Annotated in this window: 110 protein-coding genes and 2 tRNA genes (1 of these 112 cut by a window edge); 66 read left to right on the top strand and 46 right to left on the bottom strand. The window is 66.5% G+C overall.

The window, feature by feature from the left end; translation table 11 throughout:
* Together AC1DX5_RS17810 and AC1DX5_RS17805 are read right to left on the bottom strand one after the other, a co-directional pair.
* A protein-coding gene (locus tag AC1DX5_RS17810) for an isopenicillin N synthase family dioxygenase (RefSeq protein WP_478016561.1) crosses the window boundary here: on the bottom strand, positions 1-903 show its 5' portion. 51 nt of this gene lie to the left of the window's left edge; the window shows 903 of its 954 coding nt (coding positions 1-903); it begins with the start codon at positions 901-903; its stop codon lies beyond the left edge, outside the window.
* 94 nt (positions 904-997) lie between these two features.
* Positions 998-2,032, bottom strand: a complete 1,035-nt coding sequence (locus AC1DX5_RS17805) for an aldo/keto reductase (RefSeq protein WP_478016560.1) — start codon at positions 2,030-2,032, stop codon at positions 998-1,000.
* Positions 2,033-2,150: 118 nt separating this feature from the next.
* Here AC1DX5_RS17805 and AC1DX5_RS17800 point away from each other — a divergent pair, with 118 nt between their 5' ends.
* The gene (locus AC1DX5_RS17800; protein ID WP_478016559.1) at positions 2,151-2,777 is read left to right on the top strand and encodes a TetR/AcrR family transcriptional regulator; all 627 of its coding nucleotides are present in this window, start codon (positions 2,151-2,153) and stop codon (positions 2,775-2,777) included.
* Between the two features lie 89 nt (positions 2,778-2,866).
* Here the strand turns inward: AC1DX5_RS17800 and AC1DX5_RS17795 are convergent, their stop codons facing one another.
* Entirely contained in the window at positions 2,867-3,388 is a 522-nt protein-coding gene (locus AC1DX5_RS17795) for a hypothetical protein (protein ID WP_465174338.1), read from the bottom strand.
* 121 nt (positions 3,389-3,509) lie between these two features.
* Between AC1DX5_RS17795 and AC1DX5_RS17790 the strand changes: the two genes are divergently transcribed.
* The 6 genes from AC1DX5_RS17790 (at position 3,510) to AC1DX5_RS17765 (ending at position 7,792) form a co-directional block, all read left to right on the top strand.
* Positions 3,510-4,736, top strand: coding sequence for a multidrug effflux MFS transporter (locus tag AC1DX5_RS17790; protein ID WP_478016558.1), 1,227 nt, complete (start codon positions 3,510-3,512; stop codon positions 4,734-4,736).
* Positions 4,737-4,828: 92 nt separating this feature from the next.
* The gene (locus AC1DX5_RS17785) at positions 4,829-5,161 is read left to right on the top strand and encodes a DNA primase (protein WP_465173978.1); all 333 of its coding nucleotides are present in this window, start codon (positions 4,829-4,831) and stop codon (positions 5,159-5,161) included.
* 72 nt (positions 5,162-5,233) lie between these two features.
* Complete coding sequence (locus tag AC1DX5_RS17780; protein ID WP_478016557.1) at positions 5,234-5,827, top strand: YdeI/OmpD-associated family protein; 594 nt, start codon at positions 5,234-5,236, stop codon at positions 5,825-5,827.
* Positions 5,828-5,958: 131 nt separating this feature from the next.
* Positions 5,959-6,402 carry an ExbD/TolR family protein gene (locus AC1DX5_RS17775; protein WP_478016556.1) on the top strand — a complete coding sequence of 148 codons (444 nt, stop codon included), beginning with the start codon at positions 5,959-5,961 and terminating at the stop codon, positions 6,400-6,402.
* An 83-nt stretch (positions 6,403-6,485) separates the two neighbouring features.
* Positions 6,486-7,421: an MliC family protein gene (locus tag AC1DX5_RS17770; RefSeq protein WP_478016555.1), complete on the top strand. Its 936-nt coding sequence runs from the start codon at positions 6,486-6,488 to the stop codon at positions 7,419-7,421.
* Between the two features lie 35 nt (positions 7,422-7,456).
* Complete coding sequence (locus AC1DX5_RS17765; protein ID WP_372849261.1) at positions 7,457-7,792, top strand: DMT family protein; 336 nt, start codon at positions 7,457-7,459, stop codon at positions 7,790-7,792.
* Between the two features lie 272 nt (positions 7,793-8,064).
* Here AC1DX5_RS17765 and AC1DX5_RS17760 read toward each other — a convergent pair whose 3' ends face one another.
* Entirely contained in the window at positions 8,065-8,271 is a 207-nt protein-coding gene (locus tag AC1DX5_RS17760) for a hypothetical protein (protein WP_465169994.1), read from the bottom strand.
* A gap of 60 nt (positions 8,272-8,331) precedes the next feature.
* Positions 8,332-8,514, bottom strand: a complete 183-nt coding sequence (locus tag AC1DX5_RS17755; RefSeq protein WP_465169993.1) for a hypothetical protein — start codon at positions 8,512-8,514, stop codon at positions 8,332-8,334.
* Between the two features lie 69 nt (positions 8,515-8,583).
* Between AC1DX5_RS17755 and AC1DX5_RS17750 the strand changes: the two genes are divergently transcribed.
* Positions 8,584-9,291 carry a Crp/Fnr family transcriptional regulator gene (locus AC1DX5_RS17750; protein ID WP_465169992.1) on the top strand — a complete coding sequence of 236 codons (708 nt, stop codon included), beginning with the start codon at positions 8,584-8,586 and terminating at the stop codon, positions 9,289-9,291.
* Between the two features lie 37 nt (positions 9,292-9,328).
* Here AC1DX5_RS17750 and AC1DX5_RS17745 read toward each other — a convergent pair whose 3' ends face one another.
* Positions 9,329-10,009, bottom strand: a complete 681-nt coding sequence (locus AC1DX5_RS17745; protein ID WP_465174334.1) for an RBBP9/YdeN family alpha/beta hydrolase — start codon at positions 10,007-10,009, stop codon at positions 9,329-9,331.
* 251 nt (positions 10,010-10,260) lie between these two features.
* Between AC1DX5_RS17745 and AC1DX5_RS17740 the strand changes: the two genes are divergently transcribed.
* The 6 genes from AC1DX5_RS17740 (at position 10,261) to AC1DX5_RS17715 (ending at position 15,215) form a co-directional block, all read left to right on the top strand.
* Entirely contained in the window at positions 10,261-11,028 is a 768-nt protein-coding gene (locus tag AC1DX5_RS17740) for a TlyA family RNA methyltransferase (protein ID WP_465174333.1), read from the top strand.
* Positions 11,025-11,582 carry a TspO/MBR family protein gene (locus AC1DX5_RS17735; RefSeq protein ID WP_478016554.1) on the top strand — a complete coding sequence of 186 codons (558 nt, stop codon included), beginning with the start codon at positions 11,025-11,027 and terminating at the stop codon, positions 11,580-11,582. Before AC1DX5_RS17740 ends, AC1DX5_RS17735 begins: the two co-directional genes overlap by 4 nt.
* Before the next feature lie 23 nt (positions 11,583-11,605).
* Complete coding sequence (locus AC1DX5_RS17730) at positions 11,606-11,884, top strand: accessory factor UbiK family protein (RefSeq protein WP_465169988.1); 279 nt, start codon at positions 11,606-11,608, stop codon at positions 11,882-11,884.
* A 112-nt stretch (positions 11,885-11,996) separates the two neighbouring features.
* Positions 11,997-12,497, top strand: coding sequence for a type III secretion system chaperone family protein (locus tag AC1DX5_RS17725; RefSeq protein ID WP_301087995.1), 501 nt, complete (start codon positions 11,997-11,999; stop codon positions 12,495-12,497).
* 4 nt (positions 12,498-12,501) lie between these two features.
* Positions 12,502-13,308 carry a pyrroline-5-carboxylate reductase gene (proC, locus tag AC1DX5_RS17720; RefSeq protein WP_478016553.1) on the top strand — a complete coding sequence of 269 codons (807 nt, stop codon included), beginning with the start codon at positions 12,502-12,504 and terminating at the stop codon, positions 13,306-13,308.
* Between the two features lie 170 nt (positions 13,309-13,478).
* Complete coding sequence (locus AC1DX5_RS17715) at positions 13,479-15,215, top strand: di-heme-cytochrome C peroxidase (protein WP_478016552.1); 1,737 nt, start codon at positions 13,479-13,481, stop codon at positions 15,213-15,215.
* A gap of 15 nt (positions 15,216-15,230) precedes the next feature.
* Here the strand turns inward: AC1DX5_RS17715 and AC1DX5_RS17710 are convergent, their stop codons facing one another.
* Positions 15,231-15,719: a MarR family winged helix-turn-helix transcriptional regulator gene (locus tag AC1DX5_RS17710; RefSeq protein ID WP_465169985.1), complete on the bottom strand. Its 489-nt coding sequence runs from the start codon at positions 15,717-15,719 to the stop codon at positions 15,231-15,233.
* Positions 15,720-15,791: 72 nt separating this feature from the next.
* Between AC1DX5_RS17710 and AC1DX5_RS17705 the strand changes: the two genes are divergently transcribed.
* Together AC1DX5_RS17705 and AC1DX5_RS17700 are read left to right on the top strand one after the other, a co-directional pair.
* Positions 15,792-16,916 (top strand): branched-chain amino acid aminotransferase, encoded by a 1,125-nt coding sequence (locus tag AC1DX5_RS17705; protein WP_465174328.1) that lies wholly within the window; start codon positions 15,792-15,794, stop codon positions 16,914-16,916.
* An 86-nt stretch (positions 16,917-17,002) separates the two neighbouring features.
* A tRNA-Gln gene (locus AC1DX5_RS17700) sits at positions 17,003-17,077 on the top strand.
* A gap of 27 nt (positions 17,078-17,104) precedes the next feature.
* On the opposite strand, the gene AC1DX5_RS17695 is transcribed toward AC1DX5_RS17700, so the two are convergent.
* From AC1DX5_RS17695 to AC1DX5_RS17685, 3 genes are all read right to left on the bottom strand, one after another.
* Entirely contained in the window at positions 17,105-17,848 is a 744-nt protein-coding gene (locus AC1DX5_RS17695) for a 2OG-Fe dioxygenase family protein (RefSeq protein WP_478016551.1), read from the bottom strand.
* A gap of 162 nt (positions 17,849-18,010) precedes the next feature.
* The gene (locus AC1DX5_RS17690; protein ID WP_465174326.1) at positions 18,011-20,209 is read right to left on the bottom strand and encodes an Ig-like domain-containing protein; all 2,199 of its coding nucleotides are present in this window, start codon (positions 20,207-20,209) and stop codon (positions 18,011-18,013) included.
* 53 nt (positions 20,210-20,262) lie between these two features.
* Positions 20,263-20,430, bottom strand: coding sequence for a hypothetical protein (locus AC1DX5_RS17685; protein WP_478016550.1), 168 nt, complete (start codon positions 20,428-20,430; stop codon positions 20,263-20,265).
* 192 nt (positions 20,431-20,622) lie between these two features.
* Here AC1DX5_RS17685 and AC1DX5_RS17680 point away from each other — a divergent pair, with 192 nt between their 5' ends.
* The 8 genes from AC1DX5_RS17680 (at position 20,623) to AC1DX5_RS17645 (ending at position 29,699) form a co-directional block, all read left to right on the top strand.
* The gene (locus AC1DX5_RS17680) at positions 20,623-22,002 is read left to right on the top strand and encodes a sensor histidine kinase (protein WP_478016549.1); all 1,380 of its coding nucleotides are present in this window, start codon (positions 20,623-20,625) and stop codon (positions 22,000-22,002) included.
* Entirely contained in the window at positions 21,987-22,622 is a 636-nt protein-coding gene (locus tag AC1DX5_RS17675) for a LuxR C-terminal-related transcriptional regulator (protein ID WP_478016548.1), read from the top strand. Before AC1DX5_RS17680 ends, AC1DX5_RS17675 begins: the two co-directional genes overlap by 16 nt.
* An 81-nt stretch (positions 22,623-22,703) precedes the next feature.
* Positions 22,704-23,324, top strand: coding sequence for a CerR family C-terminal domain-containing protein (locus AC1DX5_RS17670; protein WP_465174322.1), 621 nt, complete (start codon positions 22,704-22,706; stop codon positions 23,322-23,324).
* Entirely contained in the window at positions 23,321-24,328 is a 1,008-nt protein-coding gene (locus AC1DX5_RS17665; protein ID WP_478016547.1) for an HlyD family secretion protein, read from the top strand. The genes AC1DX5_RS17670 and AC1DX5_RS17665 overlap by 4 nt, the downstream gene beginning before the upstream one ends.
* Positions 24,329-24,332: 4 nt before the next feature.
* Positions 24,333-26,063 (top strand): ATP-binding cassette domain-containing protein, encoded by a 1,731-nt coding sequence (locus tag AC1DX5_RS17660; RefSeq protein WP_478016546.1) that lies wholly within the window; start codon positions 24,333-24,335, stop codon positions 26,061-26,063.
* Positions 26,060-27,193 (top strand): ABC transporter permease, encoded by a 1,134-nt coding sequence (locus AC1DX5_RS17655; RefSeq protein WP_478016545.1) that lies wholly within the window; start codon positions 26,060-26,062, stop codon positions 27,191-27,193. The genes AC1DX5_RS17660 and AC1DX5_RS17655 overlap by 4 nt, the downstream gene beginning before the upstream one ends.
* Complete coding sequence (locus AC1DX5_RS17650) at positions 27,193-28,296, top strand: ABC transporter permease (RefSeq protein WP_478016544.1); 1,104 nt, start codon at positions 27,193-27,195, stop codon at positions 28,294-28,296. Before AC1DX5_RS17655 ends, AC1DX5_RS17650 begins: the two co-directional genes overlap by 1 nt.
* Before the next feature lie 5 nt (positions 28,297-28,301).
* Positions 28,302-29,699, top strand: a complete 1,398-nt coding sequence (locus tag AC1DX5_RS17645) for an efflux transporter outer membrane subunit (protein ID WP_478016543.1) — start codon at positions 28,302-28,304, stop codon at positions 29,697-29,699.
* Here the strand turns inward: AC1DX5_RS17645 and AC1DX5_RS17640 are convergent.
* On the bottom strand, positions 29,696-31,285 hold the full coding sequence (locus tag AC1DX5_RS17640) for a DHA2 family efflux MFS transporter permease subunit (RefSeq protein ID WP_478016542.1): 1,590 nt from the start codon (positions 31,283-31,285) through the stop codon (positions 29,696-29,698). The two genes, AC1DX5_RS17645 and AC1DX5_RS17640, sit on opposite strands and share 4 nt — an antisense overlap.
* Positions 31,286-31,358: 73 nt before the next feature.
* Here AC1DX5_RS17640 and AC1DX5_RS17635 point away from each other — a divergent pair, with 73 nt between their 5' ends.
* From AC1DX5_RS17635 to AC1DX5_RS17625, 3 genes are read left to right on the top strand one after another with little or no spacing between them, the layout of a single operon-like run.
* A complete protein-coding gene (locus AC1DX5_RS17635; protein ID WP_478016541.1) occupies positions 31,359-31,952 on the top strand; it encodes a TetR/AcrR family transcriptional regulator in 594 nt (197 codons plus the stop codon).
* Positions 31,949-32,395 carry a PaaI family thioesterase gene (locus tag AC1DX5_RS17630; protein ID WP_478016540.1) on the top strand — a complete coding sequence of 149 codons (447 nt, stop codon included), beginning with the start codon at positions 31,949-31,951 and terminating at the stop codon, positions 32,393-32,395. Before AC1DX5_RS17635 ends, AC1DX5_RS17630 begins: the two co-directional genes overlap by 4 nt.
* Positions 32,392-33,501, top strand: coding sequence for an HlyD family secretion protein (locus AC1DX5_RS17625; RefSeq protein ID WP_478016539.1), 1,110 nt, complete (start codon positions 32,392-32,394; stop codon positions 33,499-33,501). Before AC1DX5_RS17630 ends, AC1DX5_RS17625 begins: the two co-directional genes overlap by 4 nt.
* A gap of 126 nt (positions 33,502-33,627) precedes the next feature.
* Here AC1DX5_RS17625 and AC1DX5_RS17620 read toward each other — a convergent pair whose 3' ends face one another.
* Positions 33,628-34,776: an isovaleryl-CoA dehydrogenase gene (locus AC1DX5_RS17620; protein WP_478016538.1), complete on the bottom strand. Its 1,149-nt coding sequence runs from the start codon at positions 34,774-34,776 to the stop codon at positions 33,628-33,630.
* A 114-nt stretch (positions 34,777-34,890) separates the two neighbouring features.
* Here AC1DX5_RS17620 and AC1DX5_RS17615 point away from each other — a divergent pair, with 114 nt between their 5' ends.
* On the top strand, positions 34,891-36,327 hold the full coding sequence (locus AC1DX5_RS17615; protein ID WP_478016537.1) for an amino acid permease: 1,437 nt from the start codon (positions 34,891-34,893) through the stop codon (positions 36,325-36,327).
* 194 nt (positions 36,328-36,521) lie between these two features.
* Here AC1DX5_RS17615 and AC1DX5_RS17610 read toward each other — a convergent pair whose 3' ends face one another.
* The 6 genes from AC1DX5_RS17610 to AC1DX5_RS17585 form a co-directional block, all read right to left on the bottom strand.
* Positions 36,522-36,893: a hypothetical protein gene (locus tag AC1DX5_RS17610; RefSeq protein ID WP_465169966.1), complete on the bottom strand. Its 372-nt coding sequence runs from the start codon at positions 36,891-36,893 to the stop codon at positions 36,522-36,524.
* Between the two features lie 11 nt (positions 36,894-36,904).
* Positions 36,905-39,589 carry an aconitate hydratase AcnA gene (gene acnA, locus AC1DX5_RS17605; RefSeq protein ID WP_478016536.1) on the bottom strand — a complete coding sequence of 895 codons (2,685 nt, stop codon included), beginning with the start codon at positions 39,587-39,589 and terminating at the stop codon, positions 36,905-36,907.
* 253 nt (positions 39,590-39,842) lie between these two features.
* Complete coding sequence (locus AC1DX5_RS17600) at positions 39,843-40,040, bottom strand: hypothetical protein (protein ID WP_465169962.1); 198 nt, start codon at positions 40,038-40,040, stop codon at positions 39,843-39,845.
* 170 nt (positions 40,041-40,210) lie between these two features.
* Positions 40,211-40,522, bottom strand: a complete 312-nt coding sequence (locus AC1DX5_RS17595; protein ID WP_465169961.1) for a hypothetical protein — start codon at positions 40,520-40,522, stop codon at positions 40,211-40,213.
* The gene (locus AC1DX5_RS17590; RefSeq protein WP_478016586.1) at positions 40,519-42,042 is read right to left on the bottom strand and encodes a L,D-transpeptidase family protein; all 1,524 of its coding nucleotides are present in this window, start codon (positions 42,040-42,042) and stop codon (positions 40,519-40,521) included. Before AC1DX5_RS17590 ends, AC1DX5_RS17595 begins: the two co-directional genes overlap by 4 nt.
* A 127-nt stretch (positions 42,043-42,169) precedes the next feature.
* Positions 42,170-42,937: an energy transducer TonB gene (locus tag AC1DX5_RS17585; RefSeq protein WP_465169960.1), complete on the bottom strand. Its 768-nt coding sequence runs from the start codon at positions 42,935-42,937 to the stop codon at positions 42,170-42,172.
* 178 nt (positions 42,938-43,115) lie between these two features.
* Here AC1DX5_RS17585 and AC1DX5_RS17580 point away from each other — a divergent pair, with 178 nt between their 5' ends.
* Complete coding sequence (locus tag AC1DX5_RS17580) at positions 43,116-45,695, top strand: TonB-dependent receptor (protein ID WP_465169959.1); 2,580 nt, start codon at positions 43,116-43,118, stop codon at positions 45,693-45,695.
* A gap of 67 nt (positions 45,696-45,762) precedes the next feature.
* Complete coding sequence (locus AC1DX5_RS17575; protein WP_478016535.1) at positions 45,763-46,299, top strand: superoxide dismutase family protein; 537 nt, start codon at positions 45,763-45,765, stop codon at positions 46,297-46,299.
* A gap of 139 nt (positions 46,300-46,438) precedes the next feature.
* Here AC1DX5_RS17575 and AC1DX5_RS17570 read toward each other — a convergent pair whose 3' ends face one another.
* The 3 genes from AC1DX5_RS17570 to thpR form a co-directional block, all read right to left on the bottom strand.
* Positions 46,439-47,998 (bottom strand): MFS transporter, encoded by a 1,560-nt coding sequence (locus tag AC1DX5_RS17570; RefSeq protein WP_478016534.1) that lies wholly within the window; start codon positions 47,996-47,998, stop codon positions 46,439-46,441.
* 83 nt (positions 47,999-48,081) lie between these two features.
* Positions 48,082-48,918 carry a DUF4253 domain-containing protein gene (locus AC1DX5_RS17565; RefSeq protein WP_478016533.1) on the bottom strand — a complete coding sequence of 279 codons (837 nt, stop codon included), beginning with the start codon at positions 48,916-48,918 and terminating at the stop codon, positions 48,082-48,084.
* 9 nt (positions 48,919-48,927) lie between these two features.
* Positions 48,928-49,470, bottom strand: coding sequence for an RNA 2',3'-cyclic phosphodiesterase (thpR, locus tag AC1DX5_RS17560; RefSeq protein ID WP_465169955.1), 543 nt, complete (start codon positions 49,468-49,470; stop codon positions 48,928-48,930).
* Between the two features lie 169 nt (positions 49,471-49,639).
* Between thpR and AC1DX5_RS17555 the strand changes: the two genes are divergently transcribed.
* The 4 genes from AC1DX5_RS17555 (at position 49,640) to AC1DX5_RS17540 (ending at position 52,446) form a co-directional block, all read left to right on the top strand.
* Positions 49,640-50,374: a Bax inhibitor-1/YccA family protein gene (locus AC1DX5_RS17555; RefSeq protein WP_478016532.1), complete on the top strand. Its 735-nt coding sequence runs from the start codon at positions 49,640-49,642 to the stop codon at positions 50,372-50,374.
* A gap of 81 nt (positions 50,375-50,455) precedes the next feature.
* Positions 50,456-51,238: a transglutaminase-like domain-containing protein gene (locus AC1DX5_RS17550; RefSeq protein WP_478016531.1), complete on the top strand. Its 783-nt coding sequence runs from the start codon at positions 50,456-50,458 to the stop codon at positions 51,236-51,238.
* A gap of 88 nt (positions 51,239-51,326) precedes the next feature.
* Entirely contained in the window at positions 51,327-51,635 is a 309-nt protein-coding gene (locus AC1DX5_RS17545) for a hypothetical protein (protein ID WP_478016530.1), read from the top strand.
* 271 nt (positions 51,636-51,906) lie between these two features.
* Positions 51,907-52,446, top strand: a complete 540-nt coding sequence (locus AC1DX5_RS17540; protein WP_465169951.1) for a hypothetical protein — start codon at positions 51,907-51,909, stop codon at positions 52,444-52,446.
* A gap of 43 nt (positions 52,447-52,489) precedes the next feature.
* Here AC1DX5_RS17540 and AC1DX5_RS17535 read toward each other — a convergent pair whose 3' ends face one another.
* Complete coding sequence (locus AC1DX5_RS17535; protein ID WP_478016529.1) at positions 52,490-53,212, bottom strand: extensin-like domain-containing protein; 723 nt, start codon at positions 53,210-53,212, stop codon at positions 52,490-52,492.
* Positions 53,213-53,225: 13 nt separating this feature from the next.
* The gene (locus AC1DX5_RS17530) at positions 53,226-53,978 is read right to left on the bottom strand and encodes an NUDIX hydrolase (protein WP_478016528.1); all 753 of its coding nucleotides are present in this window, start codon (positions 53,976-53,978) and stop codon (positions 53,226-53,228) included.
* A 160-nt stretch (positions 53,979-54,138) separates the two neighbouring features.
* Between AC1DX5_RS17530 and AC1DX5_RS17525 the strand changes: the two genes are divergently transcribed.
* The 3 genes from AC1DX5_RS17525 to AC1DX5_RS17515 all read left to right on the top strand — a co-directional run bounded on the left by AC1DX5_RS17525 (position 54,139) and on the right by AC1DX5_RS17515 (position 59,009).
* A complete protein-coding gene (locus tag AC1DX5_RS17525) occupies positions 54,139-55,134 on the top strand; it encodes an RraA family protein (protein ID WP_478016527.1) in 996 nt (331 codons plus the stop codon).
* Between the two features lie 26 nt (positions 55,135-55,160).
* Positions 55,161-56,408, top strand: a complete 1,248-nt coding sequence (locus AC1DX5_RS17520; protein WP_478016526.1) for a mandelate racemase/muconate lactonizing enzyme family protein — start codon at positions 55,161-55,163, stop codon at positions 56,406-56,408.
* A gap of 357 nt (positions 56,409-56,765) precedes the next feature.
* On the top strand, positions 56,766-59,009 hold the full coding sequence (locus AC1DX5_RS17515; protein WP_478016525.1) for a transferrin receptor-like dimerization domain-containing protein: 2,244 nt from the start codon (positions 56,766-56,768) through the stop codon (positions 59,007-59,009).
* A 184-nt stretch (positions 59,010-59,193) separates the two neighbouring features.
* Here the strand turns inward: AC1DX5_RS17515 and AC1DX5_RS17510 are convergent, their stop codons facing one another.
* Complete coding sequence (locus AC1DX5_RS17510) at positions 59,194-59,790, bottom strand: TetR/AcrR family transcriptional regulator (RefSeq protein WP_465174298.1); 597 nt, start codon at positions 59,788-59,790, stop codon at positions 59,194-59,196.
* 189 nt (positions 59,791-59,979) lie between these two features.
* Between AC1DX5_RS17510 and AC1DX5_RS17505 the strand changes: the two genes are divergently transcribed.
* Positions 59,980-63,396, top strand: coding sequence for an acyl-[ACP]--phospholipid O-acyltransferase (locus AC1DX5_RS17505; RefSeq protein WP_478016524.1), 3,417 nt, complete (start codon positions 59,980-59,982; stop codon positions 63,394-63,396).
* A 25-nt stretch (positions 63,397-63,421) separates the two neighbouring features.
* Here AC1DX5_RS17505 and AC1DX5_RS17500 read toward each other — a convergent pair.
* A tRNA-Ala gene (locus tag AC1DX5_RS17500) sits at positions 63,422-63,497 on the bottom strand.
* A gap of 245 nt (positions 63,498-63,742) precedes the next feature.
* Between AC1DX5_RS17500 and AC1DX5_RS17495 the strand changes: the two genes are divergently transcribed.
* Both AC1DX5_RS17495 and AC1DX5_RS17490 read left to right on the top strand, forming a co-directional pair.
* Positions 63,743-64,798, top strand: coding sequence for a DUF2171 domain-containing protein (locus tag AC1DX5_RS17495; RefSeq protein ID WP_478016523.1), 1,056 nt, complete (start codon positions 63,743-63,745; stop codon positions 64,796-64,798).
* Positions 64,799-64,925: 127 nt separating this feature from the next.
* On the top strand, positions 64,926-65,636 hold the full coding sequence (locus AC1DX5_RS17490; protein WP_478016522.1) for a DUF6058 family natural product biosynthesis protein: 711 nt from the start codon (positions 64,926-64,928) through the stop codon (positions 65,634-65,636).
* A 112-nt stretch (positions 65,637-65,748) separates the two neighbouring features.
* On the opposite strand, the gene ypfJ is transcribed toward AC1DX5_RS17490, so the two are convergent.
* The gene (ypfJ, locus tag AC1DX5_RS17485; protein WP_478016521.1) at positions 65,749-66,669 is read right to left on the bottom strand and encodes a KPN_02809 family neutral zinc metallopeptidase; all 921 of its coding nucleotides are present in this window, start codon (positions 66,667-66,669) and stop codon (positions 65,749-65,751) included.
* Between the two features lie 153 nt (positions 66,670-66,822).
* Here ypfJ and AC1DX5_RS17480 point away from each other — a divergent pair, with 153 nt between their 5' ends.
* The 3 genes from AC1DX5_RS17480 to AC1DX5_RS17470 all read left to right on the top strand — a co-directional run bounded on the left by AC1DX5_RS17480 (position 66,823) and on the right by AC1DX5_RS17470 (position 69,571).
* Complete coding sequence (locus tag AC1DX5_RS17480) at positions 66,823-67,977, top strand: patatin-like phospholipase family protein (RefSeq protein ID WP_478016520.1); 1,155 nt, start codon at positions 66,823-66,825, stop codon at positions 67,975-67,977.
* Positions 67,978-68,001: 24 nt separating this feature from the next.
* Positions 68,002-68,787, top strand: coding sequence for a 3-hydroxybutyrate dehydrogenase (locus tag AC1DX5_RS17475; protein ID WP_465174290.1), 786 nt, complete (start codon positions 68,002-68,004; stop codon positions 68,785-68,787).
* Between the two features lie 82 nt (positions 68,788-68,869).
* Positions 68,870-69,571: a DUF4893 domain-containing protein gene (locus tag AC1DX5_RS17470; protein WP_465169938.1), complete on the top strand. Its 702-nt coding sequence runs from the start codon at positions 68,870-68,872 to the stop codon at positions 69,569-69,571.
* On the opposite strand, the gene AC1DX5_RS17465 is transcribed toward AC1DX5_RS17470, so the two are convergent.
* Both AC1DX5_RS17465 and AC1DX5_RS17460 read right to left on the bottom strand, forming a co-directional pair.
* Positions 69,472-70,155, bottom strand: coding sequence for a hypothetical protein (locus AC1DX5_RS17465; RefSeq protein WP_478016519.1), 684 nt, complete (start codon positions 70,153-70,155; stop codon positions 69,472-69,474). The genes AC1DX5_RS17470 and AC1DX5_RS17465 overlap by 100 nt on opposite strands.
* Positions 70,149-71,105, bottom strand: a complete 957-nt coding sequence (locus tag AC1DX5_RS17460) for a cation diffusion facilitator family transporter (RefSeq protein ID WP_465169936.1) — start codon at positions 71,103-71,105, stop codon at positions 70,149-70,151. The genes AC1DX5_RS17465 and AC1DX5_RS17460 overlap by 7 nt, the downstream gene beginning before the upstream one ends.
* A 94-nt stretch (positions 71,106-71,199) precedes the next feature.
* On the opposite strand from AC1DX5_RS17460, the gene AC1DX5_RS17455 reads away from it, so the two are divergent.
* The 4 genes from AC1DX5_RS17455 to AC1DX5_RS17440 all read left to right on the top strand — a co-directional run bounded on the left by AC1DX5_RS17455 (position 71,200) and on the right by AC1DX5_RS17440 (position 75,243).
* Positions 71,200-71,457 (top strand): AbrB/MazE/SpoVT family DNA-binding domain-containing protein, encoded by a 258-nt coding sequence (locus AC1DX5_RS17455; RefSeq protein WP_465169935.1) that lies wholly within the window; start codon positions 71,200-71,202, stop codon positions 71,455-71,457.
* A 3-nt stretch (positions 71,458-71,460) separates the two neighbouring features.
* Entirely contained in the window at positions 71,461-71,844 is a 384-nt protein-coding gene (locus tag AC1DX5_RS17450) for a type II toxin-antitoxin system death-on-curing family toxin (RefSeq protein ID WP_465169934.1), read from the top strand.
* 282 nt (positions 71,845-72,126) lie between these two features.
* A complete protein-coding gene (locus tag AC1DX5_RS17445) occupies positions 72,127-73,515 on the top strand; it encodes a helix-turn-helix domain-containing protein (RefSeq protein ID WP_478016518.1) in 1,389 nt (462 codons plus the stop codon).
* A 132-nt stretch (positions 73,516-73,647) separates the two neighbouring features.
* Positions 73,648-75,243, top strand: a complete 1,596-nt coding sequence (locus AC1DX5_RS17440; protein WP_465174287.1) for an isocitrate lyase — start codon at positions 73,648-73,650, stop codon at positions 75,241-75,243.
* A gap of 172 nt (positions 75,244-75,415) precedes the next feature.
* Here the strand turns inward: AC1DX5_RS17440 and AC1DX5_RS17435 are convergent, their stop codons facing one another.
* The gene (locus AC1DX5_RS17435; protein ID WP_478016517.1) at positions 75,416-75,856 is read right to left on the bottom strand and encodes a hypothetical protein; all 441 of its coding nucleotides are present in this window, start codon (positions 75,854-75,856) and stop codon (positions 75,416-75,418) included.
* 45 nt (positions 75,857-75,901) lie between these two features.
* Positions 75,902-76,627 (bottom strand): helix-turn-helix transcriptional regulator, encoded by a 726-nt coding sequence (locus tag AC1DX5_RS17430; RefSeq protein WP_478016516.1) that lies wholly within the window; start codon positions 76,625-76,627, stop codon positions 75,902-75,904.
* Positions 76,628-76,711: 84 nt separating this feature from the next.
* Here AC1DX5_RS17430 and AC1DX5_RS17425 point away from each other — a divergent pair, with 84 nt between their 5' ends.
* On the top strand, positions 76,712-77,116 hold the full coding sequence (locus AC1DX5_RS17425) for a GFA family protein (protein ID WP_478016515.1): 405 nt from the start codon (positions 76,712-76,714) through the stop codon (positions 77,114-77,116).
* Positions 77,117-77,316: 200 nt separating this feature from the next.
* Here AC1DX5_RS17425 and AC1DX5_RS17420 read toward each other — a convergent pair whose 3' ends face one another.
* The 4 genes from AC1DX5_RS17420 to AC1DX5_RS17405 all read right to left on the bottom strand — a co-directional run bounded on the left by AC1DX5_RS17420 (position 77,317) and on the right by AC1DX5_RS17405 (position 79,866).
* Positions 77,317-78,300: an SMP-30/gluconolactonase/LRE family protein gene (locus AC1DX5_RS17420; RefSeq protein ID WP_465174284.1), complete on the bottom strand. Its 984-nt coding sequence runs from the start codon at positions 78,298-78,300 to the stop codon at positions 77,317-77,319.
* 30 nt (positions 78,301-78,330) lie between these two features.
* Positions 78,331-79,281 carry an aldo/keto reductase gene (locus tag AC1DX5_RS17415; RefSeq protein WP_465174283.1) on the bottom strand — a complete coding sequence of 317 codons (951 nt, stop codon included), beginning with the start codon at positions 79,279-79,281 and terminating at the stop codon, positions 78,331-78,333.
* Between the two features lie 5 nt (positions 79,282-79,286).
* A complete protein-coding gene (locus AC1DX5_RS17410; protein WP_465174282.1) occupies positions 79,287-79,472 on the bottom strand; it encodes a hypothetical protein in 186 nt (61 codons plus the stop codon).
* Positions 79,473-79,575: 103 nt separating this feature from the next.
* Entirely contained in the window at positions 79,576-79,866 is a 291-nt protein-coding gene (locus AC1DX5_RS17405; RefSeq protein ID WP_465169925.1) for a hypothetical protein, read from the bottom strand.
* Positions 79,867-80,010: 144 nt separating this feature from the next.
* Between AC1DX5_RS17405 and AC1DX5_RS17400 the strand changes: the two genes are divergently transcribed.
* The 5 genes from AC1DX5_RS17400 to AC1DX5_RS17380 all read left to right on the top strand — a co-directional run bounded on the left by AC1DX5_RS17400 (position 80,011) and on the right by AC1DX5_RS17380 (position 86,293).
* Positions 80,011-80,982 (top strand): ArsR/SmtB family transcription factor, encoded by a 972-nt coding sequence (locus AC1DX5_RS17400; RefSeq protein WP_465169924.1) that lies wholly within the window; start codon positions 80,011-80,013, stop codon positions 80,980-80,982.
* Entirely contained in the window at positions 80,979-81,917 is a 939-nt protein-coding gene (gene metF, locus AC1DX5_RS17395; protein WP_465169923.1) for a methylenetetrahydrofolate reductase, read from the top strand. The genes AC1DX5_RS17400 and metF overlap by 4 nt, the downstream gene beginning before the upstream one ends.
* Positions 81,918-82,031: 114 nt before the next feature.
* A complete protein-coding gene (locus AC1DX5_RS17390; protein ID WP_478016514.1) occupies positions 82,032-83,081 on the top strand; it encodes a homocysteine S-methyltransferase family protein in 1,050 nt (349 codons plus the stop codon).
* A gap of 114 nt (positions 83,082-83,195) precedes the next feature.
* Entirely contained in the window at positions 83,196-85,796 is a 2,601-nt protein-coding gene (gene metH / locus AC1DX5_RS17385) for a methionine synthase (protein ID WP_478016513.1), read from the top strand.
* 77 nt (positions 85,797-85,873) lie between these two features.
* A complete protein-coding gene (locus tag AC1DX5_RS17380) occupies positions 85,874-86,293 on the top strand; it encodes a nuclear transport factor 2 family protein (protein WP_465169920.1) in 420 nt (139 codons plus the stop codon).
* A 37-nt stretch (positions 86,294-86,330) separates the two neighbouring features.
* Here AC1DX5_RS17380 and AC1DX5_RS17375 read toward each other — a convergent pair whose 3' ends face one another.
* Positions 86,331-86,669, bottom strand: coding sequence for a transcriptional regulator (locus AC1DX5_RS17375; RefSeq protein WP_478016512.1), 339 nt, complete (start codon positions 86,667-86,669; stop codon positions 86,331-86,333).
* Entirely contained in the window at positions 86,666-87,115 is a 450-nt protein-coding gene (locus tag AC1DX5_RS17370) for a hypothetical protein (protein WP_478016511.1), read from the bottom strand. The genes AC1DX5_RS17375 and AC1DX5_RS17370 overlap by 4 nt, the downstream gene beginning before the upstream one ends.
* Before the next feature lie 172 nt (positions 87,116-87,287).
* Between AC1DX5_RS17370 and AC1DX5_RS17365 the strand changes: the two genes are divergently transcribed.
* A complete protein-coding gene (locus AC1DX5_RS17365) occupies positions 87,288-87,617 on the top strand; it encodes a DMT family transporter (RefSeq protein WP_478016585.1) in 330 nt (109 codons plus the stop codon).
* Between the two features lie 634 nt (positions 87,618-88,251).
* Here AC1DX5_RS17365 and AC1DX5_RS17360 read toward each other — a convergent pair.
* Together AC1DX5_RS17360 and AC1DX5_RS17355 are read right to left on the bottom strand one after the other, a co-directional pair.
* Positions 88,252-89,289, bottom strand: a complete 1,038-nt coding sequence (locus AC1DX5_RS17360; protein WP_478016510.1) for a phytanoyl-CoA dioxygenase family protein — start codon at positions 89,287-89,289, stop codon at positions 88,252-88,254.
* A gap of 24 nt (positions 89,290-89,313) precedes the next feature.
* Complete coding sequence (locus AC1DX5_RS17355; protein WP_478016584.1) at positions 89,314-90,933, bottom strand: alkaline phosphatase family protein; 1,620 nt, start codon at positions 90,931-90,933, stop codon at positions 89,314-89,316.
* Between the two features lie 122 nt (positions 90,934-91,055).
* Here AC1DX5_RS17355 and AC1DX5_RS17350 point away from each other — a divergent pair, with 122 nt between their 5' ends.
* From AC1DX5_RS17350 to AC1DX5_RS17335, 4 genes are all read left to right on the top strand, one after another.
* Positions 91,056-93,107 (top strand): protein-disulfide reductase DsbD family protein, encoded by a 2,052-nt coding sequence (locus tag AC1DX5_RS17350; RefSeq protein ID WP_478016509.1) that lies wholly within the window; start codon positions 91,056-91,058, stop codon positions 93,105-93,107.
* A 113-nt stretch (positions 93,108-93,220) separates the two neighbouring features.
* The gene (locus AC1DX5_RS17345; protein ID WP_478016508.1) at positions 93,221-94,711 is read left to right on the top strand and encodes a circularly permuted type 2 ATP-grasp protein; all 1,491 of its coding nucleotides are present in this window, start codon (positions 93,221-93,223) and stop codon (positions 94,709-94,711) included.
* 109 nt (positions 94,712-94,820) lie between these two features.
* A complete protein-coding gene (locus tag AC1DX5_RS17340; protein ID WP_465169914.1) occupies positions 94,821-95,756 on the top strand; it encodes an alpha-E domain-containing protein in 936 nt (311 codons plus the stop codon).
* Positions 95,756-96,574 carry a transglutaminase family protein gene (locus AC1DX5_RS17335; RefSeq protein ID WP_478016507.1) on the top strand — a complete coding sequence of 273 codons (819 nt, stop codon included), beginning with the start codon at positions 95,756-95,758 and terminating at the stop codon, positions 96,572-96,574. Before AC1DX5_RS17340 ends, AC1DX5_RS17335 begins: the two co-directional genes overlap by 1 nt.
* 199 nt (positions 96,575-96,773) lie before the next feature.
* On the opposite strand, the gene AC1DX5_RS17330 is transcribed toward AC1DX5_RS17335, so the two are convergent.
* Positions 96,774-97,568 (bottom strand): arginyltransferase, encoded by a 795-nt coding sequence (locus tag AC1DX5_RS17330; RefSeq protein ID WP_465169912.1) that lies wholly within the window; start codon positions 97,566-97,568, stop codon positions 96,774-96,776.
* A gap of 227 nt (positions 97,569-97,795) precedes the next feature.
* On the bottom strand, positions 97,796-99,034 hold the full coding sequence (locus tag AC1DX5_RS17325) for a threonine ammonia-lyase (RefSeq protein ID WP_465169911.1): 1,239 nt from the start codon (positions 99,032-99,034) through the stop codon (positions 97,796-97,798).
* A 108-nt stretch (positions 99,035-99,142) separates the two neighbouring features.
* Between AC1DX5_RS17325 and AC1DX5_RS17320 the strand changes: the two genes are divergently transcribed.
* The 3 genes from AC1DX5_RS17320 (at position 99,143) to AC1DX5_RS17310 (ending at position 102,069) form a co-directional block, all read left to right on the top strand.
* Positions 99,143-100,009: an NAD(P)-dependent oxidoreductase gene (locus tag AC1DX5_RS17320; RefSeq protein WP_478016506.1), complete on the top strand. Its 867-nt coding sequence runs from the start codon at positions 99,143-99,145 to the stop codon at positions 100,007-100,009.
* Positions 100,006-101,652, top strand: a complete 1,647-nt coding sequence (locus AC1DX5_RS17315) for an amidohydrolase (RefSeq protein WP_478016505.1) — start codon at positions 100,006-100,008, stop codon at positions 101,650-101,652. The genes AC1DX5_RS17320 and AC1DX5_RS17315 overlap by 4 nt, the downstream gene beginning before the upstream one ends.
* 84 nt (positions 101,653-101,736) lie before the next feature.
* Positions 101,737-102,069 (top strand): GIY-YIG nuclease family protein, encoded by a 333-nt coding sequence (locus tag AC1DX5_RS17310; protein ID WP_478016504.1) that lies wholly within the window; start codon positions 101,737-101,739, stop codon positions 102,067-102,069.
* A 110-nt stretch (positions 102,070-102,179) separates the two neighbouring features.
* Here AC1DX5_RS17310 and ctrA read toward each other — a convergent pair whose 3' ends face one another.
* Positions 102,180-102,887 (bottom strand): response regulator transcription factor CtrA, encoded by a 708-nt coding sequence (gene ctrA / locus AC1DX5_RS17305; protein ID WP_465169907.1) that lies wholly within the window; start codon positions 102,885-102,887, stop codon positions 102,180-102,182.
* Positions 102,888-103,064: 177 nt separating this feature from the next.
* Positions 103,065-103,982, bottom strand: coding sequence for a LysR family transcriptional regulator (locus AC1DX5_RS17300; RefSeq protein ID WP_478016503.1), 918 nt, complete (start codon positions 103,980-103,982; stop codon positions 103,065-103,067).
* A gap of 250 nt (positions 103,983-104,232) precedes the next feature.
* On the opposite strand from AC1DX5_RS17300, the gene AC1DX5_RS17295 reads away from it, so the two are divergent.
* Positions 104,233-104,931 carry a pirin family protein gene (locus AC1DX5_RS17295; protein ID WP_478016502.1) on the top strand — a complete coding sequence of 233 codons (699 nt, stop codon included), beginning with the start codon at positions 104,233-104,235 and terminating at the stop codon, positions 104,929-104,931.
* Between the two features lie 158 nt (positions 104,932-105,089).
* A complete protein-coding gene (gene wrbA / locus AC1DX5_RS17290; RefSeq protein ID WP_478016501.1) occupies positions 105,090-105,692 on the top strand; it encodes an NAD(P)H:quinone oxidoreductase in 603 nt (200 codons plus the stop codon).
* 64 nt (positions 105,693-105,756) lie between these two features.
* On the opposite strand, the gene AC1DX5_RS17285 is transcribed toward wrbA, so the two are convergent.
* Entirely contained in the window at positions 105,757-106,572 is an 816-nt protein-coding gene (locus AC1DX5_RS17285; protein WP_478016500.1) for a M15 family metallopeptidase, read from the bottom strand.
* Between the two features lie 46 nt (positions 106,573-106,618).
* Here AC1DX5_RS17285 and AC1DX5_RS17280 point away from each other — a divergent pair, with 46 nt between their 5' ends.
* A complete protein-coding gene (locus AC1DX5_RS17280) occupies positions 106,619-107,266 on the top strand; it encodes an RluA family pseudouridine synthase (protein ID WP_478016499.1) in 648 nt (215 codons plus the stop codon).
* A 111-nt stretch (positions 107,267-107,377) separates the two neighbouring features.
* On the opposite strand, the gene arfB is transcribed toward AC1DX5_RS17280, so the two are convergent.
* Positions 107,378-107,800 (bottom strand): alternative ribosome rescue aminoacyl-tRNA hydrolase ArfB, encoded by a 423-nt coding sequence (gene arfB, locus AC1DX5_RS17275; RefSeq protein WP_478016498.1) that lies wholly within the window; start codon positions 107,798-107,800, stop codon positions 107,378-107,380.
* A 95-nt stretch (positions 107,801-107,895) separates the two neighbouring features.
* Here arfB and AC1DX5_RS17270 point away from each other — a divergent pair, with 95 nt between their 5' ends.
* Positions 107,896-108,378 (top strand): GAF domain-containing protein, encoded by a 483-nt coding sequence (locus tag AC1DX5_RS17270; RefSeq protein WP_465169900.1) that lies wholly within the window; start codon positions 107,896-107,898, stop codon positions 108,376-108,378.
* A gap of 24 nt (positions 108,379-108,402) precedes the next feature.
* On the opposite strand, the gene AC1DX5_RS17265 is transcribed toward AC1DX5_RS17270, so the two are convergent.
* Together AC1DX5_RS17265 and AC1DX5_RS17260 are read right to left on the bottom strand one after the other, a co-directional pair.
* On the bottom strand, positions 108,403-109,689 hold the full coding sequence (locus AC1DX5_RS17265) for a M20/M25/M40 family metallo-hydrolase (RefSeq protein WP_478016583.1): 1,287 nt from the start codon (positions 109,687-109,689) through the stop codon (positions 108,403-108,405).
* 161 nt (positions 109,690-109,850) lie between these two features.
* Positions 109,851-110,306, bottom strand: coding sequence for a universal stress protein (locus AC1DX5_RS17260; protein ID WP_465169899.1), 456 nt, complete (start codon positions 110,304-110,306; stop codon positions 109,851-109,853).
* A 143-nt stretch (positions 110,307-110,449) separates the two neighbouring features.
* On the opposite strand from AC1DX5_RS17260, the gene AC1DX5_RS17255 reads away from it, so the two are divergent.
* The coding region (locus AC1DX5_RS17255) for a biotin/lipoyl-containing protein (RefSeq protein ID WP_478016497.1) at positions 110,450-110,995 on the top strand (546 nt) is incomplete at its 3' end.

Genomic DNA, 110,995 nt, shown 5'->3' with positions numbered 1-110,995 from the left:
CGCGGTGATCGGCGTCGGATAGCGGTTGGGATTTTCCGGCGTGATGCAGCCGGGCAGCGTCTCGATCAGGAAATCGGGCGCAGGGTGCAGGAAGAAGGGCATGGAATAGCGCGAATGACCGCGGCGCTCGGGCGGCGGGTTGACCACGCGGTGGGTGGTCGAGGGCAGGACATGATTGGTCAGGCGCTGCAGCATGTCGCCGACATTGACCACCATCGCACCTTCGGGCGGGCGGATCGCGAGCCAGCGACCGTCGCGGTCGAGCAGTTCGAGTCCGGCCTCCTCGGCGCCGAGCAGCAGGGTGATGAGGTTGATGTCCTCATGCGCGCCGGCGCGGACACCCTCGGCTTCGGCGGGGATCGGCGGATAATGCAGCAGGCGGAGGATCGAATTGCCGTCCTCGACCGCATGATCGAACCAGTTGGGCGCGAGCCGCAGGTGGCGCGCGATCGCCGACAACAACCGGTCGCCGGCCCGGTCGAACGCGGTGAACAGTTCGAGAAAGGTCGCGGTGAAGCCTTCCGGCCGGGCGGGCCAGATATTGGCGGGCATGTCCGCGGCGAAGCGGTGGCCGGCGGGAAGCTCGCGGCCGACATGCCAGAATTCCTTCAGGTCGACATGCTTGGCGTCCTTGGCGATCTCGGTCTTGAACGGCGTGTACCCGCGCTGGCCGCCGCCGGCGGGCGTGAAATAGCCGCGCTTCTCGTCTTCGGGCAGTGCGAACAGGTCGGCGGTCTCTTTCCAGGCGCGCGCGATCAGTTCCTGCGAAATGCCGTGATCGGCGATGACCGCGAAGCCGAAGCGTTCGAACGACCCGCCGAGCGCGGCGGCAAAGGCATCGGGATCGGCCGCTTCATCCTTGAGCGACAGCGCGGGGACCTGGGCGGAAGGGGTATCGAGCATGACTGGTGTCCGTGATGGGGGATGAGCCATGATAGCGCCATCCCCCGGACACGAACAGTGTGCGGAACCGGAGGTTCCCCGACGCGCCGATCCGTCAGGCGGCCGCGCGCTCGGCGACAGGCCGGCGGCGCAGGGCCGCCTGCACGATCGGCGGCGGCGAATAGGCCGCGCTTTCCAGCGGCGCGACGTCGATTCCCGGCGGCACGATCGCGTCGATGCGATCGAGCAGCTCGTCGCTCAGCACGACCCCCGCGCCCTCGAGCAGGCCGTCGAGCTGCTCCATGGTGCGCGGGCCGATGATCGCCGCGGTGAGCGCAGGGTGCGCCACGACAAAGGCCAGCGCCATGTGCATCAGCGAGATGCCGGCGCTCTCCGCCAGCGGGATGAGTTGCTCGACCGCATCGAGGCTGCCCTCGTCGGACATCGCCTTGGGAAAATAGCGCGTGCGGATCGAATCGGGCATCGGCGCGCCCTTGCGATATTTGCCGGTGAGCATGCCCTTTGCCAGCGGGCTCCACGCCATCACGCCCATCCCGTAGCGCTGGCAGGTGGGCAGCACCTCGCGCTCGATCGAGCGGTTGAGGATTGAATAGGGCGGCTGTTCGGTGCGGAACCGCGCCAGCCCGCGCCGCTCGGCGATCCACTGCGCCTCGACGATATCGGATGCCGGGAAGGTCGACGCGCCGATCGCGCGCACCTTGCCCTCCCGCATCAGATCAGTGAGCACCGACAGCGTCTCTTCCACGTCCGTGTCCGGCGCGGGGCGGTGGATCTGATAAAGGTCGATATAGTCGGTTTGCAGCCGGCGCAGCGAATCCTCGACCGCGCGGGTGATCCAGCGCCGCGAATTGCCCTGCATGTTCGGATCGTCGCCCATCGGCCCATGAACCTTGGTCGCGAGCACGATATGCTCGCGCCGACCTTTCAGCGCCTTGCCGACGATCTCCTCGGATTCCCCGGCGCTGTAGCGATCGGCGGTGTCAATGAAGTTGATGCCGAAATCCACGGCCTTGTGGATCATGCGGACGCACTCGTCGTGATCGGGATTGGCCAGTTGCCCGAACATCATCGCGCCCAGACAATAGGGGCTGACCTTGATCCCGGTCCGGCCGAGGGGGCGGTATTGCATTGTCTTCTCCTTCATCACGCGCTGGCGGATTGCCGGTCGGCGCCCTATAAGCATCAATCGGAACCTATTTCCGTTTATACGGAACGTTGTTCCGTTTATCAAGGGCGGATGGAGAAGCGTGAGCAAGGACAGTTTCGACATGGTGCAAGCGACCGCTGAGCAGGGCCGGCCGGTCAGGGCCGATGCGCGTCGCAATCTCGATGCGCTGCTCCGAGCGGCCATGGCCGCGTTCACGGAATTGGGCGTGGACGCGCCGATGCGGGAGATCGCGGCGCGCGCGGGTGTCGGGGTCGGAACGCTGTACCGCCACTTTCCCCAGCGATCGGACCTGATCAAGGCGATCATCCGGCAGGAAGTCGATGCCTGTGTCGAGGCCGGCGCGGTCTTCGCGGCAACGCAGGCGCCGGGCGAGGCGCTGACCTCCTGGATGCTGCGCCTGATCGATTTCGTCGCGACGAAACGGGGCCTGGGGCCTGCGCTTCATTCAGGCGACCCGGCCCTTCAATCGCTTCCCGACTATGTGTTCGGTCGACTGACGCCGACGCTGCGCGGCTTGCTCGATGCCGCGGCGGCGGCCGGCCTGATCCGTGCCGATGTGGACGCCGGCGAGCTTCTGCTTGCCGGCCTCCAGCTGGCAACGCCGATCGCCGGCGGCGACACCGCGCAGGCGCGGCGCATGATCGCCCTGCTGGTCGACGGCTTGCGTTACGGCGCGAGTGGGCCACCGACACGCAGCAACGGCTAGAGTCCTGAATCGGAAGGTCGTTGCATTAGAAATCCGCCGTCAGCATGACGGAAGTAAAATATTTACCAGCGACCTTCCGATTCAGGACATTAGTTGACCGTGATGACGCCCTTCGACTTGTCGCTGCCGTCGCTGGTCAAGTCGAGCTTGAACGGCTTCTTCTCGTCGGTGGTGCCGGTCAGGCCGTTGCCGTCCGGCACGACGGTGAAGCCGGCACCGTTGAGCTTCTGCTGGAACCAGTCGCGCACCGTCGCCGGGGCGGCCGGGCTCTGGAAGGAGACACGCACGCGGCCATTGTCGTCCTCGCGGGACTTGCCCCCGTCATGCGCCTCCACATTCATCCCGGAAATGGTCGAGCCCGGATAAAGATGGACGCCGTTCATCTCGAAATCGTCCGCATCGAGATGAATCTTGGGCAGGTTGAGCTTGCCCGAGAAGCCCGGCACGTTGATCGCCACCGCACCGGTATTGCCGTCCATGCTCGCCACGACATTGCCGTCGGAATCGGTGCTGTTGATCGAGATCGAGGTGCCGGTCTTCGAATCGTCGCAGGCGGAAAGCGTGGCGGCCAGAGCGATCGCTGCCAGCGGCGCGGCCAGGGAACGAAGCATGGGGCAGTCTCCAAGGGTGAATTAGTTAAGTAACACACTAATTCCTGACAGGAGCGGCGTCAAGCATTTCCGGCGAAACTTGGGGGTGACCTGCGTCGGCGCATCTGCGACAGGCCTCCGCATGACTGCCGCTTCGTCCCCCGACTCCCGCAACATGGCGCCGTTCGGCTTTCGCGAATTCGTCGTGATGGTCGCCTCGCTGATGGCGCTGGGCGCGATCGGGGTCGACACGATGCTGCCCGCGCTGCCGGCGATCGGCGAGCGGCTGGGCGTCACGACCGAGAATGAGCGGCAATATGTCATCGCGATCTATCTGATCGGGCTTGGCGCCGGGCAGCTGATCCATGGTCCGCTGGCCGACCGGTTCGGCCGGCGGCCGGTGATGATGTGGGCGCTGTTCCTCTACGGGGTCGGCAACGCGGTGGCGGCGGTATCGGGCAGCTTCCAGCTGCTGCTGCTCGCCCGGCTGCTCGGTGGCGTCGCGGTCGCGGCGACCCGGGTGGTGACGATCGCGATCGTGCGCGACTGCTATTCGGGCCGGCCGATGGCGCGGGTGATGAGCCTCGCGATCATCGTCTTCATGATCGCGCCGGTGTTGGCGCCGACCCTGGGGCAGTTCATCCTGTTCTTCGGATCGTGGCGGCTGATCTTCAGCGTGATCGCGGTGCTGACCGCGATCGTGCTGGTCTGGTTCGCATTGCGCATGCCCGAAACGCTGGCCGGCGAGCGCGTGCCCTTTTCGGTCGGGCGGCTCGCCGAGGGCTACCGCACGACGCTCACGGATCGCTGGTCGCTCGGCTATACGCTGGCGGGTACCGCGCTGCAGGGGGCGCTGTTCGGCTATATCACCTCGGTGCAGCAGATCGTGACGACGGTGTTCGATGCGGAGAAGCATCTGAATCTCGTCTTTGCCGGCACCGCGGGCAYGATGGCGGCGGCGAACCTGCTCAACTCGCGCCTGGTGATGCGGCTCGGCTCGCGCTTCCTGTCGCACAGTGCCGTGGTCTTTCTGATCCTGATCTCATCGGTGAACGTCGCCAACTGGTTCCTCGGCGGCGAGAGCCTGATCCTGTTCGTGATCCTCCAGGCGCTGACCATGGGCTGTTTCGGCCTGGCCAATGCGAATTTCAACGCCATGGCGATGCAGGATATGGGCGATATCGCGGGCACGGCCTCCAGCATTCAGGGCTTCATCAGCGTGACCTTCGGCGCGGTGATCGGCATGTCGATCGGCCAGTCCTTCGCGGGTACGACCCTGCCGTTGCATATCGGTACCTTGTGCTGCGCGCTGATCACCCTGGTCATCATCGCGGTCACCGAACGCGGCAGGCTGTTCCGGCCTCATTGACTTGCGCTTCGTCGCAGACGGCGGAACCGCTTTGATGTAATCTCGTTCGCCTGATGATCCGCGATTCCGCGGCTGGGAGACGGACGATGAGCATGGGTGGCTATCAGGTACCTGGCGAAGGCACCGGCGACGACGGGTTCGACGAGGAAGGCTATGACGAGAGCCAGCGCGCCGAGATCCTGGAGGTCACGCGCGACGGACCGACCGACGGCACCATCCTGACGGATCTCAATCCGGACATCGGCGACGAAGACGATGACGACGACGATGTCGAGATGGAGAGCGACGAGATCGGCGACGAAGACCCGGATGCGGATGAAGACGAAGACGACCTTGTGGAGGACGAGCTCCAGGAGGATTTCGAGGACGACGATGTCGACGAGGACGATCTGGGGGATGCGGACGACGCGACGCTCCGCCCATGAGGTGGCGTGGGAGGGCCGGATTGACGGGCCCTCCCGCCGCTGAATAGGATCGTCGGCGCAAGGAGTTCCGCCATGCCGACCGATCCCCGTATCGACGCCTATATCGACAAGCAGGCCGAGTTCGCGAAGCCGATCCTGCGCCACATCCGGACGCGGATGCATGCCGCCTGCCCGGACGTGGTCGAGACGGTGAAATGGAGCCGCCCCTTTTTCGATTACAAGGGCAGCCCGCTCGCCATCATGTCCGGGTTCAAGGCGCATGCGAGCTTCGGCTTCTGGCGCCGCGATGCGCTGGCGACTGGCCAGGAAGGCGAGGCGATGGGGCAGTTCGGGCGCCTGACCTCGATCGGGGATCTGCCCGGCGACGCCGAACTCGACGCGCTGATCCGCGAAGCGGCGGCGCTGGTCGATGCCGGCGATGGGGCGATCAAACGCAAACCCAAGCCCGCCAGGCCTGAGCTGGAGGTGCCGCCGGAACTGGCCGACGCGCTCGCGGGCGACGCCGTCGCGAGCGCCACGTTCGACGGTTTCCCGCCAAGCTGCCGCCGGGACTATGCCGAATGGATCGCGGACGCCAAGCGCCCGGAGACGAAGGCCAAGCGCGTTGCCGAAGCGATCGGGATGCTGCGCGAGGGCAAAAGGCGGAACTGGAAATATGAGCAGTGATGCGTGGGCGCAGCCTGGCGGCGGCCTCCGGCTGACCTTGCACTATCTCCCGTAATATATCGCGACCGGGTCGCTTGCCGTGTGCGGCTTCCATGTTATGGTGTAACGTCACCATTGCGAAGGAGGACATGATGAGCACACGAGCCCTGGCCTATCGGCAACCCCGCATCGACCATTCCGAGCCGCTGTCGGCGTTGAACATCACGCCGCTGATCGACGTGCTGCTGGTGTTGATCGTGACCATGATCATCACCATCCCGATGATGACGCACAAGGTGCCGATCGACCTGCCGACGGTCGGCATTCCTACGACTGAGACCAATGTGATTCACCGGATCGATCTGAATGCGGCGGGCCAGATCGCGCTCGACGGTACTCCGGTCGACCTGGTCGGGTTGCGGTCGCGGCTCGATGCGATCCGCGCCGATCCCAATGTCCAGCTGCAATTCAGCACGGACGGCGCGGCGCGCTACGAGCGGTTCGACCAGATTCTCGCGGTGATCAAGCGCGCCGGCATCACCAGGCTCGGCTTTGTCGGGAACGAGAAGTTCCGGAACTTCGACGCGGTCGAATAGCGACCAGCGACGGGATGCCGGGGAACGTTGCCGCGTGGCGCGGCGTTGGGGCGTTCCCCTGCAACCGACAAGGTCTTCATCCCATGCGCTATTTCATCGCGCTTCCGCTGCTGCTCGCGGCGGGCTGCTCGCCCGACAAGTCGGGTAGCAACTCGGTCGACATCAATATGGCCGCCGAGCAGGCGCAGGGCAGCGTCGATGCCTATGCCAACAGCCAGGGGGCCGATAGCCAGGGGAACGAGACCGCGCCGGTGACGGAGGTGGCGCCCGGCGCGGCGGCGACACCCGCGCCGCTGACGCCGCCCGAACCGGGAACCCCCGGCGGCCTGCCCGACGATCGCACCCCGATCTCCGAGGCACCTTTCACGCCCGACAGCGCGCAGGGCGCGGCGAACGTGGTGCAGACCTATTATGCGCTGCTCGGCGAGGGCAAATACCGCCAGGCCTGGGCGCTGTGGGACGATGGCGGCAAGGCATCGGGGATGAGCGCCGAGGGGTTCGCCGCGAGCTTCGCCAAATATACCGAATATCACGCCAATATCGGCGCGCCGGGCGAGATCGACGCAGGCGCGGGGCAGCGCTACGTCACCGTGCCGGTGCAGGTCTATGGCCGGCTGAAACAGGGTGCGGCGCCGGTCTATATGCTGGGCAGCGTGACCCTGCACCGCGTCGGCGACATCGACGGTGCCACCGCAGCGCAGAAGAGCTGGCATATCCGCAGCGCCGACATCAAGCCGCGCCCGGGCGGCAAGCCGACGCCGGTCGCGAGTGTCCCCGCGACGGGCATCGTCACCGCCACCTATCGCTGCGTCGACGGCAGCCGGATCAATGTCCGCTTCGACAAGGGCGCCGATACCGCCACCTTGCGGTCGGGCGGCAAGCTGGTCGCGGTGCTCAAGGGACAGCGGCCGGCCTCGGGCATCTGGTATGCCGCGCGCGGATACGAGCTGCGCGGCAAGGGGCAGGACGCTACCTTCACGCAGCCGGAGATGCCGCCACTGGCATGCCGCGCGAACTAGGCTAGTCGTACCGGGACTTTTGACGGATCCCGCTCATGCCGACTCTGCTGCTTCTCGTTGCCTCCAACTGCTTCATGACGATCGCCTGGTACTGGCATCTCAAGGGCGGGATGACGAAACCGCTGATCTGGGTGATCCTGATCAGCTGGGGCATCGCGTTGTTCGAATATTGCCTGGCGGTGCCGGCCAACCGGCTCGGCTATGCCTCGGGCTGGAGCGGCGGTCAGCTGAAGGTCGCGCAGGAAGTCATCACCCTGCTGGTGTTCGGCGTCTTCATGGTCGCGGTGCTTGGCGAGCCGCTGAGCTGGCGGCATGCCGGCGCGTTTCTTTGCCTGATCGGTGCCGCGGCATTCCTGTTCGCCGGCCGCTAGAGGAGCGACGGCGTTGACGTTCCATATCTCCGGTGCCTCGTGCAGTCAGATGTCCGATATTTATATCTATTTGATATATAAGGATATTATATGAGATTCGCACTGGCCAGGCCAGACAAGATATGAGACAGGCTGGTGTCCCATATCTCCCGTTGGCGCGCACGGCACGGTCGCTGCCGGCGATTCAACCATGAGGCCGGATCTGGCATTGCAGCCATGCCGAACCCTTGCCGGCCCGCTCTTTCTTATCGTCGGAACAGATTTGCCAGGCGCTAACGCCCATTCAGCGCGGCGGCGAGGGCAATGAGGTCGCTGTTCTGAATGGCCTCCCCGGTCGCATCGGTCGGCACGGCAGCGGCGGTTTGATGGCCCTGCCGTGGGGCAGGCGCGTAGCCGGCGACGTCAATGGCGGTCCACAGGATGCCGCCCGCCCAGATCAATGCCGCCCATCGGCTTCTGAACAGTTTGGCGAAGGGCATTGTCCGTTGATGGATCGAGAGTAGTTAAGACCGTCCTCGACGTCATGGTAAATACGGCAGCTATTTCGGCCGCTTCTCCATCGACTGAAGCTGCGCGAGCCTTGCCGCCTCGGCGATCGCGCTCGCCGATTTCGATGCCGCGTCCGGCGTGAAGGAAACGGCGAGGCCATCCGGCCCGTCGAGCATCACTTCCCCTTCTTCCGCCGTCACCGTGGTGGGAATGTCATGGACTTTTATCGACATGGCGAAATAACCTTTCCCGGATTAACAAAAACGCAGGCGCGACCGCGTCGGTTCCGATAAGGTTTGGGGATGTACACACGAAATTTCCTGAAAACCCACCCAACACCGAAACTTAGCGACGCCGAAGCGGCATCGCTCGAGGCGGCGGTGGGCCGCACCGCGGAGTTTCGCGCGAAGCAGATCATCGTGCGTCAGCAGGTTCCGCTGAGCCAGTGCACCCTGCTGCTGGAGGGATTCGTCGAACGCTACAAGGATACGCCGGAGGGGCGGCGCCAGATCCTGGCGATCCATGTGCCGGGCGATTTCGTCGATCTGCACAGCTATCCGCTGAAGCGGCTGGAACATTCGGTCGCCGCGCTGACCGCGGTGAAGGTGGCGCTGTTCCCGCATCCGGCGATCCGCGCGCTGACCGAGCAATCAGCGACGCTGACGGAATTGCTGTGGCGATCCACCCTGATCGATGCGGCGATCAACCGCGAATGGATCGTGTCGGTCGGGGCGCGTTCGGCGGCGGTGCGGCTCGCGCACCTGTTCTGCGAGATGTACATGCGGCTCGACCGGGTCGGCCTGACCGACGGCCTGCGTTTCACCTTCCCGCTGACCCAGATCGACCTTGCCGATGCCACCGGGCTGACGCCGGTCCATGCCAACCGCATGCTGCGGCAATTGCGCGAGCAGGGGCTGGTCGAATTCCGCGCGGGCATTGCGACGATCCTCGACTGGGATGGCCTGCGCAGTTTCGCGGAGTTCGATCCGGGATATCTGTTTCTGGAATGATCTTCGCGCCCCTCCCCCGAAAGGGAGGGGCCTGGGATCAGCGGGCGTCGCCGCCGAGATAATGCGCCTGCGCCGCATCCGTCGCGTTGACCGCGAGGATCGAGCGGGCATCGCCCGGCGCACGGGGACGGCCCTTGCGGTCGCCGGCGGCGTGGATGACGCGGTCGAGCAGTTCCTGCCCCTCGCTCCACCAGCCGATCCCGCTGGCGGCGTTGATATGCCCCTGTTCGCCCGCATCGACGAAATGGCTGCCCCAGGTCGCCGCGAGGCTGTGCGCGCGCTCGATGGTGATCCACGGATCGTCGCGGCTGGCGACGAGGATCGAGGGGAAGGGCAGCGGCGCGACCGGCGTCGGCGCGAAGGCATGCAGATCAACCTGGGCATCCGGGCGATCGACATCGGCCGGCGCGACCAGCAGCGCGCCGGCGACCGGCCAGCCATAGGGCTGGCGCGTCAGCTCGGCCCACCAGGCGACGGCAAGGCAGCCAAGGCTGTGCGCGGCCAGGATCACCGGCGCCTGGGCCGAGCGAATCGCCTGGTCGAGCTTGGTCACCCAGGCATTGCGATGCGGGGTGTTCCACATGCCGAGCTCAACGCGGACAGTGTCGGGCCGGGCGCTTTCCCACAGGCTCTGCCAGTGCGAAGGCCCCGATCCCCCCAGACCGGGAACGGTCAGGATGGTCGGTTGGGCCGGGTCGTGGGGCGAAAAGCTTCCCATGATACGCACTCCTTGAAGAGGGGAGAGACGTGGCCGCGCGAAGCTCTAGGGGACGCCGAGCGACCACGCCTCCCGAGGTGAAAAGCTATTCCTACTATTCCGATAGGCAATAGACCCTGCGACCAACCGCGCAGGCGCTGCGACAGTCCGAAATGGCGGCATGATCCGGTCGCAAAAGGGGCCGGATTCGTCGTGTCCAACCGGACCGGGAATGGGCTATCGCGGCGCGACTCGGCTTGGTAGGGCTTGGCATGGCCAAGCTTCGCGCCGATCAGATGCTCGTCGATCGCGGCCTCGCCGAGAGCCGGACGCGCGCACAGGCGCTGATCATGGCGGGGCTGGTATTCGCGGGCGACCGCAAGATCGACAAACCCGGGCAACAATTTCCGGACGACGCGGTGCTCGACGTGCGGGGGCGCGATCATCCCTGGGTATCGCGCGGCGGGATCAAGCTGGCGCATGGGCTCGATCATTTCGGCTGGGACGTGACCGGCGCAGTGGCGATCGACGTCGGCTCCTCGACCGGGGGGTTCACCGATGTGCTGCTCACCCGCGGTGCCGCACGAGTCTATGCGGTCGACAGCGGCACCAACCAGCTCGCCTGGAAGCTGCGTCAGGACGCGCGCGTGATCGTCCATGAACAGACCAGCGCGCGCATCCTGACCGCGGCGCATATTCCCGAGCCGGTCGACCTGATCGTGTGCGATGCGAGCTTTATCGGGCTCGCCAAGGTGCTCGACGTGCCGATGGGCTTCGCCAGGGACGATGCGCGTCTGCTCGCGCTGGTCAAACCGCAGTTCGAAGCGGGGCGCGAAGAGGTCGGCAAGGGCGGGGTGGTCCGCGATCCCGCCATCCATGCGCGGGTCTGCGCCGAGGTTTCGGCCTGGGTCGACTCACGCGGCTGGCATGTCGAGGGAGTCGTGGAAAGTCCGATCACCGGGCCCGAAGGCAATGTCGAATTCCTTCTGGCCGCGACGCGTTCGGTGGCGGGACGGAAGCTGAAAGGGCTGGAAGCGTGAGGGACATCGCATCGAAGCAGCCGCGCGGGCTGGCATTCCTGCGCACGGCGATCGTGACCGTTCCAGCCATCCTGCTGCTCGGGTTCGTCTCGGCGCGCCTGGCGCCCGGCGGATCCGGCAACAGCTGGTATGCCGCGCTCGCCAAGCCGCCCGAAAACCCGCCGGACTGGGTGTTCCCGGTGGCCTGGAGCGCGCTTTACGTCCTGCTCGGCCTGGCGCTGGCGATGGTCATCCAGGCGCGCGGATCGCGGTGGCGTGGCGCGGCGATCGCCCTGTTCTCGGTCCAGATGGCGGTGAACCTGATCTGGTCGCCGCTGTTCTTCGGCCTGCATCAGGTGCGCTGGGCGCTGGTCGCCATCGTCGTGATGCTGGTTCTCGCCGTCGCGACGACGCTGGCGTTCGGACGCGTCAGGGCTGTCGCGGCGTGGCTTTTGGCGCCGTATCTGCTATGGCTGGCCTTTGCCGGTTTGCTGACCTATCGCATCGCGGCGCTCAACCCCGGGGCCGAAACCCTTGTGCCGTCGTCCTCGACGTCCCAAATCAACTCCATCTGACACGAATTTTACGGGATCATCCGATGCAGTCCGACAACAAGATTTTCGACGATTTCGCGAAGTTCGTAAACGGCGCCGCGGGCACGCTGGCCGGCATGGGCCGCGAGGCCGAACAGGGCGCCAGGGCCAAGGCGAAGGAATGGATCGGCGGTCTCGACTTCGTCAGCCGCGACGAATTCGAAGCGGTCAAGGCGATGGCCGCGGCCGCCCGTGACGATGCCGACGCGCTGCGCGCCCGGATCGATGCGCTCGAAGCGGCAGCGGCGCCTGTCGCCCCCAAGAAACCCAAGGCAGGAGCCTGACGATCTTTTCCACAGCTTTTTCTACAGGTCTATCCACGCTTGACTTGTGCGTCCCACCGTATCGGGGCACCACATCTGGTGTCACGACGGCGGCACGGGAAGGGATGGCGTGATGCTTGACGAAGCCGATTACGAACGCGACGACGCGGCCCCCATCGACATGCTCGAAAGCTATTTCGCGGCACATGGGTGGGAGCATGAGCGCCAGGACGACGAAGTCATCGCCAAGGTGAAGGGCAGCTGGACTCAATATGAGCTCCGGGCGCTGTGGCGTGACGAGGACAGCGTCATCCAGTTCCTCGCCTTTCCCGACATTCGTGTCACCGATGAGCGCCGCAGCGCGATCTATGAGGCGATCGGGCTGATCAACGAGCAGCTCTGGGTCGGCCATTTCGAGCTATGGTCGTCGAGCGGGATCCTCCTGTATCGCCACGCCGCGATGATCGAGGGCGAGAACGGCACCATGTCGCTCGGCGCGGCGGAGCTGCTGGTGGAATCGGCGATCGACGAGTGCGAGCGTTTCTACCCGGTGTTCCAGTTCGTGCTGTGGGGCGGCAAGACGCCGAAGGAAGCGCTCGCCGCGGCGATGACCGAGACCCAGGGCGAAGCCTGACCCGGTGACGATCGACAGGATCTGGCTGATCGGCTGCGGCAATATGGGCGGCGCGATGCTGCGTCGCTGGATCGCCAGCGGCGTGATCGCGGCGGACCGGGTCGATGTGGTCAACCGGACCGATCGCGCGCTTCCCGAAGGCGTACGCCAGGCGCGCGACCTGCCCGAGGGGCCGCTGCCCGACATGGTGATGCTCGGCATGAAGCCGCAGCAGATCGACGAGATCACGGCCCGTTACGCCGAACGGCTGGCAGGGGTGCCGGTGCTGGTGTCGATCCTGGCGGGCGTCGAGAAAGCGAGCCTCGCCCGGCGTTTCAGCGCGGGCTCGATCGTGCGGGCCATGCCGAATCTGCCCGTCGGCATCGGCAAGGGCGTGGTCGGGCTTTACTCCGACGACGCAGATGCGGACACGCACGATGCCGTCTCCGCGCTGATGACGCCGCTCGGGCTGGTCGAATGGATCGCGGACGAAAAGCTGTTCGACGTCGTGACTGCGCTGGCCGGGAGTGGACCGGGTTTCCTCTACCGCGTCATCGACGCCCTGGCCGCGGGTGGCGAAGCGCTCGGCCTGCCTGTGGATCAGGCGCAGCGCATGGCGATTGCGACGGTCGAGGGGTCGGCGATGCTGGCGTCGGCGGCTGACGTATCGCCGGCGGTACTGGCGGATCGTGTCGCCAGCCCGGGCGGATCGACGCGCGAAGGGCTCAACGTCCTGGATCGCGACGACGCCCTGAAGACGCTGATGCGCGACACGCTGGCCGCAGCCACGCGCCGCAACGCGGAAATGGCCGCTGCGGCGCGCCAGGCTTAGGCCAGTCGGGGGCGCATCCTCCCGAAATGGTTTCAACTCCGATTGCCCAAATCCGCCGCGCATGATGGTGTCCCGGCCGGAAGCGCGTGACTTGTCCGCCTTCCTGGACTTGCCGAAATCTCGTTCGGCCAGCCGCGTATTGCGTAGGCACTTTCGTCCGGGGATTGGTGATGCGCAAACTCTTCCTGAAAAGCTGTATTTCGGCGTCGCTGATCGCGGCGAGCTTTGCGCTGCCGGTCATGGCGGGCGGCCAGGTGACCTATGTCGACCAGGGCAGTTCCTGGACCGACTCGACGCGCAGCGACTTCTACTCGCGCGACCAGGGATCGCAGATGATCCCGCTCGCCTGGCTGAACGCGCTCACCACCGCCGACGGCCAGCCTTTCCTGGGCGACCAGCTCGCGCGCTATGGCTATCTGCCCAATCCCGGCTCCGACCTGCCGATCGGCTTCACCAAGGCGGGCGCGCCGGGGCAGGAAGTGGCGGGCATGACCTGCGCTGCCTGCCATACGCGGCAGATCGTCGTCGGGACTCAGCAATATCGCATCGATGGCGGCCCGGCGCTGGTCGATTTCCAGGCGTTGCTGACCGATCTGGTCGATGCGGTCGGCCGGGTGCGCGCGACCAATGCCTCGTTCGCGACCTTTGCGACGGCAGTGCTCGGCCCCAATCCGCCAGCGAAGCAGATCAAGCAGCTCCGCTCGGACGTCGATCTGTGGTATCTTCGCGAGAATGCCCTGCGGAACAACGCCTATCCGACCCTCTTGTGGGGGCTCGGCCGGCTCGACGCGGTCAGCATGATCTTCGACCGCCTGACCGGCCTCGATCTGGGCAAGCCGCCCAGCTATCTGATCGAATCGAACATCAAGATCGCCGACGCGCCGGTGCGCTATCCGTTCCTGTGGAACGCGCCGAAGCAGGATTACACGCAGTGGCCGGGCTTTTCCGCCAATGGCAGCGACATTTACGGCCTGGCGCGGAACACCGGCGAAGTGATGGGGGTGTTCGGTACCTTCCGGCCGAAGAAGTCTTTCTTCCACCTGTTCGGCATCGACTTCATCGGCAAGGGCACCTCGCACCAGCAATCGACCGATTTCGATGGGCTGTTGAAGCTGGAGGATCTGGTGCAGCTGATCGGCGCGCCGAAATGGCAATGGCCGGTCGACCCCGCGCTCGTCTCGCGCGGCCAGGAAATCTACAACTGGTCGCAGGCGCAGGGCGGCTGCGTCTCCTGTCACGGCCAGACGCCGGGCAAGAAGCGCCTGCCCAACCAGGCGACCTGGGCGACCCCGCTGCTGGATGTCGGCACCGACTCGCACGAGTATGACATCCTCGCGCGCGAATCCGATCCGGGCGTGCTGAAGGGCGCGCATATCCCGTTCCTGATGCCGCCGATCAAAAATCCGGCGACCTCGTTCAGCCTGCTCGGCGTGTCGGTCGGCGGGTCGATCCTGCAAAGCGGATCATGGGTGCCGGCGATCTGGGGCAATCTGATCGCGAAGCAGCAGAGCTCGAAGGGGCCGATGCCGTCGGACCAGGTGAAGCAGGCGCTGAACGATGCGTTCGACGACGACGCGGCCGCGCCGACCGACGGCAAATACCGTTACGAGTCGCGTGTGCTCTACGGCATCTGGGCAGCCGCGCCCTATCTGCACAACGGATCGGTCGCGACTCTGGCGGACCTGCTCAAGCCGGCGGACCAGCGTGCCGCGTCCTTCCTGGTCGGCCCCTATTACGACACGCAGGCGATTGGCCTTGCTGCTGCCCAGCCCGGGCTGAACGGCGTGCGCGTCACCACGGGATGCGACCAGCGCAATTCGGGCAACAGCCGATGCGGGCATGAATTCGGCACGACCTTGCCCGACGCGGACAAGCTGGCCTTGCTGGAATATCTGAAGACGCTTTGAAGGGGAGAGGGGCGGCTAGTCCCGCAGGCTCTCGACGCGGGGGCGCTCATGCTCCGGGATGAGGCCCTCGAGCACTGCCCAGAAGCCGCTCACCGCTGATTGCCCGGCGCTGGCATACGCAGCGGAGAGCCGCTCGCGCAGGGCCTCGAACAGCTCGTTCTCGAGGCCCCTTCCAGCGTCGGTCAGGCGGAGCAGGCGCTGCCGCCGGTCGCGCTCGCCGGGGCGGGTCTCGACCAGCCCACGATCGCCCAGCTCGGTCAGTACCCGGCCGAGCGACTGCTTGGTGATCGCGAGCAGCGCAAGCAGTTCGCTCACGGTCATGTCGGGCTGGCGGGCGATGAAATAGAGCGCGCGGTGGTGCGCACGGCCAAGGCCCTGCGCCGCGAGCCCGCGATCGATCGCGCGCGTGAGGTGGCTGTTGCCGAAATAGAGCAATTCCATTCCGCGGCGAAGCTCGGGCTCCCGCAGGAAAAGCGGTGAAGCGGTCGTTGACGGGGCTGCCATGTTGACCGGATTTGGCGCCTTCCCTACTAGGCTTCAACCCTAGAAATTGTATCAAATTGTAAGAATGGAACCATGCTCGATATAACGACCGACGGGAGCAAGGGCAGCGGCCTGACCTTCACCCAGGAGCCGCATCCCGGTCTGGTCGACGCGAACGAGCGCGCGCGCCTGTTGGAAGACCCTGGATTCGGGCGGGTTTTCACTGATCATATGGTCACCATCCGCTTCAATGAAGCGCAAGGATGGCATGACGCCCGCGTCCAGCCGCGCGCGCCGTTCCAGATGGATGCGTCCTCCGCCGTGCTGCATTACGCGCAGGAAATTTTCGAAGGCATGAAGGCATATCGCCTCGCCGATGGCGGAACGGCCCTGTTCCGGCCCGATGCGAATGCGGCGCGGTTCCGCAGTTCGGCCCAGCGGATGGCGATGGCTGAATTGCCGGAAGAGCTGTTCCTCGAGTCGATTCGCCAGCTGGTGCGGATCGATCACGACTGGATTCCGACCTCCGACGGCGGCTCGCTGTATCTGCGGCCGTTCATGATCGCGAGCGAGGCGTTCCTGGGTGTGAAGCCCTCGGCGGAATATCTCTATGCGGTGATCGCCTCCTCGGTCGGCGCCTATTTCAAGGGCGGCGCATCGGCTGTCACCTTGTGGGTGTCGGAGGATTATACCCGCGCCGCGCCCGGCGGCACCGGCGCTGCGAAGTGCGGCGGCAATTACGCCACCAGCCTGGTCGCCCAGAAGGAAGCGATCCGTCAGGGTTGCGACCAGGTGCTGTTCCTCGATGCGGCCGAGCGTCGCTGGATCGAGGAGCTGGGCGGCATGAACATCTTCTTCGTGTTCGACGACGGTTCGATCTCAACGCCGCCCCTGACGGGCACGATCCTGCCCGGCATCACCCGCGACTCGATCCTGAAGCTGGCGAAGGACATGGGCCTCACGGCGCGGGAAGAACCCTATGCGATCGACCAGTGTCGCGCCGATGCGGAGAGCGGCCGGCTGCGCGAGGCGTTCGCCTGCGGCACCGCCGCGGTGGTCGCGCCGATCGCGCAGATGAAGATGCGGGGCGGCGATTTCACCATCGGCAGCGGCGGCCCCGGCCAGACCACGCTGCGCATGCTGAACGCGCTCACCGACATCCAGCGCGGCAAGGCGCCCGATCCGCATGGCTGGGTGGAACGGCTCGACCAGGCCTGACGATCAGGCCCGTTGCGGGAATCGGTTGGGGTGCCTAAAGGCCTCCGCTCACCGGTCCCCGTCAGGTCGTTCCGACAGGGTCTCACTGGGGCGTCGCCAAGTGGTAAGGCAGCGGCTTTTGATGCCGCCATTCGCAGGTTCGAACCCTGCCGCCCCAGCCAGACCTTTCCCTGAAAACGCAGCCTGGATCAGCCTGTTTCCGCCAGCCAGGTAACGACCAGCGCGTCCCGCCATGCCGGCTCGTCCGGATCGATTGGCCGGATCGGCGTGACGCCGTGGCGGATGCGGCGGTCGTCGAGCAGAACCCCGTCGCCGGGCGTCGCCAGGGTGAACTGGCCGATCCGCCCGCCCGCCTCGTCGCCGATCTCGGTCACGCCGTCCGAGACGTTCCTGCGATCGACCAGCATCACGAACACCCAGTCGACGCCGTCCCGGTGAAGGCCCTCGGGCGTCGGCCTTCCCGTCTCGGCCGCTGATGTCTCGATGCGAAACTGGTGAAGCTCGACATGCCAGGCCTGGTCGGCCGGATATCGTCCCACCGCGCAAAGGAGGGGCGTCCAGGCCGCCAGGATCGCCTGCAGGACGGGATTGGCCAGCGTCTCGGGCAGGACAGGCTCGAACCATCGCTGCACGTCCCCGTTCAGCGGGTTATAGTCGCGGCTCTGGAAATGGGGCTGACGCGGCTTGGGCTCGATCGCGCCGCCGGACATCCTGAGCGCGGCGTGCCGGCGTCGCCGGTACCGGCCGCCATCGGCCATGTAGAGATCGGGTCCCAGGGCATCCCAGGAACGGGCGAACCCTTCCCACGCCCGACGAGCCTCAGGGCCGAGCTGCGCCAATACCGTGTCCGCGGAGAGGCAGACATAGCCTCGTTCGCCAAGTGCTGCCGCCAATGGGTCTGTCAGTCCTGTCCGGTCCGTCGCCTCAGTCAATCATCGCCTCTTTCCCCTGGCCTCAAAGCCCTTGGGGAAATCGCTCTATACGCGCGCCGTTGGAACAGAAAGGGGAAGGCCCTTGTCCGCTCTTCGACGCCGCCGGTGCAGGGAGGGAGCTGCCCGCACCGGCGGCGCCGCGCGCCGCGCCCCTTCGCGGGCTTACGGTCGCACGCCGGTTACCGAAGTCGTGCCGCTGCACCGGGTGTTGCCGGGACCGGCATAGCTGAAAGATCCGCTGCCGGTGAGCTGGGAGCTGTTCGGGATACTGGCATTAAGCGTTTCAGTCGTCTTGCCGGGACCATCGTCATAGGTGACGGTGGTCGAACCGCTGAGCCCCGCCGGATCATCCTTGCTCGACATGGTCAGGGTGATCGGGAAGCCGCCATAGGAAGTGGTGTACTGCGTATCCGAAACCTTGCTGACCATGATGGTGAAGCTGTTGGTCTCGTTCGGGCAGAGTCCCGCCTGGGACTGGCTGGTCGTGGTGGAGCGGCTGGTGACGCTCCAGGCGCCGTCAAACTTGCGCTCGATCGTCACCAGCACCGTGGCCGCCTTGGAATAACCATTGGCGTTCTTGCCACGATAGGTGAACTTGTCGTCGCCGAAATTCTGGCCGGTCGGCGTGTAGATGAAGCTGCCATTGTTTTGCAGCGCGACATTGCCCTTGGTCGGCCGGTCGACCAGCTCCAGCGTATCCGCGCCGCTTACCTGCAGGCTCGACGAGGTCGGCTGGCCCTGCGTCACCTTGATCGCCGCGTCGTTCACCTTGGGCAGCGCCAGCGTCAGCGTCGCGTCCACCGGCAGCGCCTTGCTGTCCGCCGGGGTGAGGGTGAAGCTGAAGTCGATATTCTCCTTGTCCGGGTTAACGGCCTTGAAGCGGAGCGTCAGCACGTCGCCGCTGCCCGACGCCGAGCCCGTCACGCCGGAGGTTATACCGCTGAGCGCCACGGTCGAGGCGGGCAGGTTCTCGTCATAGCCGCCGACCCTGCTGACCATCTTCGCTAGCGATTCCGGCACATAATTGTTGGCGACGGCGAGTGCGTACAGCTTGTCGGTCGACGACTTGATGGCACCCGCGACGCTCGCGAACAGCGATTTGTGCTGCTGGACCTGGAAGGTGCGGGGCACGTCGTTCGAGAAGCCAAGGCGCGTGGCCGCCGTGGTCGCGGTTACGTAGCGCACCTTCTGTCCGGCGATCATCGCGCCGCTGGGCTGGTAATTATAGTTGGAGAGGCCAAGCTTCTCGATGTCGAAACAATAATCGGCGATCGCATCGAGCGACTTCAGCACGCCCTTGTCGAAGGCGAGATAGGTCAGCAGCGCGCCACCGGCGAAGACGATCGCACCGAGCCCGGTGCCGATGCCCGCGGCGGCGAGGGTGGTGACCTTCGCCGCCGCAATGGTGGTGACGACGCTGTAGATGAAGATGTCGGCGGCGGCGTTGCACTTCCGGTCGTCGGCCGCGCTCGGGACGAGCGACCGTGCCGCCAGCGTCGACGCGGCCAGGAATTGATTGGCCTGGATGTAGATCGCCGCGTTGCGCAGATCCTCCGCGGAGAAGCTGTCGATCGTGCTGATGCCAGTCTGGAGCTGAGCGATCTTCGCGTTGATGTCTGCCTTCGCCGTCGCGTTCAGGCTCGCACCCGCCGATGCGAGAAACGCCTGGGCCTCGTTCTTCCGCGTCGTCAGGAAATCGAGCACGACGTTGCGGGCGTTGGCCACTTCGGCCGGCGCCGAGACCTGGACGGTGAAACTGTAGCTGCGGCTGCCGATCGTGACTGTCATCGTCTGTGCGCCGGCCGAAAGGCCGGTCGGCGTGACGAAGACCAACGTCCTGGCGTCGTCGCTGCGATAGAGGGTGACGTCCTTGCCGCCGAGCTTGCCGGTGTAGCTGGCCTGTTCGAGGGGCAGGTTCTCGGCGAAAAGCGCACCATATTTGCCTTGGGAGAGAGTGCTCGTCCCGGGCGCCTGCTTGAGCGAGACGGTGGTGGGCTGGACGCTGATCGAGGCGGTCGCACGACCGGTATTGCCCGCCGCATCGGTCGCGCTGGCGGTGCAGGTAATGGTGGTGGCCGCCGTCACCACGGGCGTGACCAGCATCGTACCGGTCAGCGTGCCACCGTCGCAGGCGATGGTCGGCGTCAACCCCGTCGTCACATTGTCCGTTGCCGTCGCGGTCAGCGCGAGGGTGAGCCCGCCTTCGACGGTGGCCGGCGCGGCGAGGCTGACAATCGGCGCCTGCGTATCGGCGGTGCTGCCGCCACCGCCACCTCCGCCGCCGCCCGATCCGCCGGAGTCGCCCCCGCTGCATCCGGAAATCGCCCCGAGGATCATCAGGCTGGCTAAGGTACGGCGCATGGGGAATTCCTCTAATTCAATGATTGTCGAGGCCGTTCGCAGGCCCGGGCGGTTCAGGAGGTGACGCAGGGGCCGGCACTGCCGCTGTTGGTGCGGATGGCGCCGACATCGGCGCGGGACACGGCAAGGCTCTTGCTCCGGTCCGCTCCGCCCCGGGCACGGGCCGCCATCGCGGAAGCGGTGGCGACCGGCAGGCCGGCCAGGGTGGTCAAGATACGCATATTTTACCCCCCGATAGGATGGTCGTCCGGCTGGCGCCGTTGCGATCCGGTACGACACGGTTCCCCCGGGCCTTCCGTGAAGAAAGTCGTTGAAACCGGCCGTGAGTTATTGATTAGACGGGGGACTTGGACGAGCGTATCGGCCGCGTGGCCGAACCGAATGGCCGAGGCGCGAAGGGGGACAACGACCGGATGGCACTGCGCATCATGCCCGAACCCGGTGTGAAGCTGCGCCTCGAAGAGGTCGAGGAGATGCGGAGCAAGAGCCGCACGACGATCGTCGGCATCGTCGTGATGGCGACGGTGCTCATCTTCATCCATGCCCAGTTCTCCGCGATCGTCGATGCCATGCTGCTGCGGGGCTGGCTCGCCTTCATGGGTGGCAGTGTCCTGTTTCTGTGCCTGTTGCTGGCCGCCTTTGCCGTTCCGCGCTGGCGTGCGGCGCGATCGGCGCGCTTCTGGGTCCGCGCGTCGCAGGTCGTGACGGTGAGCTTCTGCGCCGGGATCGCTGCCAGCGTGTGGATCCTGCTGCCGCCCGCCGACGACGATCTGCGCATGTTCGCGATCTTCCTCTATGTCTGGTTCGTCGCGATGGTGATGATGACCGGAGGCGATGGGCTGTCGGTACTGGGCTGCCTCGCGCTCATCGCGTCGCTGTCCGCATTCGTGCTGACTCACGACGTGCCGTTCGCCACGCCGCTGACACTCTTCCTGATCATGGCCGGTGCCGCGATCATCGGCATTCGCGGCCTCATCTGGCGCGCGGCCAACGACGCGTCCGACGCGCGGGCCATGACTCAGCGCGCTGCGGAATCGCTCGAGCGCGCGCTCGCCATCGTGCGAGCCGAACGCGACGCCAAGACGCGGTTCATCGCCTCGGCTTCGCACGATCTCCAGCAGCCGATCCAGGCGGCGCATTTGTTCATGGATCAGGCGCTGGAAAGCGAGGACCCGGTATCGCGCGCCCGCGCGGCGCGCGGCGCGAAGAGCGCGTTCCAGTCAGTCCAGGCGCTGCTTGAAACGATGCTCGATCATTTGCGGCTCGACGCGGGTGCCGTCATCGCCCGGGTCGGCGACGTGCCGATCGACCACATTGTCGGCGCGGTGGTGATGGAGCATGGCCCGGCCGCCCAATCGGCGGGCGTGCGTCTGATCCTGGTAAAGAGCCGCATCGTCGCGCGCGCCGACGCGCGCCTGTTGCAGCGGGCGCTGGCCAATCTGGTCGGCAATGCCATCCACCATGCCCACGGCACGCGCGTCCTGGTCGGGGCTCGTGTGCGGCAAGATGCGGTCGAGCTCAGCGTGATCGACGACGGACGCGGCATCGCACCGGGCGATGTGGAGCGGTTGTTCGACGATTTCGCCCAAGGGTCGGACCATGGGCTCGAGAATCGCGGTGGCTTCGGTCTCGGGCTGTCTTCGGCGCGGCGCCTGATCGAATTGCAGCGCGGCACGCTCGTGCTGGATCGGCGATGGCGCCGCGGCGCCGCTTTCCGTATCCGCCTGCCCCTCGGTCAGCGTCTTGCGCCCGAGCCGGCCGTCCTTCGGGAGCCGACATGCGAAGCTGCCTGATCTGCGACGACCATCAATTGGTGCGCGAGGCGTTGGCGGGTGCGGTCGCTCGACGCTGGCCCGACGCGACGATCGCGCAGGCGGGCAGTTTTCCCGAGGCATGGCATCAGGCGGCGGCGACGCCAGACCTTTGCCTGGCTGATCTTACCATGCCGGGCGCCACCGAACGCGAGGGCATCGCGCACCTGGCGCGCGTGGCACCGGGCACACCCATTCTCGTGATCACCGGTTCGCATGACGACCAGCTGTTGCTTGATCTGATCGCGGACGGTGTCGCCGGATTCGTGCCCAAGACGTCCGGCACTGACATCATCCTGGCGGCGATCGAGCTCGTGCTTGCCGGTGGCCGCTATCTGCCGCCGCGCCTCGCCGAACTGGCAGCTGGCGCGCAAGGCGATGGCGAGACGCCATCTACCCGTACCGCCAGGCCAGTCGTGACGGCACGCCAGGCCGATGTCCTCAGGCTGGTGGCCCAGGGCTATTCCAACAAGGAGATCGCGCGCGACCTCGATCTGTCGCCGGCGACGGTGAAGACTCATGTCGCTCAGGCCCTGGCAGCCATCGGCGCCGCGAACCGCACCGACGCCGCGATGCGCGCACGGGCGTTGGGCCTGATCTAGCGCGGCAGCTTGGTGAACCGGCATGGCGGTATCAAGCAGCGCCGGTTGCACTGTTCGATCGAACGAACTAAAAGCTGAGTCGTGAAAAGCGAACCTCTTCTCGACACTGCCATCGAGCAGTTCGGCCGGCTCGGCTTCGAAGGAGCCAGTACCCGCCAGATCGCCAAGGCGTCGGGCGCTGCGATGTCCTCGATCACCTATCATTTCGGCGGCAAGGAAGGGCTGTACCTCGCCGCGGCCGAGCGGATCGCGTCGGGCATTTCGGAAATGCAGGCACCGTTGTTCGCGGCGGCGCGCGCGGCGGCGATCGAGTCGCGCGAGCAGGCGGTCGACTGGCTGCTGCGGCTGATCGACGGCTTTGCCCAGATGATGCTGCGCCCGGAAACGGAACTCTGGGCGCGCTTCATCATCCGCGAGCAGCTCGACCCGACCGAGGCGTTCGACCGCCTCTATCGCGGCGCGATGGAGCCCCTGGCCGAGACGTTCGTCGCCTTGCTCGGGCGTATCCGCACCGATCTGGACCAGAAGGACGTGCGCGCGCTGGCGCTCTTGTTCTTCGGCCAGGCGCTGGTGCTGCGCGCCGGCCGCGCCTCGGTCTGCCGGGTCATGGGTATCGACCGGATCGACGAGGCAACCGCCACCCTGTTGCGCGCGCGCTTGCGCGCGAATGTGCACTGCATCCTGATGGAGACGCTGGCATGAACCGCCGCATCATCGTGTTGATCGTCGTGGCCCTGGGCCTGATTGTCGCGGCCGTCGCCACCCGTGGCTTCGGCCTGTTTCCGCGCGCGGGCGACGGCGAGCTGACCCTGCACGGCAATGTCGATATCCGCGAGGTCGACATGGCGTTCCGCGTCGGCGGACGGATCAGCGGAATCGCGGTCGAGGAGGGCGCCAAGGTCAAGCAGGGCCAGACGCTTGCCGTCCTCGATACGGCGACGCTCGACAGCCGGATCGGCCAGGCCGATGCGCAACTCGCCCAGGCGCAGGCGCAACTCGCCAAGCTGCGCAACGGCAATCGCAGCCAGGATATCGCGCAGGCGCGCGCCCGTGTCGCCGCGGCGCAGGCCGTGGTGGAGAATAGCGAGCGCGACTATCGCCGCCGCGAGCCGCTGGTCGGCCCCGGCGCGATCAGCCGCGACGTGTGGGACCAGACGGTGGCGGATCGCGACCGGGCCCGCGCTCAGCTTGCCGAGGCACAGCAGGGTCTGTCGCTGCTGAATGCCGGCACCCGGCCCGAGGACATCCAGGCGGCGAGGGCGCAAGTCCAGGCAGCGGCCGAGGCGCGGCGCAATGCGGCGACCGACCTGTCCGACACGCGGCTCATCGCGGCATCGCCCGGCACGGTCGTCACGCGCGCCCGCGAGCCCGGCGCGATCGTCCAGCCGGGCGAGACGGTGCTGACGCTGTCGATCGACCGGCCGCTGCGCGTGCGCGCCTATGTCGACGAATCCGCGCTGAGCCGGATCAGCCCCGGCATGGCGGTGCAGGTGACGGCGGACGGCAACCCCAAAACCTATCGCGGCACGATCGGCTATATCTCGCCACGCTCCGAATTCACGCCGAAGTCAGTCGAGACCGAGAGCCTTCGGACCGACCTGGTCTATCGCCTGCGCGTCATCGTGACCGATCCCGACGATGCGTTGCGGCAGGGCCAGCCGGTGACCGTGCGCGTGCCCGGCGCCCGCCCGGCGCACCGGAACTAGGCGGGTGGCCGATGCCGTCGCCAGCGTCGAGGGCCTGGTCAAACGCTTCGGCGCCGGCCAGCCAGCGCTCGACGGCGTCAGGCTGTCGATCGTGCCGGGGCGGCTGACCGGGCTGGTCGGGCCGGACGGCGCGGGCAAGACCACGCTGATCCGCATCCTCGCCGGGCTGATGGCGCCGACTGAGGGCAAGGTGGAGCTGCTTGGCAAGGCGCCGGCCGATGCGCTGGACGACCTCGGTTACATGCCGCAACGCTTCGGCCTGTACGAAGACCTCACGGTGATCGAGAACCTGACGCTCTATGCGCGGGTCCGCGGGCTTCCCGAGGAAGAGCACCGCGCGACGTTCGACCGGCTGCTCGATTTCACCGATCTCAGGCGATTCCAGGACCGGCTCGCCGGCAAGTTGTCAGGCGGCATGAAGCAGAAGCTGGGCCTTGCCTGCGCGCTGGTGCGCACGCCCAGGGTACTGCTGCTCGACGAACCCAGCGTCGGCGTCGATCCGGTGTCGCGGCGCGAGCTCTGGTCGATGGTCGGCGACCTGACGGGCGAGGGCATCGGCGTGCTCTGGTCGACCGCCTATCTCGACGAGGCCGAGAAATGCGACTGGGTCTATCTGCTCAGCGAAGGCAAGTTGCTGTTCGAGGGCCCACCCGCCGAACTGACCGGCAAAGTGAAGGACCGGGTGATCCGGGTGACCGGGTTCGACGAACGGCGGCGGCAGTTCCTCACCCATGCGCTCGACCGCGACGATGTGATCGACGGATCGATTCAGGGCCGGTCGGTGCGGCTGCTGCTCGCCAGCGATGTGCCGGTGCCCGATGCGGCGGCGTTCGAGGCCGGGTCGAAGGTCAGGGTCGAGCAGGCCGAGCCGCGTTTCGAGGACGGGTTCATCGAAATCCTGGGCGGCGGGCCGCCGGGCACGAGCGCGCTGGCCCATGCCTATCGCACGATCGAGCAGACCGAGACGCCGGCGATCGAGGCGAAGGGGCTGACCAAACGCTTCGGCGACTTCACTGCGGCGCGCGACATCAGCTTCGAGATTCCACGGGGGCAGATCTTCGGGCTGCTCGGGCCGAACGGCGCGGGCAAATCCACCACGTTCAAGATGCTGTGCGGACTGCTGACCCCGAGCAGCGGGACCGGATCGGTAGCGGGCAACGACCTGCGCTCGGCCCGGGCGGATGCGCGCGCCTCGCTCGGCTATATGGCGCAGAAATTCTCGCTCTATGGCGATCTCAGCGTCCGGCAGAATCTCGATTTCTTCTCCGGTGCCTATGATCTCGACCGGGCGCGGGCGAAGCGCGCGATCGACGAGATGATCCATATCTTCGCGCTCGGCGAGCATATCGACGAGAATGCGGCGCTGCTGCCGCTCGGCATCAAGCAGCGCCTCGCGCTTGCCTGCGCTGTGATGCACGAGCCGCCGGTGCTGTTCCTTGACGAGCCGACCTCCGGCGTGGATCCGGTGGCGCGGCGCGAATTCTGGACTCATATCAACGGGCTGGTCGAAAAGGGCGTGACCGTGCTCGTCACCACGCATTTCATGGACGAAGCCGAATATTGCGACCGGGTGACCTTGATCTACCGCTCGGAGCAGATCGCCACCGGCACGCCCGATGCGCTGAAGGCCGATGCGGCGAAGATCGCGGGCGTCGACGATCCGACGATGGAGGACGCCTTCATCGCGCTGATCGAGCAGTCGGATCGCGACCGGGACACGGCGGAAGCGGCATGAGCGGCATTCGTTTCGACCGTCGCCGCCTGGCGGCGCTGGTGCGCAAGGAAGGCGCGCAGATCCTGCGCGATCCTTCGACCTTCCTGATCGCCTTCGTCCTGCCGCTGATCCTGCTGTTCCTGTTCGGCTATGCGGTGTCGCTGGATACGCCGCGCACGCGGATCGCGCTCGTGCTGGAGGACAGCAGTGCGCCGGCGCTCGGCCTTGCCCAGGCCTATCAGAATTCGCCCTATTTCGACGTGACCACGGCGCGGTCGGTGGCGGCGGTGCGCGGCATGATGGTGGGCGGCCAGGTCCGCGCGATCATCGTCATCCCGCAGGATTTCGGCAAGGGCGCGACCCGGGGCAAGGTGCCGCCGATCCAGATCATCACCGACGGATCGCAGCCCAACACCGCCAATTTCTCGGCCGCTTATGGCGAGGGCGTGCGCGCGAGCTGGGCCGCGGCCGAGGGACTGGACGGCGGAGGACGCCAGGCGACCCCGCCGATCAGCGTCAACCCGCGCTACTGGTACAATCCCGGCCTGCGCAGCCGCTTCTTCCTCGTTCCCGGCTCGATCGCGATCGTCATGACGATGATCGGCACCCTGCTGACGGCGCTGGTCGTCGCGCGCGAATGGGAACGCGGCACGATGGAGGCGATGATGGCCACGCCGATCAGCATGGTCGAGTTCATCGCGAGCAAGGTCATCCCCTATTTCCTGCTTGGCCTCGCCTCGATGGCGCTGTGCAGCGTCATTGCGGTCGTCGCCTTCGGGGTGCCGTTCCGCGGATCGGTGTTCGCGCTGTTCGCGATCGCCGCGGCGTTCCTGATGCCGGCATTGGGGCTTGGCCTGTTCATCTCGTCCGCGACGAAGAATCAGTTCGTGGCGAGCCAGGTCGCGTTGCTCACGGCGTTCCTGCCGACCTTCCTGCTGTCGGGCTTCCTGTTCGAGATCGGGTCGATGCCGTGGCCGATCCGCATGATCACCTATGCGGTGCCGGCGCGCTATCTGATCCCGTCGCTCCAGACGGTGTTCCTGGCGGGCGATCTATGGGGGCTGATCCTGCCCAATATCGCGATCATGCTTGGTTTCGGCGCGTTCTTCTTCTTCCTCAGCTTCCGGGCCACCCGCAGGAGTCTCGACTGATGCGGCGGCTTCGGGCGATGATCGTCAAGGAGATCTGGGCGGTGCTGCGCGACCCCAAGTCGCGCGTCGTGCTGGTGGTGCCGCCGTTGCTCCAGCTCTTCATCTTCACCTTCGCGACCACGCTCGAGGTGCGCAATGTCGATATCGGCATTCTCGACCGGAGCAGCGGCGCACACAGCGCGGAGATCGTGTCGCGCATCGCGGGCAGCCCGAACTTTCAGGAAATCCGCCGACTGGAATCGCCCGAAGCGCTGGAAAAGGCGATCGACCGGCAAGACGTGATCGCCGCGGTGGTAATCGACGAGGATTTCGACCGCGCGGTGACGGCGCACCGGCCGGCGACGATCGGGGTGGTGCTCGATGGCCGCCGGTCGAACGCGGCACAGATCGTGTCGGGTTATCTCTCGCAGATTGCCGGGAGCGTCGGCGCCGACCTTTCGCCGAACATCCGTGGCGATGCCACCGGCGGCAGCGTCGTGACCAACTGGTACAACCCGTCGCTCGATTATATCTGGTTCACCCTGCCGTCGCTGATCGCGATCATCACCTCGGTGGCGGGGCTCGCCGTCACCTCGCAGACCGTGGCGCGCGAGCGCGAGCTGGGCACGTTCGACCAGCTGATGGTCTCGCCACTACGCGTGCACGAGGTGCTGATCGGCAAGATGGTCCCGCCGATGCTGGTCGGGCTGTTCAACGGCACGCTGTATCTGATCGTCGCGCCCTTGGTGTTCGGCGTGCCCTTCACTGGATCGCTGATCCTCTTCTACCTCTCGCTGGTCGCGTACATGCTGGCGTTGATCGGGATCGGCATGCTGGTCTCGGCGGCGTCGGCGACGCAGCAACAGGCGTTTCTCGGGTCCTTTCTGGTGACGACGCCGCTGATCCTGTTGTCGGGCTATGCCAGCCCGATCGACAACATGCCGGGCTGGCTGCAGGTCGTGACCTATGCCGATCCCGCCCGCTATTTCCTCGTCATCGTCCAGGGACTGTTCCTCAAGGCGATGCCCGCGGCGGCAGTGTTCCACCAGCTCTGGCCGCTGATCCTCATCGCCTGCCTGACCCTGAGCGCGGCCGCCTGGCTGTTCCGCGCGCGCATGGAGTGATCCCGATGTCTCGTTTCCTTGCCGTACTGTTCGCAAGCGCGGTACTGGCCGGCTGCACCGTCGGGCCGGACTACAAGCGGCCCTCGACGCCGGGCGACACCGCGAACTGGGTCGAGGCCGGCACGCCCGGTGCGGTCGATCTGGCATGGTGGAACCGCTTCGGGGATGCGCAGCTTTCGGCGCTGGTCGCGCGCGCGGTCGAGAGCAGCCCGGATCTGGCGGAGGCCGAGGCGCGGCTGGCCGAGGCGCGCGCCAACCGCGATGCGGTGGCGGGCACGCGCCTGCCGTCCGTAACGGCCAAGGGATCGGCGACCGAGAATGTGCTGAGCCGGAACGGGCAATTGCCGATCGGGCAGATTCCGGGATTCCAGCGCGAGTTCCGGCTGTTCGACGGTGGCTTCGATGCGAGCTGGGAGATCGACCTGTGGGGCCGCCAGGTGCGGCAGGGCGAAGCGGCGGCGGCGCGCGAGGATGCGGCACTGTTCGCGCGGCGTGACGTGATGCTGTCGCTGATCGCCGAGGTGGCGCGCAATTATCTCGACCTCCGCAATGCGCAGGCCGTGGTCGCCACGACCAAGGCGACGGCGGAGGCGGATGCCGATCTCGCGCGGCTGACCCGGTTGCGCTTCGCGGCGGGCGAGGCCTCGCGGCTCGATGTCGAGACCGCGGATGGCGCTGCGCGGGCCAGCGCGGCGGCGGTGCCCGATGCCGAGGCAAGCGCGACGGCGGCGGCCTATCGAATCGCTGTGCTGGTCGGGTCGACGCCCGAAGATGTCGGCAAGATGCTGCGCGCGCCCGCGCCGCTGCCGGCCAGCCCTGACGAGATACTGGTCGGGCTTCGTTCGGAATTGCTCGAACGTCGCCCGGACGTGCGCCGTGCCGAGCGCGAGCTCGTCGCCGCCACCGCTGACATCGGCGTCGCCACCGCTGACCTGTTCCCGCGCTTCAGCCTGTTCGGCAGCCTCGGCCAGCAGGCGCGCAATCCCGGCGACCTGTTCTCCAGCAACAGCACGCGGCTTCAGATCGGGCCGAGCATCTCCTGGCCGATCTTCTCGGGCGGCACGATCCGCGCGCAGATTCGCGCTGCCGATGCGCGCGGGCAGGGCGCTGCCGCGCGCTACGAAAAGGCCGTGCTGGGCGCGCTGTCGGACAGCGAGACGGCGATCAACCGCTTCCTGAATGCGCGGATCGCAGCGCAGGAAGCGGGCGCAGCGCTGGAGCGCGAACGGGCGGCATTCTCCTTGTCCGAGCGGCGCGTGGCGAGCGGCGAGGACGACCGACTGGCACTGGCGCGCGGGCGCAAGGCAGTGCTGGTAGCGGAACGGCGCGAGAGCGATGCCGCGGCGCGCAAGGCGCAGGCAGCGGTAGCGCTGTTCAAGGCGCTGGGCGGTGGCTGGAGCTAGTGCGCGTCCACCGGTGCCGGGCTCGCCTGTTTCGGCGGGCGGCAGAACGGTACCATCACCAGCGCGGCGATGAATAGCCAGGCCATGATGCGGAACACGTCGTTGAACGCCAGGGTCAGCGCCTCGCGGCCGACGACGCGGCCCATCACGGCCTCCGCCATCAGCAGCGCACGAGCGGGATCGGGTGTCATCTGCTGCATCATCCGCGCGAGGTCGCCGAGCGTGTCGGTCGCGATCCGTGACGAGGCGCCGAGCGACTCGCTGATGCGCAACGCGTGGAGGCGCGTCATGTCCTGCAGCCAGGTGGTGACCAGCGCGATGCCGATCGCGCCGCCGAGGTTGCGCATCAGGTTGAACAGGCCCGAGGCGTAGCGCAGTTCCGGCCCGGCAAAGCCGTTGAGCGCGAGGCCGACGCTCGGGACGATGCACAGCATGATCGCGAAGCTGCGCACTGCCTGCGGCACGAGCAGGGCAGCGAAGCCCCAGTCGGGCGTCATATAGGAAAAGAGCCACAGCCCCGCCGCGAACAGACCGAGGCCGAAAGTGATGACGATGCGCTGGTCGACGCGCTGCGACAGCGCCGCGGCGATGGGCACGCCGCAAAGCTGGACCAGACCGGCGACGAACACGGTGGTGCCGATCTCGTTCGCATTGTAGCCGCGCACCCGGCCGAGGAAGAGTGGGACCAGATAGGTGCCGGCATAGAGGCCGAAGCCGATTACCAGGTTGAACACGCAGGCGAAGACGAAGGTCGGCTTGCGGAAAGGCGAGAGCTTCACGATCGGACTGCTCGAGCGGAAGGACCGTTCGAGGAACAGCAGGAAAGCGATGAACGCCACCCAGGCGGCCGCGGCAATGCCGGTGTCGCCGAACCAGTCGTTTTTCGGGCCTTCCTCCAACACATATTCGAGGCCGGCGAGGAACACCGCCATCGCAGCGAGATGGACCCAGTCGATCCGTTTGAGCATCGACAGGTCGGCGCGGTCGACCCTGATGACCGAGAGGGCGAGGATGGTGACGAGCGTGCCGGGCAGCACGTTGACATAGAACACCCAGCGCCAGCCCGCCGCATCGGTGATCCACCCGCCGAGCGTCGGCCCGAGCGTCGGCGCGAGGACGGAGACCATGCCGAGGATCGCGGGGATCATCGCGCGCTGCTTGCCCTCGAACATGGCAAAGCCGGTGGCGAACACCGTCGGGATCATCGCGCCGCCGACGAAGCCTTGCAGTGCGCGAAAGGCGATCATCGATTCGATGCTCCAGGCGAGGCCGCACAGCGCGCTCGCCACGGTGAACAGGCCGGCGGAAAGCGCGAACAGCCAGCGGGTCGACATCGACTGGGCAAGGAAGGCAGCAAAGGGAATCATCACCAGCTCCGCCATCAGATAGGCGGTCTGGACCCAGCTGATCTCGTCCGGTCCGGCAGACAGGCCGGCCTGCACTTCGTTGAGCGAAGCGGCGACGATCTGGATGTCGATCAGCGCCATGAACTGGCCGAACGCCATCACCCCGAAGATCAGGAATTTCCGCGCATCGGGCAGCGCCATGGGATCGATCGGCGCACCGACGGCAGGGGTGGATGACATCGGTACTTGTCCTTGGGCTTGCCCCTGGCGGTCTTTATATTATATGCGTCATATAAAGGAGATCGACAAGGCCATGCGCTACGACAGCGATCACAAGAGCGAGACCAGGCGCCGCGTGCTCAAGGAAGCGGCGCGGGAAATCCGCGCCAAGGGCCCGGGCGGCGTCGCCGTTGCCGGCATCATGGCGCGGGCGGGGCTCACTCATGGCGGTTTCTACGCGCATTTTGAATCGAAGGACGCGCTGATCGCGGCGGCGATCGAGGAGATGTTCGAGAGCGCGGGCCGCCGCTTCGGCGTGACTAATGCCGAAGGCGATCCGCAAGTCGCGCTGATGACTTATGTCAATTTCTATCTGTCGCCCGAGCATCGCGATGCCCGCGAATATGGCTGTCCGCTGCCGGCGCTGTCCGGCGATCTGGCGCGGCTCGATCCGGAAGCGCGGGTGCGCTTCGGGCAGGGCGTGGCGGGTCTGACCGGGCGGTTGGCGGTGTTGCTGGGCGCGCACGGCGCCGTCGATCCGGAGAGCGCGGCGGCATCGATGCTGGCGGAAATGGTCGGCGCGGTGAGTCTGTCCCGCGCGGTGGCCGACCCTGCGCAATCGGATGCGATCCTGACGCGGGCACGGCGATCGGTGATCGAGCGCTTCGGGCTGGAGAAGGCGCAATGACCGACATTGGCGATCGTGCCGCGATGAGCGGTATCGAACAGTTGCGCGCGATACTCGACACGAGCCGTCAGCCGCCGATCGGCGAGACGATGGGCTTCTCGCTGATCGAGGTCGAGGAGGGCCGCGCCGTGTTCGAGGGCAATCCCGATCACCGGGTCTATAACCCGATCGGTAGTGTCCATGGCGGCTATGCCGCGACCCTGCTCGATTCCGCCTGCGGCATCGCGGTGCATTCGAAGCTGGCGCCGGGGCAGGGCTATACGACGCTCGAGCTGAAGATTTCCTATGTGCGCGGCATGACGGTCGATACCGGCGTGGTGCGTGCCGAAGGGACGGTGATCAGCATGGGGCGCCGGGTGGCCTTTGCCGAGGCGAAGCTCACAGATGCGGCGGGTCGTATCCTTGCGACCGCCACCTCCACCTTGCTGGTGATCTCGTCATGAACATGGCCGCGACCATCGATATGCCGGTCGAGGCGAAGCCGCGCCGCAGGATCAGCCGCAACCCGCTGATCGCCGCGGCGATCGCCCTCCTGATCGCGGTGGCCGGTGTGGCCTGGCTGCTTTCGCCGCGCACGGTGGAGAGCACCGACAATGCCTATCTCAAGGCCGACAGCAGTTCGGTCGCGCCCAAGGTCGGCGGTCTCGTGTCGGCGGTGCTGGTGCGCGACAACCAGGCCGTGAAGGCTGGCGATCCGCTGGTGCAGATCGACGCACAGGAATTCGACGCGAAGCTGGCGGCGGCGCAGGCGGCGGTGGCGGATGCCGATGCGGGTGTCGCCACCGCGCGGGCTGCGCTGGCGGGGCTTGGCGCTGATGAAGGCCTTGCTGCCGCGCAGATCCGTGCGGCGCAGACCTCGATCCAGTCGGCCGATGCCGAATATAGCCGTGCCGCCGCCGACCGCGTCCGCTTCGAGGCGCTGGTGGCGCAGGGCTTCGCCACGCGGCGCGACATGGAGCGAGTCCGCGCCACCGCGATCGGTGCCCAGTCGGCGCGAGCGCGCGTGCTGGCCGATCGCGACGTGACGAGCGAACAGGCCGCGGTGACTCATGCCCGCCGCCCGGTGCTGCTGGCGCAACTCGCGCAGGCCGAGGCCGCCGCCCTGCGCGCGCGAGCCGCGCTCGAGCTGGCGCGGCAGGATCAGGGTCATACCGTCATCCGCGCGCCGGTCGATGGCGTGGTGGGCAATCGGCAGGTCCAGACCGGCGACTTCGTTCAGCCTGGCTCGCGGATGCTGACATTGGTGCCCTCTCAGGCGCTCTATGTGGTCGCGAACTTCAAGGAGACTCAGACCCGGGCGATGCTTCCCGGCCAGGCCGCGACGATCAGGGTCGATGCGCTAGATGGGGATCGCCTGACCGGCAAGGTCGAGAGCTTTGCGCCGGGATCGGGATCGGAATTCACCCTGCTGCCGTTCGAACCGGGATCGGGCAATTTCACCAAGATCGTCCAGCGGGTGCCGGTGCGGATCAGGCTCGATCCGGGTCAGCCGGCGGTGGCGCGCTTGCGGCCGGGGCTGTCGGTGACCGCGAAGGTGAGCTTGCGGTAACTTCCGCGACCCATTCCAACTCCATCGTCACCCCGGACTCGTTCCGGGGTCCATCTCTCCTCTCGCGACGGCAGTGCTTGTTGCACGATGGATGCCGGAACAAGTCCGGCATGACGGAGGAAGTGGTCAAGCCCCGATCAGTTCCCGCCCGATCAGCATGCGCCGGATCTCGTTCGTCCCGGCACCGATATCGAGCAGCTTGGCATCGCGCAGGAAGCGTTCGACCGGCCAGTCCTTGGTATAGCCCGCGCCGCCCAGCGCCTGGACCGCCTCGCCCGCGACGCGGAAGGCGTTCTCGCTCGCCAGCAGGATCGCGCCGGCCGCGTCGAAGCGGGTGGTCCTGCCGCTGTCGCACGCCCGGGCCACCGCATAGACATAGGCGCGGGCCGAGTTGAGCGCGACGTACATGTCCGCGACCTTGGCCTGCATCAGCTGGAACGCGCCGATCGGCTTGCCGAACTGCTTGCGCTCGCGGATGTAGGGAATGACCACGTCCAGACAGGCCTGCATGATGCCGAGCTGGATGCCGGCGAGCACGGTGCGCTCATAATCGAGGCCCGACATCAGCACGCCGACGCCGCCATTGAGCGGGCCCATGATATTCTCTTCGGGCACTTCGCAGTCGTTGAAGACGAGCTCGGCGGTGGGAGAGCCGCGCATGCCCATCTTGTCGATCTTCTGGCCGATCGAGAAACCGGGCATGTCCTTTTCGATCAGGAACGTGGTGATGCCGCGGCTGCCGTCACCGGTCTTGGCATAGACGACCAGCGTGTCGGCATAGGCCGCATTGGTGATCCAGAACTTCGTGCCGTTGAGCACATAGCCGCCCTGCACCTCGTCGGCGCGCAGCTTCATCGAGACGACGTCGGAGCCGGCCCCCGCCTCGGACATGGCGAGGCTGCCGACATGCTCGCCCGAAACCAGCTTGGGCAGGTATTTCGCCTTCTGCTCGGGATTGCCCCAGCGGCGGATCTGGTTGACGCAGAGGTTGGAATGGGCGCCGTAGGAAAGGCCGATCGAGGCCGAGGCACGGCTGACTTCCTCGCAGGCGATGACATGCTCGAGATAACCGAGCCCGAGACCGCCATATTCCTCCTCGACGGTGATGCCGTGCAGGCCGAGCTCGCCCATGGCGGGCCACAGCTCCCTGGGGAACCAGTCCTCGGCATCGATCTTCGCGGCCAGCGGCGCGATCTTCTCGCTGGCGAAGCGCTGCGTCACGTCGCGGATCATGTCCGCATTCTCGCCAAGGGCGAAGTCCAGCGTCATGTCCATACTCGTCTCTCCTGAAACCTGTTGGCTGGCGCTGTAGCGCCCCGCAATCGCCCGCGCCAGCATTGCACCGGTGCGGCGAACACGCCTAGGCTTGCGAAAAATGCGGGGAACGAGATGCGCAGCCTGTTCAGATTGAAGACGATCGTCGCGGCGGAGGACCAGCCGGAACCGCATCGCATGGCGCGGACACTTTCCTGGCCGCATCTGGTCGCGATGGGCGTCGGCGCGATCGTCGGCACCGGCATCCTCACCCTGATCGGCGTCGGCGCGGATCGCGCCGGTCCCGCGGTATTGCTCAGCTTCGCCGTTGCCGGCGCGATCTGCGCCTGCGCCGCGCTCTGCTATGCCGAGATGGCGACGATGATCCCGGCCTCGGGCAGCGCGTACACTTATAGCTATGCGGTGCTGGGCGAGATCCTCGCCTGGTTCGTGGGGTGGAGCCTGATCCTGGAATATTCGCTGGTCGTATCGACCGTCGCCGTCGGCTGGTCGGGTTATGCGGTCGGGTTCCTGAAGGGGCTGGGCATCATCCTGCCCGACTGGATGACGCACGGGCCGACTCTGATGACGGAAGGCGGCATGCATCTCACCAATACGGGCATCAACGTGCCGGCGATCCTGATCATCGCGGTGGTCGCGGGGCTGCTGATGCTCGGCACGCGGGAGAGCGCGCGGATCAACAGCGCGCTGGTGATCCTGAAGATCGCGACGCTGACCCTGTTCGTCGCGGTGGCGCTGCCGCATTTCGATCCGGCCAATCTCCACCCGTTCGCGCCGAGCGGCTTCGGCAGCGTGCCGGACGATCACGGCGTGAAATATGGCGTGATGGGCGCCGCGGCGATCATCTTCTTCGCTTTTTACGGCTTCGACGCGATCTCGACCGCGGCGGAGGAAGCGAAGAATCCCGAGCGCGACCTGGCGATCGGCATCGTCGGGTCGATGCTGGCCTGCACGCTGATCTATATCGTCGTCGCGGCGGCGGCGGTCGGGGCGGTGCACTATACCGTCTTCTCGAAAAGCGCCGAGCCGCTGGCGCTGATCCTGCGCGAGCTGGGCAGCGGCGGCGTGGCGACGGTGGTCGCGGCTGCGGCGGCGATCGCCCTGCCGACGGTGCTGCTGGCGTTCCTGTACGGGCAGAGCCGCATCTTCCTGGTGATGGCGCGCGACGGCTTCCTGCCGCCCTCGCTGGCCGCGATTTCGAAGCGTGGGACGCCGGCGCGGATCACGGCGGTGACGGCGGTGTTCGTGGCGATCCTGGCGGGGCTGCTGCCGCTCGACGTGATCGCGTCGCTCGCCAATGCCGGGACGCTGGTGGCCTTTGTCGCGGTGGCGGCGTGCGTGCTGGTGTTGCGGCGGCGCAGCCCCGATGCGCGGCGGCCGTTCCGGACGCCGTTCGCCTGGGTGGTGGCGCCGGGCGCGATCCTCGGATGCTGCTATCTGTTCATGAGCCTGCAGCATGTGACCCAGATGTCGTTCCTGGTGTGGAACGGGATCGGGCTGCTGGTGTATTTCCTCTACGCGCGGGCTCGGGCGGTGGAGGGGCTGCGTTAACGACCATCGTCATGCCGGACTTGTTCCGGCATCCATTCATCCGCGAGCGCTGTCGCTACTGATACGCGAGCCATCGCCAAGAGGAGGGATGGACCCCGGAACACGTCCGGGGTGACGGTGTGGTTGGGGATAGCGATGGGGAAGAGCGGCCATGCGAATGCCGCTCTTCCACGGCCGGATACTCGCCGTTTGACTCAACCCGTGCAGACCAACGCCGCGATCTCGTCACCCGAGGGCTGGTCGCTCATCGGTTCGATGAACGGCTTGGCCGGGTCGGCTTCCCGCGTACCCGTCTGGACCCCGTTATTGTAGAGCGCGACCCGGCCGAGCATCAGCATCTTGCTCGGGCAATCGAGGATGGCGTCGGCGACCGCCATATGCGTGTCGCCGACCTTGCCCAGGCGCAGGCGGAAGGCGCGCTGTGCACCCGCGGTCCTGATCGACCCGGTCGCGACGGCGCTGGAATAGCCGTCCGCCGTCACGAATTCCTTCCAGTCCTCCGCCGCCGCCGCGACGGGCGCGGCGGCGATCGAGAGGGCGAGCGACCAGAAAATCGCCTTACGCATGTGTCACTTCCTCAGGCGGCCAGCTTGCGCAGCACATACTGCAGAATGCCGCCGTTGAGGAAATATTCCAGCTCGTTGATCGTGTCGATCCGGCACCGCGTCATGAAGGTTTCGGTCGTGCCGTCGGCGCGGGTGAGGATCACCTCGACATCCTGGCGCGGGCGGATGTCCGCGACGTGCTGGATGGTGAAGCTCTCCGACCCGTCCAGGTTCAGCGTCTGGCGCGTGATCCCTTCCGCGAACTGCAGCGGGAGCACGCCCATGCCGACCAGATTCGAGCGGTGGATGCGCTCGAAGCTCTCGGTGATGACGGCGCGGACGCCGAGCAGGTTGGTGCCCTTGGCCGCCCAGTCGCGCGATGAGCCGGTGCCGTATTCCTTGCCGGCGATCACGACGAGCGGCACGCCGTCCGCCTTGAAGCGCATCGCGGCGTCGTAGATCGGCATGATCTCGCCTTCGTACTTCGACATGCCGCCTTCGACGCCGGGGACCATCTCGTTCTTGATGCGGATATTGGCGAAGGTGCCGCGCATCATCACGTCATGGTTGCCGCGGCGGGCGCCATAGCTGTTGAAGTCGGCGCGGCTGACCTGATGTTCCTGCAGATAGGTGCCGGCCGGGCTGTCCGCCTTGATCGAGCCTGCCGGGCTGATGTGGTCGGTGGTGATCGAGTCGCCGAGGATCGCGAGCGGGCGCGCCTCGATGATGTCGGTCACCGGCGCCGGGGTCATGGTCATGCCCTCGAAATAGGGCGGGTTGGCGACATAGGTGGAACCGGCGCGCCAGGTATAGGTGTCGGATCCCTCGACCTCGATGCCGCGCCACTTCTCGTCGCCGGCATAGACATTGCCGTAGCGCGAGCGGAACATGGTGTCGTCGATGTTCGCCGCCATCACTTCGGCGATCTCGGCGTTCGAGGGCCACACGTCCTTGAGGAACACGTCATTGCCGTCCGAGCCCTTGCCGAGCGGCGTCTCGACCATGTCCTCGGTCACCGTGCCCTTGATCGCATAGGCGACGACCAAAGGCGGGGAAGCGAGGAAGTTGGCGCGCACGTCAGGCGAGACGCGGCCCTCGAAGTTGCGGTTGCCCGAGAGCACCGAGGCAGCGACGATGTCGTTCTCGTTGATCGCGGTCGACAGCTCGCTCGCGAGCGGACCCGAATTGCCGATGCAGGTGGTGCAGCCATAGCCGACCAGGTTGAAGCCGAGCGCGTTCAGGTCCTCGGTCAGGCCGGCCTTGTTGAGATAGTCAGTGACGACCTGCGAGCCGGGGGCGAGCGACGTCTTGACCCAGGGCTTGGAGGTCAGGCCGAGCGCGCGCGCCTTGCGGGCGACGAGGCCGGCGGCGACCAGCACCGAGGGGTTGGAGGTGTTGGTGCAGSWGGTGATSGCGGCGATGACSACGTCGCCGTCGCCGATATCGTCCGGACGGCCCTCGACCGCGGCGCGGACGGGCTGTTCCTTGTGATAGACCTTGAACAGGTCGCCGTTGAACACTTCGTCGACCTTGTTGAGCGAGACGCGGTCCTGCGGGCGCTTCGGCCCGGCCAGGCTGGCCTGGACGCTGCTCATGTCGAGCTCGAGCGTATCGGTGAAGACCGGATCGACGCTGTCGGCATCGTGCCACAGGCCCTGGGCCTTACAATAGGCCTCGACCAGCTCGACGGTTTCGTCGGGGCGGGCGGTGAGCTTGAGATACTCGATCGTCTTGGCGTCGATCGGGAAGAAGCCGCAGGTCGCGCCATATTCCGGCGCCATGTTGGCGATGGTCGCGCGGTCGGCGAGCGTCATCGAGTCGAGGCCAGGGCCGTAGAACTCGACGAAGCGGCCGACCACACCCTTGGCGCGCAGCATCTGGGTGACGGTCAGCACGAGGTCGGTGGCGGTGATGCCTTCGTTCATCGCGCCGGTCAGCTTGAAGCCGACGACCTCGGGGATCAGCATCGAGACGGGCTGGCCGAGCATAGCGGCCTCGGCCTCGATCCCGCCGACGCCCCAGCCGAGCACGCCCATGCCGTTGACCATGGTGGTGTGGCTGTCAGTGCCGACCAGCGTATCGGGGTAGGCGACCGTCGTGCCGTCGCCATGCTCGCCCCAGCTCGCCGAGGACCATACGCCCTGGCCGATATATTCGAGGTTCACCTGGTGGCAGATGCCGGTGCCCGGGGGCACGACCTGGAAATTGTCGAGCGCCTTGGAGCCCCATTTCAGGAATTCATAGCGTTCGAAGTTGCGGCTGTATTCGAGATCGACATTGTCCTCGAACGCCTTGGGGGTGCCGAACTCATCGACCATCACCGAATGGTCGATGACGAGATGGACGGGGACCAGCGGATTGATCTTCGCCGCGTCGCCGCCGAGCTTGGTGATGGCGTCGCGCATCGCGGCGAGATCGACCACGCAGGGAACGCCGGTGAAATCCTGCATCAGCACGCGCGCGGGGCGATACTGGATCTCGCGGTCCGAGCGGCGCTCCTGCTGCCAGTCGATGATCGCCTTCACATCGTCGGTCGTGACGGTCTTGCCGTCCTCGAAACGGAGCATGTTCTCGAGCAGCACTTTCATCGAGAAAGGCAGGCGGCTGATGTCGCCGTACTTCTCGGCCGCGTCGGCCAGCGAATAATAGTCGTACGACTTCGAGCCGACCTTGAGCGTCTTGCGGGCGCCGAGCGTATCCTGGCCAATGGCGGTCATCTGGAGCGGGTTCCTTCCCTGTCTGGCCGGGCGCGGCGGGGAGGCGGAAGGTTCCGCGCGGGCGCGCTCCGGGATGTGCGAATGCGAAGAGTCGCGTGGGCCTTAGCAAGAGGGTGCGGGTTGGGGAAGGGTGGCGATGACGATCGGATCAGCCATTGCGCCGGGACAGGCGATGACGCCGTAAGGGTTGAATCGACGCGGTGCGCATCGGGATATGCACCTTCGTCAAAAATCACGCCGACCCTTTTTCTCGTTACGGCAGCGTCACCCAGATATCGACGGGCGCGATGAACTTGCCCGGCGCGGGCTTGCCGATATCGACGCGCTGCGCGGTCACGCGCTCGCCCGAGGCGAGGACGAAACCGGCACCGGGGCGCGGCATGCGGCCGAAGGTCATTTTCTGGATGGGGGCGCCGGTGGCGGCGTTCATGATGGTCGCGATGATGCTCATCGCCGGGCGATAGACGCAGGCCGGGGACACTGTCGATGGGGTGAAAACAGGCACCTCACCCGTTCGCCCTGAGCTTGTCGAAGGGCTGTTCTGCCTTTGCCGGAAGAAAAGGGCAGTGCTCCGACAAGCTCAATACGAACGGGGATAACGGCGTCCGGGGCCTCCGGTGCTTACTGAATCGTCTCGTTCGCCGACGCCTCGTCGCGGCGGACGCGGGCGGTCATGCCGGTCGCGTCGGCATCTTCCTGCGTCTGGGCATCCGGATCCGGTGGGGTCTCGCGCGGTGCCTCCACCGTGGCGGCGTTGAGCGTCTCCGGCACGGGCACCTCCTCGGGCACCACGACGTTCACGGTTTCGGCGTTGTCGGCGATATTCTCTGCCGGCGCGGCGGATTCCGGCGTCGACGAGTCGCAGCCGGCCAGCGCCGCGAGCGCTATCAATCCAGCCGCCAAACCTGCGATCTTGCCCCGGTTCATGCTCATGATCGTGTCATCTCCTCGAGTTCAGGCAGAACCAGCCGGCCGGACGACCGCGCCTCGATCTTCGCGGCGAGGGACTTGTCCCAGCCATAAGGGTCGGCACGGAAATTCATCTGGCCGCTCGCGCTGGCGAACGCCGTCCAGTACAGCAAATAGACCTCGACCGGCCGGGTCAAGGTCACGCGCAGCGTCTTGCCCTTCGCCACCTGCGCCGCGATCGCCTCGGGCGGCCAGGCCGGGTCGCCCTTCAACAGCAGTTCGGCGAGCTCGGCGGGCTTTTCCAGTCGCACGCAGCCATGGCTGGCGAGGCGGCTGAAGCTGGCGAACTTGGCACGCGACGGTGTGTCGTGGAGATAGACGGCATAGCGGTTGTTGAAATCGAACTTGAACCGGCCGAGCGCGCTCTGGTCGCCGGCTGCCTGTTGCAGTCGGGTGCCATCGATCACGGTGAACCCGTTGCGCTTGAAATAGCCGGGGCTCTTCTTCTCCTTCGGCCACAATTCCTTCGTCGCGATCGAGGTCGGCACGTTCCAGGGCGGGTTGATCACGATGCTGTTGATGGTCGAGGACAGCATCGGCGTCTCGTCGCCGGGCCGGCCGGTGACCGCCCGCATCGACATGACGGGCGTGTCGCCGTCGAACACGGTCAGCACCGCGGCGGCGATGTTGACCTGAATGCGGTCGCGCGGAAGCTCCTGCGGCAGCCAGCGCCAGCGCTCCAGATTGGCCATGATCTGGTGGACGCGGTCGATCGCCGGCACGTTGAGCGCGGCCAGGGTCTGGGTGGAGACGACGCCCGCCGGGTTCAAACCGTAGCGGCGCTGCGCGCGCTGCACCCCGGCAGCGAGCTCAGCATCGAAAGCGTCGCCGGTGGCCACGACCTGCGAATCCTCCACCGCCAGCCGCTGGCGCAGCGCGAGCACGCGCGGTCCCTTGGCGCCGAGGGCGAGATCGGGGCCCGCGGGTACCGGTTGCCAGCCTCCCGCCGCCTCGATCGCGCGGTAATTGGCGAGGCCCTTCAGCAGCCCGTCATAACCGGCATAAGGCGGCGGGAGGTTGGCGATCCATGAAGCGACCCGGTCGCGCCGGAGCGCGTCCACAAAGCCTGGCAGGGGATCGTAAGGCGGCGGGCGCAGGCCCCAGTCGCTGTTGAAATCGGCGGTGTCGAGCCGGCCGGCATGCACGGCGCGCGCATGATCGAGCACGGCGTGGACAAGGGCATCGCCATCGAGCCTGCCCGGCGCGGCAGCGGGGACGGCGCGAAGACCCTGCGCCATCGCATTGGCATCGAGCATCGCGCGGAGTTGGTCCGCCTGGGCCGGGCTGGGGACCGGCAGCGGCATCGGTGCGGCGGGCGGCAGCAGTTGCTGCGGCGGGGGGACGGTCCGGACGATGGGCGGGGGAGCGACGGTCTGCCCGGCCTGGGCCGGCGCGGCCAGCAGCGCGGGCGCGACCGCCAGGCTGGTGAACCACCGCGCAAACACGCGTCCTTGCCTGTCACCCTTGTCGAAGTCGCGTGCCATCATCTTCCTGTCGTTTCGTGGCGTCGGGGCCATGTGGCACGCCGCTGATCGCCCTAATATGAATGGAATAGGGATTTCCAGTGCAGGCCGCCACCCGTGGCCAACAATGTTTGCGGGCATTGGAGTTTCAAGGCTTGGGAGTCGCAGTTGGTTCCGGGCGGTCGTCGATCAGCCAGCTATGATTCTCGACGATGACCGATTCGACCGGCGTGCCGTCCTCGTCCTTCGACGGCTTGAAGCGGAAGCGTTCCTTGATGAGGCGGCAGGTCGTCGCGTCGAGTTCGGCGTTGCCGCTCGATCCGGTGACGCTGCATTCGGTCACCCGGCCGCTCACCGCGACGACATAGCGCACCGCGACGGTGCCGGAAATCAGCGCTTCCTTCGCGGCGGGTGGATAGTCCGAATCCTTGAGACGGCCGCGGATCCAGCGCGGGGGTGTCCCGCCGCCATCGCCGTCGCCGTCACCCGCGCGGCCGCTGCCGGTGCCGTTTCCTTCGCCGCCCGCGCCTGTGCCGGGACCGGGCACGTCGGACGCGCCGCTCGAGGCCTGGGTGCCGATGCCGGGTTTCAGCGCCGCGACCACCGGCGGCGGCACGGTGACCTGCACGATGGGAACCGGTGCGACGATCTCGGTCGCTTTCGAGCGCAGATTGGCGGGCGACGCGGCGCCTTCGGGTTTTGTGCTCCGGATCGGGTGGGGCGTGATCTTCTCGGGCGGTGGCGGGACGGGCGGCGGCAGCACGCCGAACAAGGTGAGCGGGCTCTCGGCCGATCCGGGCATGCGTACCGCGAGCCCGGCGATCAGGGCGTAGACCAGCAGCCCCATCAGGGCGGCGGCGGCAAGCGCGGCCCTGATCCGGTCATTGGGGCTGGATTGCCGGTAGCTCATGATCATTTGCGGGCTTCCACGGGGAAACAACGATCCTGAACGCAAAAGGGATGAACCCGTGCTTGCCAGTCCTCTGTTCGATCCGCGTCGTTTCTTTTTGCGCTGCAACATAACGGTCACGGCACTGCAACACAGGCGACGCGGTCGGCACCTAGGCGCCCCTGCAACAATAAAGGGGCCTATCATGACGATCCGTTCGACGATTCTCGCGCTCACCTGCCTGCCCGCGCTGGTGATCGCTCAATCCGCCCATGCCCAATCGGCCCAGACACAGTCCGCGCCCGCGATCGATCAGGCCGCGCCCGAGCCAGGCGCGACGGATGACGGGGGCGACATCGTCGTGACGGCGCAGCTGCGCAGCCAGAATGCGCGCGAGGTGCCGATCGCGCTGACCGCCTATTCGGGCCGCTTCCTCGACGAGCTGGGCATCACCGATTTCGAGAAGCTGTCGCGCTACGTCCCCGGCTTCGTCGTGCAGAATCAGTCGCCCAACAATCCCGGCTTCGTCATTCGCGGCATCACCTCGGACAGCGGCAGCGCGTTCAACGAGCCGCGCGTCTCGGTCTTCCAGGACGGCGTCTCGATCTCGAAGTCGCGCGGATCCTATGTCGAGCTGTTCGATCTGGAGCGCGTCGAAGTGGCCAAGGGCCCGCAGTCGACGCTTTATGGTCGCGGCGCGCTGATCGGCGCGGTCAACATCGTCCAGGCCAAGGCCGATCCGAACGAGCAATACGGCTATTTCCGCGCCAGCTACGGCAATTTCAACGCCTATCAGGTCGATCTCACCGCCAACGCGCCGATCACCGATACGCTGGCGATCCGCATTGCCGGCCGGTCGAAGAAGCGCGACGGTTTCGTCGACAATCTGCTGGTCAAGGGCAATGACCGGGATTTCAACTCGGTCGACACCCAGGCGATCCGTGGCTCGCTGCGCTGGGCGCCGGGCAAGCTGACCGTCGACCTGATCGCCAATTATCAGGAAGACCATGCGAACGGCACGCCGTTCAAATCGATCGCCTATAATCCGACCGATCCGGTGACGGGCGCGGTGATCGGCGATCGCGGGCGCAATTCGGGCGCGGCGCTGGCGCCGCAGCCGGGCTTCGAGAACAGCGCGCCGCTGGGTCTCAACCGCACCGTCTGGGGCGCGACCGGCATCGCGAATTACGCGATCGACGATCACTGGTCGATCAACGCGATGGGGTCCTATCGCCGCTTCGACGCGCTGGAGATATTCGATGCGGACGGCATCTCGCTGCCCGCGCTGACCGCGGCGGAGGACGCCCGGGGCAACCAGACCATGGGCACGCTGCGCCTGAGCTACGACAGCGAGCGGCTGACCGCTTTCGTCGGCGGCACCTATTTCCATGAAGACGGCCTGCAGCGCACGCCGGCCTCGTTCGACGAACGCGTCGCGCTGGCGCGGGTGGCGAACGCGCTCAACGGCGGCGGGCTGATCCCCGGCCGGCCGGCGACCGACCCGGCGCCGATGAGCGTGCTCGGCAATCCGGCTTTCACGTCGCAACTGCTGCGCGGCATCGCCGGCGCGAGCGGCTTCGTGCTCGACGCGGCGACCGCGACGGGCATCGCCAACAATCTCAAGGCGAACCACCTCGAAAGCTCGACCAACTTCGGCCGTACCAACAGCATCGACCTCTTCGCCGATGCGACCATCCACGTCACTGACCGCTTCGATATCGGCGGCGGCATCCGCTACAGCCATGACGACAAGTCGACCGGCATCACCGCGGCGGTGCTGAACGGCCGCTCGATCCTGGGCGGCTTCATCGGCGCGCTGGGCCTGCCCGCGGCGCAGCGCACGCCGCTGCTCCAGGCGCTGGCGCTGCCGGGCGCGGTCCTGAACACGCTGCCGGCCAGCGTCGTGCCCTTTTTCGGCATCGGCCTCCAGCCGACCGCGGCCAATGGCACCCGGACCGACCGGGGCCTCAAGGACGAAGGCCTGACCTGGCGCGCCACCGCGCGCTACGAGGCGAGCGCCGACGCGAGCATCTACGCGACCTATGCCCGGGGCCGCCGCCCCGAAGTGCTGAGCGTATCGGCGCCGGGGGTTCCGTACGGTGCCCCGAATTTCAAGGTCCTGCCGTCCGAAACGGTCGACAGCTACGAGATCGGCGCGAAGACCGCTTTGCTCGATCGCCGGCTGTTCGCCGACGGATCGGTCTATCTGTACAATTACACCAACTTCCAGACGACCGAGCAGATCGGCACCCAGTTCATCCTCACCAATGCCGGCAAGGCGCGGACCTACGGGTTCGAGGGCCAGCTCCGTTATGTACCGTCCGAGGCGCTGACCGTGTTCGCCACCTATGCCTATACGCATGGCCGCTTCACCGAGGGCGCCCGCGACGGCAATCATTTCCGCCTGTCGCCCGACAATGCCGCCTCGGCCGGCTTCGTGCTGAAACAGCCGGTCGGCCCGGTGAAGATCGATTTCACCCCGAGCGTGACCTGGCAGTCGAGCGTGTTCTTCGACGACGACAACGACAAGCCCTCGCTCCAGACCGGCAACCTGATCCCCGATCTGGTGCAGGACGAATTCCAGAAGGGTTATGCGCTGGTCGATGCGCGGCTCGGCGTGGAATCGGCCAATGGCATCTGGCGGGTCGAGGGTTTCGTGACCAACCTGTTCAACCGCAAATATATCAAGGATGCCGGCAATACCGGCGACTCCCTGGGCCTGCCGACCTTTATCGGTGGCGAGCCGCGTTTCTACGGCCTGTCGCTGACGGTGCGCAGCCGCTGAGCGGTTGCGCGGAACCGTGCCGGCCCGTAGCGGTTGGAAATGGCGGGACGCCAACGGGAGACATCAGATGCGGATCGTGACGATCGGAACTGCGGCAATCATGGCGCTCGGACTTTCGGCTTGCGACAAGCATGGCACGGAGGTCGGGGCACCGATCGCCAATGGCGCCGGGGCGACCGCGAACCTGCGCACGGGCACCGGTGCCGATGCCGGCCGGGCCACCGCGCATGAAGTCGCGGGCGGCCTGCGCTTCACCATCGACGCGAAGGGCCTGCCGCCGGGCACTCACGGCGCGCATGTCCATATGACGGGCGCGTGCACGCCGCCCGACTTCGCGAGCGCGGGCGGGCACTGGAACCCGACCGCGATGAAGCATGGCTCGATGAACCCGGCAGGACCGCATGAGGGCGACCTGCCCAACCTGATCATCGGTACGGACGGGCGCGGCACGATCGGCATCACCATTCCCGGCGCGACCATGGCCGGGCTGCTCGATGCGGACGGCTCGGCGATCGTGGTGCATGCCGCGCCGGACGATCTGATGACCGACCCGTCGGGCAATAGCGGCGCGCGGATCGCGTGCGGCGTGTTCGCGGCGGGGTAATTTTTCCTTCTCCCCCTGTGGGAGAAGGTGGCCTTAAGGGCCGGATGAGGGGGAGTGAGGTTCGCGACACGAGCGAGTGTCCCCCTCACCCTTCCGTCGCTTCGCTCCTCCCTCCCTCTCCCACAAGGGGAGAGGGACTTCAGATCGCCTCGCCCGCTTCCCGCGCCCAATTCTCGCGATTGGCCTCCGCCTTCGGCACTAGCCGATAGGCCGCGATCGCTGCCGCCAGGGTGATCGGCACCGTCAGCAACAGGGAGAGCACGCCGACCGACAGGCTGCCGCTCAGGGTCGAGACCCGGCCGGCCAGATACGGCCCCATCGCCAGCCCGAGCAGCGTGGTGCCGATAAAGAAGGTCCCCGTCGCCGTTCCGCGCATCCTGGGCAGCACCAGATCCTGCATGGTCGCCGCCGAGGCGCCGAGCGCTGACGCCGCGAGGATCTGCGCGATCGGCAGCATCGTATAATAGAGCCACAGGTCGTGCGTGGTGAAGGCGACCCATACCGCGGGCACCGGGGCGACCGCGCCGAAGATGATCATCATCACGCGCCCGTTGGCGAAGCTGCGCCGCAGCCGGTCGGCGACGATGCCGCCGATCGTCACGCCGATGAACCCGCCCGCCGCGCCGCCGCCACCGATCAGCAGCCCGGCGGTCGCGGGGGAGGCGGCGAGATCGCGCAGCGCATGAGGTGCTGCCCAGAAGCTCACGGCATAGGCGATGAAGGCGTTGAGGCCATAGGCCACGACCACGCAGAGAAAGGCGGGATTGCCGATGATCAGGCGGAAGGTCGGCGGATCGCGCCGCTTGAGCGCCGAGGCCCAGGAGAAGACGGCATAGACGCCGATTCCGATCGCCACCCATTGCGGCCAGGGCTCGCCGATCGAGATCAGGCCGACCACGCAGGCGATAATGATCGCCAGGCCGATCAGGTTGAACAGCAAGGCGCGGGTGCGGCCCCGCGCCGCACCGATCAGGGTCAGCGGCGGCAATATGGTGAGCAGTTCTTCGAGGAACTCGCGGAACGGGGCGGGGTGGGGCGCCGGCTCGGGCAGCCCTTCGGACGCACCGCGCTTCGGCTCGCGCAGGGTCGCGATCCACAGCGCGACGAGCAGGCCGGGAATGCCGACGATCAGGAACGCCGCCTGCCAGCCGTGCAGGCCGAGCGGCCCGCCCTCGGGCCAGGCCTTGTTCCAGCGCTGCACGATCAGCCCGCCGATGCCGAGCGACAGCCCGCCCCCGACGTACAGGCCGGAGGAATAGATGGCGAGCGCGGTGGCGCGCAGGCGTTTGGGGAAATAGTCCGAGATCAGCGAATAGGCCGAGGGGCTGGCGGTCGCCTCGCCGACGCCGACGCCGATCCGCGCCGCCGTCAGCATCGCGCCGTTGCGGGCGAACCCCGAAAAGGCAGTCATCGCCGACCAGAGCGCCAGGCCGACCGTCATCAGCCGCACCCGGTTCCAGTTGTCGGCGAGGCGGCCGAGCGGAATGCCGAACAGCGAATAGAACACGCCGAACGCGGTGCCGTAGAGGAAGCCGAGATCCTCGTCCTTCAGCCCCAGGTCGCGCTTGATGTCCTCGGCCAGGATCGAGATGATCTGCCGATCGACGAAATTGAGGATGTAGACGAGAAACAGGATGCCGAGGACGTACCAGGCATAGGCTGGCGTGCGCGCTGGCGCGCCTGTCGGTGTGGTAGCCATCTCGATCCCCTCGCTATTTTCGGCGATGCTAGGGGGCGTATTGACCGGCCGCAATGGTCGTCATCGTCACCGACCCAAGCGCTTCAATCCCACCAGAAGAACCACCAGTCGTTCCCCATCAGCGTGGCGGCGAGCGCCGAAAGCGTCCCCACACCCTGATCGACGATATCGGCGCAATAGAGATATTGCTCGCGCGCGAGGTCGAGCGCTTCCTCCCTGTTCGCCGGGCGATGTGCGACGCGAAGGTTCATGGTGTCGCCGTTCAACCCGATGAGTTCGGCGCCGAAGCGTGCATGCCAGGCCTTGAGCGCAGCGACATGATATTCGGCTGACGGATTGTCGTTCCAGCCGCCCCATTTGAGATGGGCGATCGCTTCCCAGCCATTCGTGGCGGGGATCAGGGCGATATGGACTCGATCGAGCGGACGTCGCTTCAAAATATCCTCGGTGACGGTAAGCGCTAGGCCGGTGTCTACCCGGGCCGGCCAGGCACCGAGTTCCGGTTGATGATCAGGCGCGACGTCGCCCACCCGGCCGTTGTCGGCGAGCCACTTTCGGGCTGCCTYGTCTTCCGCCCTCTTGCGCGCGCGCAGGCCCTCCGGATGGCCAAGCGCAGCCGCCGCGCCGAGGATAGCCGCGACGTCACGCTCATCCAGATCGTCGATCCCCTCGGCGATCCTCGCGAGATCCTCGTCGCTGCCGATGACGACCGGCCAGATGCCGGGCTTCTTCCTCTGCCGTTCCCATTCGGCAAGCGCCGCGTTGCCGTGGACGGTGACGAGCGGGAAGGGAAAGACGGGATCCGGCACGGGAGGTGTCGGCCCTTCCTGGTCAGCAGGTTGCGCCCGAGCCGCGCTACCGAGCCCTATTAGGGTTGCAGCCGCGGCGGCGGCAAGAAGCAGGGTGCGGCGGATCATCATGTTCTTGTCCTAATCGAGCCGCCAGCGCTCCACCACCTCGTATCGCGCGGCTTCGCCGCCGAGATGGCTTTCGAACAGGGTCATGTGCCCGATCGTGAAGCTTGGGCTGGCGAGGCCCGCATGCGTCGCCAGCCAGCGCTCGACTTCGGGGCCGAAGCCCGCGCCACGGCTGATCCGCGCGACAGTGATGTGCGGCAGATAGGCGCGGCCTTCCGGCGGCAGGCCCAGGCGGACCAGCGCATGGTCGACCTTGCGATGGAGCGCGGCGAGCGCGTCGTGCGGCGCGACGCCGGCCCAGAGCGCATCGACCCGGCCCTTTTTGTCGAACGCGCCGACGCCCGACAGCGCGACCTCGATCGGCGGCGCATGGACCTGGCCCAGCGCGAGCACGACATCCTCCGCCATACGCCCATCGACCTCGCCAATGTAGCGGACGGTCAGGTGAAGTTGATCATCGTCCTGCCAGCGTGCCTGGGGCACGCCGTCCATCGTCGCGGAAACGGCGGCGCGGACCGCGGGAGGCGGGCGCAAGGCGACAAACAGGCGGTGCATGAAGCTGATTTTACCGCACTTCCCGGTATTGTCATCCGCAAGCTGGTCAATTGTAATAAAGTGTTGCTGGCCTCTGCTGGGAGCCCACCGGATTATCTTGAAAACCCCCCTGATAAGGGCGATATTCCGGCTATCCGGCATGATGCCGGGTCAAAGGAGCTTTTTCGAAATGGCTAACTGGTCCGACCCCCAATCTGGCGCGACATCGTTCGCGACGGCAACGGGCGCACGCACCGAGGCGTTTGACGCGGGTCTGCGCCGCTACATGCTGTCGGTCTATAACTACATGTTCTCGGGCATCCTGCTGACGGGTATCGTCGCCATGGGCTTCGCCGCCTCCGGCATGGCCGCGCAGGTGTTCGGCGGCCCGGGTATCCTGAAATGGATCATCACCTTCGCGCCGCTCGGCTTCGTGTTCGGCATGAGCTTCGGCGGCGGGCGGATGTCGTCCGGAGCGCTGCAGGCGATGTTCTGGGGTTTCGCGGTGGCGATGGGCCTGTCGCTCTCGACCATCTTCCTCGCCTATACCGGCACCTCGATCGCGCAGTCCTTCTTCGCGACGGCGGCGGCGTTCGGCGGTCTCAGCCTCTATGGCTACACCACCAAGCGTGATCTGTCGGCGTTCGGCACCTTCCTGGTCATGGGCCTGGTCGGCCTGATCGTGGCGAGCCTGCTCAACCTGTTCTTCCAGTCGGGCCCGTTCGCGCTGGTGATCAGCATCGTCGGCGTGCTGCTGTTCGCSGGCCTCACCGCCTATGACACGCAGCGCACCAAGAGCATGTACGCCCAGGTTGCCGGCACCGGTGCCGAGCAGCATGTGGTGATCATGTCGGCGCTGAACCTGTACCTCGACTTCATCAACATGTTCCTGTTCATCCTGCGCCTGTTCGGCAACCGGAACTAGAACGGGGCTTGAACGCTCAGGCGAGAGGCCCGGCGGGGAAACCTGCCGGGCCTTTTGTTTTACCTCCCGCAAAGGACCGCCATGCGCCTCGCGATCGACGTGATGCTCGATTACTGGATCGAAGACGCCGCCGATGTGCTGTTGCTGGTCGAGGCGGCGGCGATGGCGGACCAGCGGCTCGAGCAGCAGGACCTGCGCGTCTATTGCCCCGAGCCGCTGCGCGCGGTGCCGGGCGAGGAAGGGATCGGCCAGCGGACCTGGGCGCGCGGCCAGGGCAATTTCCGCGTGGAATATAAGGCGGTGGTCGCGATCGAGCGATCGGCGATCGACCTCGCATCGCTGGCGCCGACGGCGGCCAGGATGCTGCCGGCCGAGACCGTCGCCTATCTGCTGCCCAGCCGCTATTGCGAATCCGACTCGTTCGAGGGTTTTGTCGAGCAGCAATTCGGCGGGCTCGAGGGCGGTGAGCTCGCCGCCGCGATGCGCGACTGGGTGCGCACCAACCTGACCTATGCCTCGGGCGCGAGCAGCGGCGTGACCACCGCGCTGATGACCTTTGCCGATCGCCGCGGCGTATGCCGGGACTATGCGCATCTCCTCGTGACGCTGGCCCGTGCCGGCGGCATTCCGGCGCGCTGCGTTTCGGCCTATGCGCCCGGGGTCGATCCGCCCGATTTCCATGCCGTGGCGGAACTGTGGCTGGACGGGGCGTGGCATCTGGTCGACGCGACCGGCATGGCGTCCTGCGGCGATCTCGCCCGGGTGGCGGTGGGGCGCGATGCGACCGATATCGCCTTCATGACGGTGTTCGGCCGTACGACGATGAATGAGCAGCGCGTCACGGTCCGCCGCATCGACGGCTGAGCCGATTTCGGCATCGTCGGGTCTCATGCGCAGGAACGCATCCGCGGAGTCGTTCGTTCTCCCCTCGTAACAGCCCAGGAGAGTGGCGATGACCGAGGACCAGAAGATAATCGATCAGAAGACGCCTGACAGCCAGGACGTGGCGCCGGGCCATCCTGAGGAGAATAAGGCGATTCATCATCCGCGTCAGGAAGCGGGCCAGGATGCGTCGATCGCCGCGCGCCTCGAGCGCAATCCCGAGAGCAAGGAAGCGCGGCTCGACGCGGCTTTGGACGAATCGATGGACGCATCCGACCCGCCATCCTCGACTCAGCCCGTGCACAGTCACGAGCCGCCGGCATCTTCCGGCTATGACGCGGCCGAAGAGGCGCGGCTGAAGGAAGAAAAGGCGGGCTGATCCGTATAGATTGCCGGAATGGAATCTTTTGCCACCCCCGTCCGCCCCGCGGGCGGGGGTGGCGTTCTTTATGTTGCTTAACTAGCGCACTCTACAGCCGTTTTCGTCGTGCGACGCACCGTTCGTCGCAACCTTTGTTGCATCGCAGCAGGAACTGTGATTCGATGCTTAATGCCGGACGACGGCGCGTTAAGGGAGCTGCCAACTAACCTGGCGCATCATCGGCACCGGTTCCACATTTGCGGGGTGGGGTGACGATATGAGTGCAAAGATGAAACCGGCGAATGGCGCGATGACGCTGGCCGAAATGAAGGAATTTGCGAGCTTCAGTTCCTCGACGCAGCGCTATATCCGGCGCTCGCTCGACATTGGCCTCGACCGCGACGATGCGATGAGCCGCTGGTCGCGCGATGTCGTGGAAGCCGCCAGCATCCGCGCCCAGGCGCGCCTTTATGCCCGTCTCCCCGATATCCGGGTGATGATCCCCGATGACAGCGGCCTGGATGCGGTCGAGCCGTTCCTGGCTCCGCTGATGACGGTGACGGCATTCGATCTGGGGCAGGGGCGCCTCACGACCTTTTCCGCCTATCGTTTCCTCTATGAGCGGCTGATCGGCGCCGAGGTGCGGCCCTGGCTGCCCGCGGCCTTCTGCTCGGCGGCGGCATTGCCGCATCTGCATCCCGATCTGCGGCGCAAATTGCTCCAGTCGATCAGCGAAGCGGCCGCGACCGCATCGGGCTGGTCGAACCGCCAGCCTGCCTTCTTCCCCAAATGGGTGGAGAAGGTGGAGGCAGCCGCGCTGCCGCACTGAGAGTCGCTAAAAAGCCCCTCTCCTTCAGGGGAGGGGTTCTTCCTTACCTGCACGCCCGCCAGCCGAACTCCCCCCGCTTGGCCTGGTCGAGATGAAGATGGTCACGGTGCGCCGCATTATAGTCCGGCGACAGGGTGGTCGAGAACAGCCGGCAGGCACCGTTGCGCACTTCGTGCAGGAAGGTCGCTTCGGGCCCGTCGCCCTTCCAGTCCGCCGCCACCGTGACGCGCTTGCCGCTCGCCAGGCGGAAGCCGGCGATGTCGATCGCGTCGGCGGTGGCGTGCTCGCTCCAGCTGTTGCTGCCGCCGATGCGGCGGCAATTATAGCTGCCGAAATGCTCGATCGAGGCGACCGGGCTTCCCAGAAGCCGCCGCGCCGCGGGCTGCACGACATTCCATTCCCATACCGACAGCGCCGCCGCGACCGGGCAGGACGTACCGAGATCGGCGGGCGCATAAAGCGCGCGGCGCGATCCGCCGGGTGCGAAACGCACGCCATCGGCATAGCTGCAGGTGCCGTATTTCACGGGCGCCAGCACCGTGTAGCGCACCCCCGCCTTGTCGAGCAGCGCCCGGCAATGCGGAAAATCGTCCGTCAGCCCGGCGAGCTTGCGCCCGGTCATCATCCCGACCGGCTGGCCGAGATCGAGCGGCGTCCAGGGCAGGTCCTGCGGCCGGCCACGCACCGCCGCGAACAGCAACAGCCCGACTGTCAGCAGGATCGCGGCGATCGTCATGCCGCCGACCAACCTTCGCACTGCCAGCATCAGCCGCGCTCCCTCAGCCTCTCATCGCGCTCGTGATCGGCTCGAAGGTGACGGGATAGCCCAGATCGTCGGGAATGCGCAGGTGCGGCACGCCGTCGATATCGTCGGTCCAGGGCGTGACCGGGCGGATCGGGTAGCGCGCCGCATCGGCGGCCGCCTCCTCGAAGCTGGCGAAGCGCGCCAGCCGTTCGAGGTTGCGGCGCGTGGGGAAGATGATCCGCACGCGCCCGGCATCGGCATCGTCGAGCACACGCTGCGCGGTCGCCCAGAAGACGCGGACATTCTCGGTGTCGTCGACCACCGGCTCGGACACGCCCTCGGGCATGCGCGCGAGATAGAAGCGCGTGTCGAAGATCCGCATATGCGCATGCGCCGGCAGCCAGCGCGCGAAGGGGATCAGCGCCGGGTCAAGCGCGAGACCGGCGTCACGCAGCGCCTCGCCCAGCGAGATGCCCGAGTGCAGCGCGGCGCGCAGGGCCGACAGTGTCGCGCCGTCCGGCACCGGGTTCAGCCCGATCGGCACGCCGACTTCCTCGATGGTCTCGCGGATCGCGGCGATGCGGGCCGCGATATCCTCGGGCTCGCCGAGAAAGGTCAGGGCGAGGGCATGGTCGCCCGGATCGACCCGGCCACCCGGGAACACCAGCGCGCCGCCGGCGAACACCATCGCCTTGGATCGCTCGACCATCAGCAGCTCGGGCGCGCCAGGCGCTTCGCGGAACAGGACGAGCGTGGCGGCGGGAATGGGCTGCGGCGTTTCGGACATCGACCGGGTGTAGGCCGCGGGACTTCTATTGTCATTCCCGGGCTCAACCTGCTGTCGATATCATATACAATATGATTGGCACCCGACTCGTCTCGCTCTAGGAAGGGCATCGCGACGACTCCGCGGGAAGGGGCGCGCGAAACGAAAAGGGGAGAGAGAGATGCGATCGCGCCTGTTGTCCGCCGCCCGTAGCGGCATGTTTGCCAGCTGCCTGATTGTTGCCGCCGCCACGCCGGCGCTCGCGCGGGACGGCTTCTTCTCCCGCGAGCAGGTGATCTCCTATACCCCCGAATGGACCGGCGAGCGCTTCCCCGACGGGCGGCCAAGGGTGTCGGACGACATCATCGAGCGAATGAAGTCGGTGACCCTGGAGGAGGCCTGGGCGACGTTGCGCGGCGCCGGCTATAATTACGAATATGAGGATGGCTGGCTGTCGATCTTCCCCGACAAGGTGCTCGTCGGCCGCGCGCTGACCGCCCAGTGGATGCCGGGCCGCCCGGACATTCAGAAAGTGATCGAGGCACAGGGCAAGCAGGATGCGCGCAAGGGCGCGATGAATGCCTGGCCGGTCGACATGCTGCAAAAGGGCGACGTCTATGTCGCCGATCATTTCGGCCTGAAGAAGGACGGTCCGTCGATCGGCGACAATGTCGGCAACGCGATCTACGCGCGCAGCGGCAACGGCATCGTCTATGACGGCGCGGTGCGCGATATCGAAGGGCTGAAGGAACTGCCCAACTTCACGTCGTTCGTGCGCTCCTATGATCCGTCGCACCATTTCGGCGCGATGGCGACGGGCGCGCGGCTCAACTCGACCATGGTCGGCATCAACGGCCCGACCCGGGTCGGCATGGCGACGGTGATGCCGGGCGACGTGGTGCTCGGCCGTGACGGCGGCGTGGTGTTCATCCCGCCCCAGCTCGCCGAAAAAGTGGTCAAGCAGTCCGAGATCACGCGCCTGCGCGACGAGTTCGGCCACAAGCGCCTGGCCGAGGGCAAATACACCGCGGGCCAGATCGACGCGAAGTGGAGCGAGCCGATCGAGGCGGATTTCACGGCCTGGCTCAAGGCGAATCAGGACAATCTCCCGGTCAAGAAGGAAGTCATCCAGGAGATGCTGAACAACAAGGCCAAGGGCATTCCCTACGAAGGCTGAGCCTTTCCTCCCGCGCGGATAAAGCCATGATCAATCGACGCACGATGCTCGGCCAGGCGGCCGCGCTCTACGGGACCTTCCTGCTCGCGGCCAATGCCGGGGCGGCGACGCGCCCGCCCAGGCTGAAGATCAGGGAGATCCGCGCGGTCCGGCTGAAGAACGGGTTCAACAGCCGGTTTGTCCGCGTCTATACCGAGGAAGGGCTGACCGGCACCGGCGAATTCCTCGACACGGTCGGCGCCGAATACATCATCAACAACAACTTCAACCCGCTGCTCACCGGCCGCGATCCGCTGGCGATCGAGGCGATCATGAACGATCTGTGGGGCTGGCGGCGCGGCAATTTCGCCGGCGCGCCGTCGCCTTTGTTCATCCGCGGCACCGGCGGGCCCTATTATGCCGCGATGAGCGGCGTCGAGATGGCGCTGTGGGATCTGGCGGGCAAGGCGCTGGGCGTGCCGATCAGCCAGTTGATGGGCGGGCGGCTGCGCGAGCGCATTCCGGTCTATCTCCATGCCAACGACCCGGCCGACGCGAAGCGCATCGTCGCCGCGACCAGGGTGCGGGCGCTGAAGATCGGCACCGATTACACGCCCGATGCGTGGCTGGTCGGCAAGGGGCTGAACCCCGACCGGCTCTGGGGCCAGCATCTCACCACCGCGCAGCTCAGCGATGTCGAGAAGTTCGTCGGCGGTTTCCGCGATGCGCTTGGGCCCGATTACGATATCGGGGTGGAACTGCACGCGCGCTACGATGTCGAGACCGGCATCCAGATCTGCAATCTGCTCGAGAAATTCCGGCCCTTCTTCGTCGAGGAGCCAGTGCCGAGCGACAATGTCGATGCGATGGTCCGCATCCGCGACAATGTCCGCGTGCCGCTGGCGGCGGGCGAGAATGTCTATGGGCGCTACGGCTTCCGGCCCTATCTGGAAAAGCAGGCGCTCAGCATCATCCAGCCGGACATGGCCAAGGCCGGTGGCCTTTCCGAAACGCGCAAGATCGCGGCGATGGCGGAGACGTACAACATCCCCGTCGCGCCGCACGGTGTGGCCTCGCCCTTCGCGACCATGGCGTTCGCGCAGGTCTGCACGACGATCCCGAACTTCCTGATCCAGGAATTCACCTATTACGAGAACAAGGCTTATACCGAGCTGTGCGACCCGGTCGCGCTGGTCGACGGCTATCTGCCGGTATCGACCGAGCCGGGGATCGGGATTTCGGTCAACGACGAGGTGTTGAAGGCCCGGACGGATCCCGAATTCAAGCCGCTCTAACGATTCCCCTCCCTTCCAGGGCAAGGGCAATCGCATATGATTCAGCGAAAAGAGAAGAGAGCAGAAATTAGGGTTCGCGCGGAGGCGCGGAGGCGCGGAGCGCGACCTGTTGAGGCCCGTTTGAACCAAATACGGATCGTATGGGCACCTTCTCTGCGCCTCCGCGCCTCCGCGCGAACCTCTCTTTTCTCATCGCCATCCGAAACAGTTGTGGCGTGAGCATATGCGATTGCCCTGCTTCCAGGGAGGGGCTTTGCAAGAACTCAAAAAGCATCGAACCGCCCACTGCGCCCGATTGCGCTCCCGCCCGCGAGTGGCGCATGCTGCACCCACACAGGTCGCAGGGGATTCACGGACATGGCGAAGCTAGGATTTCTGATGGCGGGCGCGTGCGCCCTCGTTCTCGCGCAGGCAGGTCTTGCGGCCCCGGCCGACCAGAAGGCGAATGAGGCGGCGTTCGATGCCGGCGTCAGTTCGCAGGACCAGCTCGACTGGCTGAAGACCATGTCCTCCGCGCCCAACCATGTCGGCTCCCCGCACGACAAGGCCAATGCCGAGTTCATCCTGGCGAAGTTCAGGGAATGGGGCTGGGACGCGAAGATCGAGACCTTCCAGGTGCTCTACCCGACGCCGATCTCGACCACCGTGGAAATGGTCGCGCCGGAGAAGATCACACTCGGCGGCCAGGAACCGGCAGTGCCCGGCGACGACACCTCCGCCAACCTCGCCGGCGCGCTGCCGCCTTATGTCGCATTCCAGGGCGACGGTGACGTCACGGGCGACCTCGTCTATGTGAATTACGGCCTGCCCGACGATTACAAGGCGCTGGAACGGCGCGGCGTGGACGTGAAGGGCAAGATCGTCATCGCGCGCTACGGCGCCGGCTGGCGCGGGCTGAAGCCCAAGCTGGCGCAGGAACATGGCGCGATCGGCTGCATCATCTATTCCGACCCGCAGCAGGATGGCTATGGCGACGGCGACACCTATCCCAAGGGCGGCGCGCGGCCCGATTTCGGTGTGCAGCGTGGGTCGGTGGCCGACATGACCGTCTATCCGGGCGATCCCCTCACGCCCGGGGTGGGCGCCACGGCGGATGCCAGGCGGCTCGACCGCAAGGATGCGGCGACGATCCTCAAGATCCCGGTCCTGCCCATGTCGTACGGCGATGCGGGCAAGCTGCTGTCACGCCTGGGTGGTCCCAATGCGCCGAACGGCTGGCAGGGCGGCCTGCCGCTCGCCTATCACACCGGCGGCGACGGCGCGGTGATGGTCCATCTCGCGGTCAAGTCGGAATGGTCGCTCAAGACCGTCTATGACGTGATCGCGAAGCTGAAAGGGTCCGACTATCCCGATCAATGGGTGATCCGCGGCAACCATCATGACGGCTGGGTGTTCGGCGCGTCCGATCCGCTGTCCGGCAACGTCGCCATGCTGTCCGAGGCCAAGGCGCTGGGCGGGCTGTGGAAGCAGGGCTGGCGGCCGAAACGCACGATCGTCTATGCCAGCTGGGATGCCGAGGAGCCGATGCTGCTCGGCTCGACCGAATGGGCCGAGACTCATGCCGCCGAGCTCAAGGCCAAGGCCGTCATCTATATCAACACCGACGGCAACGGACGCGGCTTTCTCGGCGCCGAGGGCAGCCATGATTTCCAGCACCTGGTCAGCTCGGTCGCGGCCGACGTGACCGATCCGCAGACCGGCGTCAGCGTCGCGGAACGCGCGCGGGCCGCGGTGCGGGTGCGCGCCTATGACAAGACCGGCCAGGTCAGCGAAGCCGCGCTGGCGGCGGCGGAGAAGGGCGGGGACCTGCCGATCGGCGCGCTGGGATCGGGGTCGGACTATTCCGCCTATCTGCAGCATCTCGGCCTGCCGGCGCTGAACATCGGGTTCGGCGGCGAGGACGAGAGCGGCGGCGTCTACCATTCGGTCTATGACAGCTATCATCACTTCACGACCTTCGACGATCCCGGCCTGAAATATGGCGCGGCACTGTCGAAGACGGTCGGGCGGCTGGTCCTGCGCGTCGCCGATGCCGACACGCCGCCGCAGCGCTTCGGCGATTTTGCGGATACGGTCTCGACCTATCTCGGCGAAGTGAAGAAGCTCGCCGAGGACCGCCGCACCGAGGATCGCAAGCGCGAGAAGCTGCTGACCGACAAGGCTTTCCTCCTGGCGAGCGACCCGACCAGGCCGGTGGCCCCGGTGCCCGTGGAGGCGAGCACGCCGCACATCGAACTCGCGGCGCTCGAGGATGCGGTCGACCATCTCAAGGCGGCGGCCGCTGCCTATGACAGCGCCTATGCCGACAAGGGCGCGAAGCTCGATCCAGCCCGGCGCGTGAAACTCAATGCGCAGCTTCGCGACATCGATCAGCTGCTGCTCGACGACCGCGGCCTGCCGGGACGGAGCTGGTACAAGCACCTGATCTATGCGCCCGGCCGCTTCACCGGCTATGGCGCGAAGACGCTGCCCGGCGTGCGCGAAGCGATCGAGGAGCGCCGCTTCGACGACGCGAATGTCTATGCCGGGCGCACCGCCAGGGTGCTCGAGGCCTATGCCGCACGGCTCGAGGCGGCGAAGGCGACGATCGAGGGGAAGTAGAAGTAACGGAGAGGGATTTCACCCGGGTGAGATACCCTCTCCGTTCGTGTCGAGCGAAGTCGAGACACCTTGAGCCTGGCGGGCGGATGGTTTCTCGACTGCGCTCGAAATGAACGGAAAGAAGAAGTCCGCGATCGGATCAACCATCATGCCGGAACACGTCCGGAATTATGGTTCGGCTTGATCAGGTCCGACCCGCCACCGTCAGCACGTCCCGCACCCGCGCCAGCGCGGCGCCTTGCGGATCGGTCTCGCCGAGGAGCGCGAAGGTGCCATTGAGCGCGAACTCGCAATGCCCATGGACCAGGGCGACCAGCGAGCGGGCGAGGGCGGCGGCCCTGTCGCGCCGCTCTTCGGGCAGTAGCAGCGCGATCTCGGTCTCGACGATGCCGGTCAGGCCGCTGCGCAGCCGGCGGTAGCTTTCGGGCATCTCGGTACCCGGCGGCCGGCGATGAGCGTAGATCGCGACCCACAGGTTGGGATTGCGCTCGGCGAAGTCGAAATAGCCCGCGACCAGCGCCGCGATCCGGTCGTCGCCCGCCGCCGCCAGCTTTTCGCGCAGCCAGGCTGCCCACAGGGTGAAGGTCCGGCTGTTGATCGCCAGCAGCAACGCATCGAGGCTGCCGAACACATTGTAGATCGTGCCGATCGAATAGCCGATCCGCTTCGCCACCTCGCGCGCCGAGAAATCGGCATAGCCCCTTTCGGCCATCAGCGCATGGCCCTCGGCGAGGATCAATGCCTCGAGCTGTTCGCGCGAATGATCCGATCTCCGTCCCATGAGGATAGGAATAGGGTTAAAACTGAACACTGTCTAATTTATTTATTGAACAGTGATCAATTTTGCCGCATTGCAGGATCGTCCGGCGAATCGCCGGGATGTTGTCGGGTTCGGACGCGGTGAAGGTACGCCTTGGTGATGAGGCTCCGGTCCGCCATGATGCCCGCCCGCTGGGAGAGGCAAAGCATCATGTCGGCACCCGATTTCTCGTTGCTCGCGAAACGCCGCTTCGCGCCGATGTTCGTCGTCCAGTTCCTCGGGGCGTTCAACGACAATGTCCTGAAGTTCGCGATGCTCAGCCTCGCGACCTACACGCTGTTCCCGCAGGACCCGAACCATGTCGCGCTGCTCGGCAACATCGCGACCGGCCTGTTCATCCTGCCCTATTTCCTCTTCTCGGCGATGGCCGGGCAGATCGCCGACGCCTGGGACAAGGCGCGCCTCGTCCGCATCATCAAGGGGGCCGAGGTGCTCATCATGGGGCTGGGGCTGGCCGGCTTCTGGTTCCAGTCGGTGCCGGCGCTGATGGCCGCGTTGTTCATGATGGGCATGCACTCGACCTTTTTCGGGCCGGTCAAATATTCGATCCTGCCCCAGCATTTGCAGCATAACGAGATCGTCGGCGGCACCGGGCTGATCGAGGGCGGCACCTTCCTCGCCATTCTCGGTGGTCAGCTGCTCGCGGTGACCGGCGTGCTGCCCGCCTGGGAATGCGGCGTGGCGGCGACGGCGCTTGCCGGCCTCGGTTTCGCGGCGAGCTGGGCGATTCCGCCCGCGCCGCCGGCCGCACCGAACCTGACGATCGACCGCAACCCGTTCCGCAGCACCTGGCAGATCCTGAAATCGGCGCACCAGGGCGAAGGGGTGTGGCTCTGCATCCTCGGGATCAGCTGGTTCTTCGCGGTGGGGGCGATCCTCGTCACCAATTTCCTGCCGCTCGTCTCCGGCGCGCTGGGCGGCACCCAGGGCGTGGTGACGCTGTTCCTGATCATCTTCTCGGTCTCGATCGCGCTCGGCTCGACTCTGGTCAACCGGCTGCTCAAGGGCGTGGTGTCGGCGAAGTTCGTTCCGGCCTCGGCGCTGGCGATGGCCGCGTTCATGATCGACCTGTGGCTGGCGACGCGCCATTATCCGATCCCGGGCACGCCGGTGACGTCCTGGGAATTCGCGCGGAACCCGGGCAACTGGCGCGTGCTGGTCGATCTGGTCGGCATCTCGGCCGCCGGCGGCATGTTCGTCGTGCCGCTCTACGCGATCCTGCAGACGGCGACGGCGCCCGAGGAGCGGTCGCGCATCATCGCCGCCAACAACATCGTCAACGCGGCGATCATGGTCGCGGTGGTCGCGGTCGTGCTGTTCATCCAGGCGCAGGGCGCGAGCATCCCCGGCGTGATCGGCGCGCTCGGCTTCTCCACCCTAGCAATCGCGCTCATCTCCTGCTGGCTGCTGCCGGAAACGGTGATCAAGGCGGTGCTGCGCACGATCCTCAGGCTGATCTACCGCATCGAAGTGCACGGCGCCGAGAACATGCCGCAGCCGGGCGAGCGCGCGGTGGTGGTGGTCAATCACGTATCCTGGCTGGATGGGCTGCTGCTCGCGGTGTTCCTGCCCGGCAAGCCGGTGTTCGCGGTCAACAGTCTGGTGGTGAAGCTGTGGTGGATCCAGCCCGCGCTCAAGCTGTTCCGCGCCTTCCCGGTCGATCCGACCAACCCGATGTCGGCCAAGTCGATGGTCAAGGCGGTGCGGGGCGGCAACACGCTGGTGATCTTCCCGGAAGGGCGCATCACCGTCACCGGCGCGCTGATGAAGATCTTCGACGGCCCCGGCATGGTCGCCGACAAGGCCGACGCGCCGATCGTGCCGGTGCGCATCGACGGTGCGCAGTTCACCCCTTTCTCCTATCTCAAGGGCAAGGTGCGCCAGCGGATCTTCCCGCAGATCAGCCTGACCATCCTGCCGCCGCGCCGCTTCGTCATCGAGGGCAAGATGAGCGCCCGCGCCCGCCGCGCCATCGCGGGACGCCAGCTCTACGACGTGATGAGCGAGATGATCTTCGCCACCTCGGACATTGATCGCACCCTGTTCCAGGCGCTGCTCGACGCGAAGGACATTCACGGCGGCAGGACCGCGGTGGTCGAGGACATCAAGCGCGATCCGCTGAGCTACAAGCGCCTGATCACCGGCAGCCTGGCGCTGGGTCGCGCGTTCGAGCGCGGCACGAAACAGGGCGAGGCGATCGGCGTGCTGCTGCCCAATGTGTCGAGTGTGGTCGCGACCTTCTTCGCGCTCCAGGCGATCGGGCGCGTGCCGGCGATGCTCAACTACACGGCGGGCCTGGCCAATCTCAAGGCGGCCTGCGTCGCGGCGGAAATCCGCACCATCGTCACGGCCCGCGCCTTCATCGCCCAGGCCAAGCTCGAGGCAGTGGCCGAAGGGCTGGCGGCGGATGGCATCACGATCCGCTATCTCGAGGATGTCGCCGCCGGGATCGGCGGCGGCGCGAAGCTGCGTGCGCTGCTCGCCACGCGCTTTGCCGGGCGGCTGCATCGCCGCCGTGGCGTCTCGCCCGGCAGCGGCGCGGGGATCCTGTTCACCAGCGGATCGGAGGGGCTGCCCAAGGGCGTGGTGCTGACTCACCGCAACCTGCTCGCCAACTGCCTGCAGCTGTCGGCGCGGATCGACTTCAACCAGAGCGACCTGGTGCTGAACGCGCTGCCGGTGTTCCACAGCTTCGGCCTGACCGGCGGCACGCTGTTGCCGATCCTCAGCGGCATCAAGACCTTGCTCTATCCGAGCCCGCTGCATTACCGGATCGTGCCCGCGCTGGCCTATGATGCCAATGCGACGATCCTGTTCGGCACCGACACCTTCCTCGCCGGTTATGCGCGCATGGCGCACAGCTATGATTTCTACTCGCTGCGCTACATCTTCGCCGGGGCCGAGCGGGTGCGCGACGAGACCCGGCGTGCCTATGCCGACAAGTTCGGCCTGCGCATCCTCGAAGGCTATGGCGCGACCGAGGCCGGGCCAGTGATCGCGGTCAACACGCCGATGTATTTCCGCAGCGGCAGCGTCGGCCGCCTGTTGCCGGGGATCGAGGCGAAGCTGGAGACCGTGCCGGGTATCGAAGAGGGCGGGCGCCTGTCGATCCGCGGGCCGAACATCATGGCGGGCTATCTCAAGGTCGACGCGCCCGGCCAGCTCCAGCCCCCGGCGGGCGGCTGGCACGACACCGGCGACATCGTCACCATCGACGCCAATGATGGAATCGGGGGCGGCTTCGTGACCATCCGCGGCCGTGCCAGGCGTTTCGCCAAGATCGGCGGCGAAATGGTCTCGCTGCCCGCGGTCGAGGGTTATGCCGCGGCAACCTGGCCCGACGCCGGGCACGCCGTGGTCACCCGGCCGGACCCGAAGAAGGGCGAGCAACTCGTGCTGTTCACCACCCACGCCGGCGCGAAGCCGGCCGATCTGCTCGCCTGGGGCAAGGCGAACGGCGTGGCCGAGCTCGCTCTCCCGCGCGAGATACGGGTGGTGGAGGCGCTGCCCGTGCTCGGTACCGGCAAGCTCGATTATGTCACGATGGGGGAGATGGCGGCGGGTTAATCGCTAGCATCGCATGGGCGGGCGCTGGTGGAGCTGAGGGGAATCGAACCCCTGACCTCTGCAGTGCGATTGCAGCGCTCTCCCATCTGAGCTACAGCCCCGCACCCGCTCCGCGCCCATCTTTCGGGCCGGAAGCGCGCGTTTAGCGAGCCTTTTCGGGCGATGCAACCGGGTCGCCCCGGCCCCTCCAACTTTCACGTCGTCCAACCGTCCCCAAGGCGCGGCGGGTTATCGCTACGGCCGCGTAACTATCGGAACAAACACGGCTTTCGATCCTTTCCTGAGTGGTCGAGCGGGCGCGCCAATGCGCTCGCCGCCACCGCAGAGTCGAAGGAAGGACGCCGTCATGGATAATGGACGCTATCTCCGTAACACCAACCCGCAGGCCGATTATTCGGATCGCGGCGAGGGTGACTATACCCGCGACTATGGGTCTGGGCAGGATTATACCTATTCCAGTGCCCGCGAATATCAGGCGGCCGGAGAGTTCGGTCGCGGCCGGGGTCGGGAATATGGCCAGCGCGGCTATGGGCAGCCGGATTATGGCCAGCAGAACTACGGATCGCGCGATTACGGGCCCCGCGAATATGGCAATTCGGCCTATGGCCAGCGCGACCAGCGCAGTGTGAACCAGCGGCGTCGCGACGCCGGGTTCCAGGGCGAGTATCGCGGCAGCTATGGCTCGGACGGGCATCGCTTCACGGAGACCGGGGACCGCGATGGTGGCCGCGATTCCTATGGCCCGCGCCGCGATCGCGGCCGGCCCGAGGGGTATGACTATCAGGACCGCGACTTCTTCAGCCGCGCCGGGGACGAGGTCCGTTCCTGGTTCGGCGACGAGGAAGCCGAGCGTCGCCGCGAGATGGATTCGCGCTATGACGGCCGCCAGGGCGGCGGACGCTGGGACAGTCCCTATGCGCGCGACAGCCACCATCAAGACGGGGACTATCACAGCTGGCGCCGCTCGCAGATCGATGCGCTCGACCGCGACTATGACGAATATCGCCGCGAGAACCGCTCGAAGTTCGAGAACGAGTTCGGCAGCTGGCGGACCGAGCGCCAGACTCAGCGCGGTGCGCTGGCCAAGGTCACCGAGCATATGGAAGTGCTCGGATCGGATGGCGAGCATGTCGGCACGGTCGACAAGGTGCGGGGCGACCGCATCCTGCTGACCAAGGGCGATACCGACGCCGGCGGCCGGCACCATTCGATCCCGTCGCGCTGGATCGAATCGGTCGACGACAAGGTGACGATCCGCAAGACCGCCGAGGATGCCAAGGCGCATTGGCGCGACGAGGAACGCAGCGGCGCGTTCTTCGGGGACGAGCAAGCCGGGGATCGCAACGAGGATAGCGACAAGGGTCCGCACATCCTCAACCGCAGCTTCTCGGGCACGTACTGAGTCGCGGCCGACGTCACTCCTGGCCCCTCTCCCCGCAAGGGGGGAGGGGTTTTGGTTTGCGTGACGTTGTCGGCACCCTTCGGCCGTTTCCGAAGCATGTCAGCGGACCCGGTGCCAAAGCGGATGCATGACGCATCAAACCTATGTCGAGCGCTGGTTCATGACGCCCGCGCTATTCCATCGCCGGATCGGCGCCACGCCCGGACATGTCGAGCGGCTCATCGAGGCCCGTGCGATGCCGGGCGCGATCTATGCGGAGCATGAAGGCGTCTGGTGGAGCGCGCTTGGCGCGACGGAGCCTCCTGCCGGCACGATCTGGTATGCTCCGGCCGCTTTGTGGTGGGGTCGACGGGCGATGCTTGGCCTGAAGCTGGGACTGTCCGTGGAGGACGCGGCGGCGCGGAACCGGGCCTGTTTCATCGAGACTTTTGTCCGTGCCCTGGCCGATGAACCCCTTGCCCTCGTCGCCTTTCCCGCGGCCTTCCCGAACGAACGCCTCGACTCTGATGCCGCGGTGCGTTGCGCCGCGGCTGAATGGGAAAGCTGGATTGACGGCGGTTATGCCGTCTGCCTGCGCCGCTTCTCCGGCGAAAGCTGCGTGCGCAAGGAGTCGCTGGCGAAGCGCATCCGCCTGCATCTGGATCAGGCGCCGGGACACCATCTCGACGCCGCCGCGCTGTTCGACCTGGTCGAACGGCTGGAGAGCCTGGTGCTGCCCTTTGCCCCTTGGCAGCGCGACGGGGGAACGCCCGGCAGGGCCATCGACGCGCCGCTCGCGCAGCTGGGGCTGGGCGTCGAGCTTCCCTACGAAGCCGAGGGGGAGTCGCGCGGCGCTTGATTGGTTGTTATATAAGTATTTGATTTATATGGATATTATGTGAAAAATGCCGTGAAGGGACGGATGAAGATATGGGACATGCTGGTGTCCCATATCTCCACCGATCCTCGCCTCAGATCGCCCCGCTGAACGTGTCGCACTGGTTCGGGTCGCCGCTGTCGAGCCCGCGCCGCAGCCAGGCCATGCGCTGCGCCGAGGTGCCATGGGTGAAGCTGTCGGGCACGACGCGGCCCTGTGCCTCTTTCTGCAGCGTGTCGTCGCCGATCGCCTGCGCGGCGGTCATGCCTTCCTCCAGATCGCCCGGTTCCATCCGGTCGCGATTCTGCGCGGCCCAGACGCCCGCGAAACAGTCCGCCTGAAGCTCGAGCCTGACCGACAGTGCATTGCCCTCGGTGCGGCTGGCGCGGGCCATCTGTTGCTGGACCTGATCCGACGTGCCGAGCAGGTTCTGGATGTGGTGGCCGAATTCATGCGCGATCACATAATCCTGCGCGAAATCGCCCTTGGCGCCGAAGCGGGTGCCGAGCTCGTCGAAGAAGCTGGTGTCGAGATAGATGCCCTGGTCGGTCGGGCAATAGAAGGGTCCCATCGCGCTCTGCGCGGCGCCGCAGCCCGACTGGCCCTGGCCGCCGTAGAAGACCAGCTTGGGTTGGGCGAAGCGCTCGCCGCCCTTGCTGAACAGCGCCGCCCAGGTCTTGTCGGCCGAGCTGAACGCGTTGCAGGCGGCCTTGCTCGCGGCGTTGAGCGTGCAGCTCGATGCCGTGTCGCTCCCCGCGACCGGGCCGTTTCCGGCGCGTTCGGTCGGCGCGGATACCGAGCTGCCGCCGCCACCGCCAGTGAGCGAACCGAGCCCGCCGAACAGCGCGAACGCGATCAGCAGCACGACCACGCCGCCGCAGCCGAAGCGGCTGAACACCAAGGGCAACAGGCCGAACAGCATGCCGCCGCCACCGCCGCCGCCCAGCCCGAATCCGCCGCCCTGACCGCGCTGATCCTCCACATTGATGTTGGGATCGAAATCGTCGAGGCGCATTGCTGATATCCCGGGATCGTTGCCGATGCGGCATGAATGCGCGGGAGCCCCAGTTGTTGCAAGGACCGCGCATTTCGTCACCGCGCGGCGGTGAAGCGCTTTTCATCAAACTGCCCGTTGATCCGGCCGCGCGGGCGGCGCATGGGCGCAGGGATGGCCGATGCCGAACCCACCAGAACGCGCCGCCGCGTCGAGGCCCTGCCGCTGCCCGACTGCGTGGCCCTGGTGCTGCAGGGCGGCGGCGCGCTGGGCAGCTATCAGGCGGGCGTGATCGAGGGATTGCAGGCGCGCGGGATAGAGATCGACTGGGTCGCCGGCATCTCGATCGGTGCGGTCAACGCCGCGATCTTCGCCGGCAACCCGCCGGAAAAGCGCGTCGAGATGCTCACCGCCTTCTGGGACATGGTGACGTCCTCGCTGCCGAGCTTCCCGATCTATCCCGACGATCATGTGCGCGAATGGCTGCACGAATGGTCGGCCGGTTATGTCATGGCGGCGGGCGTGCCGGGCTTCTTTGCGCCGCGCATGGTGTCGCCCATCTTCGCCGCACCGGGCACGCCGGAGGCGCTGAGCTTCTATGATTCGGCGCCGCTGAAGGACACGCTGGAGTCGCTGGTCGACTGGGATCTGCTGAACAGCGGCGCGGTGCGCCTGTCGGTCGGCGCGGTCGATGTCGAGAGCGGCAATTTCAACTATTTCGACACGACCGATACGCGCATCGACGCCCGGCACATCATGGCGTCGGGCGCACTGCCGCCGGGGCTGCCGCCGATCGAGATCGACGGGCGGCTGTGGTGGGATGGCGGGCTCGTCTCGAACACGCCGCTGACTCATGTGCTCGATCATCAAACCGGGCCATTGCTCGCCTTTCAGGTCGACCTGTTCGCCGCCGCCGCCGAGCGGCCGAGGACGATCATGGACGTCGCCGCGCGTGAAAAGGAAATCCGCTTCTCCAGCCGGACGCGGCAGGTGTCGGACCAGGTGATCCGCATCCGCAAGGATCGCGAGATCGCGCGCAAGGTGCTCGCCAAGCTGCCCGAGTCACTGCGCGACGATCCCGATGTGCTGGCGCTTGCCGGCCGCTCGGCGGAGCATCCGGTCAGCCTCGTCCAGCTGATCTATCGCACCAATGCCTGGGAAGGCGGCTCGCGCGATTTCGAGTTTTCCGCGCGCACGATGCGCGAGCATTGGCATGCCGGGCAGGAGGCGGTGGCCGAGACGATGGTCAATGCGCGCCTCGTCGCCGCCAATATCGAGACGGGCAAGAGCGCGGCGTTCGACCTGACGGCGCGTCCGCCGACCATCTGAGACTTTCAACCACGGAGAACCCCCATGTTCCTCAAGGGCAAGAGCGCGATCATCACTGGTTCCACCTCGGGCATCGGCCTGGCCTATGCCAAGGTCCTGGCCGGCGAGGGCGCCAGCGTGATGATCAACGGCTTCGGCGATGCCGCCGCGATCGAGACCGAGCGTGCCGCGCTGGAAGCGACGAGCGGTGCCAGGGCGCTGTACGACGCGGCCGACATGACCGATCCGGCGGCGATCGCCGCGATGGTCAGGCGCTGCCATGACGAGCTGGGCGGGCCGGACATCATCATCAACAATGCCGGCATTCAGCATGTCGCGCCGATCGAGGATTTCCCGGCCGACAAGTTCGAGGCGATCATCAAGATCAACCTCACCTCGGCCTGGTACATGATGCAGGCGGCGGTGCCGTACATGAAGGCAGCGAAATGGGGGCGGATCATCTCGACCGCCTCCGCCCATTCGCTGGTCGCGAGCCCGAACAAGAGCGCTTATGTGATGGCGAAGTTCGGCATCGCGGGCCTGACCAAGACGATCGCGCTCGAGACGGCGACGCACGGCATCACCGTCAACTGCATCTCGCCCGGCTATGTCTGGACGCCGCTGGTCGAGAACCAGATTCCCGACACGATGAAGGCGCGCGGGCTGACCCGCGAGCAGGTGCTCAACGACGTGCTGCTTTCCGCCCAGCCGACGCGCGAATTCGTGACGCCGGAACAGGTTGCGGCGCTCGGCCTGTTCCTGTGCCGGGACGAGGCGAAGTCGATCACCGGCGCCAATCTGTCGGTCGATGGCGGCTGGACCGCGGCCTGACGGAACGGACCCCGTTCTCCCGGGTTGGCAAGTGGGGCAGGGCGTGGTTAGCTGCGCCCTCGCTGATGAAAGAACCGGTCGCTTGAAAAGATTTTCCCTCGGTCTGTGCGGCTGCGCGCTTCTTGCCGGATGTGGCGGCAAGGCGGAGAAGCCGGTCGAGGTCGCCGCGGCACCGCCGCCCCCGGTGGCGATCGTCCCGGTGACGACACCGCCGCCCGTACCGGTGACCGTGACCCTGAAGGTCGCGAGCATGGACTGGCACCAGGTGGCGACCGACAAGGATCGCGAGCGGCTGCGGACCTGGCGCAATGCCTGGGTTGCCGCGCTCGGCAAGATCCGCGCGGCGGGCCGGGCCGCCGACCTGACCGGGCAGGGCGCGCTGTTCGATCCCGATCGCGCGCTGACCAACGCCGCGCCGCCGCCGGGGCGCTATCGCTGCCGCGTGTTCAAGCTCGGTGCCAACGGCACGGCGATGCGCGACTTCACGGCCTATCCGCCTTATGAATGCCGCATCAATGACGAGGGCGAGGTGTCGAGCCTGTACAAGGTCGGCGGATCCCAGCGACCGATCGGCCTGCTCTTCTCCGACAGCGCCTCGCGCCAGATCTTCCTCGGTACGATGATGTTCGGCGACGAGAAGAAACCGATGGATTACGGCCGCGATGACGGCCGCGACATGGCCGGCTATATCGAACGCGTCGGCGACAAGCGCTGGCGGCTGGTGCTGCCCTGGCCCAGGTTCGAATCGATCGTCGACGTGGTCGAACTGGTGCCGGCGGAGTAAGGTCGCAGTCCGAATTCCCTGACGATCCACTGGTAGAGCTTTGGCGACTTTTCCCGAACCTCTGCCCGCGAGAAGGGTGGTCGTGCCAGCTTGCCGTACAGCACCGCACTTGCCGTCATCGCGAAGAACTCGGTCGGGTGGCTGAGCATATAGGCGCCCGGTGGGTAGAGCCCCGAAGCACGCGCCGCCGCATAGAAGCGCAGCACATCCCGGTTCTCATAGCCATCGCTCAGCCGCAGCAAATGATAGCGATGCAGCATCTCGTGCAGCAGCACCGGATTGTCGGGCGGCACCGCGCGCCGCTCGAAATGCACGCCGTCCGGCGCGATGCGCGACATGCTGCCGGGCATCGGGTCGACCGCGATGCGCTGCCCCGCAAAGAAGGCGATGATCGCCGGGTCGATCGGCAGGGCTTCGATCAACGCGATCTGCGCGGAAAGCGCCGCGGCGATCTCCGGCGTTTCGGGGGCGCCTTGCCAGTCGATCGGGAAATGCGGGTCGAGCGCCAGCGCCCGGGTAGAGGGCAGCACCATCATGCAGAAGCCAGCCGCCAGCAGATCGCGGCGGGCGACCTGCGTCAGCAACCGCCCACTGCCTCATCGGGATGGAGCGCGGTCGCGTCCTCCCGGCGCTCGGGGCGGATATAGATGGACGACAGCTGCGGCAGCGCCGCCTTGAGGTCGGTCTCGATCGCCTCGATCAGCAACTCCGCCTCGCCCATGCTGAGCGAATCGCGGAAATCGGCGCTGATCGCGACGAAGATCCGGTCGGGCGCGGTGTGCAACGTGCGGACGTGATTGACCCAGGTGATCTCCTTGCGCGCGTCGACGATCTTGCGCACCTGGGTGACGACGGCGGGATCGGCGCCTTCCCCGATCAGCAGGCCCTTCGCCTCGCGCGCCAGCAGCGCCGCCACGACGCCGAGCAATATGCCGATCGCGATCGAGGCGAGGCCGTCGATGCGGGGATCGCCCCAGGCATGGCTCGCCCAGACGCCGACGGCCGCGATCAGCAGCCCCGCGAGCGCCGCCGAATCCTCGAACAGCACGATGAAGCCGGCCGGGTCCTTCGAGGCGCGCACGGCCTGCCACCAGTTCGTGCCGCGCACCGATCCGGCGAATTCGCGCATGGCAAAGATCCAGGACGCGCCCTCCATCGCGAAGGCGACGGCGAGCACGACATAGTTGATGGTCGGATCGCGCAGCGGCTCGGGTTCGGCGATATGGACCCACCCTTCATAGATCGACACGCCCGCGCCGACCGCGAAGATCAGGATCGCGACGACGAAGCTCCAGAAATACAGCTCGCGCCCATAGCCGAAGGGATGGTCCACATCCGGCGGGCGCTGCCCGCGCTTCTGGCCATAAAGGAGGAGCACCTGATTGAGGCTGTCGACGACCGAGTGGAACCCCTCGGTCAGCATCGAGGAGGAGCCGGAAATCGCGGCCGCGACGAACTTCGCGACCGCGATGCCGAGATTGGCGGCGAGCGCCGCGTAGATGACGAGATTGGAGCCGTGCTTCGTCGCCGCCAACGTGAAACTCCTTTTGTGCAAGCTACCCTAAGCGCAGATGACAGGAGCGCACCAGCGATTGAAACGATCCGGATGCGTGTGTTATAACGCGCGTATGAACAAGCCGATCTCCGATAGCGACCTGCGCGCCAAAAAGCTCAAGCTCATCAAGGTCGGCAATTCGACCGGGGTGATCTTGCCGCGTGCCGTGCTGGATCGCCTGCGCGTGTCCCAAGGAGACGCGTTATTTCTGAACGAATCGCCTCAAGGATACAGCCTGTCGGCCCACGATCCTGACTTTGCTGAAGCGATGGGCGCGGCGGAGGAAATCATGCGTGAGGATCGCGACGTCCTGGCGGTGCTTGCTCGCTAGACGATGACGGATTTCCGATTTTTGAGTGCCGAGCTGGCCTTCGCCGTGCACGAGCGCCAACTTGCCGAACATGGCGGGCTGGATGGCGCCAAGGATTCGGGCTTGCTTGAATCCGCAGTGAGTCGGCCATTGAACAAGCACGCTTACGGAGAGAATGATCCCTGCGCGCTGGCGGCCGCTTACGCTTTCGGCATCGCTCGCAACCATCCATTCAATGACGGCAACAAGCGCACCGCTTGGGTGATGGCGCGCTTGTTTCTGCGCCTGAATGATGTGGCCATCGCCTTCGATAAGGCCGATGCCATCAGGATGGTACTGGCTCTTGCCTCAGGCGAACTCGAAGAGAGCGCCGTCGCCGACTGGTTCCGCGCCAGGCTGGTGCGCTAACGGAAATGGCCGCCGGCGTCTCCGCCGGCGGCCATCCTTTCCTCCCCAGGAAACTTTCAAGGCGCCGCTTTAAGCGGCTGCCAATGGTCGAATAATTCGCAACGGGCCGCCTAGAGGAGCCGCCTTGAAGTGCGCACTATCTCGCGGCATCGACGAAGTCAGGCGCGGCGGCGGCCTTTGTGGTGTCGCGTTGTCGCGCCCGCACGCAGGCTTCCTGAAATTCTGTAAACTATTGACTCCGGCCGCCCCGCTGGTGAAGGCGGCAGACGAAGGGACGTGCATATGGCGGACAGAAAACTCTTTGCCGGGCACGCCGTGCGGCGGTTGCGACGCCAGGCGGGCCTGACCCAGGCCGCGATGTCCGACGTACTGACGATATCGCCCAGCTATCTCAATCTGGTCGAACGCAACCAGCGGCCTTTGTCCGCGTCGCTCCTCGTCAAGCTGGCCGAGAGTTTCGATTTCGATCCGCGCGCCTTGGCGGCTGGGGAGCCGGGCGGCGGCGAGTCGGGTATCCGGCGGCGTCTGGCCGATCCGATGTTCGCTGATCTGGAGATCGATCGGAACGAGGTGGAGGAATGGCTGGCCGGCGCGCCCGGCGGGGCGGAAGCTTTTGCCCGCGCCTATGACCGGATCGGATCGGGCGCCGTGGCGGGCGAGGCGAGCGTCAGCGATCCGATCGCTGAAGTACGGCGCGAGATCGAGCGCTGGCGCGGACATTTCGCCGATCTGGACGCGGCGGCCGAGAAGCTGGCGGATGAGCTGCGTCTCGGCGCCGGCGACCTTTATGGCGCCATTGCCGAACGGTTGCGGGTCAAGCACCAGCTCACCATTCGCATCCTTCCCGTCGACGTCATGCCGGATCTGTTGCGCCGGCTCGATCTTCATGCCCGGCAATTGCAGTTGAGCGAGATGCTCGATCCCGCATCGCGTACCTTCGCCGCCGCCTTCCAGCTCGCCCAGATCGAGGCGCGCGGGGAAATCGATGCCCTTGCGAAAGGCGCGGTGTTCACTGACCGGGCAGCGGAGCGGCTCTATCGCCGCCATCTCGGCAGCTATTTCGCCGCTGCGGTCATGATGCCCTATGCGCGCTTCCTGCGGGCCTGCGAGTCGACGGGCTATGATCTGGAGCTGCTTCAGCGTCGTTTCGGCGCAGGATTCGAGCAGGTCGCGCACCGGTTGTCGACGTTGCAGCGCGTCGGTGCGCGGGGATTGCCCTTCTTCATGGTGCGGATCGACCGCGCGGGCCAGGCATCGAAGCGCTTCTCCGGCGCGAGCGGGTCGCCCCTGGCCGAAGCCGAGGGGCGCTGCCCGCTATGGCGCCTGCATCACGCTTTCGACCGCCCCGGCAGCCTCGCCGTGCAACTGGTCGAACTCGAAGGCGGGGCACGCTGGCTCACCATCGCGAGGACGGTCGCGCCGCAGGGGCGTCGTTACGGCGCGGTGCCGGCCGAGTTCGCCATCGGATTGGGTGTCGCGGCCGAATTCGCCGGCAGCCTGGCGGTGGCGCGGGGCATCGACCTGAAAGGCGAAGCGACCCCGATCGGCCTTGGCTGCCGCGCCTGCCTGCGCGAGCGTTGCCCCCAGCGATCGGCACCGCCCATCGGGCGCGCGTTGCTGATCAACGAGCGCGAGCGAGGCGTGTCGCCCTTTACCTTCGGCGGCGATTAAGAGTCGGCAATTTACAAATTTACTCACAAATCGGGCAAAGTGTGACAGCTTAACGCGGTTCTGCCTTCTGTCCGGGGTTTGATTATTGTCAATTTGTGTACTTGTCCTCGTATCACAACCGAGGGACGTACCGTGACCTACCAAAGCGACATCGCACAGATCGGCCAGCTCATCGGCGGCAAGAACGGCACCTGGGACGGGATCGATGCCGAGTCGGTGGCGCGCATGCGTCTCCAGAACCGCTTCCGCACCGGGCTCGACATTGCGCGCTACACCGCCGCGATCATGCGCAAGGACATGGCCGCCTATGACGCGGATCCGGCCAATTACACCCAGTCGCTGGGGTGCTGGCACGGCTTTATCGGCCAGCAGAAGATGATCGCCATCAAGAAGCATTTCGGTTCGACCGAGCGGCGCTATCTCTACCTCTCCGGCTGGATGATCGCGGCGCTGCGCTCCGAATTCGGGCCGCTGCCCGATCAGTCGATGCACGAGAAGACATCGGTCCCGGCGCTGATCGAGGAACTCTACACTTTCCTCCGTCAGGCCGATGCCCGCGAACTCGGCATGATGTTCCGCGAGATCGATGCCGCGCGCGAGGCCGGCGACCAGCTCAAGGAAAAGCAGCTGCTCGCTGCGGTCGAGAACCACCAGACTCACGTCGTGCCGATCATCGCCGATATCGATGCCGGTTTCGGCAATGCCGAAGCGACCTATCTGCTCGCGCGCAAGATGATCGAGGCGGGCGCGTGCGCGCTGCAGATCGAGAATCAGGTCTCCGACGAGAAGCAGTGCGGCCATCAGGACGGCAAGGTCACCGTGCCGCACGAGGACTTCCTCGCCAAGGTCCGCGCCTGCCGCTACGCCTTTCTGGAGCTGGGCGTGGAGGACGGCATCATCGTCACCCGCACGGATTCGCTCGGTGCTGGCCTCACCAAGCAGATCGCCTTCAGCAAGGAACCCGGCGATCTCGGCGACCAGTATAACGCCTTCCTAGATTGCGAGGAGATCACGCCCGAGAACGCGCGCAGCGGCGATGTCGTGATCAATCGTGACGGCAAGCTGATGCGGCCGAAGCGGCTGGCGTCGAACCTCTACCAGTTCCGCGCCGGCTCGGGCGAGGATCGCTGCGTGCTCGACAGCATCACCTCGCTGCAGAACGGCGCCGACCTGTTGTGGATCGAGACCGAGAAACCGCATATCGAGCAGATCGCCGGCATGGTCGACCGCATCCGCGAGGTCATCCCGAACGCGAAGCTGGTCTACAACAACTCGCCCTCGTTCAACTGGACCTTGAACTTCCGCCAGCAGGTGTTCGACGCCTGGGCCGCGGAGGGCAGGGACGTCTCGGCCTATGACCGGGCACGCCTGATGAGCGTCGATTATGACGGCACCGATCTGGGCGACGAGGCCGATGAGCGCATCCGCACCTTCCAGGCGGACAGCGCGCGCCGGGCGGGCATCTTCCACCACCTGATCACCCTGCCGACCTATCACACCGCCGCGCTGTCGACCGACAATCTCGCCAGGGAATATTTCGGCGAGGCCGGCATGCTCGGTTATGTCCTCGGCGTGCAGCGCCAGGAGATCCGCCAGGGCATTGCCTGCGTGAAGCACCAGAACATGTCGGGCTCCGACATCGGCGACGATCACAAGGAATATTTCGCCGGAGAGGCCGCGCTGAAGGCCGGTGGCGCGCACAACACGATGAACCAGTTCGCCGCGTAAAGCGGACGGGTTTACGGGAGCGGTCCGGACGAGAGTCCGGGCCGCGGTCCTTTACCGCCGTCATGCCGGACTTGTTCCGGCATCCACTGATCCGCACATCCGCCGATGTTTTGATTCGCGGATCAGTGGACCCCGGACCAAGTCCGGGGTGACGAAGAGGAAGGGTGCGGCCCTAAATCTTCAGCAACAGGATCGGCACGATCACGCCCGCTACCAGCATGATCGTCGACACCCGTCGCGTCGCGCGGTTGTTCAGCGCGATGACGATGCCCAGCACTGCCGACAGGATCAGCCCGACCGACATCAGCACCGCGAAGATCTTGAATGGCAGCGCGGATGGCTTGGGTTTTTGCGGTGCCTTGGGAGCAGGCTTCGCCGCCGGCTTGGAATGCTCGTCGGCACCCTCCGCTTTCGCCTGAGGCAGGCGGTCGTCCTTGTGGACGCTGGCCAGCCAGACGATCCAGGTCGGCGGCGTGCCGCCCCATCCCTTTTCCTCCTGCAGTCGGAAGGTCTGCAACGCGCCGCTGAGCGAGAAGAAGATGATCGCCGGCGCCAGGAACATCCCGATATAGAGATGATAGCGGCGCAGGGATTGCTGGGTCTTGGCTTTCATGAGAATCGCCCTAGCAGGCGGCAAGCCTGGGGCAAGTGCGTAGATTCACTGATAGTCGCGCGCGCCGCTTGCGGAACTCTCCACGATGATTTTCGCCTGAAGCTGCGCGAGCCAGCGACCGCGCAACTGTCCGGGCCGCAGCGGATAGCGTGCGTCGAGCACGTCCGCGGCGACGATTCGGTCGAGCCGGAAACTGCGGAAATCCTCGCGCAGTTCGCACCACGCGATCAGCGCCCGCGCGCTGTCGTGATAGCCGATCAGCGCGGGCCAGACGATGCGCTCGGTCGGCGCCCCGTCCTGCGCGCGGTAGGCGAGGGCGATCTTGCGCCCCGCGCGGATCGCCCGGCGCAGCATCGTGGCGTCGACCGCGTCCTCGGGCATCTTCCACGCTGGCGGAGTCCGCGCGGCGGGGTCGTCGACCAGCGCGCGCATCTCGGCCGGCACCACCGCGGCGATCTTGGCGATCAGGTTGCGCGCGGCATTGGCCAGCGCCGCATCGCCATGCCCGGCCACCCATTGCGCGCCGAGCACCGCCGCCTCGACTTCTTCCGGATTGAGCATCAGTGGCGGCAGGTCGAAGCCGCTTTCCAGGACATAGCCGATCCCGGCCTCGCCCCGGATTGGCACGCGCTGCGCCATCAGCGCGGCGATATCCCGATAAACTGACCGTTTCGACGTCTCGAGTTCGATCGCGATCGCATCGGCGGTGATCGGCCGGCGCTCGCGGCGCAGGATCTGGACGATCTCGAACAGGCGGTCGGCGCGGCGCATGATGGGGTCCTAGTGCCAAGCTGCTGCCACCATGCTGGCAGCAGGGTGGCAGTATGTCGACTCCCGCAACCAAGGGAGACCATCATGCTCAAGACCTATCATGGCAGCTGCCACTGCGGCGCGGTCGCGTTCGAAGCCGATCTCGATCTCGAGGCCGGCACCGGCCGCTGCAATTGCTCGATCTGCACCAAGCGCCGCGCCTGGGGCATCAACATCAAACCCGATGCCTTCCGCCTGCTGCAGGGCAGGGACGCGCTGTCCGACTATCAGTTCGGTACGCTGTCCGGCCACCACCGCTTCTGCAGGACCTGCGGCTGCGCGCCGTTCGGCGACGGCTATGTCGAGGCGATTGGCGGCGATTTCGTCAGCATCGCCATCAACTGCCTCGACGATGCGACGCCGCAGGAACTGGCCGAGGCCCCGGTCAACTATGCCAATGGCCGCGACAATCTCTGGTGGGAAAAGCCGGCGGTTACGTCCTATTTGTAGGGGAAACGACGCGTCCTTTCCCGCCGTCACCCTGAACTTGTTTCAGGGTCCATGCGCGACCAGCGGTTCCGTGAGCGACGCTCTTGGTTCAGGTGGCCGCGCATGGATGCTGAAGCAAGTTTAGCATGACGGGTTTGCGGGAGAGGCATCAGGCTGTTTTGCGGGCAAGTCCATCAAGGCTGAGCCGGCTCCGCCGGCCGTCACAGCTTGACGAATGCCAGTGAATTATTGGCATTCATCGGAATGACGAGCTGATTGGCCCCCGTATCGAGGCACATCGACGCCGCGCTCGGGATGCCCGTCGCGATCAGTTGCGCCGGCTGGCCCGGGCGGATGCGCGAGACGCCGCCATTCACCACGCTGCTCACATATTTGGTGCCGTCGGGCATGATGACCAGCCCGTCATTGCCCGGCTGCGCCGCCTTCTCGGTCCTGATCAGCGTCGCGGCGGGCGAGAAGGTCAGCACTGAATCGTCGCCGATGTTCACCACGACGATATTGCCGTCCTTGTCGATCGCGACGCCGTTCGGGCGCGACAATGGGGCGCCCTCGATGAAGATGGAGGTCTTGCCGTCGGGCGTGATCCTGTAGATCCGCCACGGCGTCTGCGCATCGGCGCTGCCGGTCTGCGACCCGTAGATGGTGCCGTCCTTCGCGACCGCGATATCGTTGAGCCAGGCGACATCCGGGCTGGCGATCTCCCCCGCCGGCGCGCCGGTCTTCAGGTCGAACATGCGGACGACGGAGACGCGCTTCGCCCCGTCCGCCGTGTCGCCGTCGCTGTCGGCGAGGTAGAGCTTGCCGTCATGCACGACACTGCCAAATGGCTGGTTGAGCACCAGCCCGTTGCGGGTCGCGCCGATCCAGCGCGAGGTGTGGACCGATCCGTCATGGTTGATCAGCGAGACGAAGCCGTCGTTCGGCGCCTCTTTCTGCGTGCCGCCGCGATTGACGGCCATGATCAGGTTGCGCGCCGGGTCGTAGCTGCAGCTCTCCGCGCTGACGATCGCGCCATAGACCTTCACGTTGGACGACATGGGATTGAACTTGCCCTCGGCCGTCACGCCGAGCGGCGAGCCGGCGACAAAGGGCTGCGGTGCGGCTGGAGCGGCGGCCTGTTGCGCCAGGGCCGATGCCCCGCCGAGCAACAGGCTCGCGAGTGCGGCTGCGAACACAGTCTTCATATCCTCGTCCTCCCCCTAGGCTATGTGAAGTCAGGCGCCGGCGTTGGTCAGCCGATCGAGTTGCCCCTCGGTCAGGCTCAGGTCCATCGACCCGGCAAGCTCGTCCATTTGCGCGACGCTGGTCGCGCTCGCGATCGGCGCGGTGACGCCGGGCTGCGCCGCCAGCCAGGCCAGCGCGATCTGCGCTAGCGTCGCGCCGGTCTCGGCGGCGACAGCGTCCATCGCGGCCAGCACGGCCTTGCCCCTGCCTTCGAGCAGGTCAGTCATCCGACCCCCGCGCACGCTCTTGCCCAGGTCATCGGCCGAGCGGTACTTGCCCGTCAGGAAGCCCGAGGCGAGCCCGTAATAGGGCACCACGCCGATATCGTGGACGACGCAATAATCCTGCAATTCGCCCTCGAACTTGTGACGGCTCACCAGATTATATTCGGGCTGCAGCACCTGGTAATGCGGCAGGCCGTGCGCTTTGGCTGCGTCGTTCGCCGATTTGAGCCGCCCGGCATGGAAATTGGACGCGCCCAGCGCGCGAATCTTGCCCGCGTCGATCAGCTTGGCGAAGGCAGCGAGCGCATCTTCCTGCGCGACCGCGTCGTCGTCCTGATGCGCGAAATAGAGATCGATCTGCTCGACGCCCAGCCGTTTGAGCGATGCCTCGGCAGCGGCGGCGATGCGCGCGGGCGCCAGCTTCTCGCCACCCTCGCCGGGCAGCATGCCGACCTTGGTCGCGATCAGCACCTTGTCGCGCTTGCCGCCGCTGCGCAGCCATTCGCCGATCACGCTCTCGGATTCGCCGCCCTGATGGCCGGGCGCCCAGGCCGAATAGACATCCGCGGTGTCGATCATCGTGCCGCCTGCGGCGACGAACGCATCGAGGATGGCGAAGCTGGCGGCCTTGTCCGCGGTCCAGCCGAAGACGTTCCCGCCGAGTACCAGCGGGGCGATGTGCAGGTCGGTCGCGCCCAGGCGGCGTAGGGTCGTCATGGCGGCTATTCCCTTTCGATCTCGTTCGCCGAAACGGCGTTCATATCGACGCTGTTGGCGTCGAGCATTGCGGCGGCGTCGTTCAGCGCCCGTGCCTCGGCCGGCGTCGTGGCACCGGGGGTATCGTTGCCGCCGCTGCAGGAGGCGAGCAGCAATGCGCCGGCCAGCATGCCGGACCTGAACCAGGCCATCCGTGTCTCCGTTCTTGCCGAGCTTGTCGGAGGACGGCCCGGCGAGGCAATATCAAACTTGTCCGGGCACTATGTCGAAACAGTCGCCGCGGCCGCCGGGAGATCAGTCCTCGATCACGTTGCCGGCTGCCTTCATCGCATTGCCGGTCCTGTCGAGCGCCGAATCCGTCGCGTTGCCGATCGCCGCGCCGCTATTGTCGATCGAGGCCTCGGCGGCGCCCAGCGCTCGATCGGTCGCCGCGCTCGTGTCGGCGGCGGCCTCGCTCATCGTCGCATTCGCGTCGGCGGCGATCGTGTCGGCGGCCTGGGCGGTTTCGTTCTGCGCCTTGGGGCTGCAGGCGGCGAGGCCCAGCGCGGCGGTCATTGCAAGCGGCAGGATCAGGGTTTTCGTCATCTGTCGGCTCCTCTTGTGGGATGCATATCGGCGTCGACGCATCACGGCGACGCTATCGAACGGGCTGGACGCGCGCAATCGGCTTCAGTTCCCTGGCTTGGGTCGTTGACCTCATATAAAGATATCTTTATATCTAATTCGACCATGACCCTCGCTCTCGACATATTCCGCGCGCTCGCAGACGGCACCCGCCTGCGTATCCTTGCGCTGCTGCGGTCGATGGAGCTGTCGGTCGGCGAGCTGGCGCAGGTGCTCGGTCAAAGCCAGCCGCGTGTTAGCCGCCATGTGAAGATCCTGTGCGACGCCGGCCTTGCGGAACGCCGCAAGGAAGGCAGCTGGGTGTTCGTGGCGCTCGGTTCGGCGTCGAAGGTCGATCCGGTGCTCGCCTCGCTCGACCAATGGGGCAAGCTTGAGCCCGATCATTGGGCGGTGGCGGATGCCGCGCGGCTGGCGGCGGTGCGGGCCGACCGCGCTTCCTCGGCGGCGGGCTGGTTCGAGGCCAATGCGGGGCAATGGGATGCGATCCGTTCGCTCCACATCGCCGAGAGCGAGGTCGAGGCGGCCATGTCCGCCGTGCTCGGCGATACGCCGATCGGCCAGCTCATCGATATCGGCACTGGCACCGGCCGGATGCTGGAATTGTTTGCCGGGCGGGCGAAGCAGGCGCTCGGCATCGATCGCAGTTCGGAAATGCTGCGCCTTGCGCGGGCCAAGCTGTCCGAACGCGGATTTGCCAATACCGAGTTGCGCCAGGCGGATCTCTACGCGCTGCCGCTCGGCGACGGTGAGGCGGATGCGGCGATTCTCCACCACGTCCTCCATTTCGCACAGCAGCCCGGCGCCGCGATCGCCGAGGCGGCGCGTGTCCTGTCCGACGGCGGACGGTTGCTGATCGCCGATTTCGCGCCGCACGACCGCGAGGAACTCCGCACGCGCGACGCGCATACCCGGCTCGGCTTTTCCGACGATCAGATCGCCGCCTGGTTCGAGGCCGCCGGGCTGGTTCCGGCCCGCACCGAGACGCTTGAGGGCGGCGAACTGACGGTGAAGCTCTGGCTGGCGCGCAAGGCGACCGCGCAAACACAAATACCGGTACGAGAGGTTAAGGCAGCATGACGACCCGGAATCCGCAAAGCGAAGCGCGTCGCGCCCAGGCCTCGCCGCTGTTCGCTGATCTGGCGGGCGACGCGCAGGTGTCGTTCGAATTCTTTCCGCCAAAGACGCCCAGGATGGAAGAGAGCCTGTGGGAGGCCGTGAAGACGCTGGAGCCGCTAGGCCCGCGTTTCGTCTCGGTCACCTATGGCGCCGGCGGATCGACCCGCGAGCGCACCCACGCCACGGTCGCGCGAATCCAGCGCGAGACGTCGCTGGCCGCCGCCGCGCATCTCACCTGTGTCGAGGCGAGCAAGGCCGAGATCGACCAGGTCGCGGAGGAATATTGGGCGGCGGGCGTGCGGCACATCGTCGCGCTGCGCGGCGATCCCCCCGTCGCCGGCGCGAAGTTCGTGGCGCATCCCGACGGGTACGAGAATGCGGCGGCGCTCGTCGCCGGCCTGAAGAAGCTCCATCCGTTCGAGATCTCGGTCGCTGCCTATCCCGAATGTCACCCGGATTCGCCTGACGCCAAGGCTGACATCGACAATCTCAAGCGCAAGCTGGATGCCGGCGCGAACCGGGCGATCACCCAGTTCTTCTTTTCGCCCGAGGCTTTTTTCCGCTTCCGCGACCGCGTCGCGGCGGCGGGCATCACGGCGGAGATCGTGCCCGGCATCCTGCCCGTCTCCAACGTCGCGCAAACCCGCAAGTTCGCGGCGATGTGCGGCGCGGAGATTCCCGACTGGATGGGCCGGCTGTTCGAGGGGCTCGACGATCATCCCGCGGCACGCCAGCTCGTCGCGGCGACGATCGCGGCGGAAATGTGCCGTCGCCTTTATGCCGGCGACGTGCGCAGCTTCCATTTCTACACGCTCAACCGCGCCGAGCTGAGCTTCGCGATCTGCCACATGCTCGGCCTGCGCGCGACGGATGGGGTCAAGGTAGAGGCGGCATAAACTACCCGTCATGCCGGACTTGTTCCGGCATCCGCCGTTCCGCAGCATCTGCGATCGGTGAGTGTGCGGGACGGTGGACCCCGGAACAAGTCCGGGGTGACGAAGGAAGAGACGATGACGACTGCACGCGAAAGATTGCTGGCCGAAGCCGCCAGGCGCATCCTGATCACCGACGGCGCCTTCGGCACCGAGATCCAGAACTGGAAGCTGAACGAGGCGGATTATGCCGGCGCGCTCGGCCTGGCGAAGGACCAGAAGGGCAATAACGACATCCTCGCGCTGACCAAGCCCGAGGTGCCGGAGACGATCACCCGCGAATATCTCGATGCGGGATCGGACATCGTCTCGACCAACACCTTCAGCGCCAACGTGATCAGCCAGGCGGACTATGCCGCGGAGAGCCTGGTCAAGGAGATCAACATCGCCTCGGCGCAGATCGCCCGGCGGCTGGCGGACGAATATGAAGCGAAGGATGGCCGTCCGCGCTTCGTCGCCGGCGCGATCGGGCCGACGAACAAGACCTTGTCGCTGTCGCCGGACGTCAACGATCCGGGTTTCCGCGAGATCGACTTCGATTACCTGAAGTCGGTGTACCGCGAACAGATCGATGCGCTGCTCGACGGCGGGGTGGACTTCATCCTGATCGAGACGGTGTTCGATACGCTCAATGCCAAGGCCGGCGTCATGGCGGCGCTGGAGGCGGCGGACGATCTGGGCCGCGACGTGCCGATCATGCTCTCGATGACCTTGACCGATCTGTCGGGCCGCAACCTTTCCGGCCACACGGTCGAGGCATTCTGGCACGCGGTGCGCCATGCCAAACCGATCACCATCGGGCTCAACTGTTCATTCGGGGCGGAACAGCTTCGCCCGCATGTGCGCACCCTGAGCGACATCGCCGACACGCTGATCATGGTCTATCCGAACGCCGGCCTGCCCAACGAGCTCGGCGAATATGACGAGCAGCCGGTCACCACCGCAGGGCTGGTGCGCGAATGGGCCGCGGCCGGCCAGGTCAACATCCTGGGCGGCTGTTGCGGGTCGACCCCGGCGCATATTGCCGCGATCGCCAAGGCAGTGGCCGAACTCGATCCGCGCACGCCGGTCGTGCCGCCGGTAAAGACGCGGCTCGCCGGGCTGGAGCCGATGACGATGGCAGCTTAACCCCCCTCCCGCTTGCGGGAGGGGCTGGGGGAGGGCCTGTCCTCTTCCGCGCCGACCGTAACTTACAAGCCCTCCCCCGACCCCTCCCGCAAGCGGGAGGGGGGAAAGTCGAGAATGACCACTCCCTCCACTGCCCAGTTCGTCAATATCGGCGAGCGCACCAACGTCACCGGATCGGCGCGCTTCAAGAAACTGATCATGGCGGGCGACTATCCCGCCGCGGTCGAGGTCGCGCTGCAGCAGGTCGAATCGGGCGCGCAGGTGCTCGACGTCAACATGGACGAGGGCCTGCTCGATGCCGAAGTGGCGATGACCACCTTCCTCAAGCTGATCGCCGCCGAGCCCGATATCGCGCGCATCCCCTTCATGATCGACAGCTCGAAATGGTCGGTGATCGAGGCCGGGCTGAAATGCGTCTCGGGCAAGCCGATCGTCAACTCGATCAGCATGAAAGAGGGCGAGGCTCAGTTCCTGTCTCAGGCCAAGAAGGTGATGCAGTACGGCGCCGCCGTCGTCGTCATGGCCTTTGACGAGGTTGGTCAGGCGGATACGAAGGCGCGTAAGGTCGAGATCTGCGAGCGCGCCTATAACCTGCTGATGGGAATCGGCTTCCCGCCCGAGGACATCATCTTCGATCCCAACATCTTCGCGGTCGCGACCGGGATCGAGGAGCATAATAATTACGGCAACGACTTCATCGAGGCGTGCCGGGAAATCAAGGCGAAGCTGCCGCATTGCCACATCTCCGGCGGCCTTTCGAATCTCAGCTTCTCGTTCCGCGGCAATGAGCCGGTGCGCCGCGCGATGCACTCGGTGTTCCTCTATTATGCGATTCCCGCCGGGCTCGACATGGCGATCGTCAATGCCGGCCAGCTCGMYGTSTACGACACGATCGAKCCSGAGCTGCGCSAGGCCTGYGAGGATGTCGTSCTCAACAAGGACGATGGCGCGACCGAGCGGCTGATCGCCCTGGCCGAACGCTACAAGGGCACGGACGAAGTCGCCGAGAAGCAGATGGCGGAATGGCGCGGATGGCCGGTCGCCAAGCGGCTCGAACATGCGCTGGTCAAGGGCATCGACGCGGACGTCGTCGCCGATACCGAGGAAGCGCGGCTGCTCTATGCCCGGCCGATCGAAGTGATCGAAGGCCCGCTGATGGACGGCATGAACGTCGTCGGCGACCTGTTCGGCTCGGGCAAGATGTTCCTGCCCCAGGTGGTGAAATCGGCGCGGGTGATGAAGAAGGCGGTCGCCCATCTGCTGCCCTTCATCGAGGCGGCGAAGGAGCCCGGCGCGCGCGGCAAGGGCAAGATCATCATGGCGACCGTGAAGGGCGACGTGCATGATATCGGCAAGAACATCGTCGGCGTCGTGCTTCAGTGCAATGGCTTCGACGTGGTCGACATGGGCGTCATGGTGCCCTGGTCCGCCATTCTCGCCGCCGCCAATGAGAATGACGCCGACATGATCGGCCTGTCCGGCCTGATCACCCCGTCGCTCGACGAGATGGTCACCGTGGCCGAGGAGATGAAGCGCGCCGGCATGAAGATGCCGCTGCTGATCGGTGGCGCCACCACCTCGAAGGTTCATACCGCTTTGCGCATCGCGCCGGCCTATGACGGCCCGGTCGTGCACGTGCTCGATGCCAGCCGCGCGGTCGGCGTCGCCTCGACCCTGGTCAGCGACACGCAGAAGGACGCCTTCGTCCTCAAGACCGCCGACGAATATGAGGCAGTGCGCGTCGCCCGCGCCGGCCGCAGCCAGAGCGAGCTCGTCCCGCTGCAGGTCGCCCGCGACAATGCGTTCGAGGCGGACATGAACCTCAAGCCGCCGACGCCGAAACAGCCGGGCGTGCATATCTTCCGCGACTGGGACCTGGCCGAGCTGCGCGAGATCATCGACTGGACGCCCTTCTTCCGCGCCTGGGAACTGGCCGGCAATTACCCGGCGATCCTGGACGACAAGGTCGTCGGCGAGAGCGCGCGCAGCCTGTTCGCCGACGCAAATGCGATGCTCGACAGGATCATCGCCGAGAAATGGCTGGTCGCGCGCGGCGTCGCGGGGCTTTGGCCGTGCCGCCGCGAGGGCGACGACGTCATCATCCATCTCGATGACGAGAGCCATGTGACATTGCCCTTCCTGCGCCAGCAGATCGCCAAGCGCGAGGGCAGGGCGAATATGTGCCTGGCCGATTTCATCAGCCATGACGGCGACTGGATCGGCGGCTTCGCGGTCAGCATCCACGGCATCGAGCCGCACCTTGCCCGCTTCAAGGCAGCGATCGACGATTATTCGGACATTCTGCTGAAGGCGCTGGCCGACCGCTTCGCCGAGGCATTGGCCGAGGCGCTGCACCGCCATGTCCGCACCACGCTGTGGGGCTATGCGCCGGACGAGCAGCTCACCAACGAAGCGCTGATCAGGGAGCAGTATCGCGGCATTCGCCCGGCACCGGGCTATCCCGCCTGCCCCGACCACAGCCTGAAGCCGACTCTGTTCAAGCTGCTCGACGCGCATCACGCGACCGGCATTTCGCTGACCGAAAGCTTCGCGATGCTGCCGACCGCGGCGGTCTCGGGCTTCTATTTTGGTCATCCCGAGGCCGAATATTTCGGCGTGGCCCGCGTCGGTCGCGACCAGCTGGAGGAATATGCCGAACGGCGCGGGATAGATCTGCCGACGGCGGAGCGCTGGCTGCGGCCCAACCTGGACTAATTAGGTCCATACTGGCCCTGACTCCACCTTTTCGCGATCGCCCATCGGTACGATAATGGGATCGAGGGGACAGGCACATGCTGGATCGCGAAACAATCCTTGGCACCGTCGATCGCGCTTATGCGGCGCGCCAATCCGGCGACAAGGAAGCGCTGCGCGCCTTTTTCGCACCCGGCGCGGCGTTTCGGATAGTCGGGCAAGGCCGGCTGATTGCGGGTTTCCCCGTCGGCCCGGCGGATGCCCTGGAAACCGTCGACGAACTGATCGACCTGTTCCGGTTCCACCGCATGGACCGGCTCCAGGTGATGATCGATGGTGACGCCGTGATGATCCGATGGGCTGTGGAGACATCGTGCGCGGGTGGCCCGTGCGTCGAGACCGAGCTTTGCGACATCTGGACTTTGGGCGATGACGGCAAGGTCACCTCGATCGTCGAGTTCGCCGACACCGCGCTGATCGCCGACATGCTGGCAGCACGATCCGAGACCTTGGCCTGACCCCTTCCGCCGAAGATCGGAACGGGGCCCCCACGCGCTATGTCGGCAGGGGCAGCGCTTCGCCTACCCGATCCTCGTCGTCTGCCACGCCCGCCAGTGCCTGCAACGCCGCGACATGCCCGTGAAATGCCGTACGTCCGGGCCGGGTCAGCGATGCCCAGGTCCGCTGCCGCCCGTCCATCGCCGCCTTGCGCAGCCGGACATAGCCGGCCTCGGACAAGGCGGAGAGGTGCTTGGATAGCACCGAATCGCTGACATCGGCGGTTTCGCGCAGCATCGCGAACTCGGCATCCTGCACCGCCGCCAGCACCGCCATGATCTGCAGCCGCGCCGGCGGGTGGATGACCGGATCGAAGGCCAGCCGAGGCACGCTCACGCGGCCAGGCCCAGCTCGCGGCGGAAGGCACGTTGCCACAGGGTGCTGGCATGATAGGCCAGACCGGCGGTCAGCACCCCGATCGGGATCGGCGCCCAGTATATGCCGCGATCACGGGCCAGCCAGAAGCTCGCGAGATAGAGAACCAGGAACACGCCCAGCATCGTGAAGGTAATCGGCCGCGTCTTTCCCGCCCGGTAGCCATTGATGAACATGCCTGTCCGCCGGCGATCCCAGCGCACGATCAGCGCAATGCAGACCAGCAGCGCCGCTTCCGCCATCAGCGCGTAGACTGTCGGCAGGGCAGGGGTGGCAGCCAGGCACCCCATGACGGCGCCAAAGGCGAGATGACGCGCGGGCGGGCAATCGGCCGCAACGGCCAGGCGAGCCTGTGAGGCGCGCATCGCGGCCAGCGCCTCGGCTGCATCGGTTGACGAAGTGGACATACGAATCTCCCTTTCCAATATGGAAAGTGATGCCCGTCACTTTCCAGGTCGTCAAGTGATAATTTTCCATATTGGAAAGTGACGGGCGGTCGTCGTCGCGACGGCCCGACACCGGAGGGCGGATGGCAAGCCTGTCATGGCCTCCCGACGCCCGACCCTGTACACCCTGTCCATGCCCTATCTCTTCCTCGCCATCGCGATCGCCTCGGAGGTCTGCGCCACTTCCTTCATGAAGCTGTCCGAGGGGTTCACCCGGCCGGTGCCGTCGCTCGTCACCGTGATCGGCTATGCGATCGCCTTTTATTTCCTGTCGCTGACCTTGAAGACCATACCGACCGGCATCGCCTACGCGATCTGGTCGGGCGTCGGCATCGTCCTGATCGCGGCGATCGCCTGGATCTTCCAGGGGCGGAAGCTCGATTTCGCCGCGATCGCCGGCATGGCGCTGATCATCGCCGGCGTCGTCGTGATGAACGTCTTCTCGAAGGCGGCGACACACTAGCGCCGCGAACAGGAAGTTCGTTCCATGACAAAACCTGCCGTCATGCTGAACTTGTTTCAGCATCCAATATGGAACAACCAATGCCGCCGCTTATGGAGCGTTGGATGCTGAAACGAGTTCAGCATGTCGGAATTCAAAAATGTATCAAACGAACTTCTGATTCAGAACAATAGTGCCGATCGCGTTCGAGTTTTACCTTCCAGTTCGATCAATGAGTCCACGCGAAGGCGCGAAGACGCAAAGAGGATTTGGAGAATCGGACCCCGAAGGTTGCATGTTGCCCGGGAGCCGGCGGCAAACCGCTGGAATACCTCCTTCGCGTCTTCGCGTGAATCCAATGGAAGGCCGCACGAGTCAGAAGTCGAGCGCCGGTCGATTCAAAATCGACTCCATTTGCCGCAGCATGATCCGGCATGCGCATCACCGTCGGATCCTGATCAAACACCGCGATTTCCCAGTTCGGGCAGGGATTTTCCCTGTTATCGGACAGTGGAATCCAGCAAGGCATTGAATATATTAAACAATGATGCTTCTCGCTGACGCGAAATAAAAAATTCCCTGTTATTTTCCCTGTTAATCCGAGGAACAGGGAATTTTCCGCTACCCGGCCGGGCCGGACGCGCCGGTGGCGTCGTCAGCGCCACACCGGGTTGGCCGTCAGGTCCGCCGGATACATGGTCAGATATTGCGCCATGCGCGGCCGGTCGGTGCGGTTCGGGCTCGCGCCATGCGGCAGATCCTGTCGCCAGATGATCAGGTCTCCCGCGCCCGCCGCGATCGGCACGGCGCCCGCACTCAGATCGACGGCGCGCGGATCGCCGTCGCCGATACTGTCGAGCCAGGCCTCGATACCGTGATGAAAGCCAGGCACGACCTGAAGGGCGCCCTGCTCGGCGGTCGTATCGGTCAGGTACAAGATGCCCTGCGTCGCGAACGGGATGGGTAGTGCGAGGCTCACATCGAAATGCAGATGCGGCCCCGGAAAACTATAGTCGTGCCGCTCGGGCGGGTTGAAGCTCAACCGGTCAGTGAGCGCCCAGAGATCGGCCGTGCCCCAGAGCTGGGCGAATGCCTTGTGCACGCGCGGCGATTGCCGGGCCGCGTCCATCGCCGGATCCTGGAAATGCTGGACCATGATGCCGTTGGGCCGGCGCTTGTACCAGCTGTCGCGATCGTCGGGCGTGGCGTTGACCTGCCGCCAGAGCAGCGCCTCGGCCGCCTTGGCCTGCTCCCTGGTGATCGCCTGGCGCAGGATGACGAAACCGTCCCGGTCCCACTGCGCCAGATCCCGGGCATCGAGAACCGGCGGCGCGGCGTCGATCGCCCGCAGGTGTTGCGCGATTTCCTCGGGCGGCGGAGCACCGTCCAGCCACGCATGATAGCGCGCGACCTTGAGTGGATCGGGTATGCCGGCGGTTGCTTCGACCCAGGCCTGGAATCCAGCAAAGTCCGGTCTTTCCGACCCGAGATATTGCAGCGTCTGCTCCAGCCCGAGGCCCAGCACGTCGAGCAGGGGCCGCAAGCGGGCCTCCCGGGACGGCTCGGCGTGCGATCGCAGGCTGTGCCGCGCCCAGAATTCCTCGACCCCCCGGATAGGGGACAGCAAATCCGGAACGGGGGCGAGCGCGGCGGAGGAGGCGGTCATGTCGGCGCCAACATCGAACAGCCTCATCCCCCCGTCAATGACCTGCGACCGTCAGGGACAGGTCGAACCAGGCCCCGCATCGAGATCGAGGCAGCGCCCGTCCGGCTGCGGCGCGGAGACCGGCAGGCCGATCAGGCCGGCAAGCGTCGGCATGATGTCGACCGTCTCGACCGACAGCGGCTGCTCGAACCCGGTTATGCCCTTGCGCCAGAACAGGATCGGCACGCGCCGGTCATAATCCCAGAAGCTGCCATGAGTGGCGACGCTGCTCTTGGTCGGGTCGGCGATCGGCGTGACGCGCGGCTTCATCGCCACCACGATGTCGCCCGATCGCGGCGCATAATAGGAGGCACGGGCGCGCTGGAGCAACGTCCAGGTCTCGGGCGGGCCGCTCGGCGTCGGCGTCGCGGCGATCTGGTCGCGGCTGAAGGCGGCATAGACCTGCGGATGGGCGCGGATCCGGAGCAAAGCTTCCTTCAGCACCGCGGCACGCTGCGCTTTGGTCAGCTTCGGGTCGATCCAGATATCGCCCGATCCGGCATCGCCGTAGAGCAGCGAGCCGGTCACCTTGAGCTTCAGCCTGGCGATGATCTCCTTGCCGATCGCGGCCGGGGTGAAGGCGGGGTCGATCCGCGCGGCTTCGGGCGCGGCATGTTCGCGGTTGCGCTCGGGCAGGTCGTGGCCGCCATGGTCGGCAGTCAGGACCACGGCATAATCGACCCCGGTCCTGTCGAGTATGTCGAAGAAGGAGCCGAGCGACCGGTCGAGATTGGCGAGCTGGACGCACATCTCATTGCCCTCGGTGCCATAGCCATGGCCGACATAGTCGGTCGCCGAGGCACCCACGATCAGCAGGTCGGTCGCGGGACCCTGGCCGAGCTTCATGTCCTGCAGCATGCCCGCGGCGAGCGCGAGGATCGACGCGTCGAAGGCGGGGGAGGCGCGGAATCTGTTCACATCGCCCGCGGCGCGTTCGAAGCGGCCGCTGCCGACCGTCTTGCCGCCGCCGACCGGAATGGCGCGGTCATGCGGCGCGCAGAAATCGGGTTCGTCGAGCGGGCCCTGCGCCTGGGCGAGCAGCGCAGCCACGGTCGTGTTGGTCCGCGTCACCACCGGCGGCACGGCGCGGCCGGCATAGGAGACGAATGCCTTGCCGTCCCACCACCACAGCTCGTCGACCTTGTGCCCGCCCATCATCACCGCGGCGCGGTCCTTGCCGGCGACCGAGACGACGCGCGCCGCCGGGTTCGCCGCCTTCATCCGTTCGCCGAGCGTCGGCACCAGCAGATGCTTGTCCGACACGGTATATTTGAACGAGGTGCTGCCGGGCACGCTCTCGTCCTCGGCGCAATAGATCTGCTTGTCGGCGCGAGGCGTCTTCAGGTCGGCCCAGTTGTTGGCGATGATGCCGGTATGCTCGGGGCGGAAGCCCGACAGGATCGTCGAGTGGCCCGGGCAGGTCTCGGTCGCGGCATGGCTCTGATATCCCGACGGGAAGACCACGCCGTCGAGCAGCCGCCTGAAGCCGCCGGTGAAGCGGTTGCGATATTCCGCGAACAGGTCCGCGGAGAACTGGTCGACCGAGATGGTGACGATCAGCTTGGGAGGCCTCGCCGGCGCGGCGGCCGGAGCGGGTGGCGGGGCATCCTGGGCGGAAAGGGGCGTTGCCATCGCAATGGCGGCCAGGGCGGCGAACGATGCCAGTCTTTTCACGTAGTGATTCTCCGCGCTCAGGTGCAATGCACCGCGCTCACCGCTATGGGCGAGCGGGTGATTGCCGACAAGGATGGCCGATGCGCGCGTTGGGTTACCTGATTGTGACGTTTATGGCCGGGCTGGCCGCGCTTGCCGTGCCGGCAGCCGCCCAGACGCCCGGTGCGCTGGGCAAGGGGCCGCACCTCGCGATGCGACTGGTCGCGGAGACGATGACGCCCGCCGCCGGTCAGGACGTGACCCTCGCGCTCGACTCCAGGCCGGAACCGGGCTGGCATGGCTATTGGCAGAATCCGGGCGATGCGGGTTTCCCGGCGACGCTCAAATGGACCCTGCCCAAGGACGTCACCGTCGGCGAGCCGGCCTATCCCGTACCGGGCATGCTGCTGATGGCCGGGCTGATGAACTATGTGTTCGAGGCGCCTTATGCGCCTTTGGTCACGCTCAAGGTGCCCGCCGGCCTCGCGGCCGGAACGCGCCTCCCGGTCAAGCTCCACGCGCAATATCTCGTCTGCACCAAGACGCTCTGCGTGCCCGAGGAAGCCGATTTGTCGGTCGACCTGACCGTGGGTGACGGCACCGTCATCGCCGAAAGCCGCGCGCGCTTCGATGCGTGGCGCCGCGCCATCCCCAAACCGCTCGACGCAAAGGGAAGCTTCCAGAAAGAGGGAACGCAGGTCCGCATCGCCGTGCCCTATCCGGCCAGCGCGCCGCTGGCGGATGCCTATTTCTTCCCCATCACCACGGGCCTGGTCGATTACGCGGCTGCGCAGCAGGTGACGCGCGACGGCGACCGCGTCGTGGTCGAGACCAAGGCCGGCACCGGCGGCACCGGCCCGCTGGTCGGCGTGCTGCGCATCGCGCCGGGGCAGGGGTTGATGGTGACGGCAGCCCCCGGCACCGTCGCGACGTCATCCTCCTCGGCGAGCGTCCCTGAAGGCGTGCTGCTGGCGACCCTGATCGCCTTTGCCGGCGCAATGCTCGGCGGGCTGATCCTCAACATCATGCCCTGTGTCTTCCCGATCCTCAGCCTCAAGGCGCTGAGCCTCGCGCGCGGGCATCTCGACGAGCGCTCGGCGCGGCACGAGGCGCTGGCCTATACCGCCGGCGTCGTCGCGGTCTGCGTGGCGCTGGGCGGGGCGATCCTCGCGCTCCGCGCGGGCGGCAGCGCGGTCGGCTGGGCATTCCAGTTGCAGGATCCGCGGGCGATCATCGTGCTGCTGCTGCTCACCGTGGCGCTCGCGCTCAATCTCGGCGGCCTGTTCGAGATTCCGACGCCGCGCTTCGTCAATCAGGCCGGCGGCGCGAGCGGCGCCTTCGCCACCGGCGCGCTCGCCGCCTTCATCGCCACGCCCTGCACGGGGCCCTTCATGGGCGCCGCACTGGGGGCGGCGCTGGTCCTGCCCTGGCCCGCCGCGCTCGCGGTGTTCGCCGGCCTCGGCCTCGGCCTCGCACTGCCCTTCCTCGCGCTCGGCTTCGTGCCGGCGCTTCGCAAGAAGCTGCCAAAGCCCGGTGCCTGGATGGAGAATTTCCGCCGCATCCTCGCCATCCCGATGTGGCTGACCGCCATCGCGCTGGTCTGGGTGCTCGGCCGCCAGACCGGCGTCGACGGCATGACTCAGGGCCTGCTCGTCGCGCTCGGCGCCGCGATCATATTGTGGGCGGCCGGCCGGCGTCAGGCGCGCGGCCTCGGTTTCGGCATCGCCGCGGTCGTGATGCTGCTGGCGATCGTCGCCGGCGGCATCTGGCTCGCCGCCACGGCGCACCGCCCCCAGGCCGGCCAGGTGCAGGCGACCGGTTCGGCCGAGCCTTTCAGCGAGGCCCGGCTCGCCACGCTCCGTGCCGAGGGCAGGCCGGTCTTCGCCTATTTCACCGCTGACTGGTGCCTGACCTGCAAGGTCAACGAGAAGGTCGCGATCGAGACCGACACGGCGCAGTCCGCCTTCGCCGCGCACAAGGTCGCGGTGATGGTCGGCGACTGGACTGACGGCGATCCCGCGCTGGGCCGCTTCATCCAGGCGCATAATCGGGCGGGCGTGCCGCTCTATCTCTATTACGCCCCCGGCGCTGCCGAACCGCAGGTGCTCCCACAGGTTCTAACGCCCGGCATGCTGGCGGAACTCGCCACCTGAAAACGGCCCCCTGAAAACGCGCCCTGAAAACGGGCCCTGAAAACGGACCTTGTGCGGCGCAGCAAAACATCGCAGCATGGAACTTGGCGGTTCATGGGGGCTTTACCGTTTCGATGGTGACACGACGCGCGTTTGACGAGATCATGGGGCAGAGCGGCTCGACCACGCCGCGACCCGAACTCGCCGCGCTCGGACACTGGCTCGACGAAACACCCGACGCGGAACTCCGTCGCCGCCAGCAATCGGCCGAACAGACCTTCCGCCAGCTTGGCATCACCTTCGCGGTCTATGGCGATAGCGACGCGTCCGAACGCATCATCCCTTTCGACATCGTCCCGCGCATCTTCCTCGCCGACGAATGGTCGCGCCTGTCCGAAGGACTGGTGCAGCGCGTCGAGGCGATCAACGCCTTCCTCGATGACATTTATGGCGATCGGAAGATCCTCCAGGCGGGCGTGCTTCCCGAGGACCTGATCTTCGGCAATCCGCAGTTCCGGCCGGAGATCGCGGGCATGCGGCCGCCGCACGGCATCTGGGCGCATATCTGCGGCATCGATCTGGTGCGCACCGGCCCCGACGAATTCTTCGTGCTGGAGGACAATGCGCGTACGCCCTCGGGCGTCAGTTACATGCTCGAAAATCGCGAGGCGATGCTGCGCCTCTGCCCCGAGCTGTTCCGCGATTTCCGCGTGGCCGCGGTGGATTCCTATCCCGATCGCCTGCTCGAGACGATGAAGTCGGTCGCGCCGCACGGATCGGGCCAGAACCCGGTCTGCGTCGTGCTGACGCCGGGCCACTACAACTCCGCTTATTACGAACACAGCTTCCTCGCCGATTCGATGGGCATCGAGCTGGTCGAGGCAGCCGATCTGGTCGTCGACGATGACATCGTCTGGATGCGCACCATCGCCGGCCGGGTGAAGGTTGACGTGATCTACCGGCGGATCGACGACGATTATCTCGATCCCCTGGTGTTCCGCCCGGATTCGATGCTCGGCGTGCCCGGCCTGATCGCGGCCTATGCCGCCGGCAATGTCGCGCTGCTCAACGCGCCCGGCAACGGCATCGCCGACGACAAGGCGATCTACAGCTACATGCCGGAGATCGTGCGCTTCTATTCGGGCGCCGAGCCCAAGCTGCCCAATGTCGAGACCTGGCGCTGCCGCGAGCCCCAGGCGCTGAAATATGTCCTCGATAATCTGAAGGACGTGGTGGTGAAGCTGGTCGACGGCTCGGGCGGCTACGGCATGCTGGTCGGCCCGACCGCGACCAGGGCGGAGATCGAAACCTTCCGAGCCGCGCTGATCGCCGAGCCGCACCGCTATATCGCGCAGCCCACCCTGGCGCTGTCGACCGTGCCGACGCTCAGCGACGCCGGCCTCGCCCCGCGCCATGTCGATTTCCGTCCGTTCGTGCTGACCGGCTCCAAGGGCATCCAGGTGGTGCCCGGCGGCCTGACCCGGGTGGCGCTCAAGGAAGGCTCGCTGGTGGTGAACTCGTCGCAGGGCGGCGGCACCAAGGACAGCTTCGTGCTGATGGACGGCGGGAATACGCAGAGCCAGACTCAGGGCGGCATGAGCCAGGCCCAGGGGACCGTGGCATGATGCGGACCTCTTCCGTTCGTTTCGAGCGAAGTCGAGAAACCGATCTTGGCGCTTCCTCGCTGCTTCTCGACTTCGCTCGAAACGAACGGTGGGGGGGAGTCAGCGCCTGATGCTCTCCCGCACGGCCTCCTCGCTCTACTGGCTCGGCCGCTATATCGAGCGGGCGGACTTCATCGCACGCCTGGTCGAGGCGACCGTCCGTCTCGACGTGCTCTCCTCGCGCCCTGCCGGCGAGGCGGCCTGGGCCAGCGCGCTCGCCGTCACCGAGACCGACGATACGTTCAAGGCCACGGGCGAGACCATGTCGCAGCAGCATGTCGCCCGTTTCCTGACGCTCGACGGCAGCCACCCGGGATCGATCGTCCGCTGCCTCGACATGGCGCGCAACAATGCCCGCGCCGTGCGCACCGCGCTGACCCGCGAGGCCTGGACCGCGATCAACCGCGCCTGGCTGATCTTCCACAGCCGCTCCAGTCCCGGCGGTGCCACCGCCACGCTCGGCCTGGTCGATGCGGTGAAGACCGAGGCGCGCGGTTTCGAAGGCGCGATCCATCGCATGCTGCGCAACCAGACCACCTGGTTCATCCGCCTCGGCCAGGCCGTCGAGCGCGCCGACAACACCGCGCGCCTGCTCGACGTGAAATACCATCTACTGCTGCCGGAGGGCGAGCAGATCGGCGGCGTGGTCGATCGCGACCAATGGACCACCATCTTGCAGACCGTCTCGGCCGTCACGGCCTATCGCTGGCTCTATTCGGAAGGGCTGCGCCCGGCGAACGTGATCGACCTGCTGATCTCCCGCGCCGAGCTGCCGCGCAGCCTCGCCGCCTCGGCCGAAGAGACGCTGGAGATCCTCAACCTGCTCGCCAAGCGCACCGGCCTGCACGGCGAGGCCGACCGCATGGCCCGCATGCGCCAGCAACGCCTCGCCAAGACGCGGTCCGGCGAAGTCATCGCCAGCGGGCTGCACCAGTATCTCCAGGCCTTCAACGCCGAGAATGATCTCCTCCACGAGGCGATCGGCCGGCAGTTCAAGTTCAGCTGATGCGGATAACGGTGGATCACCGCACGATCTATCGTTTCTCGGTGCCGCAGGGGCGCCTCACCCAGATGCTCCGCCTCACCCCGGAGGACACGCATGACCAGACCGTCGCCGGCTGGCAGTTGCACGTCGATTGTGATGCGCGGATGCGCCCGGGCCGCGACGGCTTCGGCAACCGGGTGACGATGCTTTATGTCGAGGGTCCGATCGAGCATATCGAGATCGCCGTGTCGGGCGAGGTGCTGACCAACAGGTCGAACGGCATCGTCCACGGGGCGCATGAACCGCTGCCCCCGCCGCTGTTTCTCCGCGCGACCCCGCTGACCGAGCCCAGCCCGGCGCTGACCGACTTCGCGGCGGAAGCGGCGGGCGGCAAGGGCGACCTCATCGAACGACTCCACGCGCTCAACCTGGCCTTCCACAACCGTTTCGCGCTCGATCGCGGGCGGCCCGTCTCGGGGCGTAGCGCGGCCGAGGCGTTCGCGCTGGAAACGGCGACGCCGCGCGATTTCGCGCAGATGTTCGCCGCCGCGGCGCGCGGGCTGGGCGTGCCGGCGCGTTATGTTTCAGGCTATAGTTCGGTCTGCTTCATCGGCGACACGCCGCCCGCGCCGCATGGCTGGGCGGAGGCGTGGGTCGCCGGGCTGGGCTGGGTCGCGTTCGATCCCTGTACCGGCATGTCGGCGGACGAGGCCCATGCGCGGGTCGCGGTGGCGCTCGATTCGGCCGGTGCCGCGCCGGTCGCGGGATCGCGTCTGGGCGAGGGTCATGAAGAGCTCGATGTGGATCTGCATGTCGGCCGGGGCAGCGCCGAGGATTAGAGCGGCGAGCGTTAAATCTGATCCGTTCGTCCTGAGTAGGGATCGAGGTGCCGAAGACGTATCGAGAGCCCGTATCGAAGGACAGGTTGTCGCGCGGAACCCGTCCTTCGATACGCCCTCTCGATACGCCGCTGCGCGGCTACTCGATGGCTACTCAGGACGAACGGGTGTTGGTGGCTCTGATGTAATGCAAGCTACTCTAAGCCAGCTCGTTCGCCATCAGCACGTTCTTCTGCGCCGGCGGCGCATAGGTCGCGTCCTCGTCGGTCAGGAGCGTCCAGCCGGTCGGGCCGAGCACTTCGATCGGGCGATAGCGCGTCTTGTACGCCATCCGCTCGGACCCTTTCACCCAATAACCGAGATAGACATAGGGCAGGCCGATGCTGCGCGCCCGCAGGATATGGTCCATGATGATCATGTTGCCCAAGCCGGCACGCAGCGGATGATCCGCATCGAAGAAGCTGTAGATCATCGACAGCCCGTCCGCCTGCTGGTCGGTCAGGCACGCCCCGATCAGTCGCCCGCGCATGCCGTTCCGCGACGGTTCGCGATATTCGATGATGTAGCTGTTGACCGGCGAATGCTCGACCATGTCAGCATAATCGCCTTCGTCCATATCCGCCATGCCGCCACCGGGATGGCGCGAGGCGAGATAGCGGCGCAGCAGCTGATATTGCTCGTCGGTCGCCCAGGGGCGGCAGGCGGTCACTTCCATGTCGCTGTTGCGCCGGATCTGCTTGCGCTGCGTCGCGTTGGGCACGAATTCCGACGCGACCACGCGGACCGAGACGCACGCGGTGCAGCCCGCGCAGCTCGGCCGGTACGCCACTGACTGGCTGCGGCGAAAACCGATCCGGCCAAGCGCGTCGTTAAGGTCGCCCGCATGCGGGCCGTTGAGTTCAGTGAAGACCTTTCGTTCCTGCCGTCCCGGAAGATAGGGGCAGGGCGACGGGCTCGTCACGAAGAAGCGCGGAAAACGAAATGGCGCGGTCACCGCCTGTAACCCCTTTTCCACCCCGGCCCGATGCCTGGCTGGCCCCTGTTATGAATCGCTTGAGAGGTGATGAAAAGCGGCTTTACCATGAAAGAGAGTTAACGCGGCGCTAAGGCTGAGTCTTGCAGATTCACGCCGTGAGGCGGACTTGACGGGCATCATAACGCATCCCGCGACTCGCGAATAGAGTCGCGGGAATCGTTTCACCGCAGCTGTGATTCATTTCGTCAGGCGAGTTCGACCGGACTGACCTCGTACCCGGCCTCGCGCAGTGCTGCCATCAACCGGTCGAGATGGGCCTTGTCGCGCGTCTCGCATTCGATATCGGTGATGAGGCCCTTGGCCGGCAGCGTCGTGAAGACGCGCTGATGGTAGATCTCGATGATGTTGACGCGCTCGGCATCGAAGATGCGCGCGACGTTGAACAGCGCGCCGGGCTGGTCCTGCAACCGGATACGCAACCGTGCGAGCCGGCCCGACCGGGCAAGGTCGCGCAGCAGCACATTGGCGAGCAGCCGCGTGTCGATATTGCCGCCGCACAGGATGACGCCGACGGTCTTGCCGCGGAAGCGCTCGGGATGCTGCAGCAGCGCGGCGAGGCCGGCGGCGCCGGCGCCCTCGACCACCGTCTTCTCGATCTGCAGCAACAGGCTGACCGACTCCTCCAGGCTGCGCTCGCTCACCAGCACGATATCGTCGACCAGTGCCTCGACGATGCGCGCGGTGATGCCGCCCGGTTCCTTCACCGCGATGCCCTCGGCCAGAGTATCGCCGGCGCAGGGCAGGTCGGTGCCGTTGATCCGGTTGTACATCGACGGGAACAGCTCGGCCTGCACGCCGATCACGTCGACCGGATGGTCCGCCGCCCGCGCCACCGTCGCCGTGCCGGAGATCAGGCCGCCGCCGCCGATCGGGATGATGAAGGTGTCGATCGCCGGCGCGTCCTCGAGCATCTCGAGTGCGACCGTTCCCTGGCCGGCGATCACGCGGACATCGTCGAACGGATGGACGAAGGTCAGGCCGCGCTCCGCCTCCAGTTCGCGCGCATGGGCATAGGCAGCGTCATAGGTGGTGCCGAACAGCACGACGGTCGCGCCATGCCCCTCGGTCTGAGTCACCTTCACCGTCGGCGTCGTCGTCGGCATCACGATCGTGGCCGGGATGCCCAGGCGATTGGCGTGATAGGCCAGGCCCTGCGCATGGTTGCCGGCCGAGGCAGCGATCACGCCTTTCGTCTCCGGGGGAAGCTGGAGCAGCGTGTTGAGCGCGCCGCGCTCCTTATAGGCTGCGGTAAACTGCAGGTTCTCGAACTTCAGATAGACCGTCGCGCCGGTCAGCTTCGACAGGGTCTGGCTGATGAAGGTCGGGGTGCGCACGATCGAGGCGGCGATCCGCGCATGCGCTGCCTTGACATCGGCGAGGGTGACGGGGAGCGTTTCGGCGGCGGGCAAAGGTTCGGTAGCCATAGGCGGGCGAGGTAGGCCCTGAAATCGTCAGCCGCAATGGTCGTTACGGCCCGCGCGGCGCGACTCTCAACTAGCGTGACGCGGAAACACCCCTTATCGCGATCCTCCATGAGCAACATCGCATTCATCGGAACCGGAGTGATGGGCGCGCCGATGGCGGGGCATCTCGTCTCCGCCGGCCACGCCGTCACCGTCTACAACCGCTCGCGCGCCAAGGCGGAGGCCTGGGCCGAGAAATACGGCGGCACCGTCGCCGCCACTCCGGCCGAGGCCGCGGCCGGCAAGGATGCGGTGTTCAGCTGCGTCGGCAATGACGACGATCTGGCCGAGATCACGCTGGGCGCGGACGGCGTGTTCGGCACGATGTCCGCGGGCGCGCTGTTCGTCGACCACACCACCGTCTCGGCGAAGATCGCGCGGCGGCTGGCGGAAGATGGCGGGGCGAAGGGCCTGCTCGTCGTCGACGCCCCCGTCTCGGGCGGCCAGGCGGGGGCCGAGAACGGCAAGCTCTCGATCATGTGCGGCGGCACCGCCGAGGCGATGGCTGCGGCCGAGCCGCTTATGCAGGCCTATGCGCTGCGCATCGTCCATATCGGTGAAGCCGGTGCTGGCCAGACGACCAAGATGGTCAACCAGATCGCGATCGCCGGCGTCGTGCAGGGCGTGGCCGAGGCGCTGCGCTTCGCTCAGGTCAGCGGTCTCGACACCGACAAGGTGTTCGAAGCGGTGTCGGGCGGCGCGGCGTCGAGCTGGCAGATGGTCAATCGCTGGTCGACGATGAGCGAGGACAAGTTCGACTTCGGCTTCGCGGTCGACTGGATGCGCAAGGATCTCGGCCTCACCCTCGACGAGGCGCGCCGCAACGGCGCGACCCTGCCGCTCACCGCGCTGGTCGATCAATTCTATGCCGACGTCCAGAAGATGGGCGGCGGCCGCAACGACACGAGCTCGCTGGTGCGCAGGTTGCCGCGGTGAAGCGACTTGCCGCGGCAGCCGCCGCGCTTTCATTCGCTGCCGTCCCCGCCTTCGCCGACTCCCTTGTCGACAATGTCAACGGCATGACGCTCGACAAGGACGGCAAGGTCATTCACTTCAACGGCGTGCTGATGACGCCCGACGGCAAGGTCATCCGGCTGATGCAGCCGGGCGACAAGCGCCCGGAAAAGCTCGACTGGCGCGCCGACATGAAGGGGAGGGTGCTGCTCCCCGGCTTCATCGACGCGCATGGCCATGTGATGGACCTGGGCTTTCGGGACGTGGAGCTGGACCTCTCGGGCACGAAATCGCTCGACGAGGCCAAGGCGAAGATCGCTGCCTATGTCGCGGCCAATCCCGACAAGAAATGGGTCCTTGGCGGCGGCTGGAACCAGGAGCTTTGGGCGCTCGGCCGCTTTCCGACGGCGGCCGATCTCGATTCAGTGGTCAGCGACCGCCCCGTCTGGCTCTCGCGCGTCGACGGCCATGCGAGCTGGGCCAACACCGCCGCGATGAAGGCGGCGGGGGTGACCGCGAAGAGCGTGTCGCCTGCCGGCGGTCGCATCGAAAAGACCGGCGCCATGCCCAACGGCGTGTTCGTCGATGCGGCGCAGGATCTCGTCACCAAGGCCGTGCCGCAGCCCCTGCCCAAGGATCGCGACGCCGCCTTCCTCAAGGCGCAGGCGAAACTGCTCAGCCTCGGCGTGACCGCAACCGCCGATATGGGCAGCTCGCTCGACGACTGGCTCAGCTACCGTCGCGCGGGTGACGCGGGCGCGCTGCGCATCCGCATCATGAGCTATGGCAACAGCGTCGAGACGGCCGTGCGGGTCGGCGGCGCCGGCCCGACTCAGTGGCTCTACGCCGATCGGCTGCGCATGGGCGGGGTGAAGCTTTATGCCGATGGCGCGCTCGGCTCGCGCGGGGCGTGGCTGAAGGCGCCGTACAGCGATGCGCCCAAGGAATCCGGCCTCGGCTTCCTCGCCGACGACGTGATCCGCAACCTGATGAGCCGGGCGGCGATGGACAATTACCAGGTCGCGGTCCACGCGATCGGCGACAAGGCCAATGCCCAGGTGCTCGACGCGATCGAGGAACTGTCGGAGACGTACAAGGGCGACCGCCGCTGGCGGATCGAGCATGCCCAGATCGTCGATCCGGCCGATCTGCCGCGCTTCGGCCAGCACGGCACGATCGCCTCGATGCAGCCGGTCCACCAGACGTCGGACCGGGTGATGGCCGAAGCGCGGCTCGGGCCGGACCGGCTTGCCGGCGCCTATGCCTGGGCGTCGATGCTGAAGAACGGCGCGGTCCTGGCGTTCGGCTCGGACTATCCGATCGAGAGCCCGGATCCGTTCGCCGGCTGGGCCGCCGCCTTCACCCGCCAGGATGCCGAGGGCCAGCCCTATGGCGGCTGGCGTCCGGAGGAAAAGCTGACGCGCGAACAGGCGTGGTGGGCCTTTACGGGCGCCGCCGCCTATGCCGGTTTCGCCGAGGACAAATTCGGGAGGCTCGCGCCGGGCCAGCGCGCCGACTTCATCATCGTCGACCGCGATCCGCTACTGGCCGGCCCGAGCGAGCTTCGCGCAACCAGGGTGGAGGAGACCTGGGTCGGCGGCCATAAGGAGTATGTGCGGAAATAGGGGGAGGGGCTGCTCCACCCTTGCCGTCATGCTGAACTTGTTTCAGCATCCATGCGCGGTCAGTCGATGCGGGGGGTAACGTGAATGGAACGCGTACCAGCAGTCTACATCGTCGCCAGCCAGAAGCGCGGCACGATCTATACCGGCGTGACCTCGAACCCGATCGGCCGCATGATCCAATACCGTCAGGGGATCACCAAGGGCTTTGTCACCAAATACGGTGCCACGCGCCTCGTGCTTCTCGAATTCTTCGGCGACATGGAGAACGCAATCCGCCGAGAAAAGCAGTTGAAGGCATGGCGCCGCGCCTGGAAGATCAATCTGATCGAAGCTACCAACCCGGGCTGGCGCGATCTGGCGTTGGTACTATGGCCTCGATCCGCTCTCCCGGCCGCGCTGGCCGCGCATGGATGCTGAAACAAGTTCAGCATGACGGCGTTGGGCCACCCCCCACCAAAAAAGAAAGGCCGCGGCACCCCCCGATGCCGCGGCCCGAACTGCCGTAAGCCGATACCAGCAAGCCTGGATCAGGCGACCTCTGCGACCGGCGTCCCGATCTCTTCCGGGTCGCGCAACACATAGCCACGGCCCCAGACGGTCTCGATGTAATTCTCGCCTTCGCAGGCCATGCTCAGCTTCTTGCGGAGCTTGCAGATGAAGACGTCGATGATCTTGAGCTCGGGCTCGTCCATGCCGCCATACAGGTGGTTCAGGAACATTTCCTTGGTCAGCGTCGTGCTCTTGCGCAGCGACAGCAGCTCCAGCATCGCATATTCCTTGCCGGTCAGGTGGACGCGGCTGCCATCGACTTCGACCGTCTTGGCGTCGAGGTTCACGGCGAGCTTGCCGGTGCGGATCACTGACTGGCTATGGCCCTTGGAACGACGCACCACGGCATGGATGCGCGCGGTCAGCTCTTCGCGGTGAAAGGGCTTGGTGACGTAATCGTCGGCGCCGAACCCGAAGCTGCGCACCTTGGAATCCATCTCGTTGATGCCCGACAGGATCAGCACCGGCGTCTGCACCCGGGCGACGCGAAGTCGCTTGAGCACGTCATAGCCATGCATGTCGGGCAGGTTGAGATCGAGCAGGATGATATCGTAGTCGTACAGCTTGCCCAGATCGAGGCCTTCCTCGCCCAGATCGGTGGTGTAGACGTTGAATCCTTCCGTGGTGAGCATCAGCTCGATCGCCTTCGCGGTCGTCGGCTCATCCTCGATCAGCAATACGCGCATCCTGGCAGTCCCCCCGTCACGTCGCTGCGCTCGATACCCCCGACGGCTCGGCGCGCCCCTGCACTAACCATTAACCTGACTGGGGATGAACGCAAAAGGTTAATTCTTCGCTAACCGGCCGAAATGCGCGAGTCGCGGGGTTTTTGGGGCGCCGGGATCGAGCCTGGCGGGGTCGTCTCAGCCGCTCCCTGGGCCTTCCGCGGCGCAGATATGGCGAAACCTCTCGGTCAGGAAAGCGATCAGTGCTTCGACGCGCGCGGGCCGCAAATTGCCCGGCGGGGTGAGCAGGTGCAGCGCGATCGGCGGACTGTGCCAGTCGGTCAGGAACGCCTCGAGCGTGCCCGCCGCCAAGTCTCCGCCAACGATGAAATCGGGCAGGATGCCGATGCCGAGCCCAGCCCTCAGCGCGGGCAGCAGCGCGTCGCCGCTGTTCGACCGGAGCGGCCCGGCCGGCCGCACCGCGACCTCGGCGCCGCCCGGCCCGATGAAGCGCCACGGGCCGGTGACATTGGTATAGCCCAGGCATGCATGCTCCCCCAGCTGCGCGGCATGAGTCGGGCGCCCGTGCTTTTCGAGATAGGAAGGCGCCGCGACGATATGCATCGCGATCGGCCCCAGGCGCCGCGCGCGCAGCGAGCTGTCGGGCAGATCCGCGATGCGCAGCGCGACATCGATGCCCTCCGCGACGATATCGACTTTCGCATCGGACAGGTGGAGATCGATCTCGATCCCCGGATGCGCGCTGAGGAATTCCGCAAGGGCGGGCGTCAGGCTGACCAGCCCGAGCGTCATCGGCGCGGTCACCCGGATCAGCCCGTGCGGTGCCGTCGCCGCATCGTGCGCCGCCTCTTCCGCTGCGACCGCTTCGGCCAGGATGCGCGCGGCATGCTCGGCCAGGCTCTTGCCGCTCTCGGTCAGGGTCAGCCGCCGCGAGGTGCGGTGGAACAGCGACTGGCCGAGATGCGCCTCCAGCCGGGTCACCGCCTTCGACACGGTCGCCTTCGACACCCCGATCGCATCCGCCGCCCCGCTGAACGAGCGATGCTCGACGACGGAGGCAAAGATCGCCCAGGCTTCAAGATCCGGCAGACGCATAAATTCCTCCCCATCGCAGATGGGGAGGGGGACCGTCCGAAGGATGGTGGAGGGGTATTGGAGCGAGGCCACGCTGCCGCGCTCCAATACCCCTCCACCACCCGCTGAAGAAGCGGGCGGTCCCCCTCCCCAAGCTAGCTTGGGGAGGATTTAGATCAGGAAACGATCAGTTTCCAGCGTTTCCATTTACGCCCTGATCCAAATCCCTATCTTGGCGGCAACCCAATTCCTGCTTTTAGGGACACACCCAATGATCGAGAAAAGATCGTTCGAGAGCCTGGGCCATGCCGATCATGGCTGGCTCAACGCGCGCCATCATTTCAGCTTCGCCAATTATTACGACCCGTCTCGCATGGGCTGGGGCGCGATCCGCGTCTGGAACGATGACGAGATCGGGCCGAACGCCGGCTTCCCGGCACATCCGCACCGCGACATGGAGATCATCACCTATGTCCGCAAAGGCGCCATCACGCACAAGGATTCGATGGGCAACGAGGGCCGTACCGGGGCGGGCGACGTCCAGGTGATGAGTGCCGGCACTGGGGTCCGCCATGCCGAATATAATCTCGAGCCCGAGACGACGACGCTCTTCCAGATCTGGATCGAGCCGAAGCGGACCGGCGGCTCGCCGAGCTGGGGCGCCAAGCCCTTCCCGAAGAGCGATCGCAGCGGCAAGTTCGCGGTGCTCGCCAGCGGCTTCGCCGAGGACAAGGAGGCCCTGCCGATCCGGGCGGATGCACGGGTGCTCGGCGCGACGATCAAGGCCGGCGAGACGATCACGCACAGCGTGGGCGAGGGGCGGCACGCCTATCTCGTCCCCGCCACCGGCGCGATCGAGATCGACGGCCAGCCCTTCAAGGCGCGTGACGGCGCGGCGATCGGCGGCGGCCAGACGGTCGAGATCAAGGCGATCGAGGATGCCGAGCTGGTGCTCGTCGACTCCGAATAACCGAATTCCGTTCCGCCCACTCCCCCGGGCGGAACGGACGGGGGTGGGCATTCGTCCTCCCCGAAAGCCCCGGCCAGTTGCGTGTCGGGCGCTCACCCCCAGTTCCTCCCGCCCGGATTTCCCACGGGCGGGAGGGACATTTTCCCAGGAGATTTCACATGACCAAGGTTCTGGTGCTCTACTATTCGTCCTACGGCCATATCGAGCAGATGGCTGATGCCGTCGCCGAGGGTGCCCGCGCCGCCGGCGCCGAAGTCGATATCCGCCGCGTCCCCGAAACCGCGTCCGCCGAGGTCGCAGCCGCAGCCGGCTTCAAGGCCGACACCGCCCACCCCGTCATCGAAAGCGTCGAGGCGCTGGCGAATTATGACGCGATCATCGTCGGCGCGCCGACCCGCTTTGGCCGCATGCCGAGCCAGATGGCGTCCTTCCTCGACCAGGCCGGCGGCCTGTGGTTCCGTGGCGCGCTCAACGGCAAGATCGGCGGCGCGTTCAGCTCGACCGCGACTCAGCATGGCGGGCAGGAGACGACGCTCTTCTCGATCATCACCAATTTGCTGCATTTCGGCCTGACCATCGTCGGCCTGGACTACGGCTTTGCCGGCCAGATGGGCGTCAAGGAAGTGCACGGCAATTCGCCCTATGGCGCGACGACGATCGCCGATGGCGACGGCAGCCGCCAGCCGAGCAGCCTCGAACTCGATGGCGCGCGCTATCAGGGCCGCCGTATCGCCGAAGTCGCGGCCAAGGTCTTCGGCTGAACCAGCGGTAACAGTACGACGAGGGCGCTCGCGGCTTGCCGCGGGCGCCCTTTCGCATGACGGCCTAATAATAGACACCTGGCCAGACGAACGGGATAGGCAGGATACGCGGCGCCGGTTTCTTAGGGACCGTCTCGATCAACGGTCCCGCGATTCCCGGCCGCGCGGGAAATTGCGCGCGGGCGCGGGCGAAGATCGCGCGGGCACGCGTCGCGCCCGGCGATCGGGCGGTGCGGCCGACCCAGCGCCAGTGCCACGGCTCCCACCCGACATTCTGGCTGTTGTTCGCCGGGAAGGACAATTCGAAGCCGAAGTCCCGCGCATGGGCGATCAGCCACAGGCCCGCCGGCGTGCTCGCCATGCACCATTGCAGGTCCGGGCAGCCGGGCGACGGGTGAATGCCGAAGTCGATCGCATAGCCGGTCGCATGCTCGCTATAGCCGGGCGGCCCCACGTCGCGCGATCGTGCCGCCACGTCTCCACAGGAATCGCGTGGGCCGGTCCGGCAGAACACCGACCGCTGATAGGCGATGGTGCGGTAGCAGGAGACGCCCCGGAGCCGGTGCGCGACGCTCGGCACCGCATTCGCCGCCTCGATCAGCGCAGTGAGATCGGCCGCGGCGTCCTTTTGCAGGCGGCACGTTCCACCCAGCGCGAAGCCGGGGACGGCGAGGGGCACCATCTCGCTCGCGGCCGCTTCGGCATAGGGCAAATGGCCGAACATGCGGCCATCCGCCCCGGTGACGCCGATGCCCGGCACCATGATCGGCGCCACGGGCAGCGGTGTTCGGGTGCTCTGGGCCTGTGCGGGCACCGGCACCGCGCCGAGGCACGCGGCCGACAACAGGGCCCGGATCGCGTGCGTCGCGCTCGGTTTCACTGGAGATCCTCTGGTATGTGGCCGCGCGGAGTGGCAAGGGCTGCAAATGCTTCTGGATAGAGTCCTGTTCCTCGATGGCGAGGCGATCGTGATCGACAAGCCTGCCGGCCTGCCGGTCGATCGGCCCCGCGATGGCTCGATCAGCCTCGAAAACCATCTCGAAGCCCTGGCCTTCGGTTTCCGGCGCTGGCCCCAGGCAGTGCACCGGCTGGACCGCGACACCTCGGGCTGCCTGCTGCTGTCGCGCAACCCCAAGGCGCATGCGCGGCTGCATCACGCGTTCGAGGCAGGTATCGTCGAGAAACGCTATCTCGCGGTGCTCGAAGGCGTGGTCGAGGGCGAGAGCGGCCTGATCGATCTGGCCTTGTCCAAGGTGAGCACGGCTGAAACCGGCTGGCGCATGCGCGGCGACCCGAAGGGCAAGCCCTCGCGCACTGCCTGGCGAGTCATCGACGTGAAGGACGGACGCAGCTTCGTCGAGTTCCGCCCCGAAACCGGCCGCACCCACCAGATCCGCGTCCATGCCGCCGAGGCGCTCGGCGCAGCGGTGGTCGGCGATCCCGTCTATGGCGACGGCAAGGGCGAAAGCCTGCTGCATGCCGCCTCGCTCATGGTGCCGCGCACCGGCAAGGACCCGATCAAGGCCGAGGCACCGCTGCCCGAACGCTTCCTGAAGGCCGGGTTTAGCCTCTGATCCCCGGACACCCCCGTTCGTGCTGAGCTTGTCGAAGCACTGTTCTTTCTTCCTCACGTTGAAAGAACAGCCCTTCGACAAGCTCAGGGCGAACGGCGGGATACTGGGTCCCTATTCGATCGGCTTCCCCCGCAGCGACTTCACCGTCGACCGCTTCGCCTTGCCCTCCATGCGCCGCGCCTTTGCTGCCTTGGACGGCTTGGTCGGGCGCCGTTTCTTCGGGACGATCGTCGCCTCGCGGATCATCTCGATCAGCCGCTCGCGCACTTCCTGCCGGTTCAGCAACTGCGACCGCGCGCCTTCGCTCCTCAGCACCAGCACGCCCTCGCGCGTCATCCGCGATCCGGCGAGCATCGCCAGCCGGTTCTTCACTGCCTCGGGCAAATTCGGTGAGGCGCCGACATCGAAGCGCAGCAGCACCGCCGAATCCGTCGTGTTGACATGCTGCCCGCCCGGCCCCCCGGCGCGTGTGAAGGATTCCTCCAGCTCATCGCTGTCGATCGCGATCGATCGGGTGACGGGAATGGCGACCATGCTTCCGGTTAGGCGATTCGACGGTTCGGGCCAATCCGGTGCTTGCATGCGGCCTCAACCGGCCTCATCTCGCGCCCTCAGACGAAGGAAGACGCGTGTACCAGTTCGACATCTCGGGCGGCTCCAAGGCCGATCTCTATCATGATCTCGAAGCCGCGCTCGGCGCGCTCACCGCCGACGAGCCCGACGCGGTCGCCAATATGGCGAATGCCGCGGCGCTGATCTGGCAATATCTGCCCGATCTCAACTGGGCCGGATTCTACCGGCTGGTCGGTGGCGAGCTCGTGCTTGGGCCATTTCAGGGCAAGCCCGCCTGCATCCGCATCGCGATCGGTGCGGGCGTCTGCGGTGCCGCCGCCGCCACCCTGGCGACGCAGATCGTCGAGGACGTGCATGCCTTTCCCGGTCATATCGCCTGCGACGCCGCGAGCCGGTCGGAACTGGTCGTGCCGATCGTCCATGACGGGCGGCTGATCGGCGTGCTCGATCTCGACAGCCCCGAGGCGGCGCGCTTCGATGCCGAGGATGCCGCCGGGTGCGAGGCGCTGGTCCGGCTGCTCGCGCCCCGTATCGCCTGATCCGCCGGCGGATCGGCTCGATCCTCAGGGCCCCGCGAACGTCACCAGGCTCTCCGCCCCGTTGGCGCCCAGCGCCGATACGCCGACGAAATGGTCGTCGACCGGCACGCCCTTCAGCACCTCGGTGGCCGCGCTCGCGGGAAGATCGACCGATTTCTGCCAGTCCTGCGCATCGGTCCTGCGCCAGTGGATGCGATACCCGGTGGCGCCTTCGACCGGCAGCCAGGTGACCGTCGTGTCATAGCCCAGCGCGCCCGCTATCTTCACCCCCGACGGTGCGGCCGGCGCGGCCGCGAGCCGCCGGACCGTCGCGACGTTGATCGCGGTCACCTTCGCCAGATAGTCGAAGTCCATCTTGTCGACCGTGTCGCCATAGGCGATCCCGTTCTCGACCCGGACGTCCTGGTGTTGCGCCTTCCAGTTCTCCGCCGCGACGGTGAAGCGGATCGCCGGATAGCCAAGCGCCAGGAACGGGCTGTGGTCCCCGCCGCGCCCGAACCGGTCGGGGCGCCGGTCGACGAACACGTCGATCCCGCCCTTGATCGCGGCTGCCACCCCGTCGACCGCCTTGGCCAGCGCCCGCGACGGCCCGTCATCCTCGCCGCCATTCTGCCGGCGCTTCTGCACGGCCGCCAGATCCTCCGCCGCGCCGATGCCTTCGGAAAAGACACGCACCCGGTCGGCCACGCGCACGCCGTCCTCGCCGATCGTGTTGCCGACGATGTCGTTGTTGAGCATCGCCGAGACGACCCAGTTCTTCTGCCTGGCGGTCTCCGCCAGCAGGGTACCGCCCCACAATCCCTGTTCCTCGCCCGAGAAGAGCGCATAGACGATCGTCGCGCGGAATTTCTGTCGGGACAGGATGCGCGCCGCCTCGAGCACCAGGGCCACGCCCGAGCCATCGTCGTTCGCGCCCGGCGCGTCGCCAGTCGCGTTCATCGCGTCGCTGACCCGGCTGTCGATATGCGCGCCGATGATGATCACCCGGCGCGGCTCGATCCCTTGCTGGAAGCCGAGCACATCGACGATCTCCACCCCGTTCGGCGCGCGCGGCCCCACGAAAGTGCGCGCGATATTGGCGCTGGTAATGCACCCGCCGCATCCGTCCGAGATGCGCGTCAGTTCCCCCGCCGCCCAGCGCCGCGCCGCGCCGATGCCCCGGACAGGATCGTCGGTGGAGGACAGGCTGTGCCGCGTGCCGAAGCTGACCAGCTTCTCGACCGTCGCCTTCAGCCGGGTGGGGTCGGGCGCGTCCTGCGCGGCGGCAGGCGTGGCGAGAAGCAGGGCGGTAAGAGGGATGAAGCGGTGCATCGCCGGATGGTGGCGGGCCACTCGCGGAGCATCAACCCCATTCGTCACCCTGAACTCGTTTCAGGGTCCATGCGCGGGCAGGGGCCACGCGAATGTCGCCCGTGGTTCGCATGGCCGCGCATGGATGCTGAAACAAGTTCAGCATGACGGCATTTCGGCGATCAACTCAGCCGGTCGATTGCCTCGCGACTGAGCGATCCCGGAATGATCATCAACGGAATCGGCAAGGCGCCCGCATCGGCGCCTGCGAAATGCGCGACCAATGCCCCCGGCGCACCGCTCGCCGCGGCGCCGAGCACCAGAGCGGCGATGTCGGGATTCTCCGCGATCATCTCGCGGATGATCTTCGGGCCTTCGCCCTGGCGCACCGTGATCGAGGGTCGCAGCCCCGATTCCTCGAGCAAGGTTCCCGCCGCGCCGGCGACCAGCGCCTCGGCATGGATCCGGGCCTCGTCCTCGATGGTGGCCTGCACGCCACCAAAGGCGACGAACTCGGCCGGCGCGATCAGGGTGAGAATCTCCACCCCGCCGCCGGTCTTCACCGCGCGCCGCGCCGCGAAGCGCAAGGCGATCTCGCTTTCCGGATTCTCGTCGATCACGACCAGATAGATACGCATGCTTTCCCCCTCTGCCCGCTAGGTGGGCCGGGCCCCGGTTTTACGCAAGAGTGGCCTGGTTCAGCGCGCCCGGTCTTGACCCCGCCCGCATCGGGCGCGAAGGGAACGGGCCGCTACGGATTCGGTTAGAGGAAAGCCTCCCCATGTCGATCGAGATCAAGATGCCTGCATTGTCGCCCACCATGGAGGAGGGCACGCTGGCGAAATGGCTCGTGAAGGAAGGCGATGTCGTCAAGTCGGGCGACCTGATGGCCGAGATCGAGACCGACAAGGCCACGATGGAATTCGAGGCGGTCGACGAAGGCGTGATCGGCAAGATCCTGGTCGCCGAGGGCACTGACAATGTGAAGGTCGGCACCGTCATCGCGACCCTGCTGGAAGAAGGCGAGAGCGCCGACGCGGCCCCCGCCCCCAAGGCCGCCGCGCCGAAGGAAGAGCCCAAGGCGGAAGCCCCGAAACAGGAAGCCGCGCCCGCACCCGTTGCCGAGGCGCCCAAGTCCGCCGCGATTCCCGCACCGGCATCGGACGACCGCGTCAAGGCAAGCCCGCTCGCGCGCCGTATCGCCGCCGAAAAGGGCGTCGAGCTGTCGGCGCTGGCCGGCTCCGGCCCGAACGGCCGCATCGTCAAGGCCGATGTCGAGGGCGCCAGGCCCGGCGCGGCACCCGCCGCTGCCGCGACGCCCGTGGCC

The organism is Sphingomonas sp. P2_B6 (genome assembly GCF_056404755.1).
The sequence above is the reverse complement of the archived record's forward strand: the minus strand, read 5'-3'. Positions and strand labels throughout refer to the sequence as shown.

Excerpts from the sequence above, each read along its gene's own strand:
- AC1DX5_RS17575 (WP_478016535.1), top strand. The coding sequence starts at position 45,763 with ATGCGGATCGTGACGATCGGAACTGCGGCAATCATGGCGCTCGGACTT.
- ctrA (WP_465169907.1), bottom strand. The coding sequence starts at position 102,887 with ATGCGCGTATTGCTGATCGAGGATGAGCCGACGACCGCGAAGGCGATC.
- AC1DX5_RS17360 (WP_478016510.1), bottom strand. The coding sequence starts at position 89,289 with ATGAGGCTGTTCGATGTTGGCGCCGACATGACCGCCTCCTCCGCCGCG.
- AC1DX5_RS17410 (WP_465174282.1), bottom strand. The coding sequence starts at position 79,472 with ATGGCCTGGTTCAGGTCCGGCATGCTGGCCGGCGCATTGCTGCTCGCC.
- AC1DX5_RS17745 (WP_465174334.1), bottom strand. The coding sequence starts at position 10,009 with ATGGGAAGCTTTTCGCCCCACGACCCGGCCCAACCGACCATCCTGACC.
- AC1DX5_RS17545 (WP_478016530.1), top strand. The coding sequence starts at position 51,327 with ATGACCGAGGACCAGAAGATAATCGATCAGAAGACGCCTGACAGCCAG.
- AC1DX5_RS17265 (WP_478016583.1), bottom strand. The coding sequence starts at position 109,689 with ATGCACCGCTTCATCCCTCTTACCGCCCTGCTTCTCGCCACGCCTGCC.
- AC1DX5_RS17765 (WP_372849261.1), top strand. The coding sequence starts at position 7,457 with ATGCCGACTCTGCTGCTTCTCGTTGCCTCCAACTGCTTCATGACGATC.
- AC1DX5_RS17355 (WP_478016584.1), bottom strand. The coding sequence starts at position 90,933 with ATGGCAACGCCCCTTTCCGCCCAGGATGCCCCGCCACCCGCTCCGGCC.
- AC1DX5_RS17370 (WP_478016511.1), bottom strand. The coding sequence starts at position 87,115 with ATGTCCACTTCGTCAACCGATGCAGCCGAGGCGCTGGCCGCGATGCGC.
- AC1DX5_RS17550 (WP_478016531.1), top strand. The coding sequence starts at position 50,456 with ATGCGCCTCGCGATCGACGTGATGCTCGATTACTGGATCGAAGACGCC.
- AC1DX5_RS17610 (WP_465169966.1), bottom strand. The coding sequence starts at position 36,893 with ATGCGTAAGGCGATTTTCTGGTCGCTCGCCCTCTCGATCGCCGCCGCG.
- AC1DX5_RS17725 (WP_301087995.1), top strand. The coding sequence starts at position 11,997 with ATGCTTGACGAAGCCGATTACGAACGCGACGACGCGGCCCCCATCGAC.
- AC1DX5_RS17690 (WP_465174326.1), bottom strand. The coding sequence starts at position 20,209 with ATGCGCCGTACCTTAGCCAGCCTGATGATCCTCGGGGCGATTTCCGGA.
- AC1DX5_RS17705 (WP_465174328.1), top strand. The coding sequence starts at position 15,792 with ATGCTCGATATAACGACCGACGGGAGCAAGGGCAGCGGCCTGACCTTC.
- AC1DX5_RS17420 (WP_465174284.1), bottom strand. The coding sequence starts at position 78,300 with ATGAAGACTGTGTTCGCAGCCGCACTCGCGAGCCTGTTGCTCGGCGGG.
- AC1DX5_RS17450 (WP_465169934.1), top strand. The coding sequence starts at position 71,461 with ATGACGGATTTCCGATTTTTGAGTGCCGAGCTGGCCTTCGCCGTGCAC.
- arfB (WP_478016498.1), bottom strand. The coding sequence starts at position 107,800 with ATGGTCGCCATTCCCGTCACCCGATCGATCGCGATCGACAGCGATGAG.
- AC1DX5_RS17380 (WP_465169920.1), top strand. The coding sequence starts at position 85,874 with ATGCTGGATCGCGAAACAATCCTTGGCACCGTCGATCGCGCTTATGCG.
- AC1DX5_RS17750 (WP_465169992.1), top strand. The coding sequence starts at position 8,584 with ATGTACACACGAAATTTCCTGAAAACCCACCCAACACCGAAACTTAGC.
- wrbA (WP_478016501.1), top strand. The coding sequence starts at position 105,090 with ATGACCAAGGTTCTGGTGCTCTACTATTCGTCCTACGGCCATATCGAG.
- AC1DX5_RS17345 (WP_478016508.1), top strand. The coding sequence starts at position 93,221 with ATGGTGACACGACGCGCGTTTGACGAGATCATGGGGCAGAGCGGCTCG.
- AC1DX5_RS17585 (WP_465169960.1), bottom strand. The coding sequence starts at position 42,937 with ATGATCATGAGCTACCGGCAATCCAGCCCCAATGACCGGATCAGGGCC.
- AC1DX5_RS17495 (WP_478016523.1), top strand. The coding sequence starts at position 63,743 with ATGGATAATGGACGCTATCTCCGTAACACCAACCCGCAGGCCGATTAT.
- AC1DX5_RS17645 (WP_478016543.1), top strand. The coding sequence starts at position 28,302 with ATGTCTCGTTTCCTTGCCGTACTGTTCGCAAGCGCGGTACTGGCCGGC.
- AC1DX5_RS17770 (WP_478016555.1), top strand. The coding sequence starts at position 6,486 with ATGCGCTATTTCATCGCGCTTCCGCTGCTGCTCGCGGCGGGCTGCTCG.
- AC1DX5_RS17620 (WP_478016538.1), bottom strand. The coding sequence starts at position 34,776 with ATGGACATGACGCTGGACTTCGCCCTTGGCGAGAATGCGGACATGATC.
- AC1DX5_RS17390 (WP_478016514.1), top strand. The coding sequence starts at position 82,032 with ATGACGACTGCACGCGAAAGATTGCTGGCCGAAGCCGCCAGGCGCATC.
- AC1DX5_RS17675 (WP_478016548.1), top strand. The coding sequence starts at position 21,987 with ATGCGAAGCTGCCTGATCTGCGACGACCATCAATTGGTGCGCGAGGCG.
- AC1DX5_RS17655 (WP_478016545.1), top strand. The coding sequence starts at position 26,060 with ATGAGCGGCATTCGTTTCGACCGTCGCCGCCTGGCGGCGCTGGTGCGC.
- AC1DX5_RS17295 (WP_478016502.1), top strand. The coding sequence starts at position 104,233 with ATGATCGAGAAAAGATCGTTCGAGAGCCTGGGCCATGCCGATCATGGC.
- AC1DX5_RS17795 (WP_465174338.1), bottom strand. The coding sequence starts at position 3,388 with ATGCTTCGTTCCCTGGCCGCGCCGCTGGCAGCGATCGCTCTGGCCGCC.
- AC1DX5_RS17540 (WP_465169951.1), top strand. The coding sequence starts at position 51,907 with ATGAAACCGGCGAATGGCGCGATGACGCTGGCCGAAATGAAGGAATTT.
- AC1DX5_RS17775 (WP_478016556.1), top strand. The coding sequence starts at position 5,959 with ATGAGCACACGAGCCCTGGCCTATCGGCAACCCCGCATCGACCATTCC.
- AC1DX5_RS17595 (WP_465169961.1), bottom strand. The coding sequence starts at position 40,522 with ATGAGCATGAACCGGGGCAAGATCGCAGGTTTGGCGGCTGGATTGATA.
- AC1DX5_RS17785 (WP_465173978.1), top strand. The coding sequence starts at position 4,829 with ATGGGTGGCTATCAGGTACCTGGCGAAGGCACCGGCGACGACGGGTTC.
- AC1DX5_RS17455 (WP_465169935.1), top strand. The coding sequence starts at position 71,200 with ATGAACAAGCCGATCTCCGATAGCGACCTGCGCGCCAAAAAGCTCAAG.
- AC1DX5_RS17680 (WP_478016549.1), top strand. The coding sequence starts at position 20,623 with ATGGCACTGCGCATCATGCCCGAACCCGGTGTGAAGCTGCGCCTCGAA.
- AC1DX5_RS17530 (WP_478016528.1), bottom strand. The coding sequence starts at position 53,978 with ATGTCCGAAACGCCGCAGCCCATTCCCGCCGCCACGCTCGTCCTGTTC.
- AC1DX5_RS17650 (WP_478016544.1), top strand. The coding sequence starts at position 27,193 with ATGCGGCGGCTTCGGGCGATGATCGTCAAGGAGATCTGGGCGGTGCTG.
- metF (WP_465169923.1), top strand. The coding sequence starts at position 80,979 with ATGACGACCCGGAATCCGCAAAGCGAAGCGCGTCGCGCCCAGGCCTCG.
- AC1DX5_RS17755 (WP_465169993.1), bottom strand. The coding sequence starts at position 8,514 with ATGTCGATAAAAGTCCATGACATTCCCACCACGGTGACGGCGGAAGAA.
- AC1DX5_RS17760 (WP_465169994.1), bottom strand. The coding sequence starts at position 8,271 with ATGCCCTTCGCCAAACTGTTCAGAAGCCGATGGGCGGCATTGATCTGG.
- AC1DX5_RS17320 (WP_478016506.1), top strand. The coding sequence starts at position 99,143 with ATGAGCAACATCGCATTCATCGGAACCGGAGTGATGGGCGCGCCGATG.
- AC1DX5_RS17630 (WP_478016540.1), top strand. The coding sequence starts at position 31,949 with ATGACCGACATTGGCGATCGTGCCGCGATGAGCGGTATCGAACAGTTG.
- AC1DX5_RS17615 (WP_478016537.1), top strand. The coding sequence starts at position 34,891 with ATGCGCAGCCTGTTCAGATTGAAGACGATCGTCGCGGCGGAGGACCAG.
- AC1DX5_RS17715 (WP_478016552.1), top strand. The coding sequence starts at position 13,479 with ATGCGCAAACTCTTCCTGAAAAGCTGTATTTCGGCGTCGCTGATCGCG.
- AC1DX5_RS17510 (WP_465174298.1), bottom strand. The coding sequence starts at position 59,790 with ATGGGACGGAGATCGGATCATTCGCGCGAACAGCTCGAGGCATTGATC.
- AC1DX5_RS17640 (WP_478016542.1), bottom strand. The coding sequence starts at position 31,285 with ATGTCATCCACCCCTGCCGTCGGTGCGCCGATCGATCCCATGGCGCTG.
- AC1DX5_RS17430 (WP_478016516.1), bottom strand. The coding sequence starts at position 76,627 with ATGCGCCGCGCCGACCGCCTGTTCGAGATCGTCCAGATCCTGCGCCGC.
- AC1DX5_RS17710 (WP_465169985.1), bottom strand. The coding sequence starts at position 15,719 with ATGGCAGCCCCGTCAACGACCGCTTCACCGCTTTTCCTGCGGGAGCCC.
- AC1DX5_RS17665 (WP_478016547.1), top strand. The coding sequence starts at position 23,321 with ATGAACCGCCGCATCATCGTGTTGATCGTCGTGGCCCTGGGCCTGATT.
- AC1DX5_RS17365 (WP_478016585.1), top strand. The coding sequence starts at position 87,288 with ATGCCCTATCTCTTCCTCGCCATCGCGATCGCCTCGGAGGTCTGCGCC.
- AC1DX5_RS17520 (WP_478016526.1), top strand. The coding sequence starts at position 55,161 with ATGATCAATCGACGCACGATGCTCGGCCAGGCGGCCGCGCTCTACGGG.
- AC1DX5_RS17730 (WP_465169988.1), top strand. The coding sequence starts at position 11,606 with ATGCAGTCCGACAACAAGATTTTCGACGATTTCGCGAAGTTCGTAAAC.
- AC1DX5_RS17480 (WP_478016520.1), top strand. The coding sequence starts at position 66,823 with ATGGCCGATGCCGAACCCACCAGAACGCGCCGCCGCGTCGAGGCCCTG.
- AC1DX5_RS17350 (WP_478016509.1), top strand. The coding sequence starts at position 91,056 with ATGCGCGCGTTGGGTTACCTGATTGTGACGTTTATGGCCGGGCTGGCC.
- AC1DX5_RS17740 (WP_465174333.1), top strand. The coding sequence starts at position 10,261 with ATGGCCAAGCTTCGCGCCGATCAGATGCTCGTCGATCGCGGCCTCGCC.
- AC1DX5_RS17685 (WP_478016550.1), bottom strand. The coding sequence starts at position 20,430 with ATGCGTATCTTGACCACCCTGGCCGGCCTGCCGGTCGCCACCGCTTCC.
- AC1DX5_RS17280 (WP_478016499.1), top strand. The coding sequence starts at position 106,619 with ATGCTTCTGGATAGAGTCCTGTTCCTCGATGGCGAGGCGATCGTGATC.
- AC1DX5_RS17400 (WP_465169924.1), top strand. The coding sequence starts at position 80,011 with ATGACCCTCGCTCTCGACATATTCCGCGCGCTCGCAGACGGCACCCGC.
- AC1DX5_RS17405 (WP_465169925.1), bottom strand. The coding sequence starts at position 79,866 with ATGACGAAAACCCTGATCCTGCCGCTTGCAATGACCGCCGCGCTGGGC.
- AC1DX5_RS17490 (WP_478016522.1), top strand. The coding sequence starts at position 64,926 with ATGACGCATCAAACCTATGTCGAGCGCTGGTTCATGACGCCCGCGCTA.
- AC1DX5_RS17590 (WP_478016586.1), bottom strand. The coding sequence starts at position 42,042 with ATGGCACGCGACTTCGACAAGGGTGACAGGCAAGGACGCGTGTTTGCG.
- AC1DX5_RS17515 (WP_478016525.1), top strand. The coding sequence starts at position 56,766 with ATGGCGAAGCTAGGATTTCTGATGGCGGGCGCGTGCGCCCTCGTTCTC.
- AC1DX5_RS17525 (WP_478016527.1), top strand. The coding sequence starts at position 54,139 with ATGCGATCGCGCCTGTTGTCCGCCGCCCGTAGCGGCATGTTTGCCAGC.
- AC1DX5_RS17445 (WP_478016518.1), top strand. The coding sequence starts at position 72,127 with ATGGCGGACAGAAAACTCTTTGCCGGGCACGCCGTGCGGCGGTTGCGA.
- thpR (WP_465169955.1), bottom strand. The coding sequence starts at position 49,470 with ATGCACCGCCTGTTTGTCGCCTTGCGCCCGCCTCCCGCGGTCCGCGCC.
- AC1DX5_RS17415 (WP_465174283.1), bottom strand. The coding sequence starts at position 79,281 with ATGACGACCCTACGCCGCCTGGGCGCGACCGACCTGCACATCGCCCCG.
- AC1DX5_RS17340 (WP_465169914.1), top strand. The coding sequence starts at position 94,821 with ATGCTCTCCCGCACGGCCTCCTCGCTCTACTGGCTCGGCCGCTATATC.
- AC1DX5_RS17635 (WP_478016541.1), top strand. The coding sequence starts at position 31,359 with ATGCGCTACGACAGCGATCACAAGAGCGAGACCAGGCGCCGCGTGCTC.
- AC1DX5_RS17805 (WP_478016560.1), bottom strand. The coding sequence starts at position 2,032 with ATGCAATACCGCCCCCTCGGCCGGACCGGGATCAAGGTCAGCCCCTAT.
- AC1DX5_RS17625 (WP_478016539.1), top strand. The coding sequence starts at position 32,392 with ATGAACATGGCCGCGACCATCGATATGCCGGTCGAGGCGAAGCCGCGC.
- AC1DX5_RS17600 (WP_465169962.1), bottom strand. The coding sequence starts at position 40,040 with ATGAGCATCATCGCGACCATCATGAACGCCGCCACCGGCGCCCCCATC.
- AC1DX5_RS17535 (WP_478016529.1), bottom strand. The coding sequence starts at position 53,212 with ATGCTGGCAGTGCGAAGGTTGGTCGGCGGCATGACGATCGCCGCGATC.
- AC1DX5_RS17300 (WP_478016503.1), bottom strand. The coding sequence starts at position 103,982 with ATGCGTCTGCCGGATCTTGAAGCCTGGGCGATCTTTGCCTCCGTCGTC.
- AC1DX5_RS17310 (WP_478016504.1), top strand. The coding sequence starts at position 101,737 with ATGGAACGCGTACCAGCAGTCTACATCGTCGCCAGCCAGAAGCGCGGC.
- ypfJ (WP_478016521.1), bottom strand. The coding sequence starts at position 66,669 with ATGCGCCTCGACGATTTCGATCCCAACATCAATGTGGAGGATCAGCGC.
- AC1DX5_RS17335 (WP_478016507.1), top strand. The coding sequence starts at position 95,756 with ATGCGGATAACGGTGGATCACCGCACGATCTATCGTTTCTCGGTGCCG.
- AC1DX5_RS17435 (WP_478016517.1), bottom strand. The coding sequence starts at position 75,856 with ATGAAAGCCAAGACCCAGCAATCCCTGCGCCGCTATCATCTCTATATC.
- AC1DX5_RS17425 (WP_478016515.1), top strand. The coding sequence starts at position 76,712 with ATGCTCAAGACCTATCATGGCAGCTGCCACTGCGGCGCGGTCGCGTTC.
- AC1DX5_RS17580 (WP_465169959.1), top strand. The coding sequence starts at position 43,116 with ATGACGATCCGTTCGACGATTCTCGCGCTCACCTGCCTGCCCGCGCTG.
- AC1DX5_RS17260 (WP_465169899.1), bottom strand. The coding sequence starts at position 110,306 with ATGCGTATCTATCTGGTCGTGATCGACGAGAATCCGGAAAGCGAGATC.
- AC1DX5_RS17505 (WP_478016524.1), top strand. The coding sequence starts at position 59,980 with ATGTCGGCACCCGATTTCTCGTTGCTCGCGAAACGCCGCTTCGCGCCG.
- AC1DX5_RS17475 (WP_465174290.1), top strand. The coding sequence starts at position 68,002 with ATGTTCCTCAAGGGCAAGAGCGCGATCATCACTGGTTCCACCTCGGGC.
- AC1DX5_RS17570 (WP_478016534.1), bottom strand. The coding sequence starts at position 47,998 with ATGGCTACCACACCGACAGGCGCGCCAGCGCGCACGCCAGCCTATGCC.
- AC1DX5_RS17325 (WP_465169911.1), bottom strand. The coding sequence starts at position 99,034 with ATGGCTACCGAACCTTTGCCCGCCGCCGAAACGCTCCCCGTCACCCTC.
- AC1DX5_RS17780 (WP_478016557.1), top strand. The coding sequence starts at position 5,234 with ATGCCGACCGATCCCCGTATCGACGCCTATATCGACAAGCAGGCCGAG.